General features: G+C 68.1%; 106 protein-coding genes and 3 tRNA genes (2 of these 109 cut by a window edge). 51 read left to right on the forward strand and 58 right to left on the reverse strand.

What is annotated here, in order from left to right; translation table 11 throughout:
- On the forward strand, positions 1 to 178 hold the final stretch of the coding sequence (locus ACIA75_RS07570) for an antibiotic biosynthesis monooxygenase (RefSeq protein WP_397101160.1). Its footprint begins 443 nt before the window's first position; 178 of the gene's 621 nt are visible here — the last part of the coding sequence; its start codon lies off the left edge, out of view; the stop codon is at positions 176 to 178.
- Here the strand turns inward: ACIA75_RS07570 and ACIA75_RS07575 are convergent, their stop codons facing one another.
- Complete coding sequence (locus ACIA75_RS07575) at positions 179 to 559, reverse strand: winged helix-turn-helix transcriptional regulator (RefSeq protein WP_397101162.1); 381 nt, start codon at positions 557 to 559, stop codon at positions 179 to 181.
- A gap of 79 nt (positions 560 to 638) precedes the next feature.
- Here ACIA75_RS07575 and ACIA75_RS07580 point away from each other — a divergent pair, with 79 nt between their 5' ends.
- Positions 639 to 1049, forward strand: coding sequence for a RidA family protein (locus ACIA75_RS07580; protein ID WP_397101164.1), 411 nt, complete (start codon positions 639 to 641; stop codon positions 1047 to 1049).
- A gap of 55 nt (positions 1050 to 1104) precedes the next feature.
- On the opposite strand, the gene ACIA75_RS07585 is transcribed toward ACIA75_RS07580, so the two are convergent.
- The 4 genes from ACIA75_RS07585 to ACIA75_RS07600 form a co-directional block, all read right to left on the reverse strand.
- Complete coding sequence (locus ACIA75_RS07585; protein ID WP_397101166.1) at positions 1105 to 2190, reverse strand: serine hydrolase domain-containing protein; 1086 nt, start codon at positions 2188 to 2190, stop codon at positions 1105 to 1107.
- Between the two features lie 5 nt (positions 2191 to 2195).
- Positions 2196 to 2717: a pyridoxamine 5'-phosphate oxidase family protein gene (locus tag ACIA75_RS07590; RefSeq protein ID WP_397101168.1), complete on the reverse strand. Its 522-nt coding sequence runs from the start codon at positions 2715 to 2717 to the stop codon at positions 2196 to 2198.
- Between the two features lie 191 nt (positions 2718 to 2908).
- A complete protein-coding gene (locus ACIA75_RS07595; RefSeq protein ID WP_397101170.1) occupies positions 2909 to 3601 on the reverse strand; it encodes a dienelactone hydrolase family protein in 693 nt (230 codons plus the stop codon).
- An 83-nt stretch (positions 3602 to 3684) separates the two neighbouring features.
- Complete coding sequence (locus tag ACIA75_RS07600; protein ID WP_397101172.1) at positions 3685 to 4512, reverse strand: NAD(P)H-binding protein; 828 nt, start codon at positions 4510 to 4512, stop codon at positions 3685 to 3687.
- 108 nt (positions 4513 to 4620) lie between these two features.
- On the opposite strand from ACIA75_RS07600, the gene ACIA75_RS07605 reads away from it, so the two are divergent.
- Positions 4621 to 4998: a winged helix-turn-helix transcriptional regulator gene (locus ACIA75_RS07605; RefSeq protein ID WP_397101174.1), complete on the forward strand. Its 378-nt coding sequence runs from the start codon at positions 4621 to 4623 to the stop codon at positions 4996 to 4998.
- An 81-nt stretch (positions 4999 to 5079) separates the two neighbouring features.
- Here the strand turns inward: ACIA75_RS07605 and ACIA75_RS07610 are convergent, their stop codons facing one another.
- Positions 5080 to 5703 carry a TetR/AcrR family transcriptional regulator gene (locus ACIA75_RS07610; protein ID WP_397101176.1) on the reverse strand — a complete coding sequence of 208 codons (624 nt, stop codon included), beginning with the start codon at positions 5701 to 5703 and terminating at the stop codon, positions 5080 to 5082.
- Between the two features lie 156 nt (positions 5704 to 5859).
- Here ACIA75_RS07610 and abc-f point away from each other — a divergent pair, with 156 nt between their 5' ends.
- On the forward strand, positions 5860 to 7473 hold the full coding sequence (gene abc-f / locus ACIA75_RS07615; protein WP_397101178.1) for a ribosomal protection-like ABC-F family protein: 1614 nt from the start codon (positions 5860 to 5862) through the stop codon (positions 7471 to 7473).
- A 46-nt stretch (positions 7474 to 7519) separates the two neighbouring features.
- Positions 7520 to 8179: a CatB-related O-acetyltransferase gene (locus ACIA75_RS07620; protein WP_397101180.1), complete on the forward strand. Its 660-nt coding sequence runs from the start codon at positions 7520 to 7522 to the stop codon at positions 8177 to 8179.
- Between the two features lie 54 nt (positions 8180 to 8233).
- On the opposite strand, the gene ACIA75_RS07625 is transcribed toward ACIA75_RS07620, so the two are convergent.
- Entirely contained in the window at positions 8234 to 8887 is a 654-nt protein-coding gene (locus ACIA75_RS07625; protein WP_397101182.1) for an AIM24 family protein, read from the reverse strand.
- A gap of 451 nt (positions 8888 to 9338) precedes the next feature.
- Here ACIA75_RS07625 and ACIA75_RS07630 point away from each other — a divergent pair, with 451 nt between their 5' ends.
- From ACIA75_RS07630 to ACIA75_RS07645, 4 genes are all read left to right on the forward strand, one after another.
- Positions 9339 to 9461, forward strand: coding sequence for a hypothetical protein (locus tag ACIA75_RS07630; protein WP_397101184.1), 123 nt, complete (start codon positions 9339 to 9341; stop codon positions 9459 to 9461).
- 83 nt (positions 9462 to 9544) lie between these two features.
- A complete protein-coding gene (locus tag ACIA75_RS07635) occupies positions 9545 to 10348 on the forward strand; it encodes an SDR family oxidoreductase (RefSeq protein ID WP_397101186.1) in 804 nt (267 codons plus the stop codon).
- A gap of 13 nt (positions 10349 to 10361) precedes the next feature.
- Positions 10362 to 11189, forward strand: a complete 828-nt coding sequence (locus ACIA75_RS07640) for a DUF72 domain-containing protein (protein ID WP_397101188.1) — start codon at positions 10362 to 10364, stop codon at positions 11187 to 11189.
- 224 nt (positions 11190 to 11413) lie between these two features.
- The gene (locus ACIA75_RS07645) at positions 11414 to 13369 is read left to right on the forward strand and encodes a GMC family oxidoreductase N-terminal domain-containing protein (RefSeq protein WP_397101190.1); all 1956 of its coding nucleotides are present in this window, start codon (positions 11414 to 11416) and stop codon (positions 13367 to 13369) included.
- Positions 13370 to 13397: 28 nt separating this feature from the next.
- On the opposite strand, the gene ACIA75_RS07650 is transcribed toward ACIA75_RS07645, so the two are convergent.
- From ACIA75_RS07650 to ACIA75_RS07690, 9 genes are all read right to left on the reverse strand, one after another.
- A complete protein-coding gene (locus tag ACIA75_RS07650; RefSeq protein WP_397101192.1) occupies positions 13398 to 13763 on the reverse strand; it encodes a DUF4345 family protein in 366 nt (121 codons plus the stop codon).
- Positions 13764 to 13980: 217 nt separating this feature from the next.
- On the reverse strand, positions 13981 to 14358 hold the full coding sequence (locus ACIA75_RS07655; RefSeq protein WP_397101194.1) for a DUF742 domain-containing protein: 378 nt from the start codon (positions 14356 to 14358) through the stop codon (positions 13981 to 13983).
- The gene (locus ACIA75_RS07660; RefSeq protein ID WP_397101195.1) at positions 14355 to 14771 is read right to left on the reverse strand and encodes a roadblock/LC7 domain-containing protein; all 417 of its coding nucleotides are present in this window, start codon (positions 14769 to 14771) and stop codon (positions 14355 to 14357) included. Before ACIA75_RS07660 ends, ACIA75_RS07655 begins: the two co-directional genes overlap by 4 nt.
- Entirely contained in the window at positions 14749 to 17034 is a 2286-nt protein-coding gene (locus ACIA75_RS07665; RefSeq protein ID WP_397101197.1) for a nitrate- and nitrite sensing domain-containing protein, read from the reverse strand. The genes ACIA75_RS07660 and ACIA75_RS07665 overlap by 23 nt, the downstream gene beginning before the upstream one ends.
- Before the next feature lie 290 nt (positions 17035 to 17324).
- Entirely contained in the window at positions 17325 to 18857 is a 1533-nt protein-coding gene (locus ACIA75_RS07670) for a hypothetical protein (protein ID WP_397101199.1), read from the reverse strand.
- A 166-nt stretch (positions 18858 to 19023) separates the two neighbouring features.
- A complete protein-coding gene (locus ACIA75_RS07675; RefSeq protein WP_397101200.1) occupies positions 19024 to 19380 on the reverse strand; it encodes a hypothetical protein in 357 nt (118 codons plus the stop codon).
- A 279-nt stretch (positions 19381 to 19659) separates the two neighbouring features.
- Positions 19660 to 21192 carry an acyl-CoA synthetase gene (locus ACIA75_RS07680; protein ID WP_397101202.1) on the reverse strand — a complete coding sequence of 511 codons (1533 nt, stop codon included), beginning with the start codon at positions 21190 to 21192 and terminating at the stop codon, positions 19660 to 19662.
- A 456-nt stretch (positions 21193 to 21648) separates the two neighbouring features.
- Positions 21649 to 22518 (reverse strand): alpha/beta fold hydrolase, encoded by an 870-nt coding sequence (locus ACIA75_RS07685; protein WP_397101204.1) that lies wholly within the window; start codon positions 22516 to 22518, stop codon positions 21649 to 21651.
- A 221-nt stretch (positions 22519 to 22739) separates the two neighbouring features.
- Complete coding sequence (locus ACIA75_RS07690) at positions 22740 to 23483, reverse strand: FadR/GntR family transcriptional regulator (protein ID WP_397101206.1); 744 nt, start codon at positions 23481 to 23483, stop codon at positions 22740 to 22742.
- Positions 23484 to 23782: 299 nt separating this feature from the next.
- Here ACIA75_RS07690 and ACIA75_RS07695 point away from each other — a divergent pair, with 299 nt between their 5' ends.
- The 10 genes from ACIA75_RS07695 to ACIA75_RS07740 all read left to right on the forward strand — a co-directional run bounded on the left by ACIA75_RS07695 (position 23783) and on the right by ACIA75_RS07740 (position 33603).
- Positions 23783 to 24931 (forward strand): acetamidase/formamidase family protein, encoded by a 1149-nt coding sequence (locus ACIA75_RS07695; RefSeq protein WP_397101208.1) that lies wholly within the window; start codon positions 23783 to 23785, stop codon positions 24929 to 24931.
- Positions 24928 to 26157, forward strand: a complete 1230-nt coding sequence (locus ACIA75_RS07700) for an amidase family protein (RefSeq protein WP_397101210.1) — start codon at positions 24928 to 24930, stop codon at positions 26155 to 26157. Before ACIA75_RS07695 ends, ACIA75_RS07700 begins: the two co-directional genes overlap by 4 nt.
- Positions 26154 to 27125: an ABC transporter substrate-binding protein gene (locus tag ACIA75_RS07705; protein WP_397101212.1), complete on the forward strand. Its 972-nt coding sequence runs from the start codon at positions 26154 to 26156 to the stop codon at positions 27123 to 27125. Before ACIA75_RS07700 ends, ACIA75_RS07705 begins: the two co-directional genes overlap by 4 nt.
- Entirely contained in the window at positions 27125 to 28033 is a 909-nt protein-coding gene (locus ACIA75_RS07710) for an ABC transporter permease (RefSeq protein WP_397101214.1), read from the forward strand. The genes ACIA75_RS07705 and ACIA75_RS07710 overlap by 1 nt, the downstream gene beginning before the upstream one ends.
- A 25-nt stretch (positions 28034 to 28058) precedes the next feature.
- Complete coding sequence (locus ACIA75_RS07715; protein ID WP_397101216.1) at positions 28059 to 28865, forward strand: ABC transporter ATP-binding protein; 807 nt, start codon at positions 28059 to 28061, stop codon at positions 28863 to 28865.
- Between the two features lie 106 nt (positions 28866 to 28971).
- Positions 28972 to 30210, forward strand: a complete 1239-nt coding sequence (locus ACIA75_RS07720) for an MFS transporter (RefSeq protein WP_397101218.1) — start codon at positions 28972 to 28974, stop codon at positions 30208 to 30210.
- An 11-nt stretch (positions 30211 to 30221) separates the two neighbouring features.
- Positions 30222 to 30590, forward strand: a complete 369-nt coding sequence (locus tag ACIA75_RS07725; protein WP_397101220.1) for an ArsR/SmtB family transcription factor — start codon at positions 30222 to 30224, stop codon at positions 30588 to 30590.
- Between the two features lie 657 nt (positions 30591 to 31247).
- Complete coding sequence (locus ACIA75_RS07730) at positions 31248 to 32255, forward strand: hypothetical protein (protein ID WP_397101222.1); 1008 nt, start codon at positions 31248 to 31250, stop codon at positions 32253 to 32255.
- A 125-nt stretch (positions 32256 to 32380) separates the two neighbouring features.
- The gene (locus tag ACIA75_RS07735) at positions 32381 to 33097 is read left to right on the forward strand and encodes a hypothetical protein (protein ID WP_397101224.1); all 717 of its coding nucleotides are present in this window, start codon (positions 32381 to 32383) and stop codon (positions 33095 to 33097) included.
- 20 nt (positions 33098 to 33117) lie between these two features.
- Complete coding sequence (locus ACIA75_RS07740) at positions 33118 to 33603, forward strand: hypothetical protein (protein ID WP_397101226.1); 486 nt, start codon at positions 33118 to 33120, stop codon at positions 33601 to 33603.
- Here ACIA75_RS07740 and ACIA75_RS07745 read toward each other — a convergent pair.
- Positions 33585 to 35093 carry an amidohydrolase family protein gene (locus tag ACIA75_RS07745; RefSeq protein WP_397101228.1) on the reverse strand — a complete coding sequence of 503 codons (1509 nt, stop codon included), beginning with the start codon at positions 35091 to 35093 and terminating at the stop codon, positions 33585 to 33587. The genes ACIA75_RS07740 and ACIA75_RS07745 overlap by 19 nt on opposite strands.
- A 55-nt stretch (positions 35094 to 35148) precedes the next feature.
- On the reverse strand, positions 35149 to 35793 hold the full coding sequence (locus ACIA75_RS07750; protein WP_397101230.1) for a GntR family transcriptional regulator: 645 nt from the start codon (positions 35791 to 35793) through the stop codon (positions 35149 to 35151).
- A 300-nt stretch (positions 35794 to 36093) separates the two neighbouring features.
- Between ACIA75_RS07750 and ACIA75_RS07755 the strand changes: the two genes are divergently transcribed.
- The 6 genes from ACIA75_RS07755 to ACIA75_RS07780 all read left to right on the forward strand — a co-directional run bounded on the left by ACIA75_RS07755 (position 36094) and on the right by ACIA75_RS07780 (position 42991).
- Positions 36094 to 36837, forward strand: a complete 744-nt coding sequence (locus tag ACIA75_RS07755) for a sulfite exporter TauE/SafE family protein (RefSeq protein ID WP_397101232.1) — start codon at positions 36094 to 36096, stop codon at positions 36835 to 36837.
- Between the two features lie 23 nt (positions 36838 to 36860).
- Positions 36861 to 38081 (forward strand): amidohydrolase, encoded by a 1221-nt coding sequence (locus tag ACIA75_RS07760; RefSeq protein WP_397101234.1) that lies wholly within the window; start codon positions 36861 to 36863, stop codon positions 38079 to 38081.
- Positions 38082 to 38149: 68 nt separating this feature from the next.
- Complete coding sequence (locus ACIA75_RS07765; RefSeq protein WP_397101236.1) at positions 38150 to 38956, forward strand: ABC transporter ATP-binding protein; 807 nt, start codon at positions 38150 to 38152, stop codon at positions 38954 to 38956.
- Entirely contained in the window at positions 38953 to 39819 is an 867-nt protein-coding gene (locus ACIA75_RS07770) for an ABC transporter permease (RefSeq protein ID WP_397101238.1), read from the forward strand. Before ACIA75_RS07765 ends, ACIA75_RS07770 begins: the two co-directional genes overlap by 4 nt.
- Positions 39820 to 39913: 94 nt before the next feature.
- A complete protein-coding gene (locus ACIA75_RS07775; protein ID WP_397101240.1) occupies positions 39914 to 41050 on the forward strand; it encodes an ABC transporter substrate-binding protein in 1137 nt (378 codons plus the stop codon).
- 396 nt (positions 41051 to 41446) lie between these two features.
- Positions 41447 to 42991, forward strand: coding sequence for an acyl-CoA synthetase (locus ACIA75_RS07780; RefSeq protein ID WP_397103401.1), 1545 nt, complete (start codon positions 41447 to 41449; stop codon positions 42989 to 42991).
- A 162-nt stretch (positions 42992 to 43153) separates the two neighbouring features.
- Here the strand turns inward: ACIA75_RS07780 and ACIA75_RS07785 are convergent, their stop codons facing one another.
- Positions 43154 to 43909 carry an alpha/beta hydrolase gene (locus ACIA75_RS07785; RefSeq protein WP_397101242.1) on the reverse strand — a complete coding sequence of 252 codons (756 nt, stop codon included), beginning with the start codon at positions 43907 to 43909 and terminating at the stop codon, positions 43154 to 43156.
- Positions 43910 to 44230: 321 nt separating this feature from the next.
- Here ACIA75_RS07785 and ACIA75_RS07790 point away from each other — a divergent pair, with 321 nt between their 5' ends.
- Positions 44231 to 45694 (forward strand): ATP-binding protein, encoded by a 1464-nt coding sequence (locus ACIA75_RS07790; protein ID WP_397101244.1) that lies wholly within the window; start codon positions 44231 to 44233, stop codon positions 45692 to 45694.
- Between the two features lie 54 nt (positions 45695 to 45748).
- Here the strand turns inward: ACIA75_RS07790 and ACIA75_RS07795 are convergent, their stop codons facing one another.
- From ACIA75_RS07795 to ACIA75_RS07820, 6 genes are all read right to left on the reverse strand, one after another.
- Positions 45749 to 46357, reverse strand: a complete 609-nt coding sequence (locus ACIA75_RS07795) for an alpha/beta fold hydrolase (RefSeq protein ID WP_397101246.1) — start codon at positions 46355 to 46357, stop codon at positions 45749 to 45751.
- The gene (locus tag ACIA75_RS07800) at positions 46354 to 47055 is read right to left on the reverse strand and encodes a cysteine hydrolase family protein (protein ID WP_397101248.1); all 702 of its coding nucleotides are present in this window, start codon (positions 47053 to 47055) and stop codon (positions 46354 to 46356) included. Before ACIA75_RS07800 ends, ACIA75_RS07795 begins: the two co-directional genes overlap by 4 nt.
- A complete protein-coding gene (locus ACIA75_RS07805; RefSeq protein ID WP_397101250.1) occupies positions 47052 to 48365 on the reverse strand; it encodes a cytosine permease in 1314 nt (437 codons plus the stop codon). The genes ACIA75_RS07800 and ACIA75_RS07805 overlap by 4 nt, the downstream gene beginning before the upstream one ends.
- Positions 48362 to 49417: a ring-opening amidohydrolase gene (locus tag ACIA75_RS07810; protein WP_397101252.1), complete on the reverse strand. Its 1056-nt coding sequence runs from the start codon at positions 49415 to 49417 to the stop codon at positions 48362 to 48364. Before ACIA75_RS07810 ends, ACIA75_RS07805 begins: the two co-directional genes overlap by 4 nt.
- The gene (locus ACIA75_RS07815; RefSeq protein ID WP_397101254.1) at positions 49414 to 50745 is read right to left on the reverse strand and encodes a nucleobase:cation symporter-2 family protein; all 1332 of its coding nucleotides are present in this window, start codon (positions 50743 to 50745) and stop codon (positions 49414 to 49416) included. Before ACIA75_RS07815 ends, ACIA75_RS07810 begins: the two co-directional genes overlap by 4 nt.
- A 259-nt stretch (positions 50746 to 51004) precedes the next feature.
- On the reverse strand, positions 51005 to 51715 hold the full coding sequence (locus tag ACIA75_RS07820; protein WP_397101256.1) for a GntR family transcriptional regulator: 711 nt from the start codon (positions 51713 to 51715) through the stop codon (positions 51005 to 51007).
- Positions 51716 to 53566: 1851 nt separating this feature from the next.
- On the opposite strand from ACIA75_RS07820, the gene ACIA75_RS07825 reads away from it, so the two are divergent.
- The gene (locus tag ACIA75_RS07825; protein ID WP_397101258.1) at positions 53567 to 54775 is read left to right on the forward strand and encodes an esterase/lipase family protein; all 1209 of its coding nucleotides are present in this window, start codon (positions 53567 to 53569) and stop codon (positions 54773 to 54775) included.
- A gap of 310 nt (positions 54776 to 55085) precedes the next feature.
- On the opposite strand, the gene ACIA75_RS07830 is transcribed toward ACIA75_RS07825, so the two are convergent.
- A complete protein-coding gene (locus tag ACIA75_RS07830) occupies positions 55086 to 56231 on the reverse strand; it encodes an LLM class flavin-dependent oxidoreductase (RefSeq protein WP_397101260.1) in 1146 nt (381 codons plus the stop codon).
- A gap of 238 nt (positions 56232 to 56469) precedes the next feature.
- On the opposite strand from ACIA75_RS07830, the gene ACIA75_RS07835 reads away from it, so the two are divergent.
- A complete protein-coding gene (locus ACIA75_RS07835; RefSeq protein ID WP_397101262.1) occupies positions 56470 to 57684 on the forward strand; it encodes an acyl-CoA dehydrogenase family protein in 1215 nt (404 codons plus the stop codon).
- 16 nt (positions 57685 to 57700) lie between these two features.
- Here the strand turns inward: ACIA75_RS07835 and ACIA75_RS07840 are convergent, their stop codons facing one another.
- Both ACIA75_RS07840 and ACIA75_RS07845 read right to left on the reverse strand, forming a co-directional pair.
- A complete protein-coding gene (locus tag ACIA75_RS07840; RefSeq protein WP_397101264.1) occupies positions 57701 to 57868 on the reverse strand; it encodes a hypothetical protein in 168 nt (55 codons plus the stop codon).
- Between the two features lie 220 nt (positions 57869 to 58088).
- Complete coding sequence (locus ACIA75_RS07845; protein ID WP_397101266.1) at positions 58089 to 58580, reverse strand: GAF domain-containing protein; 492 nt, start codon at positions 58578 to 58580, stop codon at positions 58089 to 58091.
- Between the two features lie 151 nt (positions 58581 to 58731).
- Between ACIA75_RS07845 and ACIA75_RS07850 the strand changes: the two genes are divergently transcribed.
- From ACIA75_RS07850 to ACIA75_RS07860, 3 genes are all read left to right on the forward strand, one after another.
- Positions 58732 to 60105 carry a styrene monooxygenase/indole monooxygenase family protein gene (locus ACIA75_RS07850; RefSeq protein ID WP_397101268.1) on the forward strand — a complete coding sequence of 458 codons (1374 nt, stop codon included), beginning with the start codon at positions 58732 to 58734 and terminating at the stop codon, positions 60103 to 60105.
- Between the two features lie 490 nt (positions 60106 to 60595).
- Positions 60596 to 61714 (forward strand): dimethylsulfone monooxygenase SfnG, encoded by a 1119-nt coding sequence (gene sfnG / locus ACIA75_RS07855; protein WP_397101270.1) that lies wholly within the window; start codon positions 60596 to 60598, stop codon positions 61712 to 61714.
- Positions 61711 to 62925, forward strand: a complete 1215-nt coding sequence (locus ACIA75_RS07860) for an SfnB family sulfur acquisition oxidoreductase (protein ID WP_397101272.1) — start codon at positions 61711 to 61713, stop codon at positions 62923 to 62925. The genes sfnG and ACIA75_RS07860 overlap by 4 nt, the downstream gene beginning before the upstream one ends.
- 16 nt (positions 62926 to 62941) lie before the next feature.
- On the opposite strand, the gene ACIA75_RS07865 is transcribed toward ACIA75_RS07860, so the two are convergent.
- The 3 genes from ACIA75_RS07865 to ACIA75_RS07875 form a co-directional block, all read right to left on the reverse strand.
- A tRNA-Leu gene (locus ACIA75_RS07865) sits at positions 62942 to 63015 on the reverse strand.
- A 1-nt stretch (position 63016) separates the two neighbouring features.
- Positions 63017 to 63090, reverse strand: a tRNA-Leu gene (locus ACIA75_RS07870).
- An 87-nt stretch (positions 63091 to 63177) separates the two neighbouring features.
- A tRNA-Met gene (locus tag ACIA75_RS07875) sits at positions 63178 to 63251 on the reverse strand.
- Positions 63252 to 63657: 406 nt separating this feature from the next.
- On the opposite strand from ACIA75_RS07875, the gene ACIA75_RS07880 reads away from it, so the two are divergent.
- Entirely contained in the window at positions 63658 to 65679 is a 2022-nt protein-coding gene (locus tag ACIA75_RS07880) for a serine/threonine-protein kinase (protein ID WP_397101274.1), read from the forward strand.
- A 23-nt stretch (positions 65680 to 65702) separates the two neighbouring features.
- On the opposite strand, the gene ACIA75_RS07885 is transcribed toward ACIA75_RS07880, so the two are convergent.
- Positions 65703 to 66245, reverse strand: coding sequence for a hypothetical protein (locus ACIA75_RS07885; RefSeq protein WP_397101276.1), 543 nt, complete (start codon positions 66243 to 66245; stop codon positions 65703 to 65705).
- A 485-nt stretch (positions 66246 to 66730) separates the two neighbouring features.
- On the opposite strand from ACIA75_RS07885, the gene ACIA75_RS07890 reads away from it, so the two are divergent.
- Positions 66731 to 67153 carry a hypothetical protein gene (locus ACIA75_RS07890; protein ID WP_397101278.1) on the forward strand — a complete coding sequence of 141 codons (423 nt, stop codon included), beginning with the start codon at positions 66731 to 66733 and terminating at the stop codon, positions 67151 to 67153.
- 9 nt (positions 67154 to 67162) lie between these two features.
- Here the strand turns inward: ACIA75_RS07890 and ACIA75_RS07895 are convergent, their stop codons facing one another.
- The 6 genes from ACIA75_RS07895 to pcaH form a co-directional block, all read right to left on the reverse strand.
- On the reverse strand, positions 67163 to 68374 hold the full coding sequence (locus tag ACIA75_RS07895; RefSeq protein ID WP_397101280.1) for an acetyl-CoA C-acetyltransferase: 1212 nt from the start codon (positions 68372 to 68374) through the stop codon (positions 67163 to 67165).
- 27 nt (positions 68375 to 68401) lie between these two features.
- Complete coding sequence (locus ACIA75_RS07900; protein ID WP_397101282.1) at positions 68402 to 69181, reverse strand: IclR family transcriptional regulator; 780 nt, start codon at positions 69179 to 69181, stop codon at positions 68402 to 68404.
- Complete coding sequence (gene pcaD, locus ACIA75_RS07905) at positions 69178 to 70440, reverse strand: 3-oxoadipate enol-lactonase (RefSeq protein WP_397103403.1); 1263 nt, start codon at positions 70438 to 70440, stop codon at positions 69178 to 69180. Before pcaD ends, ACIA75_RS07900 begins: the two co-directional genes overlap by 4 nt.
- Before the next feature lie 292 nt (positions 70441 to 70732).
- Positions 70733 to 72091 carry a lyase family protein gene (locus ACIA75_RS07910; protein WP_397101284.1) on the reverse strand — a complete coding sequence of 453 codons (1359 nt, stop codon included), beginning with the start codon at positions 72089 to 72091 and terminating at the stop codon, positions 70733 to 70735.
- Between the two features lie 8 nt (positions 72092 to 72099).
- The gene (pcaG, locus tag ACIA75_RS07915; protein WP_397101286.1) at positions 72100 to 72726 is read right to left on the reverse strand and encodes a protocatechuate 3,4-dioxygenase subunit alpha; all 627 of its coding nucleotides are present in this window, start codon (positions 72724 to 72726) and stop codon (positions 72100 to 72102) included.
- On the reverse strand, positions 72719 to 73441 hold the full coding sequence (pcaH, locus tag ACIA75_RS07920) for a protocatechuate 3,4-dioxygenase subunit beta (RefSeq protein WP_397101288.1): 723 nt from the start codon (positions 73439 to 73441) through the stop codon (positions 72719 to 72721). The genes pcaG and pcaH overlap by 8 nt, the downstream gene beginning before the upstream one ends.
- Before the next feature lie 150 nt (positions 73442 to 73591).
- Between pcaH and ACIA75_RS07925 the strand changes: the two genes are divergently transcribed.
- The gene (locus ACIA75_RS07925) at positions 73592 to 74338 is read left to right on the forward strand and encodes a CoA transferase subunit A (RefSeq protein WP_397101290.1); all 747 of its coding nucleotides are present in this window, start codon (positions 73592 to 73594) and stop codon (positions 74336 to 74338) included.
- Positions 74335 to 74991, forward strand: coding sequence for a CoA transferase subunit B (locus ACIA75_RS07930; RefSeq protein WP_397101292.1), 657 nt, complete (start codon positions 74335 to 74337; stop codon positions 74989 to 74991). The genes ACIA75_RS07925 and ACIA75_RS07930 overlap by 4 nt, the downstream gene beginning before the upstream one ends.
- A 30-nt stretch (positions 74992 to 75021) precedes the next feature.
- Here ACIA75_RS07930 and ACIA75_RS07935 read toward each other — a convergent pair whose 3' ends face one another.
- Positions 75022 to 75927, reverse strand: coding sequence for a LysR family transcriptional regulator (locus ACIA75_RS07935; protein WP_397101294.1), 906 nt, complete (start codon positions 75925 to 75927; stop codon positions 75022 to 75024).
- Positions 75928 to 76051: 124 nt separating this feature from the next.
- On the opposite strand from ACIA75_RS07935, the gene ACIA75_RS07940 reads away from it, so the two are divergent.
- The 3 genes from ACIA75_RS07940 (at position 76052) to ACIA75_RS07950 (ending at position 80049) form a co-directional block, all read left to right on the forward strand.
- Entirely contained in the window at positions 76052 to 77287 is a 1236-nt protein-coding gene (locus ACIA75_RS07940) for an MFS transporter (RefSeq protein WP_397101296.1), read from the forward strand.
- Positions 77284 to 78465 carry a 4-hydroxybenzoate 3-monooxygenase gene (locus ACIA75_RS07945; protein ID WP_397101298.1) on the forward strand — a complete coding sequence of 394 codons (1182 nt, stop codon included), beginning with the start codon at positions 77284 to 77286 and terminating at the stop codon, positions 78463 to 78465. Before ACIA75_RS07940 ends, ACIA75_RS07945 begins: the two co-directional genes overlap by 4 nt.
- Before the next feature lie 117 nt (positions 78466 to 78582).
- A complete protein-coding gene (locus tag ACIA75_RS07950) occupies positions 78583 to 80049 on the forward strand; it encodes an aldehyde dehydrogenase family protein (RefSeq protein WP_397101300.1) in 1467 nt (488 codons plus the stop codon).
- A 92-nt stretch (positions 80050 to 80141) separates the two neighbouring features.
- Here the strand turns inward: ACIA75_RS07950 and ACIA75_RS07955 are convergent, their stop codons facing one another.
- Positions 80142 to 80732, reverse strand: a complete 591-nt coding sequence (locus ACIA75_RS07955; protein WP_397101302.1) for a type 1 glutamine amidotransferase domain-containing protein — start codon at positions 80730 to 80732, stop codon at positions 80142 to 80144.
- Between the two features lie 149 nt (positions 80733 to 80881).
- On the opposite strand from ACIA75_RS07955, the gene ACIA75_RS07960 reads away from it, so the two are divergent.
- Positions 80882 to 81361 (forward strand): Dps family protein, encoded by a 480-nt coding sequence (locus tag ACIA75_RS07960; protein WP_397101304.1) that lies wholly within the window; start codon positions 80882 to 80884, stop codon positions 81359 to 81361.
- 102 nt (positions 81362 to 81463) lie between these two features.
- Positions 81464 to 82297, forward strand: a complete 834-nt coding sequence (locus tag ACIA75_RS07965; protein WP_397101306.1) for a virginiamycin B lyase — start codon at positions 81464 to 81466, stop codon at positions 82295 to 82297.
- A 100-nt stretch (positions 82298 to 82397) separates the two neighbouring features.
- On the opposite strand, the gene ACIA75_RS07970 is transcribed toward ACIA75_RS07965, so the two are convergent.
- From ACIA75_RS07970 to ACIA75_RS07980, 3 genes are all read right to left on the reverse strand, one after another.
- A complete protein-coding gene (locus ACIA75_RS07970) occupies positions 82398 to 84068 on the reverse strand; it encodes an ABC-F family ATP-binding cassette domain-containing protein (RefSeq protein WP_397101308.1) in 1671 nt (556 codons plus the stop codon).
- Positions 84069 to 84292: 224 nt separating this feature from the next.
- Entirely contained in the window at positions 84293 to 84724 is a 432-nt protein-coding gene (locus ACIA75_RS07975; protein WP_397101310.1) for a hypothetical protein, read from the reverse strand.
- Between the two features lie 207 nt (positions 84725 to 84931).
- Positions 84932 to 85087, reverse strand: coding sequence for a hypothetical protein (locus tag ACIA75_RS07980; RefSeq protein ID WP_397101312.1), 156 nt, complete (start codon positions 85085 to 85087; stop codon positions 84932 to 84934).
- A gap of 254 nt (positions 85088 to 85341) precedes the next feature.
- Here ACIA75_RS07980 and ACIA75_RS07985 point away from each other — a divergent pair, with 254 nt between their 5' ends.
- Complete coding sequence (locus ACIA75_RS07985; protein ID WP_397101314.1) at positions 85342 to 86052, forward strand: helix-turn-helix domain-containing protein; 711 nt, start codon at positions 85342 to 85344, stop codon at positions 86050 to 86052.
- On the opposite strand, the gene ACIA75_RS07990 is transcribed toward ACIA75_RS07985, so the two are convergent.
- The 3 genes from ACIA75_RS07990 to ACIA75_RS08000 form a co-directional block, all read right to left on the reverse strand.
- Complete coding sequence (locus ACIA75_RS07990; protein ID WP_397101316.1) at positions 86034 to 86609, reverse strand: dihydrofolate reductase family protein; 576 nt, start codon at positions 86607 to 86609, stop codon at positions 86034 to 86036. The two genes, ACIA75_RS07985 and ACIA75_RS07990, sit on opposite strands and share 19 nt — an antisense overlap.
- Before the next feature lie 142 nt (positions 86610 to 86751).
- Positions 86752 to 87633 carry a sigma-70 family RNA polymerase sigma factor gene (locus ACIA75_RS07995; RefSeq protein WP_397101318.1) on the reverse strand — a complete coding sequence of 294 codons (882 nt, stop codon included), beginning with the start codon at positions 87631 to 87633 and terminating at the stop codon, positions 86752 to 86754.
- A 90-nt stretch (positions 87634 to 87723) separates the two neighbouring features.
- Positions 87724 to 88530, reverse strand: coding sequence for an SDR family NAD(P)-dependent oxidoreductase (locus tag ACIA75_RS08000; protein WP_397101320.1), 807 nt, complete (start codon positions 88528 to 88530; stop codon positions 87724 to 87726).
- A 267-nt stretch (positions 88531 to 88797) separates the two neighbouring features.
- Here ACIA75_RS08000 and ACIA75_RS08005 point away from each other — a divergent pair, with 267 nt between their 5' ends.
- Positions 88798 to 90747 (forward strand): S9 family peptidase, encoded by a 1950-nt coding sequence (locus tag ACIA75_RS08005; protein WP_397101322.1) that lies wholly within the window; start codon positions 88798 to 88800, stop codon positions 90745 to 90747.
- A gap of 430 nt (positions 90748 to 91177) precedes the next feature.
- Here ACIA75_RS08005 and ACIA75_RS08010 read toward each other — a convergent pair whose 3' ends face one another.
- The gene (locus ACIA75_RS08010) at positions 91178 to 92368 is read right to left on the reverse strand and encodes an MFS transporter (protein ID WP_397101324.1); all 1191 of its coding nucleotides are present in this window, start codon (positions 92366 to 92368) and stop codon (positions 91178 to 91180) included.
- A 6-nt stretch (positions 92369 to 92374) separates the two neighbouring features.
- Entirely contained in the window at positions 92375 to 93082 is a 708-nt protein-coding gene (locus ACIA75_RS08015; RefSeq protein ID WP_397101326.1) for a GntR family transcriptional regulator, read from the reverse strand.
- 221 nt (positions 93083 to 93303) lie between these two features.
- Here ACIA75_RS08015 and ACIA75_RS08020 point away from each other — a divergent pair, with 221 nt between their 5' ends.
- The 7 genes from ACIA75_RS08020 to ACIA75_RS08050 all read left to right on the forward strand — a co-directional run bounded on the left by ACIA75_RS08020 (position 93304) and on the right by ACIA75_RS08050 (position 103450).
- Positions 93304 to 94635: an MmgE/PrpD family protein gene (locus ACIA75_RS08020; RefSeq protein WP_397101328.1), complete on the forward strand. Its 1332-nt coding sequence runs from the start codon at positions 93304 to 93306 to the stop codon at positions 94633 to 94635.
- Between the two features lie 24 nt (positions 94636 to 94659).
- On the forward strand, positions 94660 to 95811 hold the full coding sequence (locus tag ACIA75_RS08025; RefSeq protein ID WP_397101330.1) for an acyl-CoA dehydrogenase family protein: 1152 nt from the start codon (positions 94660 to 94662) through the stop codon (positions 95809 to 95811).
- On the forward strand, positions 95808 to 97205 hold the full coding sequence (locus ACIA75_RS08030) for an MmgE/PrpD family protein (RefSeq protein WP_397101331.1): 1398 nt from the start codon (positions 95808 to 95810) through the stop codon (positions 97203 to 97205). The genes ACIA75_RS08025 and ACIA75_RS08030 overlap by 4 nt, the downstream gene beginning before the upstream one ends.
- A complete protein-coding gene (locus ACIA75_RS08035; RefSeq protein ID WP_397101332.1) occupies positions 97202 to 99319 on the forward strand; it encodes an acetate--CoA ligase family protein in 2118 nt (705 codons plus the stop codon). Before ACIA75_RS08030 ends, ACIA75_RS08035 begins: the two co-directional genes overlap by 4 nt.
- 94 nt (positions 99320 to 99413) lie before the next feature.
- Positions 99414 to 100535, forward strand: coding sequence for an ABC transporter ATP-binding protein (locus tag ACIA75_RS08040; RefSeq protein WP_397101333.1), 1122 nt, complete (start codon positions 99414 to 99416; stop codon positions 100533 to 100535).
- A 1-nt stretch (position 100536) separates the two neighbouring features.
- Positions 100537 to 102276, forward strand: a complete 1740-nt coding sequence (locus tag ACIA75_RS08045; RefSeq protein WP_397101334.1) for an ABC transporter permease — start codon at positions 100537 to 100539, stop codon at positions 102274 to 102276.
- Positions 102277 to 102313: 37 nt separating this feature from the next.
- The gene (locus ACIA75_RS08050; protein WP_397101336.1) at positions 102314 to 103450 is read left to right on the forward strand and encodes an ABC transporter substrate-binding protein; all 1137 of its coding nucleotides are present in this window, start codon (positions 102314 to 102316) and stop codon (positions 103448 to 103450) included.
- Positions 103451 to 103487: 37 nt separating this feature from the next.
- Here ACIA75_RS08050 and ACIA75_RS08055 read toward each other — a convergent pair whose 3' ends face one another.
- The 4 genes from ACIA75_RS08055 to ACIA75_RS08070 all read right to left on the reverse strand — a co-directional run bounded on the left by ACIA75_RS08055 (position 103488) and on the right by ACIA75_RS08070 (position 106543).
- Positions 103488 to 103700, reverse strand: coding sequence for a MaoC/PaaZ C-terminal domain-containing protein (locus ACIA75_RS08055; protein ID WP_397101338.1), 213 nt, complete (start codon positions 103698 to 103700; stop codon positions 103488 to 103490).
- Positions 103697 to 104908: an acetyl-CoA C-acetyltransferase gene (locus tag ACIA75_RS08060; RefSeq protein WP_397101340.1), complete on the reverse strand. Its 1212-nt coding sequence runs from the start codon at positions 104906 to 104908 to the stop codon at positions 103697 to 103699. Before ACIA75_RS08060 ends, ACIA75_RS08055 begins: the two co-directional genes overlap by 4 nt.
- 70 nt (positions 104909 to 104978) lie before the next feature.
- On the reverse strand, positions 104979 to 105719 hold the full coding sequence (gene fabG / locus ACIA75_RS08065; protein WP_397101342.1) for a 3-oxoacyl-ACP reductase FabG: 741 nt from the start codon (positions 105717 to 105719) through the stop codon (positions 104979 to 104981).
- Entirely contained in the window at positions 105716 to 106543 is an 828-nt protein-coding gene (locus tag ACIA75_RS08070; RefSeq protein WP_397101344.1) for an enoyl-CoA hydratase/isomerase family protein, read from the reverse strand. Before ACIA75_RS08070 ends, fabG begins: the two co-directional genes overlap by 4 nt.
- 140 nt (positions 106544 to 106683) lie before the next feature.
- Between ACIA75_RS08070 and ACIA75_RS08075 the strand changes: the two genes are divergently transcribed.
- Positions 106684 to 107115, forward strand: coding sequence for a universal stress protein (locus ACIA75_RS08075; protein ID WP_397101346.1), 432 nt, complete (start codon positions 106684 to 106686; stop codon positions 107113 to 107115).
- A gap of 46 nt (positions 107116 to 107161) precedes the next feature.
- Here the strand turns inward: ACIA75_RS08075 and ACIA75_RS08080 are convergent, their stop codons facing one another.
- The 4 genes from ACIA75_RS08080 to ACIA75_RS08095 form a co-directional block, all read right to left on the reverse strand.
- Positions 107162 to 107887, reverse strand: a complete 726-nt coding sequence (locus ACIA75_RS08080; RefSeq protein WP_397101348.1) for a GntR family transcriptional regulator — start codon at positions 107885 to 107887, stop codon at positions 107162 to 107164.
- A gap of 61 nt (positions 107888 to 107948) precedes the next feature.
- A complete protein-coding gene (locus ACIA75_RS08085; RefSeq protein WP_397101350.1) occupies positions 107949 to 108797 on the reverse strand; it encodes an HpcH/HpaI aldolase/citrate lyase family protein in 849 nt (282 codons plus the stop codon).
- Positions 108794 to 109984 (reverse strand): acyl-CoA dehydrogenase family protein, encoded by a 1191-nt coding sequence (locus ACIA75_RS08090; RefSeq protein WP_397101352.1) that lies wholly within the window; start codon positions 109982 to 109984, stop codon positions 108794 to 108796. The genes ACIA75_RS08085 and ACIA75_RS08090 overlap by 4 nt, the downstream gene beginning before the upstream one ends.
- Positions 109984 to 111273, reverse strand: a complete 1290-nt coding sequence (locus tag ACIA75_RS08095; protein ID WP_397101354.1) for a CoA transferase — start codon at positions 111271 to 111273, stop codon at positions 109984 to 109986. Before ACIA75_RS08095 ends, ACIA75_RS08090 begins: the two co-directional genes overlap by 1 nt.
- Positions 111274 to 111361: 88 nt before the next feature.
- Here ACIA75_RS08095 and ACIA75_RS08100 point away from each other — a divergent pair, with 88 nt between their 5' ends.
- On the forward strand, positions 111362 to 112207 hold the full coding sequence (locus tag ACIA75_RS08100) for a mesaconyl-C4 CoA hydratase (RefSeq protein WP_397101356.1): 846 nt from the start codon (positions 111362 to 111364) through the stop codon (positions 112205 to 112207).
- Positions 112208 to 112332: 125 nt separating this feature from the next.
- Here ACIA75_RS08100 and ACIA75_RS08105 read toward each other — a convergent pair whose 3' ends face one another.
- The gene (locus tag ACIA75_RS08105; RefSeq protein ID WP_397101358.1) at positions 112333 to 113127 is read right to left on the reverse strand and encodes an SDR family NAD(P)-dependent oxidoreductase; all 795 of its coding nucleotides are present in this window, start codon (positions 113125 to 113127) and stop codon (positions 112333 to 112335) included.
- Positions 113128 to 113161: 34 nt separating this feature from the next.
- Positions 113162 to 113615: the 3' portion of an SDR family NAD(P)-dependent oxidoreductase gene (locus ACIA75_RS08110; protein WP_397101360.1), read on the reverse strand. It continues 368 nt past the right edge of the window; the window shows 454 of its 822 coding nt (coding positions 369-822); its start codon lies off the right edge, out of view — the gene reads right to left on this strand; the stop codon is at positions 113162 to 113164.

Below are 113615 nucleotides of genomic sequence, written 5' to 3' on the forward strand. Positions count from 1 at the left end.
GAAGTCCGGTCGCGCCGTCTCGTGCACCACGTACGACAGTGCCGACGCGATGCGCGCGAGCCGCGAGATGTCGGCCTCGCTGCGGGTCGACGCCGCCCGGCAGACCGGTGTCGAAGCTGTCGATGTGCGGGAGTTCGAGCTGGCGCTCGCCCATCTGCGGGTTCCGGAACTGGCCTGATCAGGGCTCCCCGTCGTCGAAGCGTGCGCGGGCGCGCTCGACATCGGGCAGGGTGCTGGTCGCCCAGTGCAGGAGTGCGTCGATGAGATCCTGCAAGGACCTGCCGAGCGGCGTGAGGCGGTATTCGACGGCAACGGGACGCGTACTCGTGACCACGCGCTCGATCATCCCGTTGCGTTCGAGTCGCCGCAGTGCGGCCGTCAGTGACTTCTGCGTCACGACCGGGATCGCCCGGCGCAGCTCGTTGAAGCGCAGCGTCCCGTGCTCGCACAGCGCGTCGAGGATCTGCAGCGACCATTTGTCGAGCACCTGATCCAGCAGGTCACGGTGCTGCTGGGTGAGTTGCGGGGCGGCCGGCTGGGGTGCAGCGGTTTCCATCATGAAACCTAGTCTCGTTGAAGTTCCCTTGGGGCACCAGGTAGACATCGGATACCTGATTCAACCAGTGAAAGGGACACTCATGGCAGTGCAGTTGCTGACCCCGGAGGGCATGTTCGCTCCCGTTCCGTACCACCATGTTTCGATCGGCACGGGTGCTCGCCACGTGCATGTGGCCGGGCAGATCGCCCGTGACGCCGAGGGCAATCCGGTCGCGACCGGCGACCTCGCCGGCCAGGTCGCGCACGCACTACGCAGCACAGCACGTGGTCTGGCGGGAGCGGGCGCGAGTTTCGCCGATGTCGTGCGGCTGCGCTTCTTCGTCACGCACTGGAGCCCGGACAAATACGACGACTTCGTTGCCGGTATCGAGCGCGTGGTGGACGAGCTGGGGATACCGCAGCCGTTACCGCCGCTGTCGGCGATCGGCGTCGACTACCTGTTCGAGCCCGATGTTCTGGTCGAGGTCGAGGCGTACGCCGTGCTCGACTGATACCTGCCGCGCAGTCCGCCGGAACGGCGACGTTCGACGGATGCAGGGAGTCGGCTCACGTGTGCGGGCCGAATCCGGCTGTGGTCAGGTCCGCTAGTAATTCGGCGGTGGCGAAGTGCGGGGTGAGGCGGGTCTTGGTCAGGGCGAAGGAGATGCCGGTGGCGATGTCGGCATAGACGTAACTGCCGCCACCACCGACCCAGCCGAACGCGGTCGATGTCTCGTCCGGCCGGGTGCCGAGGCGGCCGAGCGGATAGCCCAGGGCCAGCCGCGCGGGGTTGCCGAAGACCTGGTCGGTGCCCTCGAAGGCTACGGCGGTGACCTCGGCGAGCTGGTGTGAGTCGATGAGCCGGCCGTCGAGGAACGCGGCATTCGCGGCGGCGATCCCCCGCGCGGTGAAGGTGGCGACCGAGGGGATATCCGCCTGCAGGATCTCGTGACTGTTGCCCATGGCCGCGGTGGGTTGCATTTCCCAAGGCGCGAGAACGGTATCGGCGTCGGGTGGGGCTGGTTGCGGGGCGACGTCTTCGAGTCGTGCCAGCCGGGGCAGGTCGGCTCGGGGCACCCCGAAGTACAGGTCGCCGTCGAGACCCAGGGGCGCGGCGATCCACTCGTGAAGGAGTTGGCGCATCGGTTTGCCGGTCGCCCGGCGCGCGATCTCGCCGACGAGGAAGCCGAAGGTGAACGAGTGGTACCCCGTCGCGATCCCGGGTCGCCACAGTGGTTCGGCGGCGGCGACAGCGGTGCAGACTCGCGTCCAGTCGGGCAGGTCGGCGGGCCCGATATCGCGAGGCATCGCCGGTACGCCGGTCGTGTGGGTGAGTACGTGCCGGAGAGTCGCGGACTCCTTGCCGTGGGCACCGAACTCCGGCCACAGCTCGACCACCGGGGTGTCGTATCCGATCGTGCCTGTCCGGACGAGCAGATGCGCGATGAGTGACGCCAGGGTCTTGCCGGCGGAGAAGCTGAAGAACGGAGTCTCCGGCGTCACCGGGCGCCCGGTCGCGCTGTCGGCGATCCCGGCGACGGCGTCGGCGACCAGAGTGCCGTGCCGGTACACGGCAACCTGCAAGCCGGTCTCGGCGCCGGTAGCGACGAAATCGTCTATGGCACTGCGGATCCGGTGTTGTAATGCGGACATTGTCGTCACGGGCTCGGCCACGTGTAGCGAGTCTGGCTGGACGTCGGGAGCTTGCCGAACGCGAATCCGACGGTCGGCGCGACTCGATACAGCTTGACGCCGCCGGCGATGACCGCATCGCCCAGCCGATACCAGGTGCCCGCGGGATCGGTCAGATGCGTTCCGTACTTCCGCTCGAAGTCCGCGGCGGCCTGTGCCCGCTCGGAGCGATCGTCCACGACGGAGGCGACCCCCTCGATGACGACGTCCATACCGGTCAAGGCATTCGTGCCGGTTGTCAGCGCACACTGCGCATTGTGGCCGAGGTTGAGTGCCTTGCGCTCCTGATCACCCGTGGTGAAGCACAGACCGCCCAGACTCCACGCCGCCAGCAACGGCGTCACGTGCGGTCGCCCGTCCGGTCGCACCGTGGAAAGCCAGAACACCTCCGCCGCCTCGAGGACCGCTGCCGCCGACGCCCACGGCGTCGCCTGCGCGTCCGGAGACGAGAACGGCCCCAGCACAACATCCGGTTCACGGTCTGACATGGCACTTCCTTCGGGACAACGGGGCATGCTCAGCCGACCGACACCGGTGAAACAGTGCCAGCGAGCCGACCTGCACACCCTCCGGCGAGACTTGCGCGGCTACCTGTAGATGACGTGAACCCGCGGGAAAACTCATCGGTCAGCGCCGGCGAACTTGTTCCGGCGCAACCCAGATCACGCAGGATTCCGGGCTACGTCGCCGGTGCGCTCCCGACGTTCTCCACGAACCACTCGGTGGCGAGCTCGGCGACCTGGTCGAGTGTTCCGGGTTCCTCGAACAAGTGCGTAGCGCCCGGCACGATCTTCAGCCGGGGCGTCACAGTCATCTGTAGCTGGGCTCGGCGGTTGAGGTCGAGGACTACTTCGTCATTGCCGCCGACGATCAGCAGTGTCGGCGCCCGGACCCGGGTGAGGGCGTCACCGGCGAGGTCGGGCCGGCCGCCTCGGGAGACGACCGCGTGGACGGCGGCGGGGCGATCCGCGGCGGCGCGGAGCGCGGCCGCCGCGCCGGTGCTGGCACCGAACAAGCCGACCGGGTTCTTGCCGGTCGCCGGTTGTCCGGCGAGCCAGTCCACGGTCCTCGTGAGCCGCTCGGCGAGCATCGGGATATCGAAGCGCAGCTCCCGGGTGCGCTGGTCGTACTGCTCTTCCTCGGCGGTGAGCAGGTCGAGCAGGACCGTGCCGAGACCGGCTTGCTGGAGGACCTCCGCCACGTGCCGGTTGCGTGGACTGTGCCGGCCGCTGCCGCTGCCGTGCGCGAAAACAACGACTCCGCTGCCCTGCGCCGGCAGGCACATCCGGGCGTCGAGCCGGACACCGCCGAGCGGGAGCTCGACATCCTCGTCCACGAACACGCTGTCCTCCCCATTGTCCGAATGGTTCACGGCCCTGTCCTGCGATCACTTCACAGAGGGGGCCTACCACCCAGCGTGCGGGGCAAACCGCGTGTTTCACAGCGGGTTGACCGCTATGTGAATGCCGCCGAATTGCGAGCGGCCCAGTCGGTGAAGGTGTGGGCCGGGCGGCCGAGAATCTGTTCGATATCCGGGCTGACCTGCTGTAGTGCCGGCGCCGGGGTGCCGAGAATAGCGAGTGTGGATTCGACGACCGGTTCGGGCATGAACTGCAGCATCCGGGCCCGCGCTCGAGCCCGGGACAGTTCGACGAACTGCACCGGCTCTCCGACTGCGAGGGCGATTGCGGCCGCCTGCTGCCGGGGCGTGATCGCTTCGGGGCCGGTGAGGTTGTAGGTCTTGCCGCTGTGGCTGTCCTCGAGCAGGACAGCGGCGGCGACCGCGGCGATATCGTCCGGATCGATCACCGGGAGTGCGATATCGGCGAAGGGCGCGGCCATCGTCCGTTCGGTGCGGATCGACTCGGCCCACTGGAATGCGTTCGACGCGAAGTTTCCCGGTCGCAGGATGGTCCACTCGATACCGGAACTCTCGATGGCCTTCTCCAGGTCCGCCGGATGATGTCCGGTGCCCACGCCCAGCGAGGACAGCAGCACCACCCGCCGTGTACCCGCACCGCGGGCGGTCGCCAGGAGATCGCCGAGTCCGCCTCCGGCGCCGAGGAATTCGCCGGATGTCAGCAGAAATACGGTATCGGCCCCGTGCAAGGCCGAGGAGAGTTCGTCCGCACGCAGGAGGTCGGCCTGCCGATGCTCGACGCCGGCGGGTACGTCGGCCGCGCCCACTGTGCGCGAAACGGCACGCACTTCCGCGCCTGCCGCGGCCAGCGCCTGCACGAGGGGCCGTCCGGTATTGCCTGTCGCTCCGGTCACCACGATCATTGTCGTTCCTTTCGATTTGGGTGGCTCGACCGTAGTATTCGGAAGACAGTAGGTACCTAGAGGAAAGTAATGGAGGTCGGGCGTATTGTGACCGGAGACACAGTGTGGGTGAGTGCGGACCCCGCCCCCGAAAAAGCCTGCCCCGTCGCTCCCGTGGTCGATGTGGTGTTCAGTCGCTGGACCACGCCGATCCTGTGGGTGCTGCACTACGAGGGCCCGCAACGCTTCGTCGAACTGCAGCGCCGGATCACCACCATCACACCTAAAGTCCTGACCGAGCGGCTGCGGCAGCTCGAGCGCGACGGATTGATCACGCGCACTTACTATCCGGAGGTTCCGCCCCGCGTCGTCTACGAGATCAGCGAGCTGGGCAGCAGCCTGGCGCCGTTGTTCGCGGCCCTGGCCGACTGGTCGGTCAACCTCGGCAAGGTCGATCAGGCCCGCCGTGCCTACGACACCGAAAAGCAAACGGGCCGGAAACGCTGAGCCCGGAGCGGCTGCCTGCCGGTGTCTCGCCCGCCGGCCCGCTGCTGTCGGCGACCGGCCGGCGATGCTCGGTCGGCTGACTCAGGCGTCCGAGGCCGAGTGGGTGAATGCGCCGGAACGCGCGGCCAGGGCCGCGGCGCCGGCGGCCCGGTCGGAGAGCTGCGGGTCGGGGGGAGTGCGTAGCAGGACCAGCTGGTGGTAGATCGGTGCGGTGGCCGCGATGAGCAGAGCGCGCGCGTCGATATCGGGAGTGAGTTCGCCGCGCCGGACTGCTCGCTCGACCACGATCTCGGACTGTGAGTACCGGTCCTCCCACAGCTGCTGCAGGGCGCGGGCCGCCGTCTCGGAGCGGAACGAGACCGCGATCAGGGCCGAGGCGATCGACGGCTCCTCGGTCAGGGAATCGTGGATCTCGTGGTTGAGTGCCGCGAGGTCGCCGTGCAGGGATCCGGTGTCGCGGGGGTGCCAGTCGATATCGCCGGCGGCGGCGAAGACATCGCTGATCAGGCCGCCGACATCGCGCCAGCGGCGATACACCGTGGTGCGGTGCACGCCGGCGCGGGCAGCGACGGTATCCACGGTGAGTGCGTCGTAGCCGTGCTCGGTCAGTTCCGCGCGGACGGCTTCGAGTACCTGGTCGCGGATGCGTGCGGTGCGGCCGCCCGGCCGGGGTTGGGGCGGGCCGGTGGGTGCGGGTGGATTCATCGTCGGGTATCCGGTTGCTCGTCTGGGTGGGGTTGTGGCATTATCCTAATGCAACAGTTGTCGCACTAGTGAGGTGGCCGATGTTCTTCCGAAGCGTTCCCCCGGCCCTGCGGTCGCCGATGGCCGCGCCGTCCTCGAATGCTTCGGAGTTCCCTCATGCCAACGCAGATCACCGCGCTCGCGGTCAGCAAGTCCTTCCACGGCCGTCCCGTCCTCGACGCGGTGACCTGTTCGCTCGGCGCGGGTGAACGCACCGGCATCATCGGGGAGAACGGGTCCGGTAAATCCACCCTGCTCCGGCTCTTCGCCGGACGTGAGCGGCCCGACCGGGGCGAAATCATCGTCGACGCCGAGGGCGGTATCGGTTATCTCGCCCAGGACGAACAGCTGCCCCCGCAGCTGACCGTCCAGCAGATCATCGACCGCTCGCTGAGCGATCTGCGCCGGGTCGAGGCCCGGATGCGCCGCCTGGAGGCCGCGATGGCGGCGGGCGACGACTCCGGATTGAACGAATACGGCGATCTGACAACTGTTTTCGAGCTGCGCGGCGGTTACGACGCCGACGCCCGGGTGGAACGGGCCCTGCACGGGCTCGGGCTCGGGCTGGTGCCCCGCGACCGCACCGCCGGCGGGCTGTCCGGGGGTGAGCAGGTTCGCCTGCGGCTGGCCGCCCTGCTGGCGGCCGGTCCCGAGGTCCTGCTGCTGGACGAGCCGACGAACCACCTCGACGACAACGCCCTGACCTGGCTGGAAGACCACCTGCGGACCAGGCGTGGCACGACGGTGGCGGTCTCGCACGACCGGGTGTTCCTCGAACGGGTGGCGACCGGCTTGCTGGAAGTCGACGCGGACCGGCAGTGCCTGGTCCGCCACGGCAACGGTTACCGGGGATTTCTCGCGGAGAAGGCGGCGGCCCGGCAGCGGTGGGTGCAGGCGCATACGGAATGGCAGGCCGAGGCCGCCCGGCTGCGGGAGACGGTCGCGACCACGGCGCGCCGGGTTGCCCCGGGACGGGCGATGAAGGACAACAACAAGATGGCCTACGACCGGGCAGGCGGGCGGGTGCAGCAGTCGCTGGCCGGACGGGTCCGCAATGCCGAGGAACGGTTGCGCCGCCTGCTGGCGGACCCGGTGCCGCCGCCTCCGGAACCGTTGCGTTTCACCGCCACTCCGCAGGCCGGCCGGGCGCACGGTGTCGTCCTCGAGGCCACCGATATCACTCTCGCGAGCCGGCTCGCCCGCACCAGCGTTACGGTTGCTGCCGGTGAGCGTGTGCTGATCACGGGCCCGAACGGTGCGGGCAAGACCACCCTGCTCCGGGTGCTGGCCGGTGAGCTCGCTCCGGACAGCGGTTCGGTCGTCCGCCGCGGCCGAATCGGTTACCTCGCGCAGGAACCCCGGCCCGCGGAACCGGGACAGACCTTGCTCGCCGCGTTCGCGCGCGGCCGCCCGGGTGATGCCGACCGGCATGCCGAGAACCTGTTGTCTCTCGGGCTGTTCAGCCGCGCCCAGCTCACCGCGCAGGTCCGGAACATGTCCACCGGGCAGCGGCAGCGTCTCGCGCTGGCCCGCCTGATCAGCGAGCCGACGGAGGTGCTGCTGCTCGACGAGCCCACCAACCATCTGTCTCCCGGTCTGGTCGAGGAGCTGGAAACCGCGCTGGCCGCTTACCGGGGCGCGCTCGTGATCGTCAGCCACGACCGCCGGTTGCGTATGCGCTGGCGGGGCGCCCAGCTCGGCATCGGGGCAGTCCCGGCCGAGACCGTCTGACATTTCCCGAAGCCCCTGACCACCCACTCGCCGAAGGAGTTCGTTCATGCCCGATGAGCCGATAGCCGTTCCCGCGGATCCGGCCGTGCTCCACCCGATGCCGGACCAGCCCCGGGTGGTGCTGTTGAAACCGCTGATCACCTCGCCGCTGATCGAGGTCGGGGAGTTCTCCTACTATGACGACCCGGACGATCCGGCCGCCTTCGAAACCCGCAATGTGCTCTACCACTACGGCCCGGAAAAGCTGATCATCGGGAAGTTCTGTGCACTGGGCACCGGAACACGGTTCATCATGAACGGCGCCAACCACCGTATGGACGGCCCCTCGACCTTTCCGTTCCCCACGATGGGCGGCTCGTGGAGGCAACACTTCGACCTGATCACCGGCCTGCCGAACCGCGGGGACACGGTGGTCGGCAACGACGTCTGGTTCGGTAACGGTGTGACGGTGATGCCCGGGGTGCGGATCGGCCACGGCGCGATCATCAGCACCGGCTCCGTGGTCACCGGCGATATACCCGACTACGGAATCGCCGGCGGTAATCCGGCCCGCCTCATCCGCACCCGCTACGAGGACGGCGATATCGCCCGGCTCCTGGCGGTCGCCTGGTGGGACTGGCCGCTGGAACACCTCACCGAGCACATCCGGACGATCATGTCGGGCGGTATCGCCGACCTCGAAGCCGCTAATCCGGGCAGTAGGTGACCCGCCGGCTTTCCCCGTCTTCGCGGCGGCGAGTGGCTGAGCGGCGTGTTCCGCTCAGGCCTCGCTGGGTTGCACGATGACGAACCCCTCGCCGTCGAGGCGGAGCTGGAACGCCTCGCCCGAACCGCCGCGGACCATGGACCCGAACGTCTGAGAACGATTCAACGAGGTCTGCAGCTGCGCGCTCCAGCCGACCACCGCATCGGTATCGACGAAAACGGGTGCCTGTGCGGTGACCGGAATGATGATCGGCGTGCCCGCGCACACCAGTCCGAGCCGCCCCTGCCCGGAGAATACGCAGTTGAACAGGCCACCGCCGGCCATCCCGACGCCCTGCACCATGCGGATATCGTATTGCAGGCTGGAGTCGAACACCAGAATGTTGCGCCCGTTGATGGTCAGCGCGTCGCCGGGAGCGAGGTCGACGAGGAAGCAGTTGCGGTCGAAATGGGCGAACCACGCCTCCCCTTGGCCGCGCACGGACATCAGCGGCACACCCTCGCCGGTGAGCGCACGCTGCAGGAACTTGCCGACGCCCTGCCCCTTCTTCTCGAACTGCAGGTTCCCCCGGAATGCGACCATCGAACCCTGGCGGGCCAGGCATTCGCCGTTCACCGCGTACTTGAGCGACTTCGCGCTCTGCGCGGTCATCCCGGGGGCGGTTGCGGGCTGGGCCATGTTCTCGCTGGCGAAGATCTCACTCTGCATACGGGCGATCCTGCCGCATCTGGGGCCGGTCCGGGTCCAGGAAGGTGGGACTCCGGGTTCGGCCTCGGCTATTCGAGCCAGTTCTTGCGCCGGAAGTACAGGTCGTCCTCGTCTGGTTCGTCGGGGGTGCCGACCTCGTTCCGCCATTTGCCGCGTGCGGGACCCGAATCCGCAGGTGTGGGTTCCGCGGGAGCCGGAGGGGGCGGTGCGGGGGCGCCGGGGCCGGAGGCTGCGGAGTGCCGGCGGGGACTTCCGGGGCAGGCAAGCGCTGTCCTCATTCGATCTGTGCCCGGAGGTGATCTCCGGACCGTCGCACAGGGGTCAGCATATTGGTCGATTCCGGGCCGGACGAGTGTGCGCGGCAGGTGATGTAACGGAATCACATCGACGGCCGAGATCTGTAGTAGCGCACACGTTCATGAGTGTGGTGCGGACTCGAAGGGTACTCCGTGTGTGGTCGCCGTTCGACGATCGACAGCGAGACTCGAGAGGCGCCGATATGCCCGGCTTCCTGAAGTACATCATCTTTCTGAACATGCTGGGCATGCTGTCCGGTATCTACACCCTGAGCTGATCCGCCGCCCGCGGTGATCGGTAGATTGGCGGTTCCGGTGGAGGTGCCGCCGAGCGCCCGTATTGTCGAGGGATAGGGATCGGATGACGAAGACCGCGCTGGTGACCGGGGCATCGTCGGGAATCGGGCGGGCGACCGCCACGCTGCTGGTCGCGCGGGGGTACCGGGTCATCGGGACCAGCCGGGCCCCGGATTCGATCGCCGAGCCGGCTCGGGTCGCGGGGGTGGAGTACCGCGCCCTGGACCTGACCGACCCGGCGGGGATCGAGCGTTTCGGAGAGCAGCTCGGGCCGGTCGACGTGCTGGTCAACAATGCGGGCGAGAGTCAGTCGGGGCCGATCGAGGAGTTGCCGCACGAGGCGATCACGCGCATCTTCCAGCTGAATGTCTTCGGTGCCGTTCAGCTGGCGCAATCCGTGCTGCCGGGGATGCGGGAGCGCGGATACGGCCGGATCATCATGGTCGGTTCGATGCTGGCGAGCTTTCCGCTGGCCTACCGGTCCTCGTATGTGGCGACCAAGGCGGCGATCAAGGGGTTCGCGGACGCGGCGCGTTTGGAGACGGCGCCGTTCGGGGTGTGGATCAGCACCGTCGAACCCGGTTCGATCGCGACGGGGATCGGGGACCGGCGCACCAAGTACATCGGCGAGGATTCGGTGTACGCGGCCGATTTCGACACGATGATCACCCACCTGGATCGCAACGAACGGTCCGGGACCGGTGCGGGCGAGGTGGCGGAAACTATTCTGCGGGCGATCGAGGCCGATAAGCCGAAACCCTTGTACGCGAAGGGAAGCCGGGCACCTGTCGTTTTCCTGCTGCGCCGCCTGGTGCCGGCCGCGGTGATCGAGAAGGTCGTCGCGCGGATGCACGGCCTGAAGCGCTGACGGGAGTCCGGATATGCGGCTTTCCGTGGGGTGCGCGATGTGGACGCATACCGCCTGGCCGGCGCCGGGTGACAAACTGCGCAGCTACGCGAGCTGGTGCGATGCGGTGGAGGGCAACACCACGTTCTACGCGGTACCGGCTCGCCGCACCGTGGAGACCTGGGCGCAGCAGACCGGCCCGGAATTCCGGTTCGTGATCAAACTGCCCAAAACGATCACCCACGAACGCCGGCTGTCGGGGGCGGAAGCGGAACTGAAGACTTTCCTCGACACGATGGAACCGCTCGGGCCCCGGTTGCACGCGCTCTGGATCCAGTTGCCCGGATCGTTCGGGCCCGGCGATCTCGCGGCCCTGGCCGGGTTCCTACGCAAGGTTCCGTCCGGTCTGCGGGTCGCGGTCGAGGTGCGTCATCCGGCGTTCTTCACCGATCAGGGCGCGGATAGCCGGCTCGAACGGGTGCTGGGCCGGATCGGCGCGGAGTGGGTGCCGTTCGACACCACCGTCCTGTTCGCCGCCCGGCCCGTCAGTTCGGCGGAATACGAAGCCCAGTCCAAGAAACCGCACCTACCCCGCCGGATGCGGGCCCTCACCGATACTCCGATCGTGCGATATCACGGTCGCGACGATCCGGAGGCGACTGTTGCGGGCTGGCGTCCGTGGGTGGAGCAGACAGTGGAATGGCTTCGGGAAGGGCGTTCGCCGACGATCTTCCTGCACACACCCGATAATGCGTCCTCCCGCGACCTGGCCCGCCGATTCCACGACGAGGTCGGTGTCCGGGTACCGGAACTCGAACCGCTGCCTGATCCGGCGGAAACGGAACCGATGACCCTGTTCTGATCGGCGCGGCAGCCGGCCGGCTCGGATTCGCCGGCGCGGCGGCCGGACGGCGCGGTGCTGGGTAGGGAGTTGCCGTGCTGACGCCGGAGTCGCTGCGTCAAGCGGGATGAAGTGAAGATTTATTCTCTCTTGAGAATCACTTACATAGCAGGTAATTGCTCCGTAAGTAAGCGAATATTCACACGCCGTGGTAGAAAATCGGCAGTGGTGAAGGGCGGAGAATCGTGAAACCGACCGATAAGCAGCGCGCCGCGCTGGAGATGATCTGCGATACGTTCCTGCCGGGGGAGGAGCCGGCCCTGCCGTCGGCGTCCGAACTGGGCGCTGTGGACACGGTATTCGAACTTCTGGCGCGCAACCCGCGGGAAGCCGAAACGAAGCAGCTGGCGATGCTGCTGGACCTCTGGAACGCGCCGCTGACCGGCCTGCTCACCGGGTGGGGGCCCCGCCGGTATTCGGCACTGTCCCGGCAGGATCGGGAGCGTGCGCTGCTGCGTCTCGGTAGCTCCCGGATCGGCGCCGTGCGGGCGGTATTCCAAGCGCTCAAGCAGGCATCGCTGCTGGCCTACAACGTCACCCCGGGGCCGACGGGTTTCAATCCGCTGTGGAAGCAGATCGGTTACCCGGGAATCCCCGGACCGCTGCCGGCCGCTCCGGAGCCCACGCTCGCCCCGCGGCGCATCACCGAACCGGCGACGCTCACCTGTGATGTCGTGATCGTCGGATCCGGTGCGGGCGGCGGGACGGCCGCCGGAGTGCTCGCCGAAGCGGGACTGGATGTGATCGTCCTCGAACGTGGCGGGTACTACGACGACCGGGATTTCGGGGCCGGTGAGCTCGCCGGCCTGAAGCAGCTGTATTCGCCCGGCCCCGCCGCATCCGCCGAGGGCCAGATCGCCCTGGTGGCAGGCTCCTGCCTCGGCGGCGGCACGGTCGTCAACTGGAGTACCTCACTGCCCACTCCGGACCACGTCCGGGCGGAATGGGCCGGTGTCGGCGCCACACAATTCGGCGCGGCGGAGTTCGGCGAGTCCCTGGACGCGGTGCTGCGCCGGCTCGGCGTGAACGAGCGACGGTCGACCCCGCTGGCCCGGGACAACATCCTCGAGCGCGGCGCCCGCGCCCTCGACTGGCCGGTAGAACCCTTGCCACGCAACGTCACCGACGCGTGTGACGCCGGCGTGGAATGCGGCCGGTGCGGCAGCGGCTGCCGGGTCGGTGCCAAACAGTCGGTGACCAAGACCTGGCTGGCGGATGCCGCGGCCCACGGCGCGCGGCTGATCGTGGACGCCGATGTGCGGCGGATCGTGGTGCGTCACGGCACCGCCGAAGCGGTTACCGCGCGCACCTCGGACGGGGTCGAGTTCGAGGTGCGCGCGCGGGCCGTCGTGGTGGCGGCGGGCGCGATCCAGACCCCCGCCCTGCTGCGGCGGTCGGGTCTGGGCAACAAGAACATCGGCCGCTATCTCCGGCTGCATCCGGCAACGGCGGTCTTCGGTGTGTTCGACGAAGAGATCCGGCCCTGGGAAGGTGGCCTGCAAACCCGGATCTGCCGGCAGCACGCCGATCTCGACGGCAACGGCTACGGCGTGATCTACGAGACCGGGCCGCTGGCGCCGGGGTCGTCCACGGGATTCCTGAGCTGGCAGGGTGCCGGCGATCATCGCCGCGTCATGCTGGATTTCGCCAGGACGAACGCCGTCGGCATCATCACCCGGGATCGCGACAGCGGCACGGTGCAGGTCGATCGTGCCGGTGAGCCGACCGTGAACTACCGGTTGTCCGATTACGATGCCGGTCACCTGCACACCGGAATCGAGGGTGCCGCACGGATTCTCGAGGCGGCCGGCGCGACCCGCATCTTCTCCGGACATCAGTCCGGTGTGTCCTACGAACCGGGTGTCCGCGGCTCGCTGGACCAGTTCTCCGCCGCCGCCCGCGCCACCGGATACGGTCCCGGCCGGTGCGCGCTGGGGGCATTGCACATCATGGGATCGGCCCGAATGGGTGGTTCACCGGATATCTCCGCCACCGACCCGGACGGCGCGACCTGGGATGTGCGCAATGTCGTCGTCGCCGACGCATCCTGCTTCCCGACCTCTTCGGGAGTGAACCCGATGGTGTCGATCGAGGCGATCGCCCATATGAACGCGAAACGGCTCGCCGCGCGCCTGGCCTGAACGCGCTCGGTGTTCCCACTTGCCGGTCTCAATTGACCGCGAGCAGTGCCGCTGCCGCCACCACTTCGACCCAGAAATAGAACCACACGGGATAGAAAGCGGACGAAGTATCCAGTAGCCGTGAGACGACCCGGCCCGCAGCCATCCCGGCCAAAGCTGCCGCGACCGCCACTACCGCGCCGCGGCGCAGGTCGTCGGACGCTGCCGCCGCCCAGCACAGTACGCCGGAAACGGCCAGCCCGAAGCCCCCGTACACGGCCCGTACTTCGGAACGCCCGGCCGCGGTGGTGACGGCGATCCCGAAGGGCCGGGTCAGCCGGGCCGGTGCGGTCAGGGCGTAGACGCCCATGCCGGCGAAAAGAATTCCCGCCGCGATCAGGACAACCGGTCGCATATCCGCCTCCACGTCGAAGTCACCGGATCGATCATCCGGGACCGGTCCTCGGTGCGGCTTCCGGAAACGTGCGTTTCGCGCAGCCTTCTCGGCGACGGTGCTGTGGGGGGCGGTCTTGCGCGCTGGTGGTCCCGGCCGACGCAGGTGCGCGGAACTTCGGACGTTATCGACACGGGCGATCCCCGTGGTGCCCGCGACCGACCGGCCCCGACCTGGATCAGCCGCCGCGCAGACTGTTCGCGATACTGCGGAGCAGGTCGAGGCCGGCGGCGTCGTCCGGGGCCTGGACCGGGGCGCGGACGGTCAGCCTGCCGTCATCGATCAGATCGCCGATGAGAACCTTGGTCAGTGTGAGCGGGACACCCAGCTGCGCCGACACTTCCGCCACCGATTGCGGGACCCGGCACAACCGGACTATTTCGGCGTACTCGGGTTCGGTGCGCCGCAGCGCGAGGCCCGACCCCACATCGACCACCATCGAGTCCAGCGAGAGCTCGGCACGTTCGGTACCGCCCCGGCCGCGGGTCAGCGCGTAGAGCCGTACGACGGGGCCGGCATCCTCCTCGTCCCAGGGGTCGTCGTGCGGGCCGTTCACGGCTGTCGCTCGCCGTTCGGGGTCGGGCGGGTATCGACAGCCAAATGGCTGCCGACCCGCTGCACGGTTCGGTTCATCTCGTAGGCCACCATCCCCATATTCGCGGCCTCGCCGGCCAGCAGGGCCAGGCAGGCATTGTCACCGGCGGCGGTGACGAACAGTACCGCCCGGTCGAGTTCCACCACTGTCTGGTGTACACCGCCGGCGTCGAAATGGCTACCGGCGCTGCGGGCCAGGCTGTGGAAGGCGGACGCCATCGCCGCGAAGCGTTCGGCGGCGGTGCGGTCGAGTCCGGCCGAATGTCCCATCATCAAACCGTCGGTGGAGAGCAGTACCGCGGATTCGGCGGCCGGCAACCCGCTCACCAGTTCCTCCAGCAGCCAGCTCTGGTCAGTGCGCGGGGGAGTGATCATCGTCGCCTTCCTGTCGGGTTCTGTCGGATGCGGTCGAATCAGGTGCCTGGCGGCGCCCCGACCGGGTGCCGCCTTCGATGGCGGCCATCAGATTGCGTGCCTGTTCGGGGCTACGGGAACGGGAGGCTTCGACGACCGGTACCGGCCCGGTATCCGATTCGGCGCTCTTGCGACTCCGGCGCGGCAGCGGTGGCCGGGTGCCGGTCGGCGGTGTCGATACGGCCGGTTGCGGCTCCCCGCGCACCGGTGCGGTGCCGTTCCCGGACGGCGCGCCGGTCTCGGTGTCGTTCGATCCGGTCCCGGTGGCCGCGGCGTGGGCGGGTGCCGGGGTGGGCTCCGCGGCCGCGGGCGGCTCGCCGGACTCGATGAGGTCGGTCGGAATCAGGACGACCGCCTTGATCCCGCCGTACACCGATTCCGACAGCCGCACCGAAACACCGTGGCGGGCGGCCAGCGTGGCCACGACGAAAAGTCCCAGGCTGGTGTTTCCGGACAGTGCCGCCACCCCGAAGTCCGGTGGCTCCGCGAGAAGCTGATTGTTCGCCGTGATCTCGTCCTCCGACATACCCAGACCCTGATCGGCGACCTCGACCGCGACCCCGCGGCCGACGACGGCCCCCGCGACCTCGACCCGGGACTGCGGTGGCGAGAACGCGGTGGCGTTGTCCATCAGTTCCGCGAGCAGGTGGATGATGTCGGCCGTGGCCTGACCGGCGATACTGACGGTAGGCACGTTGCCGGTGTGAATCCTGGTGTAGTCCACGGTTTCCGCGGACGCGCCGCGGATCAGATCCCACAGCGGAACCGGTTTGCGCCAGCGCCGTCCCGGCTGTTCACCGCCCAGCACGATGAGGTTCTCGGCGTGCCGGCGGGCGCGGGTCGCCAGATGGTCCAGTTCGAACAGGAGCTCGAGCTGTTCGGCGTTTTCCTCCCGGCGTTCGGCGCGGTCGAGCAGGGCCAGCTGGCGGTGCACGGCGAGCTGGTTGCGGTGAGCGATATTGAGGAAGACGGTGCGGAAACCGGCCCGCGTCCGGGATTCGGCCACCGCCGCCGAGACCGCGGCCACCTGCGCCCGGTTGAACGCGTCGGCCACTTCACCGAGTTCGTCGGAACCGAAATCCAGCCGTGCCACTTCGGCGGCCGTATCGATCTCCGCGCCGCTGTCGAGGCGCCGCATGAGGTCGGGCAGGCGGTCGTCGGCCAGTTCCAGGGTGTCGTCACGCAGCCGCCGCATTCGCCCGATGAAGCGGTTGGCCACGAACAGCGCACCCACGAACGCCACGACCGTGACGATCAAGACCACGATCCCGCCGATCAGCGACATCCCTGCCGTATCGGTACCTTCCTGGCGGGCGATGGCATGGGCGTCGCGGCTCTGGTCCTCCCACAGTTTCAGGAACGCGGAGGTGAGCCGGACGGATGCTTCCTGCCAGGCCTGTGCGGTCATCGGCAGGGCGGCGGGATCGGATTGTTCGGTCCCATATCCGGTTCCGGACTCATCGACCGCCGGTACCGGGCCGCGCAGGAACAGTGCGTCCTGCATGGCGGTCACCTGCCGCCAATCCGGTGATTCGGTGAGCGCTCGCAGCTGGTCGAGCCGCGGACCCTTCAGCACCGATGCGGAATACGCGGCCTGCGCCCGGAACTCGCCCGTGTACCGGTTGAATTCGAGCAGCTCCGGGGCGGTGATCTCGCCGCGGGCCAGGGCCACCACGCCGAGGGTATCCGCCCGCGACAGAGCCTCCGCGGCGCGCAACGGTTCGACGCCGTATCCGAGAGCGACACCCAGTCCGGCGTCGGGCGCGACCCGGGCAGCGATCAGCGATGCCCGGAAAATGGTGTCGATCACCGTGTTGAAGAACCCGAACGCTTCCTGCCGGGGGACCGCGCGGGCGTCGATCGTGGCGCGCACGCTCGGAACGCTGTTGTAGAGCGGGCGGAAGGTCTCCAGTTCGGCTGCCGAGCCGCCGGGATCGAGCCGCTGGGCCGCCTCGCCTTTCTCGATCGTCGCGGCGAGTGCGGCATCGGACCGCTTCCGGGCGTCCACGAGACTGCCGGCCGCGGCCGGATCGCCCTGCAGATACAGCATCGAGAGGCGGCGTTCCTCCTCGAAGGTCTGCACCATCGAGATCACCGGCGTGGTGGTGCTACTGATCAGGTTGGCCCAGACCGTGGACGCCACACTGTTCTTCACCAGGTATCCGGCGGCGCCGACACCGATCACCAGCAGCGTGATATTGGTGATCAGCAAGATCGACAGCAATCGGGTCCGGATACCGATCCGGCCGCGAGTGACGTTCCTGCCGGAACGAACGGCCCGAACCATTGATTCGGACACTTGCCGCCGAACAGCCACGATAGATCAACCCGTTCCAGGGCATGCGCAGACGACACCATGGTGATCGGCGCATATCACCCTAATGTTCCCGGCATTGCCGTTGTCCGGCAATGCGTAAGCTTTCGCCCAAACCATAGCGAAAGCCCCGCCGGAAGAGAGAGACGAGTCTCACCAAGCGGTCGTTAGGGTATCGGGGTGAGCGTAGTAACAGCAGGTCAGGCGATACCGCGGGGCGCGCCGGGGCGTTTGGCTGCGGGCCCGCGGAAACACAGCACCTGCTCGCCGTAACCGGCCAGCGGACGGGCTTCGGCCGCCTGGCGGATACCACTGGCCGGCAGTTCGGTGAGCTTCGCGAACATGGTCGCGTTGCCGAAAGCCGAACGGATCTGGGTCTCCGAGGCATAATCCGCGCCGTAGTCGGCGAGTTTGCCGAAATCCAACGGCGCCAACGGGGTATCCAGTGCCACCGGCTCGGCGGGCCGGCCCAGTGCCGCGTACTGCGTGGCCGCGCCCTGCTCGTACCAGCACAACTCGTAGGCCAGATTCTCGGTACTGGTCACGCTCACCACCGGCCACTGCCGCGAAAGATAGCGGGCCAGCGGGTTCTTCGCGATGGGCGTCAGTTCCCATTTCAGGCTCTTCACCGCCACCCAGCTGCCCGACATCCGCTCGATCAGCACGATGTCCTCACCGAGCTCGGGCGCCGCGTTCAATTGCGGATCGCGGGTGCCCCAGTGCGCCTTGTCCACACCGTAGGCGGTGTTGATATCCACGGGTTCCGCGCCGGAGGCGGTATAGGCGGCGATGATCGCCTCCCGTACCAGGTGCAGGGCGTCGGGTGCCGAACACAGCACGCCCAGGGCGCCGAAAGATGAACCGATCTCCACCGGTTTGGCCGGCTGATCCGGCATCGCGCCGGCGACCAGCGGTTTCAGGCCGACCAGCGCCAGGTTCCAGTTGATCTCCTCGATCGTCGCCAGGTCACCGGCGCTTTGGTAGAGGATCTGCTGCTGGGTCAGATAGCCGGCGCGTTCCAAGGTGCGGCATTCGAGTTTGCGCAGCGCGGCCTGGGTTTTGCTGGTGAAACCGATCTCTTCGATCTTCATCGCCCGCAGCTGCGCGGCCATCGCTGGGGTGGTGAGCGCGGTATAGCGTTCGCGATACATGGCCACGGCCTGTTTCCGCTGCCGGCCCACCATCAGCGTGCGCAGCAGCGTGTTCAGCGTGGCGAGGTATTTGCGGGACTGCTCCGGATCCGCCGCGAACAAACCGGCGCGGATACGCACCGCCTCGTCGGTGGCCATTACGGCCGCGCCCGGGTCCAGCCGGCACAGCCACACGCCGCATTTCGACAGGCTGTCCGCGCAGGCGCCTGCCGCATTCGGATGATCGTGCGCTACCTGGGTATAGGCATTGCAGGCGTCGCGGATGGTGGCGGTGGCCAGTTCGCGATGCCCGATCGCCCGGGCGGCCTGTTCCAGCAGCCGCAGCGTGTCCTGCACCTCGTTGGCGAACTGCGCCGACACCCGGCCGGCGGTGAACCAGCGCAAGCGGATCAGCACCGCTTCCTGCGCGGGCTCCAGTGCGCCGGCCACCCGGTTCCGTATCGAACCATCGGTTTCGGTGGCCAGATAGGCGGCGGCGAGTTCGCAGAGGCCGGCGGCCAGTTGTAGTTCGGTCTCCGGTGCCCGGTCCCGTGCCGCGATACGGTCGGAGGCCACCCGGCCTTCGATGGCGATCAGATCCATCGCGATCTCAATTCCCGTATCACCTTCCGCGCACGGTCCTTGCCGACCCCAACGAGTCGAGCGGCCGTAGTCCGAGCATTTTCCGAAAGTCTGCCACAGGTGGTGGTGGGTTAGCAGGGCTACCGGCGGTTCCCGGCACCGGCACGGGAAGCCGGGCCGCGGCCGCTCAGTCCGCGGGGATCGCGCTCGCGCCCATCCCCAGATAGAACAGCATGATCAGGAACAGGAACCAGCCCGCGCCCTGCCAGATCGGCCAGGTACCACCGCGCCGCCACACCCGGATCGTCTCCACGAACGCCCCGATACCACCCAGGAGCAACAGGATTCCCGGGCCGAACAGGATCGCGACCCGCGTCGGCGTATCGCACAGCAGTGTGTCCGCGTCACGGCACTGCGCGGCGGCAGCCCAGACGGCGGTCCCGGCGCACACGACTGCCGCCGCGGCCAGTATCGCCAGCACGTAACGCACGGCCCGGCGGAAGCTACCGTCGTCGGACCAGCGCTTCTCGGCATCGTTGGTCATCGCGCAGCCCTCCTGCCCCGTCCACCGGCCCGGCCTTCCTTTCCGGCCGCGATATTGCCCGGTTCCGGCGCGGCAAACACGATCCGCTGCGCGGTGGAACAGGACGCGCCGGATTGTCCGGTACCTGGACGGACGTGGACCCCGGCGGACCCGGTGCCGGACGGCCCCGGCCTGGACGGCGCCGGAGGCGGGTGGCCCGAGACCTGGACCGACCCGGACCCGGATCGGTACGAGGGCGCCGACCGGGGAGGGCGGTCGTCGGTCAGGGGCCGGCCCGGTTCACAGATACTGTGCGCGGAGTTTGCCCTTGACCAGCTTGCCCGTCGGGGTGCGCGGGAGTTCCTCGGCGAAATCGACCGTCCGCGGCACCTTGTAATGTGCGATTCGGGCGCGCAGGTAGTCGCGTAGTTCCGCCGCGAGTTCCGGACCGGGCGCGGCCCCGGGCGCGGCCTGGACGACGGCCTTCACCGATTCACCCATCTCCTCGTCCGGGACGCCGATCACCGCGACATCGAGCACCTTCGGATGCAGGGCCAGTGAATCCTCGATCTCCTGCGGGTAGATGTTCACCCCGCCCGAGATGATCATGAAGGCCTTACGGTCGGTCAGGAAGAGGAAGCCGTCGGAGTCGATGTAGCCGATATCGCCGGTCGTAGTCCAGGTGGGATGCCGCGGGTGGATCGCCTGCTCGGTCTTCGCCGGATCATTGTGGTAGCTGAACGGAACGTCCTCGCGTTCGAAGTAGATCGTGCCGATATCGCCCGTCGGCAGTTCGGCGCCGTCCTCCCCGCAGACCCGCACCGCGCCCAGCCCGGCCGGACCCACCGACCCCGGTTTCCGCAGCCATTGCTCGCTGTCGATGAAGGTCGCGCCGTTGCCCTCGGTCGACGCGTAGTACTCGTGCAGGACCGGCCCCCACCAGTCGATCATCGCCTGCTTGACCTCGACCGGGCACGGCGCGGCGGCGTGCACGGCCACCTTCAGGCTCGACACGTCGTAACGGGACCGGACGGCCTCGTCGAGTTTGAGCATCCGGACGAACATGGTCGGCACCCACTGGCTGTGGGTGACCCTATAGCGCTCGATCGCGGCCAGTGCCTGTTCGGGGTCGAAGCGCTCGAGCACCACCAATGTCCCGCCGAGGGCGTGCACCACGCCTCCGAAGCGCAGCGGCGCCGCGTGGTAGAGCGGGGCGGGGGACAGGTACACCGTCTCGGTGTCGAATCCGTAGAGCGGGCCGAAAACGGCGGTGTAGGTATCGCCGGGCGGATCGCCGACCTGCCGGTCCGGCAGTGGATGTTTGATGCCCTTGGGACGGCCGGTGGTACCGGAGGAATAGAGCATATCGGCGCCACGGGGCTGGTCGGCCAGTGGTTCGGGCGAGGAGGCGGCCAGCGCCTGCTCATACGACCCGTAGCCGTCGACCTGACCCCCGAAGGCCAGCCGGATCTCCACGCCCGGCGTTTCCTCGACGATCTTCGCGGCGGCATCCCGCAGTCCGCCCGAGACGATCAGCGCACGCGCGCCGCAATCGTTGACGATATAGCTGATCTCGCTCGGCGACAGATGCCGGTTCACGGCAGTGATGTAAAGCCCGGATCGCAACGCCGCCCAATAGACCTCGTAGACCTTCGGGTCGTTGCCCGACAGCAGCGCGACATGATCACCGGTACGTAACCCGGCCTCGTGCAGATGCCGGGCGAGCCGCACGGAGTTGTCCTCGAGTTCCCGATAGGTCAGTGCCTCGCCGGTCTCGGCGAGGATTACCGCCGGTTTATCAGGGAATCGATCGACATGCGCGCCGGGATACATGCTGCTCCTCTACGGAACGAAGCGATCGGGTGACCGACCGCCGAGCCGATATCGGGACCCGCTCCGCGGCACGGCGCCGATCCCGCCGGACATTCGCCCGGCCAGCGCGACATTAGCCGAAAGTAAACCGCGATTCGGGTGGTACGGCCAAACTCGCCCCCGCTGTCCGTCTTTCATCCCGCAGGTCGGCGGCCGGGCTGTCACCAGGACACGGTGCACCCGGGCCGACCTTCCGTGCGGGCCTTGGAACCCGCCCGGCCGCTTTTTTGGAACTCGTCACGCCGCCCGCCCCGGCCACGCCCTCGGGTGTGTGAACCGCGGGCGATCAGCCGGTATTCGCGACAGCCGCGCCGGAACCCGGGATCCGGCGGTCCGATCGAGAGCCGGTGGCGGCTGCCGGCGACGGACCTCTCGGGCCGCCGCGATCGCCGTGACGGGGCCGCCGGACCTGCGCAGTTACGGATCTCCTGCCAGGAAGGCAGTCGCCAGGCTGTTGAATAACCGGGGTCGTTCCCCTTGAACCCAGTGCCCGGTCGCCGCGGGAAGATAGACATCGCACCGCGGCATCCGGCGGGCGAGCAGCTGTGCCCCGGCGGGCCGGTTGACCTTGTCCTGTGCGCCCCAGATCACCAGGGCCGGGTGTGCGACCCGGCGCAGCCGGGAATCTCGGGTCAGGTCCATCCGCAGCAGCGTGCGCGGCGCCGACGGACCCGACGGGCGGCGCAGCGGCGGGTTCGCGACGACTTCGGGGTCGAGGCTCGCCCGGTAGCGGTTCTCGATCATTTCGTCGGTGACGGCTGCCGGGTCGTGCACCAGGTATTCGCGCATGAAGGTGGCGAGCTTGTCGCGGCTGGGCCCCTCCCCGCCGTAGTACGCGAGCAGTGCGCGCAGCCCAGCGGTCGGCAGTGCCCGGGTGGTGCCGATACCGCCGGGAGCCAGCAGAACGAGCCGGTCGACCTTTTCCGGGCGATCCATTGCCAATCGCAGCGCCGCTGCACCGCCGTAGGAATTACCGACGACATGTGCGCTGGACAGCTCGAGGGCGTCCAGCAGGCCGGTCATCGCCGCGGCCAGATCGCCGAAAGGGTCGGCCGGGTCGATCCGCTTGGCCGACCGTCCGTAGCCGGGCATATCCGGGACGATGACGTGAAACCGGCGCGCCAGCGCCTCCACATTGTGGGCATATGCGGCGAGGCCGGACGCTCCGGGGCCGCCGCCGTGCAGCAGCAGCACCGGTGGTCCCGCGCCGAACTCGTCGAAGTAGATGTCCCGGTCGCCGATGCGGACGGTACGTCCACCGTCGTGGTCCGTGCCGAGCGATGTCATGGCCGACCTTCCTGTGAAGAACCGCTTACCCCGCGATACTCGACGCCTATCCCGGCCGGCCGCCGGCTTCACCGCACGGCTGTCCGGCCCCCACACTCTCATCGGCCGGGGCGACCGGGTAACTCGGGTGACCACGCGCGGTCGTCGTCGCGCACAGTGGCGGGGCGGCCACCTCGGGCAAGCGTCGTGGGAGGGGATCCGGACGAAGCGGGATCAGCCCCTCACACCGGACCCGGGGGCGCAGTCCCGGCTCGTCCAGGCGCGGCGCCGGCGGGCGGTGTGCTGATCTCCCGGACCTCGCGCAGATGCTGTTCCATCGCGGCGGCGGCCGCGGGAGCGTCGTGGCCGGATACCGCCCGGTAGATCATCTCGTGTCCTTGGATGGAGATCCGGCGGCCGAGTGTGGTGCGGTGCGACAGGACGCGGGTGTGCCGGGTCCATTCTGTGGTCATGGTGCACAGCGTGACCAGCAGTGGGTTCTGCGCGGCATGCGCCAGCAGGGTATGGAATTCGATATCGAGACGCATCGATTCCTCCGGGGCGAGGTTCTCGTTCGAGCGGTTCAGCACCTCGTCCAGCGACAGCAGGTTCGATTCGACGGCGCGTAGCGCGGCCAGCTGCGCTATCCGCGGCTCGACCAGATCGCGGAGTTCGGTCGCGTAGCCGAGTTCGATATCGATATCGGCCAGATTGCCGTGGAGCTCCGCGGCCGTCCGGGAGATATCGGCGACGGTACTGCCGCGGCCCTGCCGGCGGAGGACGAGCTTCTTCGCTTCCAGTTCGAACATCGCCTCGCGGAGCGAGGACCGGGAGACGTTCAGGCTCGCGGCGAGTTCCCGCTCCGGCGGCAGCCGGTCGCCGGAGCGGAGATCGCCGCTGATGATCAGCCGTTCCAGGTGCGCCGCCACCTCGGCGCCGACGCTGCGCGCCGGACGGCGCATCGGCGGTATCGCTGCGAAGGTCATTCATTCCCCTCCTCGTTCCGGTCGCCGTCAGCGAAACGGTGCGGCCGGCACGGGAACTCGTGGTCCGACCAATATCGGTTGATGGCGTCGAGAGAAGGACAACGTATCAGCTTTCGGGGTGTCACCGTGTGCCGCCGAAGTGTCGGAATGCTTCGGCAAAGTTACCGTTTTCCAGGGTTTTTCGGGGTCGTATTGCGCGGCGGTAAATCGGTCGTTACGTTCGTCCGCCCCGGTCGCCAGGGGGGTGCCGGGGTCTTATGGTCGGTGCATCAGGTGGTCTGACCAATAAGGAGGTCGCGGTGACGACACTGATCGGACAGGATGCCGCCGCCGCATTCCCGGTGCTGCAGCAGGATTCGGGAATCGACCCGGACGCGGTGTATGTACCCGCCGATCCCGGCAAGGTGCTCTGGGGCCGGCTGCCCTGCCGGACGGATACCGCGGTTGCCACGGTGGCCCCGGGTTCGACCGTCGTGATCGACACCGTCAGCCACGAGGGAATCCTCGAAGACCAGGGCTCGGACCCGGTGCGCTACTTCGGCAGCCACGGTGTCGACCGCGCGGAGGTTCTCGACGATGCGGTCGAGGTGGCCGCGCGGCGCCGTCGGGAACCCGGCGCCGGGCCGCATATCCTGACCGGCCCGATCGGGGTCGACGGTGCGCGGCCGGGGGATCTGCTGGCGGTCCGGATCGACGCCCTCACCATGCGAGCGCCCTACGGGGTGGTGTCGACCAGGCACGGTCGTGGAGTCCTGGCCGGCCGCCCGGGATTCGACGGTGACTACGGACAGTTCTGCCGGGTCCACGACCGGGACGGCCGGTGGTTCGGCGCGATGCCGCTCGACGCCGCGGGCCGGGCCGGGAGCGCGGTGTTCCCGCTGGCTCCGTTCCTCGGCATCATCGGGGTGGCCACCGATACCGGCACCCGGGTCGGATCCGTCCCGCCCGGCCCGCACGGCGGGAATATCGACGTCAAACTGCTCACTCCGGGCGCGACCATGTTCCTGCCCGTCCAAGTGCCGGAGGCGCTGCTCTACATCGGCGACCCGCATTTCGCGCAGGGCGATGGCGAAGTGGCACTGACCGCGTTGGAGGCGCCGCTGCGGGCGAGACTGACCGTGGACGTGATCCCGGCCGCGGAGATCGCCGGCGGCTTCGGCGGCCGGATCGGACCCTTCGCGGCCGCACACGGGCTGCTGATACCCACCGGGCTGCACGAAGACCTGAACACCGCACTCGAACTGTGTGTCGGTCACGCCGTGGATCTGGTGACCGGATTGTTCGACGCCGATCCCCGGCAGGCCTACCTGTACCTCAGCGCCGCCGCGGATTTCACGATCTCGCAGGCCGTCGACCAGGTGCGCGGTGTGCACGGGGCGGTCCGGCGATCCGATTTCGGCGCGGGTGCGGACACCGCTTTCGCCCGCCGGATCCTGGAGCGGCTGTGATCACCAGGACCGGTAACACTGCACTCCGTCCGGGCGGAGAGGGTGATGCGGGCCTCGACACCACCGTGTGGCGGTTGCGTGGAATGCCGTTGATCGCGGCGACGGCATCGGGTCCGCTGACCGGGCGCACGGTTGCGGTGAAGGATCTGTATGCGCTCGCCGGGTTCACCGTCGGCGCCGGGATCCCGGACTATGCCCGGGAACGACGGCCGGCCACAGAGCATGCCGCCGCGGTGGCCCGGCTACTGGCCGCTGGGGCGCAGGTCGCCGGTATCGCGCAGACCGACGAGTTCGCCTACAGCCTCACCGGCAGCAACGGCCGGTACGGGATGCCGGTCAATCCTGCTGCGCCCGACCGGATCCCGGGCGGCTCCACCAGTGGGCCCGCGGTGGCGGTGGCGCGCGGTGATGCCGATATCGGCTTGGGGACCGACACTGCGGGGTCGATCCGGGTACCGGCCGCCTATCAGGGGTTGTGGGGGATCCGCACCACACACCGGCGCATCGACACCACCGGGCTGCTGCCCTTGGCGCAATCGTTCGACACTGTCGGATGGGTTACTGCGGACGGGGAAACGCTGGCCGCCGTCGCGGAATGCCTGCTCGACGCCGATACCGCCACCCCCGACGGCTTCGCGGTCGATACCGAGTTGTGCGCCTACGCCGACCCCGCGATCGCGTCGGCGGTCCGTTCGGTCGCGGATTCGGTCGACGCCGAGCCGCTCGCCCTCCGGCCGCGGGACAGCTGGCTCGCCGCGTTCCGCGTGGTCCAGGCCTACGAAGCCTGGGCGAACCACGGAGAATGGGTCGGCGCACACCCTGGGACGCTGGAACCGGACGTGGCACAGCGCTTCGCCTTCGCCGCAACGGTGACCGCCGACCAGGCAGCCACCGCGCGCGATGAAGTGACCGCCGCCGCGGACCGAATCCGGGATGCGCTCGGCAACCGGGTCCTGGTGCTCCCGGCCGCCGCGACCCCACCGCCGCGCCGCACGGCGGGGGCGGCGGTGCGCGAAACGACCCGCGCCCGCACTCTGCGCCTGACCTGTCTCGCGTCGATCGCGGGCCTGCCCGCGGTGACCCTGCCGCTGGGCCGTGATGAAGGCGGCCCCAGCGGATTGTGCCTGCTGGGCGCGCCGGGCACCGACCGTTCCCTGATCCGCCTCGCGATCGGCAATGCCGCTGTTCGGGCCGAGGGGTCGCCGCACAGTGAGGATCAACTATGAAACGTCCACTCCGCCATATTGTCTCGATCATCGGTGCCCTGTTGCTGGCCGTCGCCGGCTTGACCGGATGTATTTCCACCCCGGACAGCGTCGGGGGTGATCCGGACGCCATCCGGATCGGCACGTTGCGCGGGCAGCCACACCTGTACGCGCCTTATTTCATGCAGCAGTTCGCCCCGGCGGGCACGACCTACGAAATCGTGCTGTTCGAGAACTCGCCGGATATCAAGAACGCGCTGGCCTCCGGTGCCGTCGATATCGGGGTGCTCGGTGCGCCCGCAATGCTCGCCGGTATCGCGGCGAACCAGAATGTGCAGATCATCGCCTCGGCGGCCGACGGCGGGTCGGGATTCGTCGGGCGGCCGGAGATCCGCACCCCGGAGGATCTGCGCGGGAAACGGATCGGTTTCCCGGCCGGGTCGTCACAGGAGATCGCGTTGAAACTCACCCTGAGCGCACACGGTCTCGACCCCGAAAAAGATGTGCAGCTGGTGAACCTGGCCTACTCGGATATGGCCGGCGCCTACACCGCCGGACGGGTGGACGCCTTCCTCAGCGCCGAAATGGGTGTCTCCCTCGCCCGGCAGGCGGGCGCGCATCAGATCCTCTCGCCCTACGAGACGCCGATCGGTGCCACCAATATCGTGCTCGGCGGTAACGGTGCCTTCCTCGACGAACAGCCCGACCGGGCGCGCGATACCGTCCGCAGCTTCACCCAGGCCATCGACTTCATGAAAGGTGACCAGGACGCCTGGGCGGCCGGGCTGGTCGAAACCTTCGGTATGGACCGGGCGGTGACCGATATCGCCATCGAGAACGTCATGCTGCGCTGGGAACTCGACGACGAATTCCGGCAGCGGGTCACCGAACTGGCCCGCCAGATGGTGGAATTCGACCAGCTCCCGACCGCACCGGATATGACGAAGGTCTTCCGGACCGAATTCCTCGACACCGTGGCGACCCAGTGATGACCACGCTGAAGACACAGACAGCGGGGGCGGCCGGGCCGGGTGCGCGGCATTCCGCGCCGCCGGCCGTCGATCGCGCCGACACGAAAACCTGGCGCACCCGCTACGGCACCCGCATTGCCGCGGTGCTCTGGGCACTGCCGGTACCGGTGCTCGTGCTGCTGCTGTGGGACCGTGGTGTCGGCGGCGGCTGGACCCTGCCGTTCGGTATCCAGATGCAGTTCCTGCCGACCCCCTACGATGTGGCGCGCCGTCTCGCCGATCTCGCCGTCGGCGGCATCGTCGACGACAGCTACAGCGGCACCCTGTGGCTGCATCTGTACGCCAGCACGCTGCGGGTCGTCCAGGGTTTCGCGATCGCGGCGGCCGTCGCGGTCCCGCTCGGCATCCTGATGGGTCGTTCGCGGACCGTGAACCGGATGCTCGAACCGACCCTCGGCCTGGTACGGCCCATTCCGGTGACGGCATGGGCTCCGCTGTCGCTGCTGATCATCGGGTTCGGCGACCGGGCGACCATCTTCCTGGTCTTCCTGGCCGCAGTGTTCTCCATCCTGATCAACACGGTCGCCGGAGTCCGGGCGGTCCCGCCGCGATTGTTCGAGGCCGCCGCCATGCTCGGCACCCCGCCCGCGCAGACCCTGTACAAAGTGGTGCTGCCCGCCGCGATACCCACGATCGTCTCCGGGCTGCGCATCGCCCTCGGACTCTCGTGGGTGATCCTGGTCGTCGGCGAAACCGTCGGTATCCGAGTGGGATTGGGCGCATTGATCACGCAGGCCCGGGAACAATCGCGCACCGACCTCATCGTGGCCGTGATGATCGTGATCGGCCTGGCCGGATTCCTCGCCGACCGGATCATGATGCTGGCCGTCCGCCTGCTCGTCGGCCGCCGCCCGCTCCTCCCATGACCAACCGCACGGATCAGGTGATCGCATGAAGATCTATTCCACCCGCCGCCGCCCGCACCGGCCGGCCCGGATCGTGCTCGACGAGCTGGGCAAGCGGTATCCGGGAGCGGCCGGGCCGGCGGTCGAGGGGGTCACACTCGATATCGCCGCCGGTGAATTCGTCTGTGTGGTCGGCGCCAGCGGCTGCGGGAAATCCACACTGCTGCGCATTCTCGCCGGTTTCGAAACCGCCACCCAGGGTGCGGTGACGGTCGGCGACGAACCGGTGACCGGACCCGGACCCGACCGCGGCGTCGTCTTCCAGGACTATGGGTTGTTCCCGTGGCTCACCGTTGCCGAGAACGTCGCCTACGGCCCGAAACAGGCCCGGATGACCCGTGACGATATCCGCGAAACCACCGACCGCTGCCTGGAAACCGTCGGCCTCACCCGGGTCCGGGATTCCTTCCCGCACCAGCTCTCCGGCGGTATGCAGCAGCGCGTCGCCATCGCGCGGGTACTGGCGAACCGGCCCGCCGTCCTGCTCATGGATGAACCGTTCGGCGCGCTGGACGCCCTGACCCGCAGCGATATGCAGGCCGAACTCAGCCGCATCCACCGGGATTCCGGGGTCACGGTCGTCTTCGTCACCCACAGCGTCGAGGAAGCGGTGTTCCTGTCGGATCGGGTGGTGGTCATGGCCGGCGGCACCGCCCATGGCACGGCCGGTCATATCCGCGAGATCATCGATATCGACCTGCCCGCGGACCGCGAGGTGACCGCCCCGGAGTTCAACGACTACCAGCGCCGGATCGACGCCCTCATCCACCAGGGCAACCGGGCGGCCGCCTGACCGCACGCCAGTCGTAGGCGCCACCCTTTTCCTATAGGTGCTCAATTGCGCACATGTAGATTATTCTTGGGGTGTTCGGAAGCCTCGAGATGAAGGTCGTGTGGTTGTGCTGGATGTTCTGGCTGATCGGGTGTTCCGGCGGTTGTTCACCGCCCAGGTAGTGGCATTGGCCGGTACCGGCCTGCTGACCGTCGCGCTGGGATTGCTGGCCTACGACCTGGCGGGCGCGAACGCCGGGGCGGTACTGGGTACGGCACTGGCCATCAAGATGCTCGCCTACGTCGTCGTTGCGCCGGTGATCGCCGCGGTGACCGAGCGCCTGCCGCGTCGTGCGGTGCTGATCACCGCCGACCTCGTCCGCGCCGCGATCGCGCTGGGATTGCCGCTGGTGGAACAGGTCTGGCAGATCTATGCGCTGATCTTCGTCTTGCAGGCCGCGTCGGCGACCTTCACCCCGGCGTTCCAGTCGATCATTCCCTCGGTGCTGCCCGGCGAACGCGAGTACACCCGCGCGCTCTCGCTGTCGCGGCTGGCCTATGACCTGGAAGCGGTGCTGTCGCCGCTGCTGGCCGCCGCGGCACTGACCGTGATGAGCTACCACTGGCTGTTCCTCGGTACCGTCGCCGGGTTCCTCGTCTCCGCACTGCTGGTCGTGACCACCACGCTCCCCACCCCACAGGCACCGCAGCGCTCCACGCCGCTGACCACCCGCATCCTCGCCGGAACCCGTGTCATGGGCTCACGGCCGGTGCTGCGCGGGCTGCTGGCGCTGAACCTCGTGGTCGCCGCTGGGACCGGGCTGGTGCTGGTCAACACCGTCATCTACGTCCGCGGGCTGCTGGGCGGCTCCGATACCGGTGTCGCGATCGCGCTGGGCTGCTTCGGCGCCGGGTCCATGCTGGTCGCCCTGGCTTTACCGCGCCTGCTCATCGGCCTGCCCGACCGCACGATCATGTTCACCGGCGCCGTCGCAGTTCCCGCCGTCCTCGCCGCGACCGCCGTGCTGCTCGCCACCGCCCCCGGCCGGGCGATCAGCTGGGCCGTCCTCGCCCTGGCCTGGGTCGCCCTCGGGGCCGCCACCTCACTGATCAACACCCCCGCCGCGCGGCTGCTGCGTTACCAATCCCGCGAGCACGAGCGGACCGCGGTGTTCACCGCCCAGTTCTCCCTCTCGCACGCCTGTTTCCTGCTCACCTACCCCCTGGCCGGATGGGTCGGCGCGCACGCCGGTCACGCGATCGCCCCAGCCATCCTGGCTGCTGTCGCTACACTCGCAGCCATCGCCGCCGTCCGGCTCTGGCCCGCCCACCGGCCGGTCACCCCGATACGGGTGGCGGTCGGATGAAAGTGGTGAGGATGGCCGAACACGCGAACGAACCCACGGCCACCGAGGCCAGCCTCACTCACCTCGTTTCCCCCGACTCCGCCCACCTGGGAGCGGCCACCGGCGTCTTCGCGATGCTGTCCGACCCGACCCGCCTGCACATCCTCTGGTTACTCAGCCATGGCGAAGCCGACGTCACCGCTCTCGTCGAAGCCTGCGGAACTTCCCGCACCGCCGTCAGCCAGCACTTGGCCAAACTCCGCTTCACCGGCCTCGTCGATACCCGCAAACAAGGCCGCCGTGTTATCTACCGCCTCCACGGCGGCCACCTCGCCCGCCTGGTCCGAGAAGGCCTCAACCACGCCGACCACGTCATCACCGGCGAACCCCCGCACGAGTGAACCCGGATACCACCGGCTGTCGGAACAAGCCGTGGCCACTGGTTGCCGTGTTACCGCCGCTGGGAGTTCCTGGGCGAGGCCATCGATCGTTGTGAGTAACAATGTCTACGTCCGAAAGAAAATATTCTTTCGTAATGGCGACCTTTCACGCACTCCGCACATCGTGTGCAAATGCTGGTACAGGCTGATTTGCCCGGAAACAGCCCGATAGAAGCGTAGGCCGTCGGGAAATGCCCCTATTTCAGTGGGCACGGGCGCATCCGCCCGGCAATCCGGATGTGGCTGCGCCGGGCCTGCGAATGGTCTTGGCACGGTCCGGTTGGTTGGCTAGCATTTGACGTATGGAGCGCGGGGGATCGCGGAAATAGGTCGTGCGACTTCAGCTTTCGCACATCGAAGGTTCAGCTCTCGCCCGCGCGGTAGGGGAAGGCGGGTTCACGTCGATGCTTGTAACAAATGAGAAGGTTCGATCGGGACATGGGAAGATTCGACGCTTCCACTGTTCCCGGCAGCCGGTAGCGCGAATGTCCTCGGGTTCGTCGGGGAGATGTCGTGGATAAACTCGAGGTCGTCCTGTCCAAGCTCGCTGGGTTCAAGCTGGATCTGGAGGATGTGGCGACGGGTTTTTCATCGAATGCCGGGCGGCTGTTACCCGGGGTGGCGCTGCCCGGTGAGCCGGGCGAGCTCTTGTCCACTCTCGCTCCGGCGTTCGAGAAATTTCACGATGCGCTGTCGTCGGCGCACGAGGACGATCGGGCTGACATCGACGCCCTGAGCTCGCAGCTCGATACAGCGCGACTCGAGTATGCAGGCGCGGAAGATACCTCCACCCAGGAGATCGCCGGAGTACCCGGGGAGACGGCCGAGCCCGGCGACGTGACGCGATTCAGCGGGTTGCATATACCCCACTTGCCGCAGATCGAGCCGGCCCAGGTCACCGTCCGGAACGTGGTTACCTCGGGTATCGACTTGATCGCTGCGTTCGATGAGCCGTGGGGGCAGGTTGTCGGGATAAAGCCGGCGGCGGATTATCTTTCGCCGCTGGTGGGCGACTGGGAGGCGCTCCAGACCGTGGGTGAGCGGATCGGTCTGCTGGGCATCAACGACCATGCGACGTCGGAGAACATCGCCGGTGGAAACGACTGGTTGCAAACGGACTGGACCCGGCTGGGCGCGCAAGCCTTCGGTAAAAGCGCGGGTTCCCGCGGGGAAGCGATTGCCGGGCGCAGCTGGGATATGGAGGCTGTGTCGAAAATCGTCCAGAACGCCGGCGCCTGTCTCGAGCGGCTGGTGTACAACCAGGCGGTAGACCTGAGCAGCTCGCTGACTCAGCCGATGACCTTTGTCGGATTCAAGCTGCCACTGGGAGTTTGGGCCTTGTTGACCGGCAAACCGATGCAGGAATCGACCAGGACCGAGATCATCTCGGCGGTCGATTCGCTGAAGACAAGAGTCAAGGCCAGGCAAGATGATATGACCGGAATGCTCGATCGGGTCTCGTCGGCATTGGCTTATTCTCCCGAACGGACACCGCCGAAATTCGATTCGGCTGATTTCGAGATTCCGGAAAAGGTAGTCGCCGGTTCACACGCCGTGCGCTACGGATACGGCGACAATGTGTGGTGGGAGAACTCGGCGCTTCCAGCCGGTGAACTGGCCGTCTGAAGCCGCCGGACAAGATTTTGTAGATTTATCGAAAAAGAACGAGTAATGAATTCATGGTAGAGCACGAACCGACCCCGAGTCCCTCACCCGGTCCGTCACCGGAGCCGCCGATCAGCCCGATCCCGATGCCTGGACCGCCCGACCCGCCGGAGACCGATCCCGGAGCGGGCGAATGGGACTCGCAGCCCTGGTACGCAATACTGGACGATATCGCATACGCCGAGGTGGCAGCAGCAGTGGCCTCGGCCGCGGATGCCATCGGCTATACGCATGCTGCTGCGCATCTGGATCATTACCTCGGCAACAGCGGGGACACGCTGGAGGTCAACGTGGATTCGGTATTACATGACGTACCGGATGCCAATACCCATGCCAACTCGTTGGCCGAGCAAGAAATCAGAAGGATCGCCTCGGCGGCGGCAGCGGCCGAGAACTACGACAATCCAACTACATTCCAGACGGATTGGGATCCATTTTATATCACCAAAGAATCGAATGCCGATTGGTTCTTTGCGATGGGAGGCACTCGCATGGCGGCCAGCGGTGTAGTCATCACGCGCGAGCCCGCAGAGGGAGCCCAGCCGAGCGTTGTAGTCGAGTACAAGATCCATATTTACGACAGGTATAACTGGGACGAGGGCAAGAGCGTCGAAATCGCCGGCGTGACGGTCCACGACAAGGATATGGGGGAACTGCATACGGCCGGGCTGGCCCGTGAGTACGATATCAAGGGCACCAGTGAAGTCCGCCGGTACGAGGGGAACATTCCGGCGAACGGCCCGGTGGACCTACCGGGGTCGGACGACAGTCGAGACGGAGAAAGGACCGACCCGACCAGATGAGGAAAAGAACTTCTCGAATCGTGCGGACGGGGCTGGCTTGCCTCTCGATCGTTTCCCTGGCGGTGGCTGTTTCCGGGATGATGACCGGGTGCGGCAGCGCGAGTAGCGACGGCGAGCCGCGACCGGGGTCGGCACAGCCGGAGAATGCCGCCGATATCGCCGGGGAAGCAAGCGAATTCGGCGGAATACTGATTCCGGACAACGCTACGGTGCTCGATGCTCGGACGGAACACGGCGGCGACACTCTTTACCGGATCGCGCTGTCGACAGACCCGGAGGGTGTGAACCGGCTCCTGCAGGCGTCGAATTTCGCTACGCCCCTGGTAAAAGCATTCCAGGTTTCCGAAACCGCTATTGCGGGCCCTCCACTGGATACCTCGCCATCGCTCCTACGGGCCGAGGACGAATACCGTGACGCCGATGGAAAATCGGTCATTCGAATAGTTATTGTCGATGAACGAGACCAAGCGACTCGTTACGTCCACATTCAGTTGTTCACTACGTAATTCGGCAATGCCGGGAGCAGCTCCTGGGTCCGGGTGGTCCGCGCGACCACCCGGCCCGATTTGATCACGTAGCAGCGGTCCGGACGGTCCACGAGCGCGTCGGCGACCCGATGCGTGGACAGCACCACGAGGTCGGCGGCCGCGCCCTCGCGCAGCCCGTAGCGGTCGGCGATGCCGACTACGGCGGCGGCGTCGTAGGTTGCCATTCCGAGTACCCGGGTGAGATCCTCCGGTCCCGCCAGGTGCGAGGTCTGCGCCAGGAACAGGCCGATATCGAGTAGATCGGCATTGCCGTAGGGGGTGAACGCATTGCGAATATTGTTGGACGAGAAGGCAGTTCGTACGCCTGCCGCCCACATTTCGCGGACCGGGGCGATCCCGCGGCGGATATTCACGGTATCGCCGCGCCCGCCCAGGAACATATCCGTGGCCGGCAGTGGAACCACGGCCACACCTGCTTCGGCCAGGCGGCGCAGTACCCGCTCCCGGTCCGCTGGTGGACGGGCGGCCAGGGAGGTCGCGTGGCCGATGGTGACCCGGCCGCTCATTCCCGTGCGTTCGGTGACGTCGGCGATGTAATCGGCCAGGGCGAACCGAGGGTCGGTGGTGTCGTCGGCGAAGTCGGCGTGCAGGTCCACCGGGACGCCGAACTCGGCGGCCAGTTCGAAGACCAGATCGATGTGCCGGCGGCACTGCGCCACCGAGTCCTCGTTGTAGGTGCAGCCGCCGATCACGTCCGCGCCGGCGCGCAAGCCTTCCCGGAGCAGGGCGAGGGTGCCGGGGGAGCGGAAGATGCCCTCCTGGGGGAACGCGACGATCTGCAGGTCGATCCGGCCGCGGAACTCCTCGCGCAGCTCGAGCAACGTGCTCACCCCGAGTAGGCCCACGATCGGATCGACATCGGGATGGGCGCGAGTAGTGGTGGTGCCGTGGGTAATGGCTTGTTCCAGGACACGGCGGGCGCGGTCGCGGATCGAGGCGGCGGTGAAATCGCGTTTGAGCTCCGCGGTGACGGCGATCGCCTGGGCGAGGGTTCCGTCGCCGCTGCGCTCGCGGTCCAGCAGGGCCTTGTCGAGGTGAACATGCGATTCCACCAGGCCGGGAATCACCACCCGGGCCGCGCAATCGATCTCCTGCTCTGCGGTGCATGCCAGATCCGGGCCGATAGCGGTGATCACGCCGGAGCTGACGGCGATATCCACGAGTGGCGCCGAGTCGTCGATATGAGCGTTGCGTAGCACCAGGTCGGCTCGCGTGCGATCCGGCGGATCCCCTGGGCCGCGGTGCAGCGCGTTCGCCGCGTCGTCCGGGACGGGATCGCCGGCGCTGTGGTGCGGTGCCGCATCGACCTGGACGGGAACTCCGGACTCGCCGGGCACAGCAGATCCGGTGCGGTATGGCGACTTCAGCGCCGTGCGCGGCAGCGAGCCGGGCGCGTTCGGTGGCAGCGGATTCGGCAACGGGACCTCCCGGGCGGCGGAATACGTCACTGTTTTGTATACGACCCGCCTGTTTCCGGTGGTGCGCTGTAATGCTTCGCGGACGTTACGAACCCGAGCCCGCCGCGGACCGGGCGTGCCGGAGCCGGTAGGCGGTGGTCGCATGGCCGATGTGTTCGGTGACCAGCCGCTGGGCGAGATCCGCGTCGCCCGCTTCCAGTGCGGCGCAGATCAGCTCGTGTTCGAGCCAGGAATCGGCGGCGCGGCGCGGCAGCTCCACCGCGTACACCCAGGCGATCTTCCAGCCGAGCTGGGTGATCAGCTGGGTCAGCAGGGTGCTGCCCGACGCCTCGGCCAGTACTTCGTGGAAGCGGCTGTTGAGCCTGGTCAGCTCGTCGAGCCGGCCGGTGCGGACGGCATCCTGGCCGAGGGCGGTGAGTTCCTTCAGGCGGCCGAGCTGTTCCGGGGTGCGCCGCAGCGCGGCCCGGCTCGCGCACAGCGGCTCGAGCAGGGCGCGGATCTCCAGCAGGTCCGCCGCCTCGGCCTCGGTCAGTTCGGCGACGAAGGTGCCGGCATAGGGCCGGGAGTAGGCGAAACCTTCGGCTTCCAGGGTGCGCAGCGCCTCCCGCACGGGGACTCGGGAGACCCCGTAACTCTCGGCGATCGTGTCCTCGGTCAGCCGCTGACCGGGTGCGAAGACACCGTTGATGATGTCCTCGCGAATGGCGCGGCACACCTGCTGTTTGGTCATTCGCGGGTTACTGCTGGCCACATCGTCCTCGGCTCCGTCGGGGGCGCGGTCGCATACGATCCGCAGCCCGGTGCTAACCACTGGATACCAGGTGTGGGTGTGGGGCGCCGGTGCGGGGGCGGCCGCCTCGCATGGTCGGACCGCCCGACCGGCCTGGTCCCGCCCCGGGCCATCAGGTGGGTTTGTGGAATTCCGGCCGCGGAGGGTCGGCAGAGTTCATCTGCCGGGGAGTGCTCATTCGGCACGCAGCCTATTTTTCGTATACGATCCGGACCTACTTCGGATCGGAGGAATATGGCCATGGATCCCATGTATGCGGTTCTGCTGCTGGTGGCCGGGTTCGGCGCCGGCGTCTGCAATTCCATCGCCGGTGGCGGCAGCCTGCTGTCGTTTCCCGCGCTGCTGGCCACCGGCCTGCCGCCCGTCACCGCCACGGTGACCAACGCGGTCGCGGTCTGGCCGGGCTATCTGGGCGGTGCCGCCGCGCTGCGCAACCGGATCGCCGAACACCGGAGTCTGCTTCCGCGACTGATCGTCACCGGAACGGCCGGTGCCCTCGGGGGCGTGATCGTCCTGCTGGCCGCACCACCCGAGGTGTTCGGCGCGCTGGTGCCCTACCTGGTACTGGCGGCCACCGCCCTCTTCGCGGCCCAGCCGCTGATCTCGCGCAAGCTCGCCGAGAAGGGCGGGGACTCCCGGCTCACCCTCTTCGTGGGGGTTTTCCTGGGCGGTGTCTACGGTGCCTATTTCAACGGCGGTATGGGGATCGTGCTGCTCACTGCCCTCGCGCTCGGCATCGACGCCTCGGCGAATCTGCTCAACGGTCTCAAAAGCGCGCTGACCCTTACGGTATCGACCACCGCAATGGTTGCGGTGGCACTGTTCGGCCCCGTCGAGTGGTGGTCGGTGGCCGTTTTGGCACCGGCGTGCCTGGCCGGAGGGGCGGTCGGCGCGAAGGTCGCCGATCGCTTGCGCCCCGGCGTGTTCCGCGCCGTGGTGATCGTTTTCGGTGCCGGTGCGGGCACCGCCATGTTGTTCACCTGAACCTGTCGAAAGTAGGAACCGCTGTGTCCGATTCCCTGCCCAGCAAAACGGCCGATCTACTGCTTCGCAACGGTCGCCCCTGGACGCCCGGCCGGCCGGTCGAAACGGCCGATATCCTGATCCGCGGCGGCCGGATCGAGAGCATCGGCGCGGGGTTGTCCGCGCCGGGTATCGAGACCGTGGAACTGGACGGCGCTCTGGTCCTGCCCGGTTTCGTCGACACCCACTGTCACCTCGACAAAACCCTCTGGGGCGGACCCTGGGTGCCCAACACCGGGGGCCGCTCGCTGGCCGGCCGGATCGCGAACGGGGAGGGCCGGCGCGCCGAACTCGGCATTCCCAACGCCGATTACGCGTCGAACCTGCTCGCGACGATGGTCACCGGCGGCACCGCGTATGTGCGCAGCCATATCGATATCGATCCGTCGGTGGGTCTGGCCGGGGTCGAGGCGGTCCGGGCCGCCGCCGCGCGGCACAGTGACCGGGTCGACGTCGAACTCGTCGCCTTCCCGCAGGGTGGTCTGATGAGCCGCCCGGGGGTTGCCGATTTGCTGGCCGAGGCGCTGGCCGACGGTGTCGAGGTGGTGGGCGGTATCGATCCCGCCGGTTTCGACGGTGACCCGACCGGCCAGCTCGACGTGATCTTCGGCCTGGCCGAACGTTTCGGCGTCAAGATCGATATCCACCTGCACGACCCCGGAAACCTGGGCGCCTGGGAATTCGACCTGATCATCGAACGTACGCGGGCCACCGGTCTGGCGGGCCGGGTGACGATCAGCCACGCCTATGCGATGGGCGCGCTGCCGCCCGATGAGCAGCAGCGGATCGCCGAACGGCTGGCGGAGGCGGGCGTGGCCATGGTGACCTGCGCGGTCGGTGACGCCCCGGTGGTCCCGCCACGGGTGATGCATGCGGCCGGGGCCACGCTCGCGCTGGGCAACGACGGTATCCGTGATCTGTGGACCCCGTACGGCGACGGCGACATGCTGCGCCGGATCGGTACCGTCGCGTTCCGCGACCGCCTGCTGGCCGACGAGGAGATCGAACTCGCCTTGGCGGCGGGCACCTTCGGCGGTGCGAAGGTGCTGGGTCTGCCGGATTACGGGCTACGGCCGGGCGCCCGGGCCGATCTGCTCACGGTGCAGGCGCCGACGCCGGCCGCGGCGGTGGTCGGCGTCCCGGTGCGTGGCCTGGTTGTCAAAGGTGGTGTCGTGGTGGCTCGCGCCGGACAACTCGCCGACTGATCGTATACGAAACAGGGGCGTAATCCGGTGGACCGCATCCGGCAATCAGCGTCCGATAAAACTGTTCTATGAGTACAGAGGCTATCCCGGCGCCGACCTCCTCGGGGGAGGCAACGTATACGACCGGATCCGAATCGTCCCTCGCCTTCCGGAATGTGTCGATGGTCTTCGAAAACGGGACCGCCGCCCTGAGCGATATCGATATCACCGTCGGCCCAGGCGAATTCGTCTCCCTGGTCGGGCCGTCGGGCTGCGGCAAATCCACGCTGCTGCGCCTGGCGGCCGGCTTCGAACAGGCCAGTTCCGGCAGGGTCGAAGTCGGTACCGACCACCTCGGCTATGTCTTCCAGGAAGCCACTCTGCTGCCGTGGCGCACGGTACTGAGCAATGTGGAACTCCCCGCGGAACTCGCCGGGATGCCGCGCGGCGAACGCCGCGCCGCGGCCCAGGACGCGATCGAGCGAGTCGGGCTGGCCGGCTTCGAGAAACACAAACCCGCGCAACTGTCCGGCGGGATGCGGATGCGGGCCTCCATCGCCCGCGCGCTCACCCTGCGGCCGGAGGTCTTCCTGTTCGACGAACCGTTCGGGGCGCTCGACGAGATCACCCGGCAGCGGCTCAACGAGGAAGTCGGCAGCCTGTTCCGCCGCGACGCCTTCGCCGGTGTTTTCGTCACCCATTCGGTGCCGGAGGCGGTGTTCATGTCGACCCGGGTCGTCGTACTCACCGGCCGGCCCGGACGGGTCGCCGCCGATATCCCGGTACCGCTGGACTTCCCGCGTGAACCCGGCCTGCGCTACACGCCGGAGTTCGCCGAGATCGCCGGCGAGGTCTCGGCCACGCTGCACGCCGCCGAACAGGCGGTCGCCGCATGACCACGGTCGCGGCCGATGCCGCCGCATCCACGGTGACCGCGCGGACCGACCCGAAAACCGAGCCGCGGCCCCGGCGGGCACGCAACGTGCCGGTGCGGATCGTCGCCCCGGTCGTGGTGTTCCTTCTCGTCATGGGCGCCTGGTATTTCGCGAGTCACTACCTGATCGCGGCAGAGTCCCGATTCCTGCTGCCCGGGCCCGACGAGGTGATCACCGAGGGCCTGCTGGATTCCGCTGTCCGCGCCGAGATACTGTCCGCGCTGGGCTCCACGGTGCTGGTCGCGTTGAGCGGCCTCGCCATCGCCATGGTGCTGGGTGTGGGTTTCGCGGTGGTGATGAGCCAGGCGCGGTGGGCCGAATACTCCCTTTACCCGTACGCGGTGATCCTGCAGACCATTCCCATCCTGGCCGTGGTCCCACTGTTCGGTTTCTGGTTCGGCTACGAGTTCGGCAGCCGGGTGATCGTCTGTGTGATGGTGGCGCTGTTCCCGGTGGTCACCAATACGCTGTTCGGGCTGAAATCCGTCGCGCCCGCCGAGCACGATCTGTTCACCCTGCACGGCGCGACCCGGCTGCAGCGCCTGCTGAAACTACAACTGCCGACCGCGCTTCCGGCCATGATCTCCGGTTTCAAGATCTCCGGCGGGATGGCGATCATCGGTTCCATCGTGGCGGATTTCTTCTTCCGCCAGGGGGAACCCGGTATCGGCCGGATGATCGACGTCTACCGGCAGCGGCTGGCCACCGAGGAACTGCTCACCGCCCTGCTGCTGTCGTCCCTGGCCGGCCTCGTCCTGTTCTGGTTCTTCGACTTCCTGGCCGTCCGCGTCGAGCGGGCACACGGCCGCCGCCGCGGCCACTGACCCTGCCGCGCGTCCGACTCCGCACGTCGTCGTCCGACAACCACCGCCGCATTCGCGGCATCGCCCCATCCGCCGCACACTCCAGGAAGTTTCCATGAAGAGATCGATCTCCGTCCTGACCGCCGTTACCGGCAGTGTCCTGCTCGCCGGGTGTGGCGGCGCCACCTCCGTCCCCGGACCCACCGGCGAAGGACCGCTGGCCGGCGTCTGCCCCGCGACGGTCGTCATCCAAACCGACTGGTACGCCACACCGGAACGGGCCGCCGCCTTCCAGCTGGTCGGCCCCGACGGCACGGTCGACGTCAACAAGGGCTCCTACGCTGGTCCGCTGGGGGATACCGGTATCAACGTCGAAGTCCGCCTCGGCGGCCCCTTCCTCGGCGGCCAGCCGGTCCCCGCGCAGATGTATCAGGACACCGACATCACACTGGGCTTCGTCCCCACCGACGACGCGGTCCGGGCGCAAGAGGAATTCCCCGTCACCGGTGTCTTCGCCTCGCTCGATGTGAACCCGCAGATCATCATGTGGGACCCGGCCACCTACCAGGTCGGATCCTGGAAGGATGTGCCCGGCACCGGCGCGCCCGTGGTGTACAGCGAGGGCAAGATCTTCATGGACTATCTCGTCGCCAACGGCTTTGTGAGCAAAGAGCAGGCCGACGCCTCGTTCGACGGCACCCCGAGCCGCTTCGTCGCCGAACGCGGCAAGGTGATGCAGCAGGGTTACGTATCCAACGAGCCGTACCGCTGGGCCCACGATGTGGAGGGCTGGCGCAAACCGACCGACTATCTGCTGGTCCACGAATCCGGCTACGAGATCTACCCGCACGCCTGGTCGGTCCGCGCCGGAGAACTCGACGCCCTGCGCCCCTGCCTGACGGAACTGGTCCCCATGCTGCAGCAGGCCCAGGCCGACTACATCGCCGACCCCGAACCGGTCAACGCCGCCCTGCTGCGGATTGCCGAGACGATTCCCGACGGTCCGCCGATGACCGCCGCCGGTAACACCGATTCGGTCAAAGTCCAGGTCGCCGAGAAGATCGTCGGCAACGGTCCGGACAGCACTCTGGGCAATTTCGACGATGCCAGGGTGGACCGGGTGATCGAGGCGGTGACACCGATTCTCCGCGCCCGCGGTGACCGGATCGCCGACGGGCTCACCGCCGCGGATCTGGTGACCAATGAATTCATCGACCCGAGTATCGGGCTCCCTGCAGTTCCGAAACCCTGATCGTGCACCGACCCCGGCCGTTGTCCACGGCCGGGTAGGACAGCATCTACCGTCCTCTGGCAACCGGCCGTGCCGTGGCTGCCAGGGGACGCGGTGCCGTCCGGGTTCGGCAGCTACCTCCGTTTCGAACCGGCCCCGCGGGTTTCGGCGTCGCCGGCGAGGGGCAGCCGAACCGATCCCTCCTGTTCGGCCCGTGCGGATCGCGGCAACCACCGCGCACGGGCCGTATCCGGGCACCCGCGCTCGGTGACAGCGCCGAGGAGGAAACGTCGCTGAATCACCGACCGGAAACGGTTCCGGGGAGTACAACCTCAGGTGAGGCGAAACCGCCGGAGTGAGGACATGCGCATGAGGAACGATCACATTTCATCCCAGGCCGGGGGGCCGGCGGCGGAGATGACCCCCGGATGGCACGCGGAACGCACACCGGACCGGCCCGCGATCATCATGGCGTCGAGTGCGGAGATCGTCACCTACCGGGACCTGGAGCAGCGGTCGATCCGGGGCGCCCGGGCCCTGCGAGCCCGCGGGCTGAAGGTCGGCGACCATATCGCGATCCTGATGGAGAACAACCGTCAGTACCTCGAAATCGCTTGGGCGGCGCAGCGGTCCGGGCTCTACTACACAGCGGTCAATTGGCATCTGACCGCCGGGGAAGTGCAGTACATCCTGGACGATTGCGGTGCCACCGCGCTGATCGCCGGCGAGTCCATGGCTGAGGTGGTCGCGGACCTGGATCTGACGCGGATCCCGGTGCGGATCGCGGGGACGGGCGAGCTGCCGGGTTTCGAGCCGTACGAGGATGTGCTGGCGGCGGAGTCCGCGGACCCGCTCGGCGCCGCGGAATGCGAGGGCCGCGAGATGCTGTACTCCTCGGGCACCACCGGGCGCCCGAAGGGTATCCGCAAGCCGCTGGCGGCGACTCCGCTGGGCGATCCGTCCGCGCCGCCGGTGCAGATCGCCCGGGGTCTGCTGGTCAGCGGCCCCACCCGGGACGCGGTATATCTCTCGCCCGCACCTCTCTACCACGGTGCTCCCCTGGTGTTCTCGATGTCGTGGCACCGGCTCGGCGCCACGGTCGTGGTGATGGAACGGTTCGATGCCCGGCAGTGCCTGGAACTGATCGAGCGGCACCGCATCACCCACACCCAGATGGTGCCGACCATGTTCGTACGTATGCTGCGGCTGCCGCCCGCCGAACGCGACCGCTACGACACCTCCAGCCTGGTGGACGTCGTCCATTCCGCGGCACCGTGCCCGGTCGCGATCAAACAGCAGATGCTGGACTGGTGGGGTCCGATCATCTCCGAGTACTACTCGGGCACCGAGGACGTCGGCAATACCTACATCTCTGCCCGTGAATGGCTGGATCACCCCGGATCGGTGGGCCGGCCGGCTCAGGAATGTCATATCGTCGGCGCGGACGGCGCGGAACTTCCGGTGGGTGAGGTGGGCGTCGTCTACTTCGACGGCGGCCGCCCGTTCGAATACCACCACGACCCCGCCAAAACCGTCGCGGCCGCCCATCCGAAGGGCTGGCGCACCCTGGGCGACATGGGCTACCTGGACGCCGACGGCTACCTCTACCTCACCGACCGGCAAGCCCACATGATCATCTCCGGCGGCGTGAACATCTACCCGCAGGAAGCCGAGAACACCCTCGCCGCTCACCCCGCGGTCACCGATGTGGCGGTGATCGGGGTGCCCGACGAGGAGATGGGCGAGGCGGTGAAAGCCGTGGTGCAGCCGGTCGATCCGGCCGCCGCGGGCGACGGCCTGGCTGCCGATCTCATAGCGTTCTGCCGCACGGAGCTTGCCGCCTACAAATGCCCTCGCTCGGTCGACTTCGTCGACGAACTCCCGCGCGATCCCAGCGGCAAACTGTACAAGCGACGCCTGCGCGAGTCGTACTGGAAGGACCACGACAACCTGATCATCTGACGGTCGACCTCGGCGCGATAAACATAGATCCGATCTATGTAAAAGGCGATCTATGTTCCGCCCCGCATTCCGGCTGTTCGGTACCGGCTGCACAGGGGGAGAGCCTCGAATGGCGGCAGTGGCGTCCGGTGAGATGTCGGACGCCACTGTCCATCCATCACGTCAGGCCGGTGCGGTGCCGGTGCCGAGGTGCCGGGCGAAGAACCTGGTCGCGCTGTCGATCTCGAATCGGGGCACACCCGTATGCCCGCCCGCGTTGGCGTGCAACGTTTTCTCTGTCGAGCCGAAGGCGTCGAACAGTGCGAGGCCCGAGGCCCGGTCGACGAGTTCGTCGTCCCACTGGAGCAGGAATTCGATCGGGACGGTGATCTGTTCCGCCGCGTCCGTCAGGGATTCCTGTCCGAGGCAGCCGAAGATCGCCGCACAGATCCGCGGTTCGACCGCCGCCAACGGCACACCGATACCGGTGCCCTGCATGATGCCCCAGAAACCGACCCGGCCCTCGATGCCGAGCTCCGGCACATTCCGGAGCGCGTCCAGAGTCGCCCGCCATTCCGGTACGGCCTGTGCGGCGAGCCAGGTGTGCAGGCCGGCAACGATCGTCGAGACCGGTGCGCCTGTCTGCTGCGCCTGCCGCAGGCCCGCGATCTGCTGCTCGAATTCGTTCGAACGCGGCCGGTCGCCGTGGCCGGGCGCATCGATGGCGGCGACCGCCGCGCCACAGCCGGTCACGAACCGGTGCGCGCGTGCGACGATGCCCGGTGCTCGCTTGTGCTGTCCGCCGGAATGCGCCATCAGCACCAAGGGAAGGTGGCCGGACCCGGATACGGGCGACCAGAGAACGCCGGGTATATCACCCAGCGTGAAGTCGCGTTCGACAACGTCGTTCGACGACGTATCGGCGGTGGTGAAATGCATAGGTATGTTGCCTTTCGGGATGGCCTTGTCCAGGCACTCCCGGCGACACCTACGTCAATCGCCCAGCCGTGAAGATGATGGGGAGCACCCATTCGATACAGCGTTGATGGGACTCACCTCCTCGCGCGGACTCACGGACTCACGGAGATTACCACCAACCCGGGACGCGCTCCGTGCCTCACGGAGCGGGAGACCGCGCCATGGCCGGTTGGGTGTTGCCTCCGCGTCGGCAGTCGTGCGGTCAGCAGGCCGTTTCACCTGGCAAAATTTATAGATGTACAGTTCTATAAACTGTGGTTCTATAAACCGTGGAGGATCGCCTTGCGCAAGCCGGCGGATATGTTCGATCGTGACCACGAGTGGTCCGCGCTGACCGGGTTCGTTGCCGATGAACGTCCCGGTGCGACGCTCGGGGTGGTCTCGGGCAGACGCCGCCAAGGAAAAACCTTCCTGCTCGAGGCTGTCTGTGAGGCGGCAGGCGGATTCTACTTCGGCGCGACAGAGGCAACCGACGCCGAATCGCTGCGGCGGATCAGTGCCGCACTGACTGCGCACTGCCGCCCTGCGAGCCCGTTCCACTTTCACGGCTGGGCGGAAGTGATGGACACCTTGCTCGGACTGGGCAAAGATGGTCCGATCCCTGTTGTCATCGACGAATTTCCCTACCTCGCCAAGGCCAATCCAGAGCTACCGTCGATTATCCAAGAAGCCGTGCGACCGCGGCGGGCCGAGCGGGTGAATTCACGAACTCGGTTGTTGCTGTGCGGTTCCGCGCTGTCCTTCATGGGACGGATACTGTCCGGCAATGCTCCGCTGCGCGGCCGTGCCGGGCTGGAGTTGCTGGTTCGTCCACTCGACTTCCGCCTGGCGGCCGATTTCTGGGAGATCACCGATGCTCGCCTGGCCCTGCAGGTCAACTCTATCGTCGGAGGCACACCGGCGTATCGGCGCGAGTTCGCGCGCGGGGATACTCCAGCAGGGCCCGACGACTTCGACGACTGGGTTGTCCGGACGGTCATGAACCCGGAGACCCCCCTCTTCCGGGAACCCAGGTACCTGTTGGCCGAGGAGCCCGAATTGCGGGACACAGCACTGTATCTCTCAGTGCTCGGCGCAGTCGCAGACGGCAACACGACCCGCGGCGGTATCGCGAACTACCTGGAACGCAAAGCACACGATATCGCGCACCCGATGAACGTCCTCGAGGATGCCGGTCTGCTGTACCGCGACGCGGATGTGTTCCGGGACAACCGTTCCACCTATCGAATATCCGAACCGCTGATCCGCTTCTATCACGCCATCATGCGTCCGGTCTGGGACCAGTTGGAGCGGCCCGGGAGCGCTGCACGCGTATGGCGAGTCAGTGGGCGTCGATACGTGAGCAATGTCCTCGGGCCTCATTTCGAGCAGGTCTGCCGGGACTGGGCGCTCCACCACGCCGACCCCGAACTGTTCGACGGATTCCCGGCCAGGGTCGGCCACGGAGCCGTCCACGACAGCGGTACCCGAACTAGCCATGAGGTCGATGTCGCTGTTATTGGGGTCGCTGAGGGCGGTAAACCGCCGCTATTGGCCATCGGGGAGGCGAAGTGGAACGACACGATGGGAGCCGCCCATCTGGAACGGCTGCAGGCCATCAGAGATCTGATCGCCCGAAACGGCCGTTACGACACCAGTCGAACCCGGCTTCTGTGCTTCAGCGGTGCCGGTTTCAATGACAAGATCCGAGCGGCTGCGGATGCGGGCGACGTTGTCCTCATCGACCTGCCGATGCTCTACCGGTAGTAGCTGTCGGTGGGTCGTAGGGCCGGAGCTCCAGGAGAAGACAGGACAGGGCTTCTACCGGACCGCCGTTGTGAGTTGCCGGGGGTCCTCGAGGTGGACCGCGTGACCGACGCCGGGTAGCACTCGCCAGTGCGTTCCGAGCGCGGCGGCGAGGGCTTCGACTGATCGGTGTCGCGCCGCCGCCGATTTCCCGCCCACGGTCAGAGTGATTCGGTCTGTCGGCCGGCCTACCGGTCGCGGTTCGAATCGGCGGAACATGGCCAGTTCGCCGGCAACCGTTTCGTGTGATGCGGTGGTGAGTTCCGGTTCCCAACCGGCTCCGTAGAGCGCGCGGCCGAAACCGGGGACGCCGTCGCGCTCGAACGCTCGGGCGACGTCGTCCAGCAAACCGGGGGCGAGCGATCCGGCCGCGGGCTCGTGCAGGAGCGCGCCCGCGAACTGCACGCCACGCGCGGCCAGCTCCAACCCCAAGGTGGCGCCCCCGCTGACTCCCACCACGAACGCCCCCTCGCACAGTGGTGCGAGGGCCGCTATTTCGGTATCCATATCCCCGGATTGGGGCCGGTCGGGACAGCAGACCTCCACGGTGGGGCCGAGTGCGGCGACCGTGGCCGCCCACACCCGGCTGTCCGTCGCCACACCGTGGATCAGCACGACCTTCATGCGGTGACGGTCTGCTTCCCGAGCGCGGCCAGCAGTTGGTCGGAAGTGGCTACCGCGCCGAAGATTCCGCCCTGCATGGTGACCATGCTCAGCGCGGCCTCGTGATGTTTCTGTTCGGTAGCGCCGGTGCAGTCCGAGAGCACCAGGCATTCGTAGCCGCGATCGTTGGCTTCCCGCATCGTGGTATGCACGCAGACGTCGGTGGTGATACCGGTGAGGATGATGTGGGTGATACCCGCGCCGCGCAGCAGCAGGTCGAGGTCGGTGGCGTAGAAGGCGCCCTTGCCGGGTTTGTCGACAATCGGTTCGCCGGGGATCGGGGCGACCTCGGGGACGATCTCCCAGCCCGGTTCGCCGCGTACCAGGATGCGCCCGCACGGGCCGACGCTGCCGATTTCCGCGCCGACCTGCGCGGAACGCCAGCGCTTGTTCGCCGGGAGATCCGACAGGCCGGGCCGGTGGCCTTCCCGGGTGTGGATCACGGTGAGGCCGAGTTCGCGGGCTGCCGCGAGGACTCGGGCGGTGGGCTCCAGACCGGCGCGGGTGAGGTTCAGGTCGTAGCCCATCTGGTCGACGTAGCCGCCGGGGCCGCAGAAGTCGGTCTGCCAGTCGATCAGCAGCAGCGCGGTGTGGGCGGGGTCGATCGGCCCGTCGTAGGGCCAGGTGTAGGGGGTGGCGTCCACAGTGGTGATGGTCATGCGGTGAGCTCCTTGTCGCGTCGCGCGGTGAGGGTGGCGCAGAGGGTGAGGATGAGGGCGGCGGCTGCGAAACCGATGACGGCGTCGGACAGCCAGGGGGCGAATTCATGGGTGAGCAGCGCGGCTACGGCGCCGCCGGCCCAGGCGGCGAAGGCGGGCCAATGCCAGCGGGCGCGGCGGTCTCCGGATCCGAGCCCGAAACGCGGCAGGACCAACTGATCGAGAATGACGACCGCGCCGATCGGCGGCACGATCACGCCCAGCAGGTTGAGCCACTGCTCGAAATAGGACCAGATACCGGCGACAGCGAGCACGACGCCGACCGCGCCGAGGATCAGGGTCAGCCGGCGCATCCGGCCGCCGCTGAGCTGACTCCACCCGACCGCGCCGTTGTAGAGGCAGTGCGCGCATACCGACCCGAGGTTGATGAACACGAACGCCACGGCCAGCGGCACCAGCACGCCGCCGTGGTCGACCAGCAGGCCGAGGAAGTTACCGCCGTCGGCGGCCGGATCGGCGCTGCCGCCGAGGGCGACCACCAGCCCGCCGATCACCAGCGCGATCGAATTGCCCACCGGGAACGCCGAGGCTGCGGCGAGGAAGGCCTCGCGGCCGTTGCGCGACCAGCGAGTGAAATCGGCGGTCATGGTGCCGGAGTCGACGAAGGAGGCGATCACCAGCGTGACCGCCGCGCCGAAGCTCATCGCCGCCGCGCCCGCGCTGCCCTGATACGAGGTGGGGGAGCCGCCACCGTCGGCGACGGCCAGCCCGATCGCGACCAGTCCGAGCACGACATAGACCGGCGCCGCGATCATCCCGATCGCCGACAGCGCCCGGATACCCAGCAACGTGACACCGATGAACGCGACCCCCGCGGCGAGCGCGGTGAACTGTTCGTGCCAGCCCAGCGTGTCGTGCAGGATGGCCCCGGCCATACCGGTCTGGAAGGCGAACCAGCCGATCACGACCGTCGCGAGGAACGCCGAGGGCAGGAAGGCGCCGGCCTTGCCGAAGGTTTCGGCCGCGGTGAGCGCGAAATTTTTGCCGGTGCGTCCCGCGATCACGCTGAGCGCACCGACATAGAGCATCATGCAGATATTGCCCACGGCGATGGCGGCCAGGCCGAGCCAGAAGCCGAGCGAATACACGATCAGCCCGCCGAAGATGGCGCAGGTGAGCACCATCGGGAAGCCGAACCACACCGCGGAGACCGAGCCGAGGCCGCGCCGCCGGTCGGCGGGAACCGGCCGGTCTTCGAATTCCTCTATCTCCCAGTTGGTTTCAGGCTCGGTGAGGGTGGTGGTACTCATGCTTCGGTCCCTCCGGGAGTGGGGAGTTCGTAGATCACGGTGATGCTGCCGCCGCCCGGCGGACCCTGATGTTCGGCACCGCCGGAGACGTAGACCGCACCGTCGCCCTTGAGCGCGGCGAGCAGGCCGCCGACGGCGGCCCTGGAGTGGCGGGTGGCGTTGATATCGGAATCGGTGAGCATGGTGTGCCGGAATCCGCGGATCGCGCCGCGCGGATCGGCCTCGGCCTTGGCGAAGATCTGGCGGACCGTCCCGCCGGCCTCCGCCACCTGGGACAGGAGCCGCTGCACGGCGGCGAGGTCGATCGCATCGGCCATATGACCGTGCACCGCCCGCAACGGGTTGGCCGCGGTGGGGCTTTCGGCGACCACGAGGATATGGCAGTCGTCCAGTTCGGCGCCGGCGCTGGCGGAGGCGCGCGCCGACCAGACATCGGCCTCGCCGGCGAGGGCGTGCAGCGCTGTCTCCCGATCGCATTCACCGAGGGCGACGGCGATACCGAGCGAGCTGGCAGCCCGGGAATGCCCCATCGACGCATAGGTGTCGGTGGCGACCGGCACCGCACCGGCGGCCTGCAGGGCGGCGATGGTGTCGGAGGTCAGCAGTGGGCATTTCACCAGGACCAGATGCACGTCCGCCGGGGTCACACCGAGTTCGGCGAGCAGTTTCCCGACGGTATCGGCGACCGTATCGACCTGGGCTTCCCGGCCGATCTCGACCGGTTCGAGAACCCGGCTGCGCCGCGCCGCCGCGACCAGGCCGCGGTCGAAGCCGGGGTGCGACCGCTCGTCCCGGAGGAAAAGGTTCACATGCGGGCTCAGCACACCCTCGGTCCCACCGGAGAACACCGTCACCGCGGACTCCGGGATGCGCGGTTCCCAGACGGCGGTGGCCAGGGTGCGGCTGAAGTCGTTGACGCAGCCGTTGCCCTCGGTCTTACCGATCACCGAGACGAGATCATCGGTGCGGTAACCCTTTTCGGTGAGTGCGTCGAAGGGGTGCGCATCGCCGGGTTCGGCGGTGGGGACGGTCAACAGGGCGATACCGGTCATGCGGCGCTCTCCTTCGGGCGGCGGGACGGGGTGAGATGGTTGAACAGGAGATTGAGGAGGAACGCGACGATCACCGTGCTGGTGATCGCGCCGCCGGCGATGACCCGGACCGTGGACGGCAGCCCCTCGTACACCTCCGGCGCGACCACCGGGATCATCCCGATCCCCATGGCCAGCGACACCACCAGCAGGTTGTCGTTGCGCGAGTAGTCCACCCGGGCGAGCGTCGCGATGCCGACCCCGGCGACGGTGGCGAACATGACCAGGCTCACCGAGCCGATCACCGGTCCCGGCAGATTCGCGACCACTTCGCCCATCTTCGGTACCAGTCCCAGCGCCACCAGCAGCCCGCCGGCGACGGCGACCGCGCCCCGGCTCGCGACTCCGGTCATCCGCACCAGGCTGACGTTCTGGGCGAAGATCGTGTCCGGGAAGGAGGTCAGGAACCCGGCCAGCACGGCGGAGGCGCCGTCGGCGCTCAATCCGCGGGCCAGCTGCTTCGAGTCCAACGGCTGACCGAGGTTATCGGCGGTGGCCATCAGGTAGGCGGTGGATTCGGTGAAGATCACCAGCATCACCAGGCACATCGAGATGATCCCGGCGATGGGGAAGGTCGGGGTGCCGAACAGGAACGGGTTGGGCAGGCCGAACCAGTCGGCGCTGCCCACGGCACTGAAATCGGTGAGCGAGAGCGCCGCGGCGGCGAGCGTCCCGGCGACTAGGGCGATGAGCACCGCGGACTGGGCGAGGAGACCGCGGCCGTACCGCATCAGCGCGATGATCGTGACGACCACCCCCGCGGCCAGCGCCAAGGGGGCGCCACCGGCGGGTTCGTCGCCGAAGGTCATCGAGACGGCCTTCCCGATCAAGGACAGCCCGATCATGGTGACCGCCGCGCCCCGCACCATGGGCGGGAAGAACCGCACCAGCTTGGAGAACGGGACCGCGACCAGTACACCGAAGATTCCGGCCGCGATCATCGCGCCGTACACCGCGGAGAGGCCGTACTCCTCACCGATCAGGATCATCGGCGTGACGGCGGTGAAGGACGCACCCGCGACCACCGGCATCCGCGCCCCCAGCAGCTTCCCGATACCGAGGGCCTGCACGAGGGTGATGACACCGGCAACCAGCAGGTCGGCATTCACCAGGGTCGCGATGGTGGAGGTGTCCAGTCCCATGGCGGCGCCGAAGACGAGCGGCACCGCGACACAGCCGGTGTACATGACGAGCACATGCTGGATACCGAAAAGCGCTGTGCGCCAGAGGGGGAGCGAAGGGGGTGAGTTCAGCGGCGGCGACTGGGTCGGGGCGGTGTCGGTGGACATGGGACCTGGCCTAGGGCAGAAGAAATAAGCAACACCAGAATTTGTATACAAATACTGTTTCCGTGGTGTTGCCCGGCGTTCCAGGGCGGTGAACTCTCGACGGATGTGATGGGTTGCGAGAAGGTTTGTATACAAGAACGGTTGACGTGCGGTCCAAGTGTCGGAGCGCCGGTCGTCCGGGCGGTGCGGCAGGGGTGACCAGGGCGCAGTCGTGTTACATACCGATTACGTGGTGTGTGCAACCGTGGCGGCTGTCCCGTCAGCGGGTCGACGGATCCGTATCGGGACGGGAATTCAGGCGGGTGCAATCCTGCGCGTTATCGAAGTCCAACTCCACGATCAGCTCCTCATCGCGGGCTATGTGCTCGTCCATGAGGTACCCCGCCTGCACCGGGGAACCGGCGAGAACAGCTTGTGCGATAGCGGCATGATCGCTCCAGGACGTGTGGGTCCGGGTATCGAGTCGCTGCCCGAATATCCACGACACCCGCTCGAGGATCTGCTCCAGCATGACCTGTAGCTGCTGATTGCCCGACGCCTCGGCGATCAGGGTATGGAAGCGCAGGGTCAACGACGGCAGATCGTCGTGCGCATGCTGCGCATCCGCGGCCCGCCCGAGCTCCACCGCCCGCGCCAACTCCCCGGCGACCGCACCGCCCCGGTTGCGCGCCGCCAACTGCGCGGCGAGCACTTCCAGCCCCCGCCGGATCTGCACCAGCTCCCGAGCCGCCGAACCGGACGGAGCGGAAACGGTTGCCCCGCGATAACGAACGAGGGTGACGAACCCCTCGCTCTGCAACTGCGACAGCGCCTCGCGCACCGGAATCCGGGAGACCCCGAAGCGCTCGGCGAGATCGACCTCGCGCAAGCGGTCTCCGGGAGAGAGTCGGCCGGCGAGGATATCCCCCCGCAGCGCGTCCGCAACTGTCGCGCGAGGCGAGCTCCGGCTGCTGTCCTGCGATGCGGTCACAGAACGAGCCTATTGGGTGCGCTGCCGGTGATCACTCCCCGGTTCCGGTCCGTCGGATGTCCCATGATCCGAACTGAGCAGCGGTGGCTGGCACAGGGTGACCACGCGGGAACCGGTGACGGGAACACATATGATCGGACTGCGAAAGTAGATGAAAGCTCCCACTTCCGCTGGTTACAACTTCGAGCCAGGAAGTTGTTCCCCGCACACGCGGGGATGAGCCATGGTCGATCGCGTCGGTGGTGATCAGCCGCCCGTGCTCCCCGCGCTCACGGGGATGAGCCCAGCTGCCGCGGCCAGCGCTTCATCTTGCCAGCATGCTCCCTGTGCAGCAGGGGCGAACCCTGCTGCACACGGCCTTCATGGTCTACGACAGGTCTCCGCTCGTGCAGGGATGAACCACTCGCGGTGCTGGACCGGCAAGCTCGGCTGTACTACCCGCGACGAAGCGCGTCTTACTGCTCAGAGCTTGAACTCCAACGTGCTGGTAGAGGTGACCACGTCTGCGAGTTCGGTCATCGCCAGCCAGGGTGGGCTCTTTGCGTCGGCGTTGGTGCGGTCGCCATGATCTGATGCGCGTGTGCGTATCCCCGGATGGGGACCTGGACGCGGCGGGTGGCGGACCAGTCCGAATCACGCAGTCCGGCCGCTACCCATGCAGGGTTCGGTCGCGCGGAAGGAAACCGTTGCTGTCCAGGTGAGTTGGTTTCTGTGTTCCGTTGCGGGAGGAGGATGTTGACGTCGAGCCATTGGGGTCGCATCGAAATGGGCCATACTCTGTTGGGCAGTCGTGTAACTCGCGTCTGTGCCGTGTACGGCCAATGTCGAAGACTGAGCGAGTATGGGTGGCGAAAGTGAATGAAAATCGGCATTTCCTCTAGGAAACTGCCTGTTCAGGAAGTGTGCTCCCCGCGCATGCGGGGATGAGCCCGCGACGGTGCACACCCAGAACGCGCCCCGGGTGCTCCCCGCGCATGCGGGGATGAGCCCAGGACAGCGTCGTAGGCGAGCTGGATGCCCAGGTGCCCAGGTGCTCCCCGCGCACGCGGGGATGAGTGAGTGTCGGCGGAACCGAGGCCAGAGGCGCAGCTCGCCCGGGTGGTCCGGCATTTGAAGGAAGTCGGCAGGACCTGGTATTCGCGCCTGAACCGAATCAGCGCATCGCGGAAGAGTTTCAGCGTCAGTGCCGCGACTGAACGAGTGGACACCGGTACGCACATCCGGCGACCTCCCGTCCGGCATCTGCCGCCTGCGCGCATTGCACTCCGATGCCGGCCGATTTGGCGCGCTGATCAACTGAGGGCGCCGTGTGGCAGGTATCCCGCCGACGTCCGGTCTGCGGCGCGGACTTGTGCGACGGGGTAGCGGGGGCGTCGCTTGATTGCCGCTCGAGGCCGGGTTCGGCGGTTTCCGTCGTTGTACTGTGCGGCGTCCCATATGCGTTCCGACGGCGTGGTGAAATTCGACGAATTTCTTTGTCCAGGACGACCGGCAACAGATTCGTCGACGGTTTTCCGGTGCGGCCGACTCCATCGAGATCCAGATTTTCCGGCGCCGCCGATTCTTGCGATCGGAGCAGGTCGCGATGTTATTTCGGGTCCGGCTGATGTGTCGACGAAAGCTCTGCAGCAGCTGGTCGAAAGGAATTCGCGCCGTTTCCCGGCTGTCCGGTGTAAAGGTTCTGTGGGCGGTCCCGAGTGTCGTGTGAGCGGTTGGTGATTGTTACGGACAATTCCCCGGGCCGCCCAGATTTCGGGTGATCGGTTCTAGCGTCAGCGGCTGTCATCAGGTGTGGGAAATGGGTTCACCACTGCGGGAACCGGACCGCGCCTGTGCGCAGAAAGGTAACTGATGAAGCGAACAGCCATCCGCGGTTCACTGCGTTCTACCGTTGTGGCAGGTGCCGCGATTCTCGCGCTGGGATTGCCGGGCGTGGGCGTCAACGCCCAACCCGAGCCGGCGCCCACCGAGCAGCAACTGGCGGACACGATCGCCGGTGGGTTGAAGGATCCGGCGGCGCAGCCGATCGTCGATACCGGCAGCGCGGGTTCGGGTTCCGCGTGCAATTCGGGCAGTGGTACCGGGTCGGGGAACGGGTCCGGTGATTGCTACGGCGGTTCCGGGTCGAGTTCCGGACTGTCGGGCGGGTTCTCGTCGGACACCGTCGGGTACGGTCCGCCGGCCACCGCGTTCCTGGCGGCGTTCGGGCACGGTCTGCTGAATCCCGATGTGGCGCCGCCGGGGTCGAACGACTGGGGCTGCAAGCCGACGGCCGAACATCCGGAACCTGTGGTGCTGATCCACGGCACCTGGGAGAACGCCTACGACAACTTCGCCTACATCTCCCAGCCGATCCACGACGCCGGGCACTGCGTCTTCACCTTCAACTACGGCCGCTCCAACCTGATCCAGGGCGGCGGCGTCGGCGCGGTGCTGCCAGGCCGCAACGGCACCGGCTATATCGAGGATTCGGCGAAGCAGATCGCGGTGTTCGTGGATCGGGTGCTGGCGGCCACCGGCGCGCAGAAAGTGAATATCGTCGGTCACTCCCAGGGCGGCGCGGTATCGCGCCAGTACCTGAAATTCGAGGGCGGCGCGCCGAAGGTGCAGCACCTGATGACATTCGGGGCCACGAACCACGGCACCACCCTGCTCGGGATCGGTGCGCTGGGCCGGGCGATCAACAACCTCGGTATCGATGTGCTGGGCCTGGTCGAAATCTTCGTGGGCCACTCGGGTATCCAGCAGACGGTCGGATCGAACTTCATCAACAATCTCAACGCCGGCGGGGATACGGTGCCGGGAGTCGACTACACGGTGGTCGGTAGCCGATACGACGAGGTCACCACGCCGTACGATCTGACCTTCCTGAAGGCCGGGCCGGGCGCCACGGTCCGAAACATCACCATCCAGGACGGGTGTGAACAGGATCTGTCCGATCACCTGAACATGATGTATTCGCCGCGAGTGCTGTCGATCATCCTGAACACCCTGGATCCCGCACAACCGCTAGTGTGCACCTTCAATCCGTGGCTGGTGGGCGGGGGTGGCTCCCTGTAGACACGGTCCCGGTAGCGGACGCATCGACGGCCCGAAGTGGTGTTCCGGTGGGAAGACGACCCCACCTGCCGCTTCGGGCCGGCCACGTTGTCCGGACACTGCGCCGTGCCCTTCGGCAATCCGCCCTCAGCTCGGAAGGCGGAGGGTCGGAAGCGCACCGATCTGACGGAACAAGGCCGTACCGCCTCCGGGCCATTGCGCAGCACCGAGCACGCCAGCGACGGGCCACGGAATTTCGCGAAATCGTAGTCGATTTCGGAGCCAGTTCGATGGCCTTCGTATCACGGAGAATGCTGTCCGGCCACGTCTTTCAGCTGGTCGATGCGGTGGCGAACGGTGTGCCCGTGGGTGTGGTGGCACGATCGACCGATCGACGCCACAGGCCGCGCTGCTCGAGGATCGGCAGCACCCCTTCGCCGAACCAGTACGCCTCCTCCACGTGCGGATAGCCGGAGAGGATGAAATGGGTGATGCCGAGACGGGAGTACTCGATGAGCCGCTCGGCGACCTCCTCGTGCGAGCCGACCAGCGCGGTGCCCGCGCCGCCGCGGACCAGACCGACGCCCGCCCACAGATTCGGGGCGATCTCCAGCCGGTCGGTGCGGCCGCCGTGCAGTTCGCGCATCCGCCGCTGGCCCTCGGATTCACTGGCGGCCAGATTGGATTGCACGCGTTCGATATCGGCCGGGTCGATGCCCTGCAGCAGGCGGTCGGCCTCGGCCCAGGCCGCCTCGGAAGTATCGCGGGTGATCACGTGCAGGCGGATACCGTAGTCGAGGGTCCGGTTCTGTTCGGCGGCCAGGCCGCGGATCCAGTCCAGTTTCTTACCGACCGCGATGAGCGGTTCACCCCAGGTGAGATAGGTATCGCTGTACTTCGCGGCGACCGGTCCCGCCGCGGCCGACGAACCGCCGAAGAAGATCGGTGGCACCGGGTCGGGGTGATTGTTCAGCAGGGCCTGCTCCACCTGCAGGTGTTTGCCATCGAAGGTGAAGGGTTCGCGCGAGTCCCAGAGGCTCTTCACAATGTGCAGGAATTCGCCGGTGCGTTCGTACCGCTGCTCTTTGTCCAGGAAATCGCCGAACGCGCGCTGTTCGTGCGGCTCACCGCCGGTCACCACATTGAGCAGGAGCCGGCCGCGGGAATGCCGCTGGAAGGTGCCGGACATCTGGGCGGCGAGCGTGGGGCTCACCAGGCCGGGCCGGAACGCCACCAGGAACTTCAGGGTTTCGGTGGTTTCCACCAGCATGGCGGTGGCGAGCCAGGCGTCCTCGCACCAGGCGCCGGTCGGTGTGAGAACCGCTTCGAACCCGTTTTCTTCGGCCGCGCCCGCGATCTGGTTGAGATAGCGCAGCGAGGCGGGACGGTCGCCGGACATGGCCGTGCCGTGGCCCCCGGCGATCAGACCGCGCGAATCTCCGTAGGTGGGCAGGAACCAGTGGAACGACAGGCTCATTCGGAAATCCTTCGCGGGTCGCGTGCGGTCGAGTCGGCGGCTGATCCTTTCCACCGCGAGTCGGTGCCGACGGATACCCGGCCACGGCGCCGGGAGCAGGATCGGGCCGATCGTCGATCCTGACCGACCGGCAACGCCCCGTCACCAGTTCTGATCGGCCGGATTTTTACCCCGGGCCGTTTCGATCTCGGTGCGTCAAACGGGTGAGCGCGGCCGTGGCGTCGGTGATCGTGGGCCGATGACCTCCACCGCAGCGAAACCCGTTTCCGATGCCGAACTCGACGCGGTGTTCGCGCCGATCTACGCCGATATCGCGGCCGGCGCGGTCGAACGCGAGATCGACCGCAGGCTCGCCCACGACGAAGTGCAGGCGCTGCGTGCGGCGCGGTTCGGCGCGCTGCGGGTGCCGGTCGAATTCGGCGGGTTCGGCGCGAGCGTGCGCCAGCTGTTCCGGCAGCTGATCGAACTCGCCGCCGCCGAGTCCAATCTTCCGCAGGCTTTGCGCGTGCATTTCGTGTTCGTCGAGGATCAGCTGCTGGCGGAGCCCGGCGCCGCGCGCGACCAGTGGCTGCGGGCGGCCGCGGCGGGGACGCTGGTCGGGAACGCGATCACTGAACCGGGTACAGGCGCGGTGGGCCGGTACCAGACCCGGCTCACCCCTTACGCTGACGGCTGGCTGCTCAACGGCACCAAGTACTACAGCACCGGGTCGTTGTACGCCGACCATATTCTGGTGGCCGCCGACCGAGACGGTGAACGGGTCGGGGTGCTCGTCGACGCGAACGCCGACGGGGTGCGCCGGCACGACGACTGGGACGGGTTCGGGCAGCGGCTCACGGCCAGCGGCACCACCGAGTTCACCGAGGTGGCGGTGGTGCCGGACCGGGTGCTCGGCCCCGGATACGGTGTCGCCGGTGCCACGTATTCGACGGGCTACCTGCAGCTGGTGCAGCTCGCGGTCCTGGCTGGGATCGCGCAGCGCGCCGAACGGGACACCCGCGAGTGGGTCGCCGGACGCCGCCGCGGCTACACCCACTCGGCCGCGGATCTGCCCCGCCACGACCCGCTGGTGCAGCAGGTGATCGGCCGGTTGTCGGCCGCCGCGTTCGGCGCTCGCGCCACTGTTCTCGCGGTCGCCGATCTACTGGACGGCGTCCTGGCTTCCGGGGCGCAGGACGAGAGCGCTCTCGTCGAGGTGGAACTGGCCGCCGCGCAGGCGCAGCTCGGGGTGATCGACACGGTGCTGGCCGCGACAACCCAGCTGTTCGAGGTGGGCGGCGCCTCCATTGTGTCGGAGGGGCTGCGGCTGGACCGGCACTGGCGCAACGCCCGCACCATCTCGGTCCACAACCCCGCCATCCAGAAAGCCCGCGCCATCGGCGACCACCTGCTCAACGGCACCACACTCCCGTTCGCTTGGAGCGCGGGGGAGCGGCCGGCCGGAACAGCGTGAGGACCCGGCGGGTGTCCTAGAGTTTTCGGAGCCAGAACGAGCCACCGTGCCGCTGAACGCCGGACAGCGGGCCGGTCCAGAGCGGGTTCAGGAGCGAGGCGAGTTCGGGGTCCCGGCTGACGAACATGTTGGGAAGTTCGATACGAAGGTGCGGTCCCTCCGCGAGAACCAGACGTTGTTCCACGCGGGCAGGGTCGCGTGCTCACCGTCCACCGGGATGGCTTTCAGCGCCGCATCGTTCGCGACAATGGCCCGGAGATGATCGGTGTACCGTCCGAGGTGCGCGTCCATGATGTCGTGGAGCCGCTGGTGGGCGGGTTTTCCGTATCCCCACCGCGGTGTCGGCGTGATCGAATAGTCCAGCCGGAGCTGGTTGACGGGTTCCATCCGGGCCGGCCTCTCGATCAGGAAGCGGCCAGCGAGTCGACGAAGACGCGGGCTACGGATTCCAGGCCGTGGCGGTCGGTGTCGTCGAAACGTGCGGGCCGGGGACTGTCGAGGTCGAGTACGCCGATCAGTTCGCCATGGTGAACCAGCGGCACCACGATCTCCGACCGCGTATCGGCATCGCAGGCGATATGGCCGGCGAAGGCGTGGACATCGGGCACCAGCTGGGTGCGACGGGTCTGCGCGGCGGTCCCGCACACACCGGTACCGAGCGCGATCCGCACGCACGCGGGTTTGCCCTGGAACGGGCCGACCACCAGCTCGCGCCCATCGTAGAAGTAGAAACCGGCCCAGTTCACCTCCGGTAACGAGTGATACACCAGGGCACTGAGGTTGGCGGCGTTGGCGATCCGGTCGGATTCACCCGACACCAGGGCGGCGGCCTGCCCGGCGAGCTGCCGGTAGCTGTCCGCGCGGTCGCCGGTCAGCGGGACGAGATCGAACGTCATGATCGCCGATGATAAACCGGCCCGTCCGGTGTCGCGTCGCGACCGGGGGTGGATTGTCCAACGAAATCGGAAACAGTTCCGTTGTTTTCGGCATCAACTCGCGGTGAGCGTAACCCTGCAGCCGGGACGTTGTGATCGCGACCATTGCGCCATGACAACCCAGAACACCTCCACCCGTAAAGCAGCCGTGATCGGTGCGGGGCAGACCGGCGTCACCGCGGCGCTCGGACTGCTCGATGCCGGGTTCGTGGTCACCATCTACAGCGAACGCGATCAGCCCGCACTGCGCGATTCGGTGCCGGCCACCGGTACCGCGCTCATCTTCGGTGAAGCCCAGGCCGCCGAGGAAGCGCTCGGCCTGCCCACCTACCTCGACCGCGCCCCGCTGCACAGCGGGCTCACCGTCCGGGTCGCGGGCGGCGGCGAGGAGCTCATCGCTTTCGACGGCGCCTTCGACGGCTTCCACGGCCTCGCGGTCGACACCAGGCTCAAGGCCGATGAGCGGCTGACCGCGTTCCTGGAGCGCGGTGGCCGTTTCGTCGTGGATACCGTGACCCCGGAACGGCTCGACCCGATCGCCGCCGATAACGACCTCACCCTGGTCGCCACCGGACGCGGTGGGCTGTCGCAGCTGTTCCCGGTGGACGAGACCCGCACCGTCTACGACGCCCCGCAGCGCAGCCTGCTGACCGTGACGGTGACCGGCCTCGGCCACGACGAATCGGTGTTCGCCCATCGCAGCCCGGCGGGCGGCGGCCGCAGCGGATTCTCCATCGTCGCCGAACAGGGCGAAGCCTGGTGGGGTCCCTACCTGCACAAGGACGTGGGGCCGAGCTGGGCGTTCCTCGGCTGGGCGCGGCCGGGCAGCGACTGGGAGAAGCGATTCGCGGCCGCGGAATCGGCGGAATCGGCGCACCGGATCGTCACCGAGCTCTACCGCGACTACCTCGACTGGGACCTCCCCGAAGTGCTCGCCACGAAGGTGATCGCCGAGGATCCGCATTCCTGGCTGAAGGGCGCGGTCCGGCCGGTGTTCCGGGCCGGCGTCGGCCATACGGCGGGCGGGCATGTGGTGGCGGCGCTGGGGGATACCGCCGTCGCCTACGACCCGATCGCCGGCCAGGGCGCGCAGAGCGGCCTCGTCCAAGCGCAGCGACTGGTCGCCGCCGCATCTGCGCACGAGGGCCCGTTCGACGCCGCGTGGATCACCGCGCAGTACGAGTCGTTCCTGGACTTCCGCGCGGAGGACGCGGCCAAGGTCACCCGGCTGTTTCTCAGCGACCCCGAGTTCGCCGAGATCGGCAATCAGTTCTTCGCCGCGGCCGCGGCCGACCCACGATTCGCCTCCGCGCTTGTGAGCACACTGCACCGCCCACAAGCGGCGCGGCCGGTGAATTCGGTGGACGACGCGCACGCACTCATCGCGGCGGTCACCGGGGAGGATGCGGCCACTGTGCTGGGCCGTTTCCAGCCCGCGGGCCGGTTCAGCCGATCGCAGTACAGTCCGGCCGCCACCACGGCCTGACGCGAGTCCCGTGGACAGGCCGGTGCGTCGCCGGTCGGCGGGCAGTCGATCGGTCATGGGTCGCCCGTGGGGCAGCGGTCGCTGCCGCTGCCCCGGGAGCGGGCGGAACTCGGGGCCGTACCCGGCCGGCCGCGGGTCGCGGCCGCGTGTGGAGAGTACGGGGCGCAACCGGCACGCGGAAATGCTGAAGGTGCCGGTGCGGGCAGGTCGGCGCCGATGCTCCGGGGTACGGGCGGATACCGGGAACCTCCACCCTGGGCATCGGTCGGCCGGGCTCGTCCCGAACCCGAGGGTCCGGCGCAGGATGTGATCCGGCAGATTCAAACCCTCGTACCCGCTGCACCGCGCTGGTGGACTGAGGGCGCGCCGGGGTACTACACCCCGGCGTCCAGACCAGTGCCCATGGCCACCAGCGGGAGCCGCGATGGTGCGGTACCTCCGTCCTCGCCGCGGCCGCCGCGGACCGCATGTACCAGCCCGAGGGAGTTCGATGAGTACCGAGAAGATCACCGACCAGATCCGATTCGCCTACTGGGTCCCCAATGTCAGTGGCGGTTTGGTGACCAGCGAGATCGAACAGCGCACCTCATGGGATTTCGAATACAACAAGAAGCTCGCGCAGACCGCCGAGCGTAACGGGTTCGACTACGCCCTCTCCCAGGTGCGCTACACCGCCTCCTACGGTGCCGAATTCCAGCACGAATCGACGTCGTTCAGTCTCGCGCTGCTGGGTGCTACGGAGCGGTTGAAGGTTATCGCGGCGGTGCATCCAGGGCTGTGGCATCCGGCGGTGCTCGCGAAATTCGGTGCCACCGCGGACCATCTGTCGGATGGCCGGTTCGCCATCAACGTGGTGTCGGGCTGGTTCGCCGGGGAGTTCACCGCGCTCGGCGAGCCCTGGCTCGAGCACGACGAACGCTACCGGCGCAGTGCGGAATTCCTCGAGGTGATCCGCAAGATCTGGACCGAGGACGAGGTGAACTACGGCGGCGATTTCTATCGCATCCGGGATTTCACCCTCAAACCGAAACCGCTGAACACCCCCGAACGCCCGAACCCGGAACTGTTCCAGGGCGGTAATTCGTCGGCGGCCCGTCGCAACGGTGGCCGGTACGCCGACTGGTATTTCTCCAACGGCAAGGATTTCGACGGCGTCACCGAACAGCTCGACGACCTGCGGACCGTCGCCCGGGCGCACGACCGTGCGGTGAACTTCGGGTTGAACGGGTTCATCATCGCCCGCGATACCGAGAAGGAAGCCGAGGACACGTTGCGCGAGATCATCGCCAAGGCGAACAAGCCCGCGGTCGAGGGTTTCCGGGACGCGGTGCAGCAGGCCGGCGTGTCCACGAGTGATCGCAAGGGAATGTGGGCGGATTCGAGTTTCGAGGATCTGGTCCAGTACAACGACGGTTTCCGGACCCAGCTCATCGGCACCCCGGAACAGGTCGCCGAACGCATCGTCGCCTACCGCGAGCTCGGCGTCGACCTGATCCTCGGCGGATTCCTGCACTTCCAGGAAGAAATCGAATACTTCGGCGCGAAGGTCCTGCCGCTGGTCCGGGAACTGGAAGCCGCCCGGCGCCCCGCTGAAGCGGCGATCCGATGACCACCGTCGGGGCTGCCCGGATCACCTCCGCCGAGCAGGCCCGCGCGGTCGCCGGCCGGCTCGCGGCCGAATTCGCGGCCGGCGCGGCCCGCCGTGACGCGGAACGAGAGCTGCCGGTCGGCGAGATCGGGCAGCTCGCCGCGAGTGGCCTGCTCGGGGTTACTGTTCCGGCCGCACTGGGCGGCGCGGACCTGCCACCCAGCGAGGTCGCGGATATCGTGCGGGTGCTCGCGACCGCCGATCCCAATATCGCCCAGATCCCGCACAGCCATTTCGTCTACGTGAACCTGCTGAAACTGGCCGGCACCGCGGCCCAGCAACGCCGCTACCTGACCGCGGTGCTGGACGGCGCGCAGATCGCCAACGCGCAGTCCGAGCGCGGCGGCGCGACGATCTCCGAGATCGCCACCACCGTGTCGCCGATCGAGGCCGGACAGCGATTCCGGATCGACGGCGTCAAGTACTACTGCACCGGATCGCTCTTCGCGGATACCCTGGCCGTGCTCACCAGGCTCGACGACCCGGACGGCAGAACGGGCCTGCCGCCCGGCCAGTACGTGGCCTTCCTGCCCGCCACCGCACCGGGCGTCCGCATCGTCGACGACTGGAACGGGTTCGGGCAGCGCACGACCGGCAGCGGAACGGTGGCCTTGGAGGGTGTCGCGGTCGAGCGCGACCAGCTGGTCCCGCGGAGCGCCGCCGTCGACGCCCCGACCGCCTACGGCGCCTCCGCGCAATTACTGCACGCCGCGATCGACACCGGAATTGCGCGCGGTGCGCTCACCGCCGCCACGGAGTTCGTCCGGACCAAGAGCCGCCCCTGGTTCGAGGCCCAGGTGACCCGGGCGATCGACGACCCCCTGGTGATCCAGCGTTTCGGCGAACTCGCGGTCACGCTCGCTGCCGCCGAATCCACCCTGCACACGGCCGGAACAGCTGTCGACGCCGCGCTCGGTGCTCCGGAGCGCGTAGCCGATGCCTCGATCGCGGTCGCCACCGCCAAGGTTCTCGCCGACCGCGCCGCCACCGAGATCTCCAGTGCCCTGTTCGAGGTGAGTGGAACACGCAGTGCGGCGGAGGATCTCAACCTGAGCCATTTCTGGCGCAACGCCCGCACCCACACCCTGCACGACCCGGTCCGCTGGAAGTACCAGCACATCGGCCGCACCCTGCTGCACGGCACTCCACCACCCCTGCACGGAGTGCTCTGACCGTCGCCGGTCGCGGTACTCCTGGAGGGATTCGAACCCCCAACCAACGGTTCCTGAAACCGCCGCCTCTGCCAATTGGGCTACAGGAGCGTGCCCTCCGCGCGATTCGAACGCGCAACTACCGGGTTTTGAATCCGGTCCCTCTGCCAGTTGGGGTAGAAGGGCTCAGTCCGGCCGGATGGAATCGAACCACCGTTGCCCGCAGGCGCGAGGGTTACAGCCTCGCTGCACACCATGTGCTCAACCGGTCAGTGGCGGTGGTGGGATTCGAACCCACGGCCTGCGGATTATGAGCCCGCCGCGCTGCCTAACTGCGCTACACCGCTATGGTTCCGGGAGTGACCCGGGATCATCGCCGGGACCTCTCCCGGTGATATCGCATACCCGGCAGGAGTCGAACCCGCTGGCGTCGGTTTTGGAGACCGGGCCACTACCCTAGCTCGGATATTCGCGGAGTTCGTGTCTCCGTGATGCTTCTATCGTCCCAGCTCGGTCAATTGATTTTCCGCTGCCACGGTGCGAACCGATCGGGTTCGCGCCCGCTGAGAGTGCCGACGGCCGACGGGGCGCCGATGCGTCGGTGGGGTGGACCCCTGTGACGTCCTATCTGTGACGTGAGCACGGTCGATCCACGGCTCCCGTCGCGGGTATGCCTGCGGCGCCGTATATTCGGCCACTGCCGGGCCTCGCCCGGCAATGCCGGCGGAACTTGGTACGCGAGAGGCAGAAGTCATGTTGCAGGCCGGGGACGAGTTCGAGGATTTCATCATTGTAAAAGTTCTCGGGGCCGGGGGAATGGGGGTGGTATACCTGGCCCGGCATCCACGTCTCGAGAGCCTGGTTGCCTTGAAGGTCCTCAACGAAGCACTCGCCGCGGATCCGAAAGCCCGGGACGCGTTCGAGCGTGAAGCCGGCCTGGCCTCGGGACTCGACCACCCCAACATCGTTCCGGTTCACGACCGCAGTAAACGCGGCAACCCCCGGCTGTGGCTGTCGATGCGCTACATCCGTGGCGGTGACGCCAACGCGCTCCTGGCCGGGTCGCCCCGCGGCCTGCCCGCCGAACAGGCCCTTCAATTGATCGTCGACGCCGCCGCTGCGCTGGATTACGCCCATGAGGAGGGGGTGCTGCATCGGGACGTCAAACCCGCGAACCTGCTGATCGAATACGATGCCCGGCACGAACGGCGCGCTCTGCTCACCGATTTCGGTATCGCCCGCACACTCGGCGATACGGTCACCGTCTCAGGCGTCAACGGGACCGTCGCGTATACCGCCCCGGAACGATTCCTCCTGCAATGCGCCGACCACCGCGCGGACATCTACTCGCTCGGCTGCACTCTCTTCCAGCTTCTCACCGGTCGGTTGCCCTTTCCCCCGGAGGAGTTCGCCAATGTCATCGGGGCGCACATCAGCGAACCCGCACCGTCCCTGCGCCGGTTCAGGCCGGATCTGCCCGCCGCCCTCGACACCGTGATCGCGACCGCTATGACCAAGGATCCCAGCACCCGCTACGGGTCCTGTCACGAACTCGCCACTGCCGCGTCGTCCGCCATCGCCGGCGCGACGGTCGCGGCAGCCGGCGCCGCTACTTCCGAGGACGCGCCGACGGAGGTCGTCCGGGCCGCTGCTGCCTCCAGCGCTCCGGTAGTACCGGACATCAGTGGGCCGGACAGCCCGCGATCCTCCGTCCGGAAACGGGCTTCCGGGTGGCTGCCGCGCAGGCCCGTCACTGCCGGGCTCGTGGTGGGTTCGGTTCTGGCCGTCGGTCTCGGTGCGGCGTTTCTCGCGCCACAGGTGATGGGCGCGGATCCGGCCGGGACGAGCGGCGCCGCTACCGACGTGGCCGCGACGGTCACCCCTCCGGCGGCTGGTCCGAGCGTCGTCGCGACGGTCCCCGTGGGGCTCTCGCCCGGGGGCGTTGCTGTCGACTTCGCTTCTCACACAGCCTATATCGCCAACTTCGGCGACAATACGGTGTCGGCGATCGACATCACCACCGATACGGTCACGGCGACGGTGCCGGTCGGTCTCTCGCCGCACGGCGTGGCCGTCGACCCGGGCAACCGCACCGCCTACGTCGTCAACTACGGCGATGACACGGTGTCGGTGATCGATATCGCCACCAATGCGGTGAGCGCCGTCGTTCCGGTCGGTGACTCGCCGGGCAGTGTGGCCGTCGACCCGGGCACCCATACCGCGTACGTCGTCAACTTCGGCGACAGAACGGTGTCGGTGATCGACACGTTGTCCGGCAGCGTCACCGGTACGGTGCCCGTCGGGGATACGCCGCAGGGAGTAGCGGTCGACCCGATCACCCGTACTGTCTATGTCGTCAATTTGCGCGACGGCACGATGTCGGTGATCGACGGGGCCACCCGCAGTGTCACCGCCACGGTAGCGGTCGGGAGGTTTCCGAACGGGGTGGCCGTTGATCTGGGCACCCGTACCGCTTATGTCGTCAACTACGGTGACCGTGCGTTGTCGGTGATCGACCTCGCTGCCGGTACGGTCACGGCCACAGTGTCGGTCGGTACCAATCCGCATGCCGTAGCCGTCGATTGGAACACCCGGACCGCCTATGTCACCAATATGGGTGACGACACGGTGTCGGTGATCGACCTGGCCACCAACACGGTGACCGCCACCGTGCCGGTCGGTGATCGCCCCGGCGGCCTGTATCTCGAACCCGGTACCCGGGCCGCCTATGTGACGAACTTCGGCGACAGCACAGTGTCGGTACTCGCCCTGTAATGCCAGGCACCGGAACCGATCGGCTACTGCGCCGGTGTTGCCGAGCCCGCACGCAGATCGGCGACGACCACGGGGACGATATCGAGCAGTTCGGGCTCGAACTCGCCGCTGATCGGGCGCATATTGCAGAGGGTGGCCACCAGGTAGACCCCGCGCGGGGTATCGGTGAACGATCCAGTGACCTGTCCGGTCTCGGAGGCGAATTGGATCCGCGGTCCCGCGGTGATGGCGCCGTCGGTGATCAGGCGCTGCAGCAGGTCGTACGCGTCGATTTCGCGGCCGCTGAGGGTCTCGACGGCGGCGGGAGCGAGGATGGGCGCGGCGACGGCGGTGTTCACCAGGACGGTGGTGCATTCACCCCGGATGACCGGGAACGTGTCCCGCCGATTGGGGACGTTGTCCACGGTGTAGTCGATGGTGGTCCCCGTGACCGTCGCGGCGAGGGCGATCGGCGTCCGGGTGTCCTGGGCGGCGGCCACGGCCGGGAAGATCGCGGCGAGCACAGTCAGCACGAAGGCAGCGACGGCCGCGCCGATGCCGATACGGAAGAAGCTGGACCGCACCATGGACCTCTCCTCTTCGTCAGATGAGCAAACGCTAACAGAAAGAGGCTGGTCAACGTGGTATTCGAGCCGGGACGTCGGGCGGTCGGCGGACTTGTCGCGGCGGTGTGCGGGACGCCCCGGGGCCCGAGTGGTCTCACCGCCGGTGTGGAGTGTCGCTGACGACTCGGATACCTCGGTGCCGATGGGCATTCCGGGCAGAAGCGATCGGATGGATCGCGCCGTGGCCCACATCGGCTTCGGGTGCGCATACCCGGCTCGACTCGTCCGCACCCGCCCGTCAGATGATTCCGATCCGGTGTGTCGGTTCCGATTCGGGACGGTAGCGTGCCGCGCGCCCGGGTGCTCGGGGCCTTCTCGGCCGCCGGACATGCCGGCGCGTTCCTCGGGCCGCCGGCACCTGTTGTCATTTAATACGCGTCCGCATACTATCTATTAATGCTTATTAAAATCGGGTCCGGAAGCGACCTTTTCAGGCGAGTCGCGTCATGACGGCCCAGCCCTTCGCGGAGGGCACCGTGCTCATGCCGTGGAAACCGGGCCCGCGCGAGGAAGCGACGGGCTCGGTGTTCGTCAGCGTCACGGACTTCCTGGCGGGATCGGAGGAGGAGGTCCAGCAGATCTACGCGCAGGGAATGGAATTGGGGGACACCTGGCCTGTTCTGCACGGGGCGGTCGGCGTCTGGTTGTGGGGCCGACCGGCGCAGCGGCGTGGCGGGTCGATCTCGGTATGGGATACCGAGCGGGATATGCGCCGCTTCGTCCGGTGGCCCGTCCACGCCCGGATCATGCGTACCTGGCGCGGGCGCGTACAGGTCGCCACGGATTCGTGGCGGACTGATCGATTCGATATCGAGGAGACCTTGGTCCGGGCCGGGAAGACGATCGACGCCCCGCACCCCGGCGCCTGAAGTCTAGGTTCAGGAGAGGCGTTCGAAGACCGCGGCGAGGCCCTGGCCGCCGCCGATGCACATGGTTTCCAGGGCATAGCGGCCTTCGCGGCGGTCCAGTTCGCGCAGGAGGGTGGCGAGGATGCGGGCGCCCGTCGCGCCGACCGGATGACCGAGGGAGATGCCAGAACCGTTGGGGTTGAGGCGGTCGTCGTCGGGTTCGAGCTTCCAGCTGCGCAGGACGGCGAGGGTTTGGGCGGCGAAGGCTTCGTTGAGCTCGATGACCGACATATCGTCGAGGGTCAAGCTGAGGCGCCCGAGGGCTTTTTCGGTGGCGGGGACCGGGCCGATGCCCATGGTGCGCGGGGGGACACCCGCGACCGCCCAGGAGGCGAGCCGGGCGAGGGGGCGCAGGCCGAGGGCGCGGGCTTTTTCGGGGGTGGTGACGATGCACAGGGCGGCGCCGTCGTTCTGGCCGCTGGCGTTACCGGCGGTGACCGTGGCCCCGGGGTCGGCTTTGCCGCGGATGGGGCGCAGTTTCGCGAGGGCTTCGACGGTGGTGCCGGCGCGCGGGTGTTCGTCGGTATCGACGACGACCGGGTCCGATTTGCGTTGCGGGACAGCGACTCCGACGATCTCCTCGGCGAACCGGCCGGACTGCTGGGCGGCGACCGCACGCTGATGGGACTGCACCGCGAGGGCGTCCTGGTCGGCGCGGCTGATCGAGAATTCGGCACGCAGGTTCTCCGCGGTTTCGATCATGCCGCCGGGGACGGGGAAGTTCTTACCGCCGGCGGTGACGCGGGCCCGGGCCAGCCGGTCGTTGAGCGCGATCCCCTCGCCTTTGACGCCCCAGCGCATACCGGTGGCGTAGAACTCGGCCTGGCTCATGGATTCCGTGCCACCGGCCAGAATCAGATCGCTGCCGCCGGTGGCGACCTGCATGCACGCCTGCAGCACCGCCTGCAGGCCGGAGCCGCAGCGCCGGTCCACCTGCAGGCCCGGGATCTCGACACCGAGACCGGCGTCCAGGGCCGCCACCCGGCCGATCGCCGGGGCCTCGCCGTTGGGGGAGGCCTGGCCGAGGATGACGTCATCGATCTGCTCGGCGGGCAGGCCGGTGCGGGCGACCAGTTCGGTGATCAGCGTCGCGGCCAGGGTTTCCGGGGCGATGTCTTTGAACACTCCGCCGAATCGGCCCACCGGTGTGCGCAGGGGTTCGCAGATGACAGCGTCGATCATGGGAGATTCCTTCGTGGTGCTGGGTTTTCAGGAGTGGTTCTGGACGCGGGCGAGGTCGGTGCTGATGGCCGACGCGGTGGCCAGCAATGGCGGCAGCAGATCGGCGCGGACGCTGTCGGCGGTGTAGCGGGCGGCGTGGGTGGAGATGTTCACGGCGGCGCAGACGGTGCCGGTGTGGTCGCGGATCGGGGCGGCCATCGAGCGCAGGCCCTGTTCGAGTTCCTGGTCGACGAGGCAGTAGCCGGCTTCCCGGGTGCGGTGCACCTCGTCGCGGAGTTTGCCGGCGCTGAGGACCGTGCGGTCGGTGAGCGGGGTGAAGGTGACCTTCGCCAGGTACTCCTCGAATGCACTCTCCGGCAGGCCGGCCAGCAGGACCCGGCCCATCGATGTGCTGAAGGCGGGGAAGCGGGTGCCGATCGTGATCGACACCGTCATGATCCGGCTGACCGGTACGCGGGCGACGTAGACGATATCGTCGCCGTCGAGAATGGAGACCGATGTCGATTCGTGTACCTGATTGGCCAGCGATTCCAGGTGCGGGCCGGCGACCTCGGGCAGGCTCAGGCTCGACAGATAGCTGTAGCCGAGTTCCAGTACGCGGGGGGTGAGCCAGAACTGGGAACCGTCGGTGCGGACATAGCCGAGTTCCACCAGGGTCAGCAGGAAGCGACGCGCGGTCGCGCGGGTCAGGTCGGTGGCTTTGGCGACCTCGCTGAGTGTGCGGCGCGGGTTCTCGGCGTCGAAGGCGCGGATGACGGCGAGGCCGCGGCCCAGCGATTGCACATAGTCGGGGGAGGGTTCGGTCATGGTCGGGATGTTTCCTCTGCACTCGAGGACCCGGCCGGGGGGGCGTCGGTCGGCTCGGGCGCTGCGTCTCCGGTGGGTGCGCCGTCGGCGAGCAGGCCCTCGGCGAGCGCCGCCTTGCCGAGTCCGAAGGCGAGGTTACTGTTCGGCACACCCGCGTAGACCGCGGTGTGCAGGAAGACCTCGGCGAGCTCGTCCGGTGCCACCCCGGCCCGGAGGGCTGCGCGGATATGCATATCCAGCTCGTGGGTGTTGCCGACAGCGGTGAGGACGGCGAGGGTGAGCAGGCGCCGGGTGTGCTGGTCCAGGCCGGGCCGGCTCCAGACATCGCCCCAGGCGGTGCGGGTGATGAAATCCTGGAACGGCGCGGTGAAGTCGGTGGTGCCGGCCACGGCGCGGTCGACATGGGCGTCGCCCAGGACCGCCCGGCGCACCCGCATCCCCTGATCGAAGGCCGCGGTGCGTTCGCCCTGGCCGGCGATATGGCCGGTGAGGAGCGCGGTGACCGGTCCGGCCTGTTCGACACTGGCCAGGTGGGCGGCCGGATCCAGTACGTGCAGAACCGAATTCGCGATACTGTCGGCGAGTCGGCGCATATCGTCGGGTGTGGTGGCCGGGTCCTGGGCGCCGGCGATCACCAGCGTGGGTGCGGTGATCCGGGCGAGATCGGGGCGGCTGTCGAACTGCGCGAGGGCGCCGCAGCAGGCGGCGTAGCCCTCGTCCGTGGTGGCTTCCACCATGGCGCGGCTGCGGGCGATCAGGCCGGGATCGCGTTCGGCGAGCCCGGCCGTGAACCAGCGGCCGACTACGGCGTCGGCGATAGAGCCGGTCCCGTCGGCGCGGACCGCGGCGGCCCGGTCGAGCCAGCTCTGCGTGGTGCCGAATTTCGCGGCGGTGCACAGCAGGGTCAGCGTGCGGACCCGGGCCGGCGCGTGGGCGGCGATCCACTGGGCGACCGCGCCGCCGAGGGAGAGTCCGACCAGGTGTACCGCGTCGCGTCCGAGGCGGTCCAGCAGGGCGAGTACATCTCCGGCGAGGTCGGCGATCGTGGGGTCGCCGGTACCGATGGGGGACCGGCCGTGACCGCGCAGATCCACGGCGACGACCTCGTGGTCGGCGGTTAGCGCGGCGACCTGCGGATCCCACATCGACCGGTCCGAACCGAGAGACCCGAGCAGTACGACCGTGGGTGCGGTCGCGGGACCGGTGGACCGGTAGGAGAGTTCGACGGTCGCGGTCGTCGAATCCGCGGTGGCGCCCATATCACTTGCTCCGTTCATTTGCCGACAGTTCCGTGCGGAATGTCCGAGGCACGGCCGTTGCCGCGGGCATTGCGCAGGCCGGCCGGGTCATGGTTGTCGTGGATTCTCTGTGGACCGGCCGAGTCATGGTTGTTGCCGCGGGTTCTGCGTGGACCGGCCAGTTCACGGTTGTCGCGGCGGGTCTTGCGTGTAGTGGCCGGGCTACCGCTGCCGGCGAAAGCTCCGCGCACCGGGCGCGGCCGACGGTTGTCGTCGTGCGGGCCCGGTGCAGTAACTGGGTGCAGCGACCGGGTCACGATTGTCCGGGTTTGCTGTTCGCCGGCGGGGGCAAGGGTTCCGGGGCATCGCCGCGTTCGTCGAGGACCCGCGCCACCAGATCGGCGGCATGACCCAAATATCCTGCGGGGTCGAGTAATTCGCGTACCCGGTCGGCTCCCAGATATTCGATGATCGTGGGGTCGGTATCCAGTGCCGGCGGATGCGCGGTGGCGGCGGCGGTGACGATATCGCGGGCGCGGTCGGTATGTTCGGCCAGTGCCGCGGTGACGCGTTCGGCCAGCAGCAGCCCCCCGGTGACGGCGAGATTCTGGGCCATCGCCACGGGGTGGACCTGCAAACCGGTGAGGCTCTGGGCGAGCCGGTGGGCGGCGCCGCCGGTGAGCCGCAGCAGATCGGTGACGGTTTCCCATTCGGCATGCCAGGCGCCGGCCGCGCGCTGCAGTTCGTGGTCCATCGCCCCGAGTGCGTCCGCCACCAGTCCGGGGACCCGGCGGGCGGCGGCGCGGGCGGTGATCGCGGCGATCGGATTGCGCTTGTGCGGCATTGCCGAGGAACCGCCGGGGGCGTCCTCGCTGACCTCGCCGAGTTCGGTGGCCGACAGCGCGACGATATCCGTGGCGATCTTGCCGACCGCTCCGGCGGCGATGCCGAGCGAGGTGGTGAGTTCGGCGATCGGGGTGCGGTCGGTGTGCCACGGGATGCCCTGTGGTGCCAGTCCGAGTTCCGCGGCCAGCGCGTCGGCGACAGCTGGTCCGTGCGGGTACAGCGCGGCGAGTGTTCCGGCGGCTCCGCCGAATTGAACGGGGAGGTCGGCGAGTGCGGCGGTGACCACGCCCGCCGCCCGGTCGAGGGCCTTGCACCAGCCGGCCGCGAGTGCGCCGAAGGTGGTGGGTAAGGCCTGTTGTCCCAGCGTGCGGGCGGCCATGGGGGTGCCGCGGTGCGTCTGCGCGAGATCCGCCGCGGCATCGGCGGCGGAGCGTAGATCGTCGACGATCAGGGCGCCGGCGCGCTGGGCGAGCAGAAGCAGCGCATTGTCGAGGATGTCCTGGCTGGTGGCGCCCTTGTGGACGGCGGCGGCCGGAACACCCGCGGGTGCGCAGGCTTCGCGCAGCCTGCGCACCAGCGGGATCACCGGGTTGCCGCCCGCGACCGCCGCCGCCCCGAGTTCCGCCGGGTCGAGCGTGGCGGCGAGTTCCGGTCCGGCGGCGTCGATGGCTGCCGCGTGCCCCTCATCGAGCACGCCGGCCACCGCTTGGGCACGGGCGAGTGCGCATTCCACCCCGACCAGCGCGCCGATCCAGGCACGGTCGGACAGGGCGGCGCCGAGGTCGGCCGCACCGAACAACGGGTCGAACAGCTCTCCACGGGGCACGCGTACTCCTACAGGTAGAAGAACGGCGTCTCGGCGCCGTCCGGGTCGGCGTCCTGCAGCACGATATCGAGGTGGTAGCCCTCGGCGGTGGCCGTCGCGATCAGCTTGTGCCGCTGGGTTTCCGGCAGCGCGGCCAGTACGGGATCGGTGTCGTTGGCGGCTTGTTCGTCGGGGAAGTAGAGCCGGGTGATGGACCGGTTGAGCATGCCGCGTGCGAAGACCGTCACGTTCAGATGCGGTGCCTGGGCCGAGCCGTCACCGACCGGGACGGCGCCGGGTTTGACGGTGGTGAACCGGATGGTGCCGGTGGTGTCGGCGATGCCGCGGCCGAAACCGCGGAATGCCGGGTCGGTCTGCGGGCGGGGATCGTCCGGGTGCTCGAAGACACCGTCCCGGTTGGCCTGCCAGACCTCCACCATCGCGTCGGTGACCGGGTTCCGGGCGCCGTCTATCACCGTCACTGTGACGGTGATAGACCCATCGGTACCCGGCGCAACCACATCGGGTCCGTCGGGCCAGGGCAGTCCGATATGGAGATACGGTCCGACGGTCTGCGACGGGGTCGGCCCGAACTCCACGGTGGTGAAATCTCCGGGGATCACGGGGTAGCGAGGCGCGAATTCGGTCTCACTCATCGTCGTGGTCCTCCTCTTCGAAGGGGGTGGCGTCGCGACCGCGCAGCACGATGTCGAAACGGAAGCCCAGTGCCCAGTTGTCGGTGGTGGCGCCGTAGTCGAACACGCTGACCATGCGCTGGCGGGCGCCGTCGGGTACCGAGTTGTAGATCGGGTCCTGGAAGAACATCGGATCGTCCGGAAAGTACATCTGGGTGACCAGACGCTGGGTGAAGGCGCGCCCGAACAGGGAGAAATGGATATGCGCGGGACGCCACGCGTTGTGGTGGTTACCCCACGGATAGGCACCCGGCTTGATGGTGGTGAACGAGTAGTGGCCGTCGCTGTCGGTGAGCACGCGGCCGACCCCGTCGAAATGCGGGTCCAGGGGAGCGGGCCACTGGTCGCCCTGGTGCCGGTAGCGGCCGGCGGCATTGGCCTGCCAGACCTCGATCAGGGTGTTGGGCACCGGTTTGCGGTCGCTGTCGAGGACGTGCCCGTGGACGACGATCCGCTGACCTTGCGCTTCACCGTCCCGGGCCAGGGTCAGATCGGCGTCGGCCTCGGTGATGCGGCCTTCGCCGAGTACCGGGCCGGTGAGTTCACCGAGCCGCTGCGGTAGCAGGAGCAGCGGTTGTTTGGGGTGGCGGAGGGTGGTGGTGCGGTAGTCGGCGAAGTCGAGCGGAGCTTCCTCGTTCTTGTCGATACCGCGGTACCGCGGTGGCAGTTGGAGCATGCGCGCGACCTCGCGTTCGGGATATGGACATTGTTTCGGTATGCGAACAGCATAGGACTCGGTGGCTACCGGATCAATGGCCGCTCGTAGCGTTCACTATACGCACATGAGTTCACAATCCGTACAAAAATGGCTACTGTGGAGTGCGTGATGGACAAAGTCATTGCCTCAGCCGCCGAAGCGGTCGCCGATATCCCCGACGGTTCGTCACTCGCCGTCGGCGGATTCGGGCTGGTCGGAATCCCCGAAGTGCTCATCAACGCGCTGCTCGACCAGGGTGCCGCGGATCTGGAGGTCGTCAGCAACAACTGCGGTACGAACGGGTTCGGCCTCGGTGTGCTGCTCGCGGCCCACCGCATCCGCCGCACCATCAGCTCGTACGTCGGGGCCAACGAGGAATTCGCGCGCCAGTACCTGTCCGGCGAACTCGAGGTCGAACTGACCCCGCAGGGCACGCTCGCCGAGCGGATGCGGGCCGGCGGCGCGGGTATCCCGGCGTTCTTCACGCCCGCCGGCGTGGGCACCCAGGTCGCCGAGGGCGGTCTGCCGTTGCGCTACGACGGTGCGGGCGGGGTCGCCGTGGCGAGCCCGCCGAAGGAGACCCGGGAGTTCGACGGTGTCACCTACGTGCTCGAACGCGGGATCGTCACCGATTACGCCCTGGTCCACGCGTGGAAGGGCGATCGGCACGGCAACCTCGTCTACCGCGCCAGCGCCCGCAATTTCAATCCACCCGCCGCCGCGGCGGGCCGGATCACCATCGCTCAGGTCGAGCATCTGGTGGAACCCGGCGAACTCGACCCGGATCAGGTGCACACCCCCGGAATCCAGGTCCAGCGGGTCGTGCCGGTCGGCAAGGTCGAAGTAGGAATCGAGAACAGGACGGTGCGCGCATGACGATGACCCGCGAACAGATGGCGGCCCGCGTCGCGGCCGAGCTCGAGGACGGACAGTACGTCAATCTCGGCATCGGGATGCCGACCCTGGTGCCCAACTATCTGCCCGACGACATCACCGTGGTCCTGCACTCGGAGAACGGTGTCCTCGGGGTCGGGCCGTATCCGACCGAGGACGAACTCGATCCGGAACTGATCAATGCGGGCAAGGAAACCATCACGGTGCTGCCCGGTGCTTCGTTCTTCGACTCCGCGCAATCGTTCGGCATGATCCGCGGCGGGCAGGTCGATGTGGCCGTACTCGGCGCCATGCAGGTCAGCGCCCGCGGTGACCTCGCCAACTGGATGATTCCCGGCAAGATGGTCAAAGGTATGGGCGGGGCGATGGATCTGGTGCACGGAGCGCGCCGGGTGATCGTCATGATGGAGCATGTGTCCCGGGCCGGGGCACCGAAGATCGTCGAGGAGTGCTCCCTGCCGCTGACCGGTCTGGGCTGCGTGAACCGGATCATCAGCGATCTGGCTGTTCTCGATATCACCGAGAACGGGCTGGTACTGGTCGAGACCGCGCCCGGGGTGACGGTCGACGAGGTCCGGGCGGCTACCGGTGCGGAGATCGAGGTCGCCGCGGAGCTGTCGCAGCGAGTCGGCTGAGCGATGCCGTCAGTGGTGCGCCGGCCGGGTTCACAGCGCCGGCATACGTGTCATCGCGGTCCGGATCACCTCGAGAAACCACTGCTGCGGACCGCCGCGACCCGGCGCGTGCCGCGTATAGGCCGCCACCGCGACCGGTTCGATCGGCCACGGCAGGGCGAAGATCCGCACCGCATGCGTCCGGGCCAGCGCCCCGGCAACCCGCTCGGGCACGATGGCGACCAGCTCACTGTCCTGCACCACATAGGGCAGGGTCGCGAATCTGGTGACCCGCACCGCGATCCGCTCCTCGAGCCGATGGTCGACCAGGGCCTTGCGCGGGCCGGTATGCCCGGTCGCACCGTCGACCACCACATGCCGCTCCCGTTCGAGCTCGGCCTGATCCGGGCTCGCGCTGCGCAGCCGGGGGTGGTCGGCGGCGACCATTCCGGCGTACCCCTCGGTGAACAGGACCGTCCGGCGCAGCCGCGGCGAATCCAGGACCGGGCTGGCCACGATCGCGTCCATTTCACCGCGGGCCAGTTGATCGGTGGCTGTTTCCAGGTCGAATGCCCGGACACGCAACCGAGCCTGCGGAGCCTGCGCCGACAGTTCCGCCAAGACGAGCGGGAGCACCGTCACCTCGCCCAGGTCGGAGAGCCCGAGGGTGAACTGGGTCGGCCGATCCGGGTCGAATTCCGTTGTGGTGCCGAGTGTTTCGGTGACATCCGCGAGCGCGCGGCGCAGCGGCGGATACAGCCGTTCGGCCGCCGAGGTCGGGGTCAGGCCGCCGGGACCGCGAACGAATAGCTGGTCGTCGAGGCGGCGGCGCAATTTGCCCAGGCCGTAGCTGACGGTCGGCTGGGTGACGCCCAGGAGGTCGGCGGCGACGGTCACGCTGCGGGTCTCGTAGAGCAGCACGAAGGTGCGCACCAGGTTCAGGTCGAAATCCGGCATAGATCTCCTCTATGTGATGTCAGAAAATCATCTATTGGATTTCTGAACAGCGTGAGCCTAGCGTGAGTGCCATCACAGCCCGGGCCGACGCTACGGCCCGTTGATCAGAAATGAATCCCCCACCATGAACAAACTACTGTCGTGGCCGGCTGCGCTCTGCTGGCTCACCGTGCTGCTCGACGGGTACGACCTCGTCGTCCTCGGCGCGGTCATCCCGACCCTCATCGACGAGAACCACATCGGTTTCACCGCCGCGAGCGCCACCTTCGCCGCGACGATCTCCCTGGTCGGCGTGGCCATCGGCGCCGCCGGGGTCGGACCGCTGGCCGACCGTTACGGCCGCCGCTCGGTGCTGCTGGGCTCGATCCTGCTGTTCTCGATCTTCACGATCGCCGTGCCGTGGGCCGGTTCGATCGGGGTGTTCGGTGCCTTCCGGCTGCTGGCCGGCCTCGGGCTCGGCGCGTGTATGCCCACCGCGCTGACCTTCATGGCCGAACATATGCCCGCCTCGCGCCGGGCGTTCGCCAGCACCTTCACCATGACCGGCTACCACTTCGGTGCGGTGTCGGCGTCGGTGCTCGCGCTCTGGCTCATCCCGAGCTGGGAGATTCTCTTCTACATCGGTGGCGTGGCCGGGTTGCTGCTGCTGCCGCTCATGTGGTTCAAACTGCCCGAGTCGGACGTCTACCTGGCGGTCCAGGGGAAGGCCGAACGGGTCAGCCCGATGGTCGTGCTGCAGCCGAAATACCTGCGGATCACACTCGGCGTCTGGGTCGGATCCTTCATGGGCCTGCTGCTGGTCTACGGCCTGAACACCTGGCTGCCGAAGCTGATGCGCGATGCCGGATACAACATGTCCACCTCGCTGACGCTGCTGCTGGTGCTGAATATCGGCGCGATCATCGGCCTCGTGGTCGCGGGGACACTCGCCGACCGCCGCGGCACCAAACCGACGATTCTGCTCTGGTTCGGCGCCGCCGCGGTACTGCTCGCGTTGCTGAGCATCAAGGTGCCCAGCACGCTGCTGCTGAACGCACTGGTGCTGATCACCGGGATCTTCGTGTTCTCCGCCCAGGTGCTGGTCTACGCCTATGTGACCCAGGCCTATCCGGCCGAGGTCCGAGCCACCGCACTCGGGCTGGCCGCCGCCGTCGGCCGGCTCGGCGCCATCTTCGGCCCGAGTATCACCGGTGCGCTCATCGTCTCGGGGTCGGCTCATCCGTGGGGCTTCTACTTCTTCGCGGTGGTCGCGGCGCTCGGATTGCTCGCGCTCGCCACGGTGCCGCGGCTCGCCGCCCGGCAATCGAATCCACCCGCCGGAATCTCCGGCCCCGACGATCTGAAGGAGTACGCCCTATGAACGCCACCCGCACCCAGGTAGCCATTGTCGGGGCGGGGCCGGCGGGGCTGCTGCTCTCGCATCTGCTGCACCGGTCCGGGATCGACTCGGTCGTGGTCGATATCCGCAGCCGGCACGAGATCGCCACCACGATCCGGGCGGGCATTCTCGAGGCGGGTTCGGTGCGCACCCTGGTGGACACCGGCGTCTCCGATCGCGTGATCACCGAGGGCGACCGGCACGACGGCGTGGTCCTGCGATTCGGCGGGGAGAACCACCGGATCGACTTCCAGGAACTGGTCGGCGAATCGGTGTGGCTGTACCCGCAGAACGATGTGTTCGTCGATCTGGCCGCCCGCCGGGAAGCCGATCAGGGCGATGTGCGGTACGGCGTGGCCGATACTGCGGTCGATATCTCGGGTGAACGTCCCGTGGTCTCGTTCACCGGCGCGGACGGCCGCCCGGCCCGGATCGAGGCGGACCTGGTGGTCGGCGCGGACGGTTCCCGTTCCGTCTGCCGTAAAACCTTCCCGGCGGGCACCCGCAGCGAATGGTTCCGCGAATACCCCTTCGCCTGGTTCGGTTTCCTCACCGAGGCGCCGCGGTCGCACGAGGAGCTGATCTACGCCCATTCCGAACACGGGTTCGCGCTGGTCAGCCAGCGCACTCCCACCGTGCAGCGGATGTATTTCCAATGCGCGCCCGATGAGCGGCCCGAGGAATGGGACGACGACCGGGTCTGGGCGGAGATGCGCCGCCGGGTCAACGGCAACGGCTTCGAAATCCAGGAGGGGCCGATCAGCTCGAAGATGGTGCTGCCCTTCCGGTCCTTCGTCACCGCCCCGATGCGGCACGGCCGGTTGCTGCTCGCCGGTGATGCCGCGCACACCGTTCCGCCGACCGGCGCGAAAGGCCTGAACCTCGCGCTCGCCGACGTCGAGGTGCTGCACGAGTCGATCACCGACTTCCTCGCCGGCGGCGGTGACCGGGCGCTCGACAGCTATACCGAGCGGGCCCTCGACCGGGTGTGGAAGGCCCAGCACTTCTCGTACTGGATGACCACCATGCTGCATTCCGTCGACGGTGCCTCCCCGTTCGATATCGAACGCCAGCGCGGGGAACTGTCGCTGGTCACCGGATCCCGGCACGGTTCGGCCTACCTGGCCGAGGCATACACCGGATGGCAGCCCGCCCGCTGACCGGAAACCGCTGTCCGCGCGGAGATTTCGCGTGACACCGCCGCCTGTGGCGGCAGCGACGCGATACTGGTTCCCGCGAGCCGGCAACACACGCACCGCGACCCACAGGAGTTGTCCATGACCACCACCGCCGATCCGGCCACCACCGCGTGGCACGGTGCGCTGTTCGACGGCGCCTTCCGCCCGGCCGCCCGGACGCTGCCGGTGATCGCTCCCGCCACCGGAACAACCATCGACACGGTCGGCGAGGCCGGCGCCGGCGACCTCGACCGGGCGGTGCGTTCGGCCGTTGCCGCGCAACGGGATTGGGCCTCCCTGACCTACGACAAGCGGGTGGCCGTGCTGCTGCGGGCGGCGCAGTTGCTGGGCGAGAACCCGGACCGGCTGGCATCCTGGCTGGTCGCCGAAGCGGGGTCGGGGCAGGGTAAGGCGGGGTTCGAAGTCGGGCTGGTGACCAGCGAACTCCAGGAGTCGGCAGCCCTGGCTTCGCACCCGTACGGGGAAATGCTGCGCTCCGGTAAGCCCCGGTTGTCGGTGGCCCGGCGGGTTCCGGTGGGTGTGGTGGGTGTGATCTCACCGTTCAACTTCCCGGGCATCCTGTCGATGCGCTCGGTGGCCCCGGCCCTCGCGCTGGGTAACGCGGTGATCTTGAAACCGGACCCCCGCACGCCGATCTCGGGCGGGCTGGCATTGGCCGAACTGCTCCAGGAGGCGGGGTTGCCCGCGGGTGTCCTGCACGTCCTGCCGGGTGGCGGCGAACTCGGGGCGGCGCTGGTGGAGCATCCGGAGGTCGGGTGCCTGTCGTTCACGGGGTCGACCGCGGCCGGTCGCAAGATCGCCACGGCGGCCGGGCCGCTGCTGAAGAAGCTGCACCTGGAACTCGGCGGCAACAACGCCCTGCTGGTGCTGCCGGATGCCGATGTCCAGGCGGCCGCCTCGGCGGGAGCGTGGGGGTCGTTCCTGCACCAGGGGCAGATCTGCATGACGACCGGCCGGCATCTGGTGCACAGTTCGATCGCCGAGGAGTATGTCGAGACGCTGGTGGCCAAGGCGAACCACCTACCGGTCGGCGACCCTGCCGACCCGGGCAATGCGCTCGGACCGATCATCGACGCCGGCCAGCGCGATCGGGTCCACTCCCTGGTGACCGCCGCCGCCGAGGCGGGCGCGACGGTCGCGGCCGGCGGGCAGTACACCGACCTGTACTACCGGCCGACCGTCCTCACCGGCCTCGACACCGATAATCCGGCTTGGAAAGAAGAGATCTTCGGACCCGTGGCACCGGTTCTCACCTACGACACGATCGATGAGGCGATCGAGATCATCAACGCCTCCGAGTACGGGCTCTCGGTCGGCATCCTCACCGCCGACGCGTACAGGGCGTTCGAACTGGCCGACCGGATCGTCTCCGGGGCGGTGCACATCAACGATCAAACTGTCGACGACGAGGCCCCGATCCCGTTCGGTGGCCTGAAAGCCTCCGGTGTCGGCGGCCGGTTCGGCGGGCCCAGTGCGAACCTCGACACCTTCACCGAAACCCAATGGGTGACAGTGCAATCCGAGATCCAGCGCTACCCTTTCTGATCGAGAACCGCTGAACTCGCCCGCCCGCGGCGAGCCCGCCCCGGCCCGGCGCCGGGTCCCCGGGTGTGCCCGCCGCCGGGTACACCGCCGGGTCAGCGGGTGGCCGTCGCACCCTCCGGATGGACCGGATGCTTGCCCTCGGCGAACTCCTCGACGATTTTCGCGCAGAAAGCCGGCAGGTCGCCGGGATTGCGGCTGGACACCAACCCGTGGTCGGTGACCACCTCCTCGTCTACGACAGTGCCGCCGGCATTACGGATATCGGTCCGGACACTGGGGTAGGAGGTGAGGGTGCGGCCGCGCACCACATCCGCCTCCACCAGCGTCCACGGTCCGTGGCAGATCACGCCGACCGGTTTGCCGGTGGCGAAGAAATCGCGGACGAAACGCACCGCGTCCGGATCCTGGCGGAGCTTGTCGGGATTCGTGGTGCCGCCGGGTAACAGCAGCGCGTCGAACTCGTCGGGGCTGCATTCGCCGACGACCCGGTCCACGGTGAAAGTGTCACCCTTCTCCACATCGTGGTTCATGGCCTGGATCTCTCCCGATTCCAGCGATACCAGGGCGGTACTGGCCCCGGCGTCCTCCACCGCGGACCGTGGCTGGACGAGTTCGACCTGCTCCACCCCGTCCGTGGCGAGCACTGCCACCCGCTGACCGGTCAGATTGTGCTGCTGGCCCATACCTGCTCCTTTCCCGAATACCGCGGGGTTGCGATCTGTGCGCGTCCTACCCGGGCGACAGCCGGTGAAACGTGATTGAGCGCCGCGAGGCCGGGTAGCCGGTCCGTGTCCCGCGCACAACCTGCGCAACGACAGAAAGGCATTCGAGGATGAACGTCCCGATCAAGAGCACACTCGACCCGGAACAGCAGCGGATCACCGGTGACGCCCTGCGTGCCAGTGTCGTCGACCTGATCGATCTGTCTCTGATCGCCAAGCAGGCCCATTGGAACGTACTCGGCACCCACTTCCGCTCCGTGCACCTGGCGCTCGACGAACTGGTCAGCGCGGCGCGTGAGTTCACCGACTCCACCGCCGAACGTGCCACCGCCATCGGGGTCAGCCCGGACGGGCGCGCCGCGACGGTGGCCAAGGAAGCGGCCGGGCTGGAATTCCCCGACGGCTGGCAGCAGGACACCGATGTCATCAACGCGATAGTCGATGTCCTCAGCACCGTGATCGGGCGCTTCCGGGAACGGATCGCCCTCACCGAGAAAGCCGACCCGGTCACCCAGGATCTGTTCATCGAGATCGCGGCCCGGCTCGAACAACTGCACTGGATGTGGCAGGCTCAGCTGTCCACCGCCTGATCCCGCGGGCGCGGCGCGCCCGGCCGGGTGGTGGCGGGCCGAGGCCGGGTGGTCGCACGGATCACCCTCGCGTCGCACCGGATGCCCGGTGCGGGAACAGGAGTGAGCGTGGTTCGGGTTTCCGGATCGCCGTACGGGGTGAGCCCGGGGCCGGACGGCGCCCTGTGGTTCACCCTGGCGGCCGAGGGCGCGATCGGCCGCTACGACGGCCGATCGGTCCGTACATATCCCCTCGATCCGCCCGGTGGGCAGCCGACGGTGATCGTGCCGGGACCCGACGGGGCCCTGTGGTTCACCGAATCGCGGGGCAACCGGATCGGCCGGATCTCCGGGGAAGGTGATCCGGCCTGGTTCCCGGCCGAATCGCCGTACGGTCTCACCGCCGGCCCCGACGGGGCGCTCTGGTTCACCGAACTACAGGCCGATCGAATAGGCCGGCTCGCCCTCGACGGTGAGGTCACCCGCTACCCGGTGGCCGGGATGCCGTCGATGATCACCACCGGCCCCGACGGCGCCCTCTGGTACACCCTCAACCAGGGCAATGCGATCGGCCGGACCGATATTTCCGGCGCGACGACCGTCCATCCGCTGCCCACCGCGCAGGCCATGCCGGTCGGTATCACGTCCGGCCCCGACGGTGCCCTCTGGTTCGTCGAGATCGGCGCCGGCCAGATCGGCCGGATCGGCACCGACGGCGAGATCACGGAATTCCCGCTCCCGGACCGCGCCGCCCGCCCACACGCCATCATCGCCGGCCCCGACGGCGCCCTGTGGTTCACCGAATGGGCGGCCTCCCGCCTCGGCCGGATCACCGTCACGGGCGAGATCACCGGAACCGAGCTACCGGGAGCGGAACCACACGGGTTGACCGTCGGCCCGGACGGCGTCATCTGGGTCGCCATGGAGTCCGGCAGCCTCGAACGAATCCCCTTGTAAGGTAACGCTTTCGCTGCCGAACTCGCAGGCGGTAACGGCGATCACCGACCGCGCTCGACCTTCTGCGACGGCCCGGTGCCACCGGCAAACGGACACGCCGTCATCGTGTCCCGCGTCGTCCGTCGGCCGGTTCGGCCGGAATTGTAGGTGCGGCCACCTCCGACAGCCGTCCGTCGGACAATCGCAGCCAGCGCTGTACGCCGATTTCGGTGAGGAAGCGTTCGTCGTGGCTGACCACGACGAATGCGCCCTCGTAGGCGTTGAGTGCGTTCTCCAGTTGCCCGACGCTGACCAGATCGAGGTTGTTGGTCGGTTCGTCGAGGAGCAGGAGCTGCGGGGCCGGCTCGGCGAACAGGATGCAGGCCAGGGTGGCGCGCAATCGTTCGCCGCCGGAGAGTGCACCCACCCGGAGATGCACCCGGGCACCCCGGAACAGGAAGCGCGCCAACAGGTTCATCCGCTGAGCGGCCGGAAGGTCCGGGGCGAACGCGGCCAGGTTCTCGGCCACAGTGCGCTCCGGGTCGAGCAGATCCAGCCTCTGTGACAGATACGCGACCCGGCCGTCGGCGCGGGTGATCTCGCCGGACGCGGCGGCTCGGCCGCCCTGGAGGATGCGCAGCAAGGTGGACTTGCCGGCGCCGTTCGGGCCGGTGAGCGCGATCCGTTCGGGTCCGCGGATCGCCAGGTCGATACCGTCGCCGGCGAATATCTGCCGGTCACCGACGCGGTAGCGGAGCTGTTCACCGAGGAACACCGTGCGCCCGGCCGGGACATTGGTGCCGGGTAGCTGCAGCGTGATCTTCTGGTCCTCGCGCAGGGCCCGTTCGGCCTGGTCGAGCCGGGTTTTGGCGGCGTCTACGCGGGCGGAGTGCGTGCCGTCGGCGCGGCCCGCGGATTCTTGCGCGTTGCGTTTCATGGTGCCCGCGAAGATCTTCGGAAGTCCGGCGTTGCCGAGATTACGGGCGGCGTTGCTGGACCGGCGGGCGGCGCGTTCCCGGGCCTGCTGCAGCTCCCGTTTCTCGCGTTTGACCTCCTGTTCGGCATTGCGGATATTCTTTTCCGCGACCTCCCGCGCGGCGCGTACGGCCTGCTCGTATTCGGTGAAATTGCCGCCGTAATAGGTGATCTCGCCGATATGGAGTTCGGCGATCCGGTCCATCCGGTCCAGAAGTGCCCGGTCGTGGCTCACCAGCAGCAGGCAGCCGTTCCAGTCGCCGAGCAGATCGTAGAGCCGGTGGCGGGCGTCCAGGTCGAGGTTGTTCGTGGGTTCGTCGAGCAGCAGCACATCCGGCCGGCGCAGGAGCTGCGCCGCCAGGCCCAGCGAGACGACCTGACCGCCGCTGAGGGTGTGCAGGCGGCGGGTGAGCTCGAGGTCGCCCAGACCAAGCCGGTCCAGCTGGGCGCGGGTGCGCTCCTCGATATCCCAGTCCGAACCGATCGTGGTGAAGTGTTCCTCGGCGGCATCACCTGATTCGACCGCTGCCAGTGCCGCCAGCACGGGCGCGATGCCCAGGAGTTCGGCAACGGCCATATCGCCGGTGAGCGGCAGGGTCTGGGGGAGATAGCCGAGCACTCCGTCGACGGCGACACTGCCGCCCGCCGGCCGCAGATCGCCCGCGATCAGGCGGAGCAGGGTACTTTTGCCGGCCCCGTTCGGAGCGACCAGCCCGGTGCGTCCGGCGGGCACCGTGAAGGACAGATCGGTGAAGACGGGGGTGTCGTCCGGCCAGGAGAACGACAGATTGGAGCAGACGATAGAGCTATCGGGCATGGGGGAGACCTCGGGTTTCGAACGGGCGCGTCGCACCGCGCCACGTGAAGTGATCGATGAACGGCGACATGGCCACAACAGCGGCGCCCGCATGCGCCCAACTGGTGGCCGTCAGAGCCGGGTGACCCCGGAGATGTCGAGTTCACCAACCATGGTCGGTCTCCTGTATTTCGATGACTCGTTCGACGATAGCAGCCGAGCTTCCGGCCGGTCGGGCTCGGTCTTCAGCGGCGAGAGTTGTTCAGGTGGTTCTGGACGTTGCCGGGGGTGGGCGGCTCGCCGCACTGCATTCCGCAGCGTTGTTCTTCGGGAACCTGGGATCCGTCAGGGTAGGTACAGCTTGCGCTGTCGCAGTTGTAGTTGATGGTGTTCGGGTCCATCGGCAGTGGTTCTGAGTAGTACGACCACGCGAAGGTGTCACCGCCCGAAATCGGTGAGCAGTAGACGGTCGTGCCGTCCGCGAGGTGTCCGGTCTGGCCGGGAGCCGCGCAGTAGCTGTGCAGTTCGACCTGTGGGTTCGGTCCGTTGTCGGTGCGGACCAGGGCCCCGGGGACGGCGGCCGCGGGGCCGGCGGCGGCGAGGAAGAGGGCGGCGGCACCGGCGGTCGCGCCGAGAAGGCGGGGGCCGATACGGCGGATACGCGCTGTTGGCCTCATGGGGATTTCCGTTCTGTCGAGTTGGCAGATCCCGACCGGTCGGACTGATTGATCTTAGCTATGACTGTGGCGGAGTGGCAATGGTTGCCGGCGCTCTCCCATAACAGGGGCCGAACGCGGATGAGCAGGTCACGCGGGGCGCGACCTGCTCATCCGGGCGCACACTCCTTCCGGGTAACGTGCGGAATCGGTAATCGTTTCGGCCACTCAGATGCAGACTGTGGCGCTGCCGAGCGGTAGGCAGATCACCACGGACCCCGTTACCGGGGCCAGAGGCTCAGCGGAGGCGGCGGGGGCTGCGATAGCGCCGAGGGAAAGGGCTATGGCGGTGGCGGCGAAGATCTTGATGATTCTGGTTGACATTCGACATCCTTCGGTTGGATGCGCAGACACTGACTTCTTTCGCGCACGGCCCCAGTTTTCGCCGGTGGGGGCAGGGATACCAGACATGGAACCGTCACTTTCCGATTCCCGGGTCACGGTCGGGTTGCCCGGTCGGTGGCGGAAGGTCGCGTCCCGGTCACGTCGGCCGGGTCCGCGGGACCGAAAATCCCGCCGGGGTGACCGCCGTCTTCGCGCAATCCCTTTCGCGGTGTCCTCGGATTAGGATTCCGGTGGTGGGATTGCTGTTCGAGACGCGTGCGTCGGATTCGCCGTGGGTCGCCTCCGTCTGGACGTGCCGCAGCGACCAGGTCGCGGAGATGACGTCCGTCGCCAGCGAGACCTGGGGCCTGGTGTTCTGGGAACAGCAGGGCACGGCGTATGCGGCTGTCACGGGTCCGGAGAGCCGTACCGGAACCGCCCCTGTTCCCGAAGGCGCGGCCTTCGTCGGCATCCAGTTCGCGGTCGGCACGTCTCTGCGCGCCGTGACCACCCAGTCCCTGGTCGACAGCGGGATCTCCTTACCGGAGGTGACCCACCGGACCTTCTGGCTGGACGGCGCCCGCCGGGAGACACCGCATCCCGACGACGCCGAGGCACTGGTCGACCGCCTCGTCCGGGAGGGCGTCGTGGTCCACGATCGGCTGGTCTCGGAAGTCCTGCGAGGCCACCGTCCGGCGGTCAGCGATCGCACCCTCGAACGTCGTTTCCGGGCGGCGACGGGTCTCACCCAGGGAGCTGTCCGGCAGATCGAACGTGCCCGGACCGCGGCGATGCTGCTGGCCTCGGGGGAGGCCGATATGGATATCGTCGACAAGCTCGGGTACTACGACGAACCCCATCTCGCCCGCGCGCTGCGACGGTACGTCGGGCGCACGGCCCGGCAGCTCCGCGAGGGCGCGGGCGGGTCGATCGCGCTCGACCCCGCTCAGTGCACGACGTCGTAGACGAGTTTGGTCACGCCGTTGGAATAGCTCGCGGAATCCCGCAGACGCAGCTGCTGCTTGTCCCGGTCCGCCCGGCTGAACAGGCTCTTGCCCGCTCCCAGCAGCACGGGGAACACGAGCAGGTGGTAGCGGTCGATCAGATCGGCCTCCGACAGGCTTCGGGCCAGTTCGGCGCTGCCGTGGATGAAGACGGCGCCACCGTCGCCCTGTTTCAGCTCGGCGATATCGTCGGTCGACCGCAGGATCGTGGTCGGGCCCCAGCCCTCGACCAGGGAGTCGTCGGTGAGGCCGGTCGAGACGACGTACTTGGGGAGCTCCTTGTACGCGGCGTGATCTGCCGAATCGCGCCAGACCGGGGCGAACGCCTCATAGCTGCGGCGGCCGAACATCAGCGCCGTGGTTTCGGCGAGTTCCTCTCCCTTGAGCGCGAAGGCCTCGGGCACGAATTCGGTCTCCATCACCCAGCCGCCGCTGCGGTGCCCCTCGACCCGGCCGCCGGGGGAGTCCACGACTCCGTCGAGCGACATGAACCCCGTGTAGACCACTTCGCGTGTCACTGAATCCTCCTGTAGTTGGACGGCGGAAACCGCCGATGGCCAGCGGATACCGGCGGTCCGTGTGCCGATTCGGCACGCTGTGCGGTCAGCCTACGGGCGAGTGGCGGCGCCGTCTTGGACGAAACCGACACCGCCGGCTGCCTCAGCCGAGGATCGCGGTCAGGTCGAGCCGGGGCAGCCGGTTCTGGTCGGAGAGGATGTCGATCGCGGTGATGCTGTCGCCGGTGACAGTGAAGCCGATGACCGAGAAGGGGTTGCCGTCGACGGTGTTGACGAGCCCGGCGCTGCCGTTCACCACCGCGGGGTGGATGGTGCACAGGGTGGCCATGCGCTGGAAGGTTTCGGCTTGTCCGGCGACGGCGGCGGCGCCGCGGATCACCCGCATCGCTTCGCCGGCGTCGGCCCGCAACACCACATCGGGGTCGAGCATGCGGAGGAGTTCGTCGAAGTCGCCGCCGCGGGCGGCAGTGAGGAAGGCGTCGACGACGCGGCGCTGCCGGGGCAGGTCGGGATCGGGGCCGGGTGTCGCGCCCTGCACTCGGCGCCGCGCTTGGCTGGCCAGTTTCTTGGCGGTTTGCGGGGTGCGGTCCACGATGGGTGCGATCTGCTCGTACGGCATGGCGAACATATCGTGCAGCACGAAGGCGAGCCGTTCGGCCGGGCTCAGCGATTCCAGGACGACCAGTAGCGCCAGCCCCACCGAATCGGCCAGCAGCGCTTCGTGTTCCGGGTCGGGGGTGGTCTCGCTGGTGATCACCGGATCGGGCAGATGGCCGGTTTCCAAGGGTTCCTCGTGACGGCTCTTGCGTGCCCGCAGCATGTCCAGGCAGACCCGGCCGACCACGGTGGTCAGCCAGCCGCCCAGGTTGCCGACGTCGGTGGTGTCGGTGCGGGCCAGGCGCAGCCAGGTGTCCTGCACCGCGTCGTCGGCTTCGGTGAGTGAGCCGAGCATCCGGTACGCGACCGCCCGTAAGTGGGTGCGGTGCTCTTCGAACCGGTCGGCCAGGAACTGCTCATCGCGCACGGGGTCCTCCTCGATCTCGTCCCGTAACCCTGACGAACCGGCGGCGGGAAACGTGACCCCACCGCCATGCTAGGCGAAACGGCAGGACGGTCACATATGCGAGCCGCCGTCGACGCGCACCTCGGTACCGGTCACGAAATAGGCATCGGAGGAACCGAGCATCGCCACGACCGCGGCCACCGCATCGGGCCCGGCGAACGGTGCGCCTCCCGCCATCGGCAACGCCGGCGCCGCCTTGGCGAACAGCGCGAGGTTCGCGTCGGCGGGAAGCCCGGGGCCGGTGCTCTGTCCGGATTCCCCGCTGCCGTCGGTCATCCCGGAGGAAATCGAGCCCGGCTGGACCGCGTTGAACCGGATGCCCTGCGCGCCGAACTCCATCGCGAGGGCATGAGTCATCGCCTGGATACCGCCCTTGGACGCGGCGTAGGCGGACATGTACGGATGCGCGAACGCCGCGGAGGTCGAGCTGAAGTTCACCACCGCGGGACCGCTTCCGGCGCGAAGAGCGCCGAGGGATTCTCGGGTGACCAGGAACGTGCCGACGAGGTTGATCCGCAGGACCTGCTCGAACTCCTCCACCGATGTCTGCTCGAAATGCGCCGAACGCAGCACACCCGCGGCGTTGATCAAGGTGTCGAGGCCACCGAGCCACCGGACGGCCTCCGCCACCCCCGCACGGACCGACGCCTCCGCGGCGATATCCATCCGCACCGTGCTCAGCCGTTCGTTGCCCGCACCGGCCTTCGCCACGGTGTCGTTCAAGCCGGCTTCGCTGATATCCGCGGCGACCACCCGGCCGCCTTCCGCCAGAATGCGCAACGTGGTGGCCTGCCCGATCCCGGACCCACCGCCGGTGATGAGGACGCGGCGGCCGTCGTACCGGTGAAGTGTGCTCATGCCGAAATGCTCCTGTCGAGAGTCCTGTGGCTGCATGTCGATGTGCTGCCGAATCCCGAGAATGCAGGCAGAACGGGCGAACGATTCCTGCTTCTCTCGCTCAGTGGACGCGTTCGTGACGGCCATGACGTAAGGGCGAGGAGCCCGGTGCCCACCGGCGGATTGTTCCCCTGAACAGGCGGCCGGGAACGTCACACTTGAGTATGCCCCTACGGCACAGTGTTCTATCAGGGGCGACATCGGATGCCGGAGCGAACGGAGTACAGAGTGACCACGACCGGACGGCCCACCGACCAGCGACCGGCACTGATCGATATCGAGGAATTCTTCGCCGACCCACAGTTCGCGAACCCGTCGATTTCCCCCGACGGCACCCGCCTCGCCTACCTCGCCCCGCATCAGGGCCGGCGCAACATCTGGGTCCGCGGCATCGATCAGACCCATGACGACGCCATCCCGGTCACCCACGACACCCGCCGCGGGATCACCACCTACTACTGGACCGACGACCCCCGATGGCTGCTCTACCTCCAGGACACCGACGGCAACGAGGACTGGCACCTGTACCGCGTCGACCTCGACGACCCCGCAGCGACCGCCGTCGACCTCACCCCGATGGACCCGGGGTCGCGAGTGCTGGGCGCGGACCCGCTGCCTTCGGTACCCGGCAGCGTGCTGGTCACGATGAACCGGCGCCCGCTGTTCTTCGACACGTTCCGGATCGACGTCGCCACCGGCGAGACGACCCTGCACCGTGAACAGGACGACCCGACGGCCGCGATCCTGCTCGACCGCCGTGGCGAGCCCGCCTTCCGGACCGCGCTCGCCGCGGACGGCGCCGTCGAGATTTCCGCGATCGACCCTGCCACCGGGCACACCCGGCTGCTGCGCCGCCTCGGCGGAGCCGAACACCCGATGAGCGTCCAGCCGCAGGAGGTCACTGCCGACGGAAAGGGCCTGCTCGTCGGGGCCTTCCAGGACGGCGACGACCTGCGGTTGGTCCGCATCGACCACGAGACCGGCGAGGAAACCGTCGTCGCCGCCGTCGAGGGCCACGACCTCGACCTCAGCGGCATGATGCTGCCCGGTGTGCTGCCGCCCCCGATCTACCGCCACCGGCGCACCGGCGAGGTCCTCGCCGCCCGCTTCGTCGCCGATCGCCCGCATATCGAAGTCCTCGACCCGCACTTCGCCGAAATCCACGCACAGCTGCAGAAACTCTCCGACGGTGTGCTCGCCACCCTGTCCTGCGACGACTCCGGGCAGCGCTGGATCGCCACCTTCGTCCACGACCGCGACCCCGGCGTCACCTGGTTCTACGACCACACCACCGGCGACGCGCAGCTGCTCTTCCGTTCCTTCCCCGATCGCGACCCGGACACCATGGCTCCCATGGAACCCGTCGCTTTCCCCGCCCGCGACGGACTGCCCCTGCACGGCTTCCTCACGCTGCCGGTCGGCGTCGAACCGCGGAACCTACCGCTGGTGCTCGCGGTGCACGGCGGGCCCTGGCACCACGACTCCTGGGGGTACAGCAACGATGTACAGTTCCTGGCCAACCGCGGCTACGCGGTACTGCAGGTGAACTTTCGCGGTTCGCTCGGCTACGGGAAACGGCACGTCACTGCCGCGATCGGCGAATTCGCCCAGGCCATGCACGACGACCTGATCGACGCCGTCGACTGGGCCGTGGACCGCGGTTACGCCGATCCCGACCGCATCGGCATCTACGGCGGCTCCTACGGGGGCTACGCGGCCCTCGTCGGTGTCACCTTCACGCCGGACCGCTTCGCCGCCGCCGTCGACTACGTCGGCATCTCCGACCTCGCCAACTTCCTGCGCACCCTGCCGCCGTTCACCCGGGCCTACAGTGTCAACAACTGGTACCGCTACGTCGGCGACCCCGCAATCCCCGAGCAGGAAGCCGATATGCTCGCCCGGTCCCCGATCACCATGGTCGACAAGATCCGCACCCCGCTGCTCGTCGCCCAAGGCGCCAACGACGTCCGCGTTGTCCAGGCCGAATCCGACAACATCGTCGCCCGGCTGCGCGAGCGTGGCGTCCCGGTCGAATACCTGGTCGCCGAAGACGAAGGACACGGCTTCGCCAACCCGGAGAACCAGGTCATGCTGTACCGCGCGATCGAACAGCACTTCGCCCGGCACCTCGGCGGCCGCAGCACCGACGCGTCCCGTACGCCGGACTCGCCGAGTTAGGTAAGCCGCTCAGTCGCCACCGGCGCCGGTCGAGGTCGGGGCTGATCAGTTCGGTCTCGGTCACCGGAACGCAGGGGGTGGCCATGCACCGTGCCGACGAATCCGGCTACAGCCGTGCTGACATGTACGTGATCGGCGACCGGCATTGAGCAGTCGTTGCAACTCCACCGCAACACCGTTCGCGCTGGTTTCCCGCTCGAGGCCCGCGGGTGGTCTGCCCGTCATTTCGTGCCTCGGCCGCGCCGTAGACACGGACGACCGTGCCGCTGCCACGGATGGCGCACCGGCTCCAACTGCCGCCGGGAACAGCCATCGCGATTCCGGCTGGGCGAGGACGTGGCCGGAAATACCGGCTCGGCGTCGACACGGAGCCGACCAGGATCGCATCGGCACGACCGGTCGGGCTGAACGGCGACTGTGCGCTTTCCGTTCATTCGGCGTCGGGCCAGATCTCGCGGGTTGCCGAATGGGTCAGCAGCCCGGACGAGATCAACAGCAGGCCACTGGCGTGGAAGATGGCGCCCACCCCGATCAGGCCGGAGAGGCTACCCGCCACCACCGGTACCGCGACCTGGCCGATCCGGTTGCCGGCCAGCCTGACCGCCAGGGCGGCGGCGCGATTACGCGAATCGGCGATCAGTGTCACCCAGGACATGGTGAGGGGCTGTCCGAGACCCCAGAAGAACCCCATCAGCAACATGGCGATCATGAGCAGGACGACGGACGAGGTGAACGGCACGAGCGCCATCGGCACGCCCGAGGCGAGGGTGGCGGAAACGAGCAGCCACCGCCGCGGCACCCGCCGGAGCAGTATCGGCATGGTTGCGCGGGACAGGACGGAGGTGACAGTGCGTGCAGTGAGCAGGGTGGCGACCGTAGCGACGCTGAGCCCCATCTCCTCGCCCAGTACGGGCAGGTAGGCCATCAGGAGATCCATGGCCGTGAGCACGGTCAGGCTGGAGTAGATGGCCGGTTTCATCCCCGGCGTGGCGAGCAGGCGAAAAGTGGACTGCTGCCCACCGGCCGCGTCCGACCGGCTGACCCGCGTGGAATCGCCGGGCGCGAACATGAAGGCGAGCGGTACGGCCGCGAAGGCGATCGCGGCCATCACCAGCAGGGCCGGGCCGGTGCTGACCGAGCCCGAACCAGGAGTGGTCAAGGTTGCCACCAGACCGGCGATGGGGAAGCCGAGCAGTTGACCGACAGAGACGGCCAGGGTGAGGTGGCCGAAACGCGCGTCCATCCGATCGGGCGTGGACCAGAGCGCCACCATGCTCTGGCAGGCAACGGTGTGCAGCATCTGGGCCAGCCCCAGTAACGCACTGGCCAGGCCCAATATGAACAGCTGTGAACTCGTGGCCGCGACTACGACTGCGACGACGGTGAGGCTCAGGCCCAGCCGGAGTGACGGTACGGCCAGCCCGCGGTCGACGGCACGTCCGATCCGCAGGGCGGCGAAGAGCGGCAGCAGGGCGAACGCCGCGGTGATGATACCCACGGCGAGACCGTCCCCGCCCAGTGCCAGGACCCGGTAGGAAATCAGCGTGCGGACGCCGCTGAGCACGGTGTGCGACAGGAGCGTGGCGGCCGTGACAGCAAGGAACCAGGACGGCCTTCGCAAGACCGGTCAGCGCCCGGTCTCGGTGACGATCGGGGCAGCTCCTTCGGCTCCCTCCGCCCGGAGATCCATATCGGTCTGGCGCAGTTCCCAGGCGTGCAGGACGTGGTCGCGCATGGCGGCGCGGGCGGCGCCGGCATCGCGTCGCTCCAGAGCCGACAGGATCAGATCGTGATCGTGGTCCAGCGCCTCGCAGAAGGATTTGACGCCCCAGAGGGTGACCGAGGGTTTGAACCGCTCCCACAGATGCCGAACGGAGTCGACTACCGCGGCCGAGGTGCTGGCGTAGATGGCGAAGTGCAGCTCCCGGTTCAGTACGGAGAGCCGGGCGGGGTCCTCCCCGGCGGCCGTCGCGCTCACCAGGGCCTCGTTGGCTCGCAGGATCGCCCGGAAGTCTTCGTCTGTCATCCGCTCGGCGGCGATCTCGCAGGCGAGGCCCTCGAGTTCGGCGCGCATCCGGTAGAGATCCTGGGCCATTTGCGGCGTGAAGTCACGGACGGTGGCGCCCCGGTGGCTGGTGTAGTCGACGGCGCCGTCGGCGGCGAGGATGCGGAGCGCCTCGCGAACGGGGGTGGGGCTCACGCCGTAACGCTTGGCGATGGCGGTCTGGCGGAGCTGATCGCCGGGGTTGATGACACCTGAGTCCATGTCGGCCCTCAAGCGCTCCAGCACGTAGGCGGTACGGCTCTGCGGCAGGGGTGCGTTGATTTGGGTCAATGCGGTGGGCTCCTGGTCAGGACTTCGGTCGTCTCGCGCCCGCACACACAGGTTCGCCGACGGGCTGGGGAGCTTCAGATTAGCACGAAATATTCGATAGATCAGAAAAAAGATTCTATAGAACATATTGACGAGGATATGAGGTGTCTGCCAGGGTTATGACCTGGCTCACGTGACCGGGCTCACGTGACACAACTGCAATCGCATCAGGAGGTAACCCGGTGGCCGAACTGCACAACCGGCGATGGACAGGGTTGGCCGACTACGACCGCGAACAACTTCGCCTGCTGCTCGTCGACGCTCTCGCGCTCGCCGCGGCGGGTACGGCATCGCAGGACGCCCAGCGGGTTCTCGCCGGGCTCCACACGCTGGGGGCCGGCCGGGCCCGGGTCCCGTGGACCGACCTGCACCTCTCGGCCACCACAGCCGTCGCAGCGACCTCGACGCTCATCCATGCCTGGGATTTCGACGACACGCACGACGAGGCGGTTGTGCACACCGCGAGCGTTGTGGTGCCCACCGTGCTGGCGGCCGCCGCCACCGCCGGGGCGAACGGTGCGAGCGTTGCGGACGGCCTGGTCACCGGGGTGCATCTGCTCTCCCGTCTGGCCCGGGTCACCGGGCCTCGCCCCGGCGTGATCCGTACGGCGGGTCTCGGCGCTCTCGCTGCCGCCGCGGCGGCAGCCACCGTCTGGGGGCTGACCGACGACAAGGTCGAACACGCCATGGCGCTCTCCCTCGGTGCGGCGCTGGCGCCCGGCACCCGCCAAGCCGTGGTGGACGGTTCGGTCGCCAAGCGGATCCAGCCGGGGCTTTCGGCGCAGTTCGGTATCACTGCCGCCGCTCTGGCGGCCCAGGGGGTGGAGGGGCCGAGCGGGTGGCTGTCCGGCGACTTCGGGCTGGCGCCCGGCTCCGGGCTGAGCCGCGACGACCTCTTCGCCGGCGATTTCGAGGGCCGCTGGGTCGCGCTGAAGCCCTACCCCGCCTGCCGCTACACCCATGCGGCGCTCGCGGCCGCGGAGGGCCTGCGCGACAAGTACCCGCAGTGGAGCAAGGTCGAGCGGGTGCGGGTGCACGTACCGCAGGGATCGGCGTACTCGCTGGTCGCACGGCCCTACGCGGACCGCGGCGCACCCCTGGTGGACGCGCAGTTCTCCATTCCGTGGCAACTCGCGGCGCTGTGGGTCACCGGACGTTACGACCTGACCACGCTCCACGGCGACGACCTCGGCAACCCCGATATCGCCGCGGCGGCCGCGCGGATCACCGTCGAGCAGGACCTACCGGAGAGCTCGGTGATGACCGGCGCCCGCGTCGAGGTCCGGACGACCGACGGTGCCCTCGCCGGCGCCGAGGCGCCGATGCCCGGCGCCGAGGGCACGACGTGGCAGGCACTCACGCGCAAGGTCGTCTCCTGCCTGCGGGTCGCCGCGCACGACGACCCCGCCCGCGCCGCCGCCGAGCTCCGGGAGCTGGCCGACCGATTCCCCGAGCTCGACGCGCCCTCCTTGGCCGCCGCCCTCGACCGCTGCACCGCTGCCCTCCGACCCTGACGAGAAACGAATAGGAACCCCTAGATGGATTTCAGCCTCACTCCCGAACAAACCGCCCTCGTCGAGTCGGTGACCAAACTCGCCCAGCGTGAGTTCGGCGAACGCGCTTTCACCCGCACCGAGTTCGCCTGGGACAGCCTGCGTGTCCTGGCCGACAACGACCTCACCGGTCTCACGCTGCCCGTCGAGCTCGGCGGGCAAGGTGCTTCGCTCCTGGACGCCGTGCTCGTCATGATGGCGATCACGAAGGTGTGCCCGCACAGCGCCGACGCACTCCAAGCGAGTAACTTCGGCGCGATCCGCCAGGTCGCGAACTTCGGTTCCGACTATGTGAAGTCCGAGGTGCTCCCGCGGTTCCTTGCCGGCGAAGCGCTGGTGACGGCCGGAATGAGCGAGCCGGAGGCCGGGAGCGCGCTCACCGACCTGCGGACCACCGCGCGGCTGGAGGGCGACCACGTCGTCCTCAACGGCCAGAAATGCTGGAACTCGCACGGGCCGGATGCCACCCACTCCGTGGTCTGGTGCCGCTTCGGGCCGAGTTCCCGCGATATCGGAGCCGTGCTGGTCCCGTTCGATTCACCGGGATTCAGCCGCGGCAAGCGGGAGTACCACATGTCCGGGGAGTCACACTGCCAGCTCTTCTTCGACGAGTGCAAGGTGCCGAAAGAGTACGTCCTGGCCGACAGCGGAGCGCTGAAGAAAATGCTGTCCGTCTTCGGTGTGGAACGGATGGGCAACGCGTCGCGGGCGCTCGCGCTCGCGGGAAAGGCGTACGACATGGCGGTCGAGCACGCCTCGGTGCGCACCCAGTTCGGCAAGAACCTCTGTGAGTTCCAGGGTTTGCAGTGGAAATTCGCCGATATGCGGGTCGAGCTGGACGCCGCCGAAATGCTGTTGCTGCGCGCCGTGGCCAACGCCGATGCCGGCACTCCGGATTCGACCCAGGCGGCGATCGCGAAACTGCACGCCAACCGCACCGCTTTCGCTGTCGCCAACGACGCCATGCAGGTCTTCGGTGCGAGTGGCTATTCCCAGGAGTTCCCCTTGGAGTACATCGTCCGGCGGACCCGTGGCTGGATGATCGCCGGAGGTTCGGTGGAGATCTTGAAAAACACCATCGCCGGATCGATTTTCGGTCGTCGTTTCGACCAGCGCGCCGGGGCGGTGACCCGATGAGCACTGCGGCACAGACACCGACGGCCACCTCCTTGGACGGTGCCACCGACGCCCTCGTCTCCTGGGTGATCGATTCCGCCACCGCCGAACTGCCCGCGGCAGTCGAACACCACATTCGGCGCCTCCTGGTCGACTACATGGCGGCCGTGGTGCCCGGATCGACCACCGGCGTCTCCCGCGCAGTCGCCGGTCACGTCGCGGCGACCTACGGCGGGCAGCGAGCCACCGCGATCGGCCTCGGCCGGGTCTCCGCGCCGGGCGCCGCGCTGCTGAACGGGACCAGCTGCCACAGCCTCGAGGTGGACGACGGCTATACGCCGGGCTCCGTCCACCCCAGCAGCGTTGCCTTCCCGGCCGTGCTCGCGGCGGCGGAGGCGCTGGGCAGCGATACCGTAACCACGACGCGGGCACTGGCGGTGGCACTCGAGGCGATCGCACGACTTGCTGCGGCCGGGCACCCGACGACCTGGCGCAACCATTTCCACAACACTCCGCTGGCCGGTGTCATCGGCGCCACCTGCGGGGTCGCCGTGTTGCACGGGCTGGACGCCGATCGGCTCCACGACGCCCTCGGTATCGCCGCGTCGCATGCCGGCGGACTGTTCGCCTTCCTCGGTAAGTCGGCCGAAGTGAAGCGGGTCCACCCGGGCAAGGCCGCGCGCGACGCGGTGGCCAGTGTCGAGCTGGCGGTGGCCGGGGTGACCGGTCCGCGCGCCATCCTGGAGACGCCGCACGGTTATGTGGACGCGTTCGCCGCGGGTGGTTTCGACGTCGGCGTCCTGCTCGACGGGCTGGGACAGGACTGGGTGGTCCTGAACTCGTACGTCAAGCCCTACCCGTCGTGCCGGCACCTGCACGGTCCGCTCGACGCGGTCCTGGCGCTGCGCGCCGAACACGGGATCGGTCTCGACGACGTCGCCGGGGCGACCGTGCGGACCTACACGGTCGCCTCCCATCACGCGGCGACTGTCGTGGACTCCTTGCTTGATGCCCAGATGAGCATCCCGTTCGCGCTCGCCACCGCCTTGGTCCACGACGAGGTCGGCCTGACCGAGTTCGGCGAGCCGGCGCGCGGCGACCGCCGGATCCGCGATTTCGCCACTCGGGTCGAGGTCGTGGCCGACGAACAGTCGGACTGGGAGTACCCGCGGTTGCGTCCCGCCTCGGTGGAGTTGCGGCTGCGCGACGGGCGGGTTGTTTCGCACCGGGTGGATCTGCCCTACGGTGAGCCCGGTAACCCGGTGAGCGACGCGGAGATGACGGCCAAGTTCGTCCGGCTCGCCGCGCCCGTTCTCGGGGCCCAGGCCGCCGAGAAGCTGGCCGTCGACCTGTGGGCGTTCGAAACCCTCGACGTCATCGCCCGCACCGACCTATCCGTGCGGGAAGCGTCATGACCGAGCTGACCGACCAGGCCGTCGAAGCGCCGGTGACGGATCGGGCCGCCCTCGGCCGGGCCCTGCTGGCCCCTCGCTCCGTGGCGATCATCGGCGCGTCCGACGACGTTCGCAAGACCACCGCACGACCCCTGCGGTTCCTGCGTCAGCAGGGCTTCACCGGCGCTGTCTACCCGGTCAACCCGCGCCGGGAGACCGTGCTGGGGGAGCGGGCCTGGCCCGATATCGCCTCCCTCCCCGAGGTACCGGACCACGTTTTCATTGTGGCCGACACCCGGCTGGTCGTCGCGGCGGTCCGCGACTGTGGCCGGGCAGGTGTCCCGCTCGTCACGGTGCTGTCCGGCGGCTTCGGCGAATCCGCCGAGGGCGCCGAGCGGCTGCGCGAGTTGCTGGCGGTGGCGGCGGAGTACGGCGTGCGCATCGTCGGTCCCAACAGCATCGGTGTCGTCAATCCGCGCAACGGGCTGATGCTCACGGCCAATGCGGCCTTCGCCGAGGAGGGGATCCCGGCCGGCTCGTCCTTCGTGGCCTCCCAGTCCGGCAGTGTCATCGGCGCGCTGATGACCCGGGCCAAGTCCCGCGGACTGGGCTTCTCCGGTTTCGTCTCCACCGGTTCCGAGGTCGACCTGACGCTCGGCGAGATCTGCGCGGCGACGCTCGACGATCCCGAGGTCGGCTCGTACACCCTGTTCATGGAGTCGCTGGAGAATGCGGCGGCCCTGGGGGCTTTCGCGATCGAGGCGGCCGCCCGCGGCAAGCCCGTCACTGTCTACAAGCTCGGTCGCAGTGAGGCCGCCGCGGCACTCGCCGTCTCCCATACCGGTGCCCTCTCCGGTGAGGACGACGAGGCCGAAGCGTTCTTCCGGGCCTGCGGATTCGCCCGGGTCGACAACTTCGAGGCGCTGATCGAGACCGAGGCGCTCCAGCGCCGGGTCGGCCCACCCACCGCGGTGGGCGGCCGGCGGGTCGCCGTCATCACCTCCACGGGGGGTGGTGCGGCGATCCTGGTGGACCAGCTGGAGACCCTGGGCGTCGCGGTGACCCGGCCGAGCCGCAAAGTCTTCGACCAGCTCGCGGAGCTGGGCCTCGACGTGGCCGAGAGCCTGATCACCGACCTCACCCTCGCCGGCACCCGGCACGACCTGGTCGACGGTGCCCTGCGGGTGCTCCGCGGCAGCGGCGAATTCGACCTCGTGCTCTTCGTCATCGGCTCCTCGGCGCGGCTCAATCCCGAACTGGCCGTGAGCGCGATCGCCGAGCACTCCGAGGGTCCGGTCCCGGTGGCCGCCTGGGCTCTTCCGGACGCATTGGAGTCGGTCCGCCGCCTGCACGAGGCGGGGGTCCCGGCGTTCCGTACCGCGGAGGCGTGCGCCCAGGCCGTGGCGGCGACCCTGGGCCGCCGGCCGATGGACTCGGCGACACTCCATGGTCGGCGGACCGAGCTTCCCATGGGGAGCCGTGCCCTCGATGAGGCATCCTCGGCAGACGTCCTCGCGTCCCTCGGTGTCCGCTTCCCGGTTACGACGACGTGTGGTGTGGACGGCGTGCCCGCGGCCGAGCCGCGATTCCCCGTGGTGGTCAAGGCATTGTCGGACCGGTTGCCGCACAAGTCCGACGCCGGGGCCGTGGTCCTGGGTGTGCGGGACCGGGCCGGGCTGCGGGCCGCGATTTCTACCATTGTGGCCGCCGTCGCGGAGTACGACCCCACGGTGACGGTCGACCGTTTCCTCGTGCAGGAGATGATCGAGGAGACGGTGTTCGAAGCGCTGGTCGGGTACCGGGTCAGTCCGGCAGTCGGACCACTGGTCCTGCTGGCCGCGGGCGGCGTGTACACCGAGATCTACGAGGATTCGTCGCTTCGACTGGCACCGGTCACCCCGGATCAGGCCCGGGAGATGATCGCGGAGGTCAAGGCGACGGCGATCGCCCGCGGCTTCCGTGGCAAACCCGAGGGCGACCTCGATGCCCTGGTCGACGCCGTGGTGCTCGTCTCGCAGTTGGCGCGGGAACGACCCGATGTGGTCGAGGCGGAGGTCAATCCCGTCGCGGTGCAGCCGCGCGGCCGGGGCGTGGTCGCCCTCGACGCGCTCGTCCGTCTGTCCCAGGAGAAGTGAGACCGCCCGTGCTCGAATCCCCACCCCGCCCTCGACCGGCAGCCGGCCGGCCACTCTGTCCTAGTTTCCATCCCGGCAGGAGCCAGTGATCCCCATGGACGTGCGCATCGACGACCTCTCGCTCACCTTCGGTGAGTTCACCGCCGTCAGGCACCTCGACCTCCACATCCAGGACGGCGAGTCTCTGGTGCTGCTCGGGCAGTCCGGGTGCGGTAAGACCAGCACCATGCGCTGCGTCGCCGGCCTGGAAGACCCCAGTGGCGGCACGATCACCATCGGAGGCACGACGGTCTTCGATGCCGGGCGCAAGGTCAACCTCTCCCCGAACAAGCGCAACGTCGGCCTGGTCTTCCAGTCCTACGCGGTGTGGCCGCATATGACCGTGCTGGAGAATGTGGCCTTCCCCCTCGAGATGAAGAAGCGTCCGAAGGCCGAAAGGCGAGCCAAGGCGCTGGAGACCCTGGAGCTGGTCGGTCTGGCGCATCTGGCCGGGCGTGGCGCGAGCATGCTGTCCGGTGGGCAGATGCAGCGGGTCGCGCTGGCCCGCAGCCTCGCGATGGAGCCGGCGGTGATGCTGCTGGACGAGCCTCTCTCCAACCTGGACGCCCGGTTACGCGAGGACCTGCGGGTGGAGCTGCGCCGGCTCCAGTTGGAACTCGGGCTCACCTGCATCTATGTCACCCACGACCAGGGTGAGGCGCTGGCACTCGCGGACCGGATCGCCATCATGCAGAACGGTCGGATTTCCCAGTTGGCAGACCCGTGGGGGACCTACCGGGCTCCCGCGTCGGCTTCCATCGCGGCATTCCTCGGTGTCTCCAATATCTTCCCGGTCCGGCCTCCGGCGCAGCGGTCCGACCGGCTCCGGCTCCGGTCGCACGACCTGGAGATCACCTTCGGTACCGAGCTGCCCGACGATACGAGCGATCTGAGCGTCTGCCTCCGGCCCGAACATGTGCGGCTCGTCCCGGACGACAGCCGGGATTCGGCGCCGGCGCGGCCGAACATGTGGCCCGGAAAGGTCGAGATCAGCGTCTTCCAGGGGTCGTTCGCCCGGTGCTCGATCCGTCTCGATGCCGGACCGGTGATCGAGGTGCAGAGCCACGAGGAGGCGGCCGGACTGCTCCGCAAGGACGATCGCGTCGTGGTCGAGGTCGATCCCAAGCACGTCCGGGTCCTGCCCGGTGAGGTTCGCATTCCCGGAGAGGAATCCTGATATGGCCCTCATGACCTCGGCTCCCGAGGCGCAGAAGCCCCCACAGCCGGGGCGTTCCACCCTTCCGTGGCGGAAGCGGTGGCTGCCCTCGGGCACGCTGCTGGTGATACTCGCGGTGCTGATCCTGCTGCCCGCCGGGCTGGTCCTGCTCGCCGCCCTGAGCACCAGCGTGCCGCGCCCGGGAAACATCAGCTTCGATCTGACCCTGGACAACTTCGGCATCTTCTCCGCGCCGCAGGTGCAGGAGGCGTTCGCCAACTCGCTCGTGCTGGCCGTGAGCGCCACCCTGCTCGCCTGCCTGATCGGGGGCGGCCTGGCTTTCCTGGCTGCCCGCTCGGATATTCCGCTGCCGAAGTTCGTCTACCTGATCGGCCTGATGCCGCTGTTCCTGCCGTCCTATGTGGGCGCGCTGGCCTGGTCGATTCTGGGAAGCCCGGTCGCCGGTCTGGTCAATATCGCCCAGCGCGATATCGGGTTGTCGATACCGTTCGACATCTACTCCATGCCCGGGATGATCTTCGTCTTCGCCATGTACTACTCGCCGTACACCTTCCTGCTGGTCCACGGCGCGATGTCGATGATGAGCCCCGACCTCGAGGAAGCCGCTCGCATTCACGGGGCGACACCGCGCCGCATGCTGAGCCGGGTCTCTTTCCCCCTCGCGCTGCCGGCGTTGATCGGTTCGGCGATTCTCACCTTTACGCTGATCTTCGAGAATTTTCCGGTCGCCCAGGTCCTGGGGACGCCCGGCGGGGTCGACACACTGCCCACCTTCATCTTCCGGCTGCTCAACGCCACGCCGTCGCGGGGCAACGAAAGTGCCGCCATCGCGGTGGTCCTGGTCGCGATCGTCGTGTTGGTGACGTGGCTGCAGAACCGGGCGCTGCGCAAGCGCTCCTTCACAACCGTCACCGGTAAAGGCGTGCGGCAGAAGAAGTTCAACCTGGGCCGGGCGCGTATCCCGGTCTTCGTGCTGACGCTCGTGTTCTTCGGCCTCTCGATCGTCCTGCCCGTCCTGGCGCTCCTGGTCGCCGCCGGCCAGACCTCGCCCTACCTGACGTCCATGAGCCAGCTGACGGCCTCCGGGGGGCTGGACTTCAGTTCTTTCGGGGAGGTCCTGGGGTCGTCCGGGTTCCGCGCGGCCGCATTCAACAGTGCGGTGGTCAGTATCTTCGCCGCCGTCGCCGGTACGGTCTTGGCCTTTCTCTGCGGCTACGTGGTTTATCGGTCGAAGGCATCCGGGCGGACCCTGGTCGAAACCGTTTCGATGATGCCGCTGGCCATTCCCGCGGTCGTTCTCGGTATGGGGTTGCTGTGGACCTGGCTGGTGCTGCCCGTTCCGCTCTACGGGACACTCGCCGTTCTGGTCGTGGCGTTCCTGGCGGTCCAGGCACCGCAGGGTTTCCGGGGTGTGGCCTCCTCCATCATGGCCACCGACCGAGACCTCGAGGACAGCGCGGTCATGCTCGGCGCGGGCCGCATCAGGGCCGTCACCCGCATCACTGTGCCGCTGATGAAGGTGGGCCTGCTGTCCACGTTCCTGCTGCTCCTGATGCTCAGCATGCGGGAGCTCACCGTTCCGCTGTTCCTCTACACCAGCGAGACCGAGATCCTCTCGATCGCCATCTACGACGCATTCGAGAATGGCGGTGCGCTGCGGCAGGCGGCCGCGATGAGCGTGATCTACACCGCATTCATGTTCGTCCTGTCCTATATCCCGCGCCGACTCGCACGTCAGTGACGAACCGGCGAAACCGCTTCGAGAAGGAAGCAGAACAATGAAGTTCACTCGATGGGGCGCGGTGGCGACCGCCCTGCTGCTGAGCGCCTCGCTCGCCGCCTGCGGCGGCGGTGCGGGCCGGCCCGACGATGTCGCGGTCGCCGCGGCAATGCTGCCGATGCCCGCGATCACCGATACCGACGGGCTGGTCATCCACGGCGAGGAGATCGCCGACGCCGAACTCCTCGCGGCGGCCCGCGGACAATCGCTCAACTGGTACACGGCGTCGGGGGCGGAGAGCGCCGCGCTCACGGCCGCCCGGTTCGAGGCCGAGACCGGGGTCGACGTCAATATGACCCGGTTGCCGTCCGGCAAGCTCAACGAGCGAGTCCTCAGCGAACACGGCGCCGGCCGTTTGTCGGCCGGGGTGGTCACCATCACCGATCCGATCCTTGCCGAAGGTTTCGCCGCGGCGGGTGTCTTCACTCCCTACCGGACGCCCACCTACGACAAGCTGGCCGCGATGGGGGACGTGGTCTGGGGTGACGGCGAGTACTACACCGTCTACTACTCGGCCTACGCATTCGCCTACAACGACCTGGCGGTCGAGGCGAACGACGCCCCCGCCCGCTGGACAGACCTGCTCGACTCGAAGTGGCAGGGCAAGCTGGGCGTGGTCAACGCCGGAGCCGGTGGTACCGTACAGGGCCTCGCCGATTTCCAGGAGCGGGTGATGGGCAAGGACTACTGGGCCGGCCTGGCCGCTCAGGAGCCACGGGTCTTCGACACCACATCGGTCCAGCTCGAGGCGCTGGCCCGCGGTGAGATCGAGGTGGCCACGGTCGGCTTCAACAGCACCTACGGGGCCGAGGAGGCGGGCGCGCCCATCGAGCTGGTGGTCCCGGAACAGGGGGTCTCGGGCACGTTCAACATGCAGGGACTGACCACGGCGGGTGCGGATAACGCGGCGGCGCGGCTCTTCATGAACTGGACCATGTCCCGCTCCGGCCAGGAGTTCGCGGCGGCGCAGGGTTTCGTGGGTTCCCGCACCGATATCGAACAGGTTCCGACCGGTCATTACCAGCTGCCGAAGGCCGATGACGAGAACTTCGTGGTCTATACCCCGGAGGACGCCCGAACCCGCGGCGAGGACATCGTGGCCCGGTGGAACAAGACGTTCGCCTTCAGCGGCTGACGCCGGGCACGGAGGGAGAGCCGGCACGTCGCCGGGGCTATACGGCCGCCGCAATCTCGATGAGGGAGGTTGCAGCGGCCGCGGCACGTTCGGTGTCGACATGGATCCACTGGCGGTCGCCCGTCGCTCGGGCGAAGAGATCTATGCGCTCCTGGTCGACGGTGAGCCACGGACCCGGGCCCAGCTCGACATCCACGAGCGACTCCAACTCCTCGCGGGTGCGTACGACGGCCGGGCCGGCGCCGCTCACGCCTCGACCCGCTCGACCACCGCCGCCAGCCCCTGGCCGCCGCCGATGCACAGGGTGGCCAGGCCGTAACGACCCTCGATACGGGTGAGCTGGCGCGCCAGCGTGCCGATCAACCGGGCTCCGGTGGCGCCCACGGGATGGCCCAGGGATATGCCGGAGCCGTGCGCGTTCACCCGCGCGAGGTCGGTTCCGCTCAGCTTCCACTTCTGCAGCACCGCGAGTGCCTGGGCCGCGAAGGCCTCGTTGAGCTCGATGAGATCCATATCGGCCAGGGTCAGTCCGGCCCGCTCCAGCGCGGCCGCGCCGGCCGGCACCGGACCCATGCCCATGGTGCGCGGGGGGACACCCGCCACAGCCCAGGAAACCAGCCGGACCAGCGGGCGCAGCCCCAGGTCGGCCGCCCGCTCCGGCGTGGTGACCACACACATCGCCGCGGCATCGTTCTGTCCGCTGGAGTTGCCGGCGGTCACCGTGGCGTCGGCGAGGTCGCGTCCCATGATCGGCCGGAGTGCGGCCAGGGATTCCAGGCTCGTATCGCTGCGCGGGTGCTCATCGGTATCGACGATCGTCTCGCCGCGCCGTCCGGGCACCGTGACGGGCACGATCTCCTCCGTGAACACCCCGGATGCCTGCGCGGCCACGGCACGGCGGTGCGACTCCACGGCCAGCACATCCTGTGCCTCCCGGGTGATGCCGTAGTCGCGACGGACGTTCTCCGCCGTCTCGATCATCCCGCCGGGCACGGGATAGTCGGGTCCGCCGGCCGTGGTGCGGGCGCGGGCCAGCCCGTCGTGCATCGTCATGCCGCCGCGGGCCGCACCCCAGCGGGCGTCGGTGGTGTAGAACGGCACATTGCTCATGCTCTCGGTGCCGCCCGCGACCACTACCCGGGCCGCTCCGGTCTGCACCATCATCGCCGCGTTGAGGATCGCCTGGAGGCCGGAGCCGCACCGGCGGTCGATCTGCTGGCCCGGCACCTCGACCGGGAGGCCGGCGGTCAGCGCGACCACCCGGCCGATCGCCGGTGCTTCGCTGTTGGGGTTGCAGTGCCCGAGGATCACGTCGTCGACGGCATCGGCCGGCAGGCCGCGCGCGACGAGCTCACGGAGCACCGTGACCCCCAGGTCCACCGCGGTCAGGGGACGGAAGGCGCCGCCGTACCCCCCGATGGGGGTGCGCAGTGGCTCGCAGATGACAGCGTCGGTCATGACTCTCCTCGATCGTTGCTCAGCTGGGCCGGTGCGGCCGGGTGCCGTCGCCGCTGTCCTGGGGGCGCGCTCACATGAACCGTCCGCCGGTCACCTCGGCCACGGTGCCGGTCATGTAGGCAGACAGTGACGAGGCGTAGAACAGGGCGACACCGGCGACCTCGTCCGGCTCACCCGGCCGCTGCATCGGAATCTCCGCCATCTTCTGGTCCCATGCCTTCTGCGGCATCGCCTCGGTCATCGCGGACCTGATCAGCCCCGGCTGGATCGCGTTGACGCGCACCCCGTGGTGGGCCATCTCCTTGGCCGCCGCCTTGGTGAGCCCCACGATCCCGGCCTTGGCGGCCGAGTAGTTGGTCTGGCCGACCATGCCGACCTTCCCGGACAACGAGGAGATATTGACGATCGCTCCCGACTTCTGCTCCCGCATCCGTGCCGCGGCCAGCCGGGTGCCGTTCCAGGTGCCCTTCAGATGGACCTGGACGACGAGGTCGAAATCGTCCTCGGTCATGGTGCGCATGGTCGCGTCCCGGGTGATGCCGGCGTTGTTGACGAAGACGTCGAGGGACCCGAAATCCGCTACGGCTGTGTCGACCAGGGTCTGCATCTGCGCGGCGTCGACGACATCACACCGCACGGCGCGGGCCCGGTCGCTGCCGAGCTCCTGCGCGGCCGCCTGGGCGGCGGCTTCGTCGAGGTCGCCGATCACGACCCGGGCGCCGTGCTCGACGTAGAGCCGGGCGATGGCCAGGCCGATGCCCTGGGCGGCGCCGGTGACGACAGCGGTTTTACCGGTGAGCAGTGTGGTCATGAGAGGTCTTCCTGTCGGTGCTGCGGTTCGGAGGCGGGGGAGAAGCGTGGCTTCCGTCGTTCGAGGAAGGCGTTGCGGCCTTCTTGTGCATCGGTCCCGTGGCCCGCCAGGGCCATCGCGGTGCGTTCGGCGGCCAGGAATTGGGCGAGGTCCGCGCGGTCCTGGGCGAGCAGCGACTTGGTGACGGCGTTCGACTGGGTCGGGCCGGCCGCCAGTGTGGTGGCGAGCTCCACGGCCCGCGCGGTCGCATGCCCGGGCGCCACGGTCTCGGTCACCAGTCCCGCCGCTCGTGCGTCCTGGGCCGTGAGGGGCTCACCGAGGAATAGGTGGGCCGCGGCACGCTGGTACCCCAGCCGGCGCGGGAGGTGGTAGGCCGTACCGGCGTCGGCCGTCAGGCCACGGGCAGCGAAGGGGGCTTTGAAATAGGCGTTCTCCCCGGCGACGACCAGGTCGCAGGCGAGCACGATGCCCCAGGCAGCGCCGATCGCGTACCGCTCGACGGCCGCGATGATCACCTGGTCGGCCCGGACCATGGTGGTCACCAGCTCGTGGATCAGGGTCAACCGCTCGGCGGGGGCGAAGACGCCGCCGTCCGGTCCGGGCATCGACGCCACATCACCCCCGGACGAGAAGAAGTCGCCGCCCCCGGTGATGACCACGGCCGCGTCCCGGCGGCGGGAGGCGTCGGCGAGGCCGGCCCGCAACAGCTCCAAGGTCTGCGTGTCGAGTGCGTTGCGCCGGTGCGGACGGTCGAGTCTCAGGACGGTGACGCCAGGGCCCGGCTGCTTTTGGTGCACGGGTTCCTGAGCTGCCTCGGAGGTCATAGTCTATAGAAAATATAGTATGACCCGGTACGCTGTCGAGCGGGCGTAGGGACAGCACTGGGCGGGGCCGCGATCCCTGGGCAGACATCGCCGACGTCAGATGCGGCATCGCCCGATACCGCGGAGGGAAGAGGTCAGGGATGAAGACGATCGTCACCGGTGTAGACGGCAGCCGCACCGCCGCTCGGGCGGCCCAGCGAGCCGCCGAGCTGGCCGCGGCGCTGGGAGCGGAACTCCATGTGGTCTGCGCGTACGAACGCCTCGAGGTCGAGCGACTCCGGCAGGGCAGTGACGAGCTCGTCCGGTCGACCGAGGACGAGGCCGCGCGCACCGCCGTCGCGGCGGTCCGGGCGCTGCAGGCGCTCTACCAGGCGCTCGTGCTGCGGCCGCAGGCAGTCGAGGGAAAGCCCGGCGAAGTGCTGGTCCAGGTCGCCGAGCAGTGTGAAGCGGACATCATCGTCGTCGGCAACAAGCGGGTCCAGGGTGTCGCTCGCGTTCTGGGCAGTATCGCGCGCGACGTCGCGCGCCGGGCGCGCTGCGACGTCTACGTCGTGCACACCCACGAGCGCTGACCCGGCAGTGGTTTCCGGCCACGCTCACCGAGGTCGCTCGCCGGCATCAGCCTCGGCTGAGTTGCACGCGGTACGAGTAGTAATGCGGAAGGAAGTGGCTCACCGCCACTTCGACAGGCACGCCGTCGGTGTCGAAGTAGAGCCGATCGATGAGAAGTGTCGGCTGATCGGGTTCGCTGTCGAGATGCGGTGCGGCCGAGGAAGGGAGCTTACCCACCGTGATGCTCTGCTGAGCCTGGCCGATCCTGCGCGGAAGTGCCTCGTCGAGTAGTCCGATGATGGTCAGATCGCTGCTGATCCCGACGGTCTGCAATTCCGTGACGTCCGCGAGCAGCCGGGCGACTCGTGGGGGCAACGCCACCGTGGTGAGACAGAACGGCGTATTTTCGTGAAGCCGGACGAACGAAACCTCCCAGATGATGTCATCGGGAAGCCGCAACCTGTCGGCGGTGGACCTGTCGATTCGGCGCGATAACGGTTGCACCACCCGCATCCGGGTGTCGTCCGAAAGATTCATCAGGTCATCGACGGATCCGACCTGCCGGATATAGCCGGCTGCGGGAGTGCTGACGAAGGTCCCACGGCCGCGAGTGCGGACGACCAGGTTATCGGCGACCAGGTCCTGGAAAGCACGGCGAACAGTCTGCCGGCTCACGCCGAACCGCTCCGCGAGCACCGACTCGGTCGGCACCTGCGCACCCTCCGCCAGAGTGCCATCGACGATTTGGGCGCGAAGGCTCCGGGCAACCGTTTGGTAGCTCAACTCAGCCATGGCGAAAGCCTAATGTCAGGGTGTTCGGATCCACCTTCTGGACGGATGCCGGGTCGGTGGCCTATCCGTTGCTTCCGGTCGGTTCGGCAGCGCGGGCGAGCACCGCCCGCGCCCGGAGCAGGACAGGGCGATCGACCATCTGCCCGTCCACCACCGCCACATCTCCGTCTCGCGCAGCGCCGAGCACCGAGCGGGCCCAGGTCAGCTCGTCGGCGGGAGGTAGCAGTCCCGTGTGTACCGGGCGAACTTGGTCCGGATGAATGCACAACCGGGCGGTGAAGCCGGCGGCAACCGAGTGCCGGGTCGCGGTTTCGACGCGGGACAGGGCACGGACTTCGGTGCTGACTCCGTCGACCGGTGCCGGCAGACCGGCCGCCGCCGAGGCCACGGCGAGAGCGAATCGTGCGGGGGCGAGGCGGTTTTCATCGGCCGGGTCGATTCCCAGCTCGGCCGCGAGGTCGAGGTGTCCCAATGCCAACCGTGCGACGCCGGGAAGTGCTGCGATCTGCGGCGCGGCGATGAGTCCGGCCGCCGTTTCGACGAGCGGGAGCAACGCGACGTTCGCACCGAGCCGGTGGCCCAGCTCGGCGAGCTCGGCAGGCGAGTCCGCTTTGGGGACCATCACCCCCGCCGGGCGGGTGCCGGTGGACAGCGCCGCCACATCGGCCGCACCCGGCGGTGTCGATGGTGAATTGATCCGCACGATGACCGGCTTCCGCGGAACAGGTCGGTTCAGCAACGCGCGCACGTGCGCGCGGGCCGCGTCCTTCGCGGCCGGTGCCACCGCGTCCTCGAGGTCCACGACGACGCAGTCGGCCTCGCTGTCGAGCGCCCGCCGGAACCGGTCGGGCCGGTCTCCGGGTACGAACAGGAACGACCGGGCCGTGCCGATCCGGTTGTGGGCGTTCACGCGCGGTATTCCCTGAGGAGGGCACGGCCGATGATCATCTTCTGGATATCGGATGTCCCCTCGCCGATCAGCATGAACGCGGCTTCGCGGTACAGGCGTTCGATCTCGTATTCCTTGGAGTAACCGTAGCCGCCGTGGATACGGAACGAATCCTGGACGACCTCGTTGCAGTATTCGGAGGCGACCATCTTGGCCATGCCCGCCTCGACATCATTGCGCCGGCCGGCATCTTTCAGGCGTGCTGCCCGGACGACCATGGCGTGTGCGGTCTCGACTTTGGTGGCCATCTCCGCCAGGCGGAACAGGATTGCCTGGTGCTGGGCGATCGGTTTGCCGAAGGTCTCCCGAATCTGCGCGTAGCGGATACCGAGTTCGAAGGCGCGGTGGGCGATGCCCACGGCGCGGGCACCGACATTGACGCGCCCGACTTCGACCCCGTCCATCATCTGGTAGAAGCCTTTGCCGGGCTCGCCACCCAAAATCTGTTCGGCGGTCGTCCGGTGCCGGTCCAGGACCATCTCGGTGGTGTCGATGCCTTTGTAGCCCATTTTCTCGATCTTGCCGGGGATCGTGATGCCCTGGGCGGTCGTCCCGAATCCGGCCTCCTTCTCGATCAAGAACGTCGTCAAGTTCTTGTAGACCGAGTCCGCGCCTTCGTCGGTCTTGCACAGCACCGCGACCAAATTCGATGAGCCGCCGTTGGTGAGCCACATCTTCTGTCCGGTGATCTCGTAACCGTCCGCGGTTCTGGTGGCCTTCGTCCGGACGGCGGCGACATCGGAGCCCAGTTCGGGTTCGGACATGCTGAACGCGCCGCGGATCTCACCGGTCGCCATTCTCGGCAGGTACTTCTTCTTCTGCGCCTCGGTACCGTGTTGCAGGAGCAGGTAGGCAACGATGAAGTGGGTGTTGATGACCCCGGATACGCTCATCCAGCCCCGGGCGATCTCCTCGACCACCAACGCATAGGTCAGCAGCGATTCGCCGAGACCGCCGTACTCCTCGGGGATCATCAGTCCGAAGAGGCCCATTTCCTTGAGGCCCTCGACGATTTCGGTCGGGTACTCGTCCCGGTGTTCCAGATCCGTCGCGACCGGGATGATCTTCTGTTCCACGAATTTCCGGACCAGTTCGAGGATTTCGGTCTGCTCCTCGGTAAGGCCTTCGGTACTGACCAGACGACCCATCAGTTGTGCACCGCCGATTCGTTATCGATGTCCGAGGCGGCGAGGACGCCGCGTCGACCCAGCTCGGCGATCTGGGGGTCGGTCAAGCCGAGGTGTGTGGCGAGGATCTGCCGGGTGTCCCGCCCGAGCTGCGGCGCCGGCAGTGGGGGTGCCGGGCTTCCGCCGAGAACCAGTGGCAGACCGGGAGACAGGTGCGGGCCCACCCCCGGCTGGTCGAGCACGTCGACGATCGGGTTGTGACCCTCGGGGGTCTGCAAATGGGCTACCAGGTCTGTCACGGTGCGATAGGGGGCCCAGAGGAGGGCGGTACCTTCGAGGGCGGCCGCGATCTGGCCGGCGCTCTTGCGGGCGAACCATCTCTCGAAGAGTCCGGCCAGTATCTCGCGATACTCGAAGCGATCGTCTTCGCGGGAGAAATCGGCCCCCATTGCGCGTTCGATGGCCTCGACCGGTTCGCGGGTGCCGGTGACGAGCAGCAGGTCGCGCCAGTGCCGGTTGGTCAATGCGACCACCATGAACCGATGTCCGTCCGAACTGCCGAAGTCACGCGCGAAGCCGCCGTAGAGATGATTGCCGATCCGCGGCCGGTCGTGTCCATTGAGCTGAGCGTCGGCCAGCAGGCCCAGATTCCCGGTCATCGAGAGTGCGACGTCGGCGAGCGCGACCGTCAGCGCGGAGCCTTCGCCGGTGAGTTCCCGGTGGCGGGCCGCCGCGCAGATGCCGGTCGCCGCATACAACCCGCAGGCGATATCCCAGGCCGGCAGCACATGATTTATGGGGTCCGCATAACCGGAAGGTCCGGTGATCAGCGGGAACCCGACCTCGGCGTTCACCGTGTAGTCCACGGCCGACGATCCATCGCCGCGACCGCGCACATGGACATGGATCAGGTCGTCGCATACTTCGCGCAGCGCGTCGTAACCGAGCCAGTCCTGGCCGATGCTGTTGGTGAGCAGAACAGCGCTGCGCGGCGCGCACGCCGCAACCAGGCCGCGGACCAGGTCACGGCCGTCGTCCGAGCGTAGGTCCACGGTGAGCGACTGCTTGCCCTTGTTGAGCCCTGCCCAGTAGAGACTCGCGCCGGATTCCGCGAGGGGCCACCGGTGCCGGTCGCCCGCGCCGCCCAGCGGATCGATCCGAATCACTTCGGCGCCCAGCTGGGCCAATGTCATCCCACCGAGCGGTGCTGCTACGAACGAAGAAATCTCGATCACGACCAGTCCGGACAACGGACGGGCACCGAACGGCGCAGTGTCCGCACGAGGTTGTCCGTGTCCGGTGTCCGTCATGTTCGTCCTCCATAAAAGCGTCCCGCCTCGTCAATAGGTACGTACATATGTATCATAAGTACGTACTTTTGTCGTCCCGGATAGCGATGTGGAACTCATGGAACGTTGCGATGTGATCGATCTCGACCGCGCTCGCGCGCTGGCCGGGCTACTGGATTCGAACCCCGAGCTGATCCAGGCGGGAGACCGTCTGCGCCCGATGTGGCAGGTGGCCTACCTGCTGCCCCGGCCGGCCCAAGGCGATCTCGGCGCCGACGGCCATCCACGGACCGATCACGGGCCCGGCGTACGACGCATGTTCGCGGGCGGACGGCTGACCCTGTGGCCCGGGCTGTGTCTCGGGTCCGAGGTCACCGCCCGCGAGGAGATCGTCTCGACGAAGGAAACGACCGGGCGCGCCGGGCGTCTGGTATTCGTCACGAGTCGGACGATCATCGACTCCGGTGGCTCCGAATGCCTGGTAGACGAGCGAGATGTGGTGTACGTGCACGCGGATCCGAATCGGTCCGGCGCCGAGGAAACCCGCCGGGCCCCGGCCGAGTCCGCCCCCCGGCCCGAGCCGCGGGTGGAATCGGTGGTCGAGGTGGACCCCACGCTGCTCTTTCGCTTCTCCGCCTTGACGTACAACGCGCATCGAATCCACTACGACGCCGACTACACCCGGGATGTCGAGGGGTATCCGGGGCTGGTGGTGCACGGTCCCCTGCAGGCACTGCTGATGGCCGAAGCGGCAACGTCTTCGCTGGCCGGCCCATTGGGAACACCGCTTCCGGAAAGAGTGCAATTCGACTATCAGCTCATCTCCCCGCTGCACCTGGGTCAGGGTTTGCGGGTCGCGACCTTTGCGCGTACGGATGACGAGGTGGGATCCGAGGTCACGGATGCGTCGGGACGAGTCACTGCCCGTGGGCGCGTCACTCTCGGCGGATCGTGAGACATTCGCGGCCTTTCGGTGGAATGCCGGGCGTGATCACCGGGCACCGCCGCCGAAGGTGGTGAAACAGCTCCTGGGCGTTGAACGGGGAGTTGATCGCAGTCAACGCGTGTGCAGATCGGCGCTCAGGCCATGGCCGAGCCGCCGTTGATCCGCACGACCTGCCCGGTGACGAACGAACTCGCCGGCGCGCAGAGGGTGAGTGCGGCCAACGCGATATCGCGGGTCGTTCCGACCCGCGCCAGCGGCGAAGCCGAGGCCATCATGGTGACGTAGTCTGCGCGTTTGTCGTGGTCGACGGTGCCGTCCGCGTCGGTGAAGTGCTGGCCGGTCATGCCGGTCTCCACCCAGCCGGGTGCAATGGCGTTGACCCGGACGCCCGCTGCGCCGAGTTCCAGCGCGAAAGTGCGGGTCAGTTGTGTCACACCGCCTTTCGAGATCGCATAGGTGATACGCCCCCGACTGGCACGGTCGATGATTCCGGAGGAGAGATTGACGATGCAGGCCCCGGATGACATCACCCGACCCGCAGCCTGGCAGGCGAAGAAGGTGCCGCCGACATTGATGCGCAGTACCGTGTCGAGTTCCTCGGGCGTTACGTCGAGTGCGTCGCGCATGATCATGACGCCCGCGGCGTTGACCAGGATGTCCAGGCGGCCGAAGTCGGCGACGACGGTGTCGACCGTAGCGTGAATCGCCGCGGGGTCGGACACATCCAGCACACGCGTGGTGGGGGAGTAGCCCTGCTGCGCTGCGAGCGCGCCGGTTTCACGCAGACCGTCGGCGTGGATATCGGTTGCGATCACCTGTGCTCCGGCCGCCGCGAGCACGAGTCCGGTCTCCCGGCCGATGCCGCCACCGGCGCCGGTGATCAGCGCGACCTTGCTGGTCACGCGAAAATTGTCGGTGATATCAGCCATCGATTCTCCTGTTGTCGCGCAGTGTAAGTGGATCTCAGGACGGGTCGGAGAAGGCAGCGTTTCTGGCGATCTGATCTTCGGTCATGCCCCACGGGCTCTGGATGAGCGCGCCGCCGTCGACGATCAAGGTTTGGCCGGTGATCTTCGCGGCGAGCCCGGACGCGAGAAAAAGCACCGCGTCCGCGATATCCCGGCCGCGCGGCGGAGCGAGCGCGTTCACGACATCCTCGCCGAACGGCACTTCCGGAAGATCCCAGTTCCCGCCGCCGACATTGCCCGGTGCCACGGCATTCACCCGCACGCCGTGGGTGCCGTATTCATCGGCGAAGGTCTTCACCAGTGAGATCACACCTGCCTTGGCCGCTCCGTAGCCGGCGTGGAAGCGCGCGGAGCCGATCCCGTCCACGGAGGTGAGGGCAATGAGCGAGCCGCCCTTGTCGTTGACCATCAGATGCGGGGTCGCGGCCCGGAACACATAGAAGACCTGT

The organism is Nocardia sp. NPDC051750, assembly GCF_044453135.1.
GTDB lineage: Bacteria > Actinomycetota > Actinomycetes > Mycobacteriales > Mycobacteriaceae > Nocardia.

Coding starts and splice junctions, on each gene's coding strand:
- ACIA75_RS07690 (WP_397101206.1), bottom strand. CDS start 23,483: ATGACCTTCGCAGCGATACCGCCGATGCGCCGTCCGGCGCGCAGCGTC.
- ACIA75_RS07725 (WP_397101220.1), top strand. CDS start 30,222: ATGGCCGAACACGCGAACGAACCCACGGCCACCGAGGCCAGCCTCACT.
- ACIA75_RS08045 (WP_397101334.1), top strand. CDS start 100,537: ATGGCCCTCATGACCTCGGCTCCCGAGGCGCAGAAGCCCCCACAGCCG.
- ACIA75_RS07750 (WP_397101230.1), bottom strand. CDS start 35,793: ATGACCAAACAGCAGGTGTGCCGCGCCATTCGCGAGGACATCATCAAC.
- ACIA75_RS07925 (WP_397101290.1), top strand. CDS start 73,592: ATGGACAAAGTCATTGCCTCAGCCGCCGAAGCGGTCGCCGATATCCCC.
- ACIA75_RS08070 (WP_397101344.1), bottom strand. CDS start 106,543: ATGACCTCCGAGGCAGCTCAGGAACCCGTGCACCAAAAGCAGCCGGGC.
- ACIA75_RS07825 (WP_397101258.1), top strand. CDS start 53,567: ATGAAGCGAACAGCCATCCGCGGTTCACTGCGTTCTACCGTTGTGGCA.
- ACIA75_RS07850 (WP_397101268.1), top strand. CDS start 58,732: ATGACAACCCAGAACACCTCCACCCGTAAAGCAGCCGTGATCGGTGCG.
- ACIA75_RS07770 (WP_397101238.1), top strand. CDS start 38,953: ATGACCACGGTCGCGGCCGATGCCGCCGCATCCACGGTGACCGCGCGG.
- ACIA75_RS07830 (WP_397101260.1), bottom strand. CDS start 56,231: ATGAGCCTGTCGTTCCACTGGTTCCTGCCCACCTACGGAGATTCGCGC.
- ACIA75_RS07600 (WP_397101172.1), bottom strand. CDS start 4,512: ATGATCGTGGTGACCGGAGCGACAGGCAATACCGGACGGCCCCTCGTG.
- ACIA75_RS07780 (WP_397103401.1), top strand. CDS start 41,447: ATGACCCCCGGATGGCACGCGGAACGCACACCGGACCGGCCCGCGATC.
- ACIA75_RS07955 (WP_397101302.1), bottom strand. CDS start 80,732: ATGGGCCAGCAGCACAATCTGACCGGTCAGCGGGTGGCAGTGCTCGCC.
- ACIA75_RS07975 (WP_397101310.1), bottom strand. CDS start 84,724: ATGAGGCCAACAGCGCGTATCCGCCGTATCGGCCCCCGCCTTCTCGGC.
- ACIA75_RS07930 (WP_397101292.1), top strand. CDS start 74,335: ATGACGATGACCCGCGAACAGATGGCGGCCCGCGTCGCGGCCGAGCTC.
- ACIA75_RS07805 (WP_397101250.1), bottom strand. CDS start 48,365: ATGAGTACCACCACCCTCACCGAGCCTGAAACCAACTGGGAGATAGAG.
- pcaD (WP_397103403.1), bottom strand. CDS start 70,440: ATGGGCGCCACCGCGGATTCGACGACCGCGACCGTCGAACTCTCCTAC.
- sfnG (WP_397101270.1), top strand. CDS start 60,596: ATGAGTACCGAGAAGATCACCGACCAGATCCGATTCGCCTACTGGGTC.
- ACIA75_RS07785 (WP_397101242.1), bottom strand. CDS start 43,909: ATGCATTTCACCACCGCCGATACGTCGTCGAACGACGTTGTCGAACGC.
- ACIA75_RS07800 (WP_397101248.1), bottom strand. CDS start 47,055: ATGACCATCACCACTGTGGACGCCACCCCCTACACCTGGCCCTACGAC.
- pcaH (WP_397101288.1), bottom strand. CDS start 73,441: ATGCTCCAACTGCCACCGCGGTACCGCGGTATCGACAAGAACGAGGAA.
- ACIA75_RS08105 (WP_397101358.1), bottom strand. CDS start 113,127: ATGGCTGATATCACCGACAATTTTCGCGTGACCAGCAAGGTCGCGCTG.
- ACIA75_RS07610 (WP_397101176.1), bottom strand. CDS start 5,703: ATGAATCCACCCGCACCCACCGGCCCGCCCCAACCCCGGCCGGGCGGC.
- ACIA75_RS08030 (WP_397101331.1), top strand. CDS start 95,808: ATGAGCACTGCGGCACAGACACCGACGGCCACCTCCTTGGACGGTGCC.
- ACIA75_RS07895 (WP_397101280.1), bottom strand. CDS start 68,374: ATGATCGACGCTGTCATCTGCGAACCCCTGCGCACACCGGTGGGCCGA.
- ACIA75_RS07680 (WP_397101202.1), bottom strand. CDS start 21,192: ATGTATCCCGGCGCGCATGTCGATCGATTCCCTGATAAACCGGCGGTA.
- ACIA75_RS07660 (WP_397101195.1), bottom strand. CDS start 14,771: ATGATCACTCCCCCGCGCACTGACCAGAGCTGGCTGCTGGAGGAACTG.
- ACIA75_RS08080 (WP_397101348.1), bottom strand. CDS start 107,887: ATGGCTGAGTTGAGCTACCAAACGGTTGCCCGGAGCCTTCGCGCCCAA.
- ACIA75_RS07675 (WP_397101200.1), bottom strand. CDS start 19,380: ATGACCAACGATGCCGAGAAGCGCTGGTCCGACGACGGTAGCTTCCGC.
- ACIA75_RS07935 (WP_397101294.1), bottom strand. CDS start 75,927: ATGCCGGATTTCGACCTGAACCTGGTGCGCACCTTCGTGCTGCTCTAC.
- fabG (WP_397101342.1), bottom strand. CDS start 105,719: ATGACCACACTGCTCACCGGTAAAACCGCTGTCGTCACCGGCGCCGCC.
- ACIA75_RS07765 (WP_397101236.1), top strand. CDS start 38,150: ATGAGTACAGAGGCTATCCCGGCGCCGACCTCCTCGGGGGAGGCAACG.
- ACIA75_RS07580 (WP_397101164.1), top strand. CDS start 639: ATGGCAGTGCAGTTGCTGACCCCGGAGGGCATGTTCGCTCCCGTTCCG.
- ACIA75_RS07945 (WP_397101298.1), top strand. CDS start 77,284: ATGAACGCCACCCGCACCCAGGTAGCCATTGTCGGGGCGGGGCCGGCG.
- ACIA75_RS08040 (WP_397101333.1), top strand. CDS start 99,414: ATGGACGTGCGCATCGACGACCTCTCGCTCACCTTCGGTGAGTTCACC.
- ACIA75_RS07940 (WP_397101296.1), top strand. CDS start 76,052: ATGAACAAACTACTGTCGTGGCCGGCTGCGCTCTGCTGGCTCACCGTG.
- ACIA75_RS08075 (WP_397101346.1), top strand. CDS start 106,684: ATGAAGACGATCGTCACCGGTGTAGACGGCAGCCGCACCGCCGCTCGG.
- ACIA75_RS07810 (WP_397101252.1), bottom strand. CDS start 49,417: ATGACCGGTATCGCCCTGTTGACCGTCCCCACCGCCGAACCCGGCGAT.
- ACIA75_RS07710 (WP_397101214.1), top strand. CDS start 27,125: ATGACCACGCTGAAGACACAGACAGCGGGGGCGGCCGGGCCGGGTGCG.
- ACIA75_RS07835 (WP_397101262.1), top strand. CDS start 56,470: ATGACCTCCACCGCAGCGAAACCCGTTTCCGATGCCGAACTCGACGCG.
- ACIA75_RS07815 (WP_397101254.1), bottom strand. CDS start 50,745: ATGTCCACCGACACCGCCCCGACCCAGTCGCCGCCGCTGAACTCACCC.
- ACIA75_RS07590 (WP_397101168.1), bottom strand. CDS start 2,717: ATGTCAGACCGTGAACCGGATGTTGTGCTGGGGCCGTTCTCGTCTCCG.
- ACIA75_RS07960 (WP_397101304.1), top strand. CDS start 80,882: ATGAACGTCCCGATCAAGAGCACACTCGACCCGGAACAGCAGCGGATC.
- ACIA75_RS07890 (WP_397101278.1), top strand. CDS start 66,731: ATGACGGCCCAGCCCTTCGCGGAGGGCACCGTGCTCATGCCGTGGAAA.
- ACIA75_RS07640 (WP_397101188.1), top strand. CDS start 10,362: ATGCGGCTTTCCGTGGGGTGCGCGATGTGGACGCATACCGCCTGGCCG.
- pcaG (WP_397101286.1), bottom strand. CDS start 72,726: ATGAGTGAGACCGAATTCGCGCCTCGCTACCCCGTGATCCCCGGAGAT.
- ACIA75_RS07880 (WP_397101274.1), top strand. CDS start 63,658: ATGTTGCAGGCCGGGGACGAGTTCGAGGATTTCATCATTGTAAAAGTT.
- ACIA75_RS07755 (WP_397101232.1), top strand. CDS start 36,094: ATGGATCCCATGTATGCGGTTCTGCTGCTGGTGGCCGGGTTCGGCGCC.
- ACIA75_RS08060 (WP_397101340.1), bottom strand. CDS start 104,908: ATGACCGACGCTGTCATCTGCGAGCCACTGCGCACCCCCATCGGGGGG.
- ACIA75_RS07795 (WP_397101246.1), bottom strand. CDS start 46,357: ATGAAGGTCGTGCTGATCCACGGTGTGGCGACGGACAGCCGGGTGTGG.
- ACIA75_RS07625 (WP_397101182.1), bottom strand. CDS start 8,887: ATGCAGAGTGAGATCTTCGCCAGCGAGAACATGGCCCAGCCCGCAACC.
- ACIA75_RS07585 (WP_397101166.1), bottom strand. CDS start 2,190: ATGTCCGCATTACAACACCGGATCCGCAGTGCCATAGACGATTTCGTC.
- ACIA75_RS07670 (WP_397101199.1), bottom strand. CDS start 18,857: ATGGATCTGATCGCCATCGAAGGCCGGGTGGCCTCCGACCGTATCGCG.
- ACIA75_RS07575 (WP_397101162.1), bottom strand. CDS start 559: ATGATGGAAACCGCTGCACCCCAGCCGGCCGCCCCGCAACTCACCCAG.
- ACIA75_RS07635 (WP_397101186.1), top strand. CDS start 9,545: ATGACGAAGACCGCGCTGGTGACCGGGGCATCGTCGGGAATCGGGCGG.
- ACIA75_RS07715 (WP_397101216.1), top strand. CDS start 28,059: ATGAAGATCTATTCCACCCGCCGCCGCCCGCACCGGCCGGCCCGGATC.
- abc-f (WP_397101178.1), top strand. CDS start 5,860: ATGCCAACGCAGATCACCGCGCTCGCGGTCAGCAAGTCCTTCCACGGC.
- ACIA75_RS08000 (WP_397101320.1), bottom strand. CDS start 88,530: ATGAGCACACTTCACCGGTACGACGGCCGCCGCGTCCTCATCACCGGC.
- ACIA75_RS07900 (WP_397101282.1), bottom strand. CDS start 69,181: ATGACCGAACCCTCCCCCGACTATGTGCAATCGCTGGGCCGCGGCCTC.
- ACIA75_RS07775 (WP_397101240.1), top strand. CDS start 39,914: ATGAAGAGATCGATCTCCGTCCTGACCGCCGTTACCGGCAGTGTCCTG.
- ACIA75_RS08035 (WP_397101332.1), top strand. CDS start 97,202: ATGACCGAGCTGACCGACCAGGCCGTCGAAGCGCCGGTGACGGATCGG.
- ACIA75_RS07735 (WP_397101224.1), top strand. CDS start 32,381: ATGCCTGGACCGCCCGACCCGCCGGAGACCGATCCCGGAGCGGGCGAA.
- ACIA75_RS07685 (WP_397101204.1), bottom strand. CDS start 22,518: ATGACATCGCTCGGCACGGACCACGACGGTGGACGTACCGTCCGCATC.
- ACIA75_RS08090 (WP_397101352.1), bottom strand. CDS start 109,984: ATGGGTCGTCTGGTCAGTACCGAAGGCCTTACCGAGGAGCAGACCGAA.
- ACIA75_RS07885 (WP_397101276.1), bottom strand. CDS start 66,245: ATGGTGCGGTCCAGCTTCTTCCGTATCGGCATCGGCGCGGCCGTCGCT.
- ACIA75_RS08025 (WP_397101330.1), top strand. CDS start 94,660: ATGGATTTCAGCCTCACTCCCGAACAAACCGCCCTCGTCGAGTCGGTG.
- ACIA75_RS07980 (WP_397101312.1), bottom strand. CDS start 85,087: ATGTCAACCAGAATCATCAAGATCTTCGCCGCCACCGCCATAGCCCTT.
- ACIA75_RS07970 (WP_397101308.1), bottom strand. CDS start 84,068: ATGCCCGATAGCTCTATCGTCTGCTCCAATCTGTCGTTCTCCTGGCCG.
- ACIA75_RS07845 (WP_397101266.1), bottom strand. CDS start 58,580: ATGACGTTCGATCTCGTCCCGCTGACCGGCGACCGCGCGGACAGCTAC.
- ACIA75_RS07860 (WP_397101272.1), top strand. CDS start 61,711: ATGACCACCGTCGGGGCTGCCCGGATCACCTCCGCCGAGCAGGCCCGC.
- ACIA75_RS08050 (WP_397101336.1), top strand. CDS start 102,314: ATGAAGTTCACTCGATGGGGCGCGGTGGCGACCGCCCTGCTGCTGAGC.
- ACIA75_RS07650 (WP_397101192.1), bottom strand. CDS start 13,763: ATGCGACCGGTTGTCCTGATCGCGGCGGGAATTCTTTTCGCCGGCATG.
- ACIA75_RS07705 (WP_397101212.1), top strand. CDS start 26,154: ATGAAACGTCCACTCCGCCATATTGTCTCGATCATCGGTGCCCTGTTG.
- ACIA75_RS07620 (WP_397101180.1), top strand. CDS start 7,520: ATGCCCGATGAGCCGATAGCCGTTCCCGCGGATCCGGCCGTGCTCCAC.
- ACIA75_RS07950 (WP_397101300.1), top strand. CDS start 78,583: ATGACCACCACCGCCGATCCGGCCACCACCGCGTGGCACGGTGCGCTG.
- ACIA75_RS08095 (WP_397101354.1), bottom strand. CDS start 111,273: ATGACGGACACCGGACACGGACAACCTCGTGCGGACACTGCGCCGTTC.